The sequence below is a fragment of the Mesorhizobium jarvisii genome (assembly GCF_003601985.1).
In the GTDB taxonomy this organism is placed as follows: domain Bacteria; phylum Pseudomonadota; class Alphaproteobacteria; order Rhizobiales; family Rhizobiaceae; genus Mesorhizobium; species Mesorhizobium jarvisii.
In genome coordinates, this window is record NZ_QZXA01000009.1 from 55,869 (window position 1) to 163,396 (window position 107,528).

Consider the following 107,528-nt stretch of genomic DNA (forward strand, 5'->3'; position numbering starts at 1 on the left):
GTCCTGTTGCTCGACCTCACCGCCTCGGGCGCTGCCTCACGGCCGATGCTGGACAGCGGGCTTTTACCGGGGATCACCGACCTGCTCGCCTCGCAGGCGCAGTTCAGCGACGTGATCCATGCCGATCTCTATTCTGATTGCCACGTCATTCCCGTCGGCACCGCCGATCCGGTCCGCGCCATGCGCGCCGCCGACCGGCTGCCGATCATCATGCAGTCGTTGACCACCGCCTATGATCTGGTGGTGGTCGAATGCGGGCCGGCCGACGCGCAAGGCATCAGCCGTCTGGGAGCCGAAGCCACCGAGGTGTTCCTGTCCATGCTTGAACCGGATGACGAGGTCACCAAGGCCGCGGTTAAGCTGATCGAAAGCGGTTATCCCGACCTGACGCTGGTGACGCCGCTTGGCCACGAGCCGCCGGGCACTCCGGGACGGCGCTCCGCGGCCTGAAACCCGCGCGCTCGGCCTATCCCAGCTCCAGAGTCGTCACGCCGAACACCCTCTTGGCATCGAGCTTCGGCGGCGAGCCCTTGTACATGCGGGTGGTGCTGAAGGTCGGTGAGAAACCGGCCGCCTCGAGCGCCGCGATGAAATCCACCTGGGTAGTCGGCACGTCGATGTTCAATTCGCCACCCTCGCATGCGCCCGCCAGCTCCCCGAGCAATTCAAGCGCGGTCGGCACGTTGTCGGCGAAGAGTGGGCCGATCTTGAAGCCGCTGCGACAGGATCGCGCCACCGCGTAGCCGGCCGTTCCCCGCGAAGTGATCGCCGCCACGGCATGATGTGGCGGCAGCAGCCATCGCTGCATGAATGAGCGCCGGGGCGCAGGAAAACAAAGCGCATCGTAGGCGATGATGTCGGGCACCGGCTGCGCGGTCACGATACGAGGCCGCTCGGCGCCGGCGGGCAGGGAAGCAGGGCGTCCGCTGTAGCGGATGGTCTCGCAGACCGGCATGAACCCCTTGCTCCGGTAGTTGGCCTGCTGTTCCTGGACGCCATCGAGGCCGATGGTGCGCCCGGCCAGCCTGTCCATGCCCGCGGTCCACACCGCCTTGCCGTAGCCCTTGCCGCGCATGTCCGGGCGGCAGATGTAGAGGCCGATGAAACCGAAATCCTGCCCATAGGCTACCGCCGAGATCGCGGCGACCATGTCGTCCCCGACAAAGGCACCGATGAAGCCTTCCTGGTCCGCCGCCTGAAACATCGCAGCATCTTCAAGGCCGGGATTCCAGCCCTCCGCAGCCGCCCAGTCGATGAGGCCGGACAATTCCCCCAGCGACAGCGTGCGGATGGTTCGATTCATGGTGCTCACTCCGCGGCGACTGCTCCGGGCGAGAACGATTTCAGCATACCGCGATAGGGCTTGGCCAGCGGGCTGGCGTAGGCGCCGCGCTTCGATGTCGAAAGGCCGAGCGCGATGAGCGCTTCGGCCTGCTTGATCGCGGCGCCCACACCGTCGATGACAGGCAGTCCGAAATCCGCCTGCAACTGGTGCGCAAGGTCTGCCATGCCGGCGCAGCCAAGCACGATCGCCTCGGCACGATCCTCCTCCACGGCCCGGGCGATCTCGTCGCGCAGCTTGCCGATCGCGCCTGACGCCGGGTCCTCGAGCGCCAGCACCGGAATGTCGGCGGCCCGCACACGCGCCCGTCCAGTCATGCCGTAGCGCTGCACCAGCCCTTCCACCGGCACGCGCGAGCGTTCGGTGGTGGTGACGACGGTGAAGCGCTGGGCGATGAAGGAGGCCATGCTGAGTGCCGCCTCGCAGATGCCGATGACCGGAATGGCGGCCATGGCCCGCGCGGCGTCGAGCCCGGTGTCGTCGAAGCAGGCGATGACCGCCGCCTGCACGCCACGGCGTTCGCCGGCGGCGATCTCCATCAAAAGGCCGGGCACGGCCAGCGCCTCGTCATAATAGCCTTCGATCGAGGCCGGCCCCGTGGACGAGGTGACAGCGATGATTTCGGTCCAGGCGCCGGCGACGCCGCGTGCGGCCGCCGCGATCGTCTCGGTCATGCTCGCCGTCGTGTTGGGGTTCACCACCAGGATCTGCACGGTCATGCTCTCGCCCGGCGGCGGCCGACATAGAGGATGGCGCCCAGCGTCGCCAGGATCACCAGGAAGGAGAACACCGTGGTCACCGTGCCCAGCGCGTAGAGCACCGGCGTCGTGACATTGGTGGTCATGCCGTAGATCTCGAGCGGCAGCGTGTTGAAGGTTCCCGATGTCATCAACGTGCGGGCGAACTCGTCATAGGAGAGCGTGAAGCCGAACAGGCCGACGCCGATCAGGCTCGGCGCGATCATCGGCAGCACGACATGGACGAAGGTCTGCCAGGAGGTGGCGCCGAGATCGCGCGCGGCCTCCTCATAGGCCGGCGAGAAGCGGTTGAAGACGGCGAACATGATGAGCACGCCGAACGGCAAGGTCCAGGTCAGATGCGCGCCGAAGGCCGAGGTATACCAGGCGGGCCGCAAGCCGACTTGCTGGAAGACCACGCCGATGCCCAGCGAAATGATGATGGAGGGCACGACGAGACTGGCGACCGCCAGATAGAACAGGGCGGTGGCACCGCGAAACTTCCGGCGGAAGGCAAGGCCTGCCAGCAGCGACACGACGACGGTAACGATCATCACCATCAAGCCGAGCACCAGCGAGCGCTTGAAGCTGCCGCCGAAATCGCCGACCGACTGGCGCTCGAACAGATTGGCGAACCAGTGCAGCGACACACCGTTGAGCGGGAAGGTGAGGCCACCGGTCTCGCCCTGGAACGACAGGATCAGGATCGCCGACAGTGGACCGTAGAGGAACAGCACGAACAGCGCGAAGAAGGCCGCCAGCACGTAGAATTCGAGGGTGCGTTTTTCGTGGCTCACGTCAAAGCTCCCGGCGGATATCGACGATGCGCAGAATGCCGGCGACCATCAAGAGCACCAGCACCAAAAGCACCACGGCGTTGGCGGCGGCGGCCGGATATTGCAGCAGCGACATCTGGTTCTTCATCATCAGCGCCACGGAAGCGCTCTGGCCGCCCGACATCACTTGCACGGTGGAGAAATCCGCCATCACCAGCGTGACGACGAAGATGGTGCCGATCGCCATGCCGGGCTTGGCCAGTGGAATGATGACGTTCCAAAGCACCTGCCAGCCGGAGGCGCCGGCATCGCGCGCGGCCTCGACCAGCGAGCGGTCGATGCGCATCAGCGTGTTGAAGATCGGCGTCACCATGAACAGCGTGTAGAGATGCACCATGGCCAGCACGACCGCGAATTCGGAATAGAGCAGCCATTCGATGGGCTTTGGCACCAGACCCATATGCACCAGCGTCGAGTTGATCAGCCCGTTGCGGCCGAGCACCGGGATCCATGAGATCATGCGGATGATGTTGGAGGTCAGGAACGGCACGGTGCAGACCAGGAACAGCACCATCTGCATTGCCGTGGTGCGGATGTGGAAGGCGAGGAAATAGGCGACCCAGAAGCCGATGAACAAGGTCAGCGCCCAGACGATGGCCGCGAATTTGATGGTATTGAGATAGGTCTTCCAGGTGACCCAGGAGCCCAGCACGTCGGAATAGTTGGTTGTCAGGAAATCCGGATACATGGCTGCGAAGTCGTAATCCCAGAAGGACACGACGACGATCATGATGATGGGCAAAAGCAGGAACGCGCCGAGGATCAGCGCGAGCGGAGCCGACTGCAGATAGGGCGTGACGGCACCGAGCGAAAAGCGGCGGCGACGCCCGGTGGGACTGGCGGCTATGGTGGGGCGTTCGAGGGCGACTGTCATCTAGGCTCTCGGTGCGGGTTTGCTGTCCGGGCGGAGCTGCCTTCCCCTTCCCCAGGGGGAGAAGGGGAAGAGGAGAGGCGCTTGTTCCTTACGCCGCGATGAACTCGTTCCAGCGCTTCACCATGTAGCGGTCCTCGTCCATCACCGAGTTCCAGCAGGCGACCTTGCCCATGCGCTCCTCGAAAGAGCCGCCATCGCGAACGGCGCCGGCCTTCTCCATGACGGTGCCGTCCGGTGCCTTGATCTCGCCCTTGGCCGGCTTGCCCTCGATCCAGTAGCCCCACTCGTCCTCGGTCATGAACTTCTTGGCCGAGACCATGTTGGCCGAGTAGTAGCCCTGGCGGTTGAGGTAGCCGCCAACCCAGCCCGACGTGTACCAGTTGATGTATTCGTAGGCAGCATCGAGCTCCGCGCCCTTGAGGTGGGCGGCAAGGCCGAGACCGCCGCCCCATGAGCGGTAGCCTTCCTTGAGCGGCTGGAAGCGGCAAGGGATGCCCTTGGAGCGCACGGCGGCCACCGCCGGCGACCACATGGACTGGATGACCACTTCGCCCGATGCCATCAGATTCACGCTCTCGTCGAAGGACTTCCAGAAGGCGCGGAATTGGCCGCCTTGCTTGGCCTTGATCAGGAAGTCGATCGTCTTGTCGATCTCGTCCTTGGTCATGTTGCCCTTGTCGGCATATTTGATGTTACCCATGGCTTCCATGATCATGGCGGCGTCCATGATGCCGATGGACGGGATGTTGAGGATGGCGGTCTTGCCCTTGAAGGCCGGGTCCATGATGTCGGCCCAGGTTGTGATGTCGCGGCCGACGAGGTCGGGGCGGATGCCCAGCGTGTCGGCGTTGTAGATGGTGGGCACCATGGTGAACCAGTTGGTCGGCGCCTTGGCGAAGGTCTTGGAGTCCTGCGCCTCGACGTAGCCCACCGTGTGTGGCGCCGTGCCCTGGGCGATCACGCTGTCGGGAGTGAGTTTGCCGGTTTTGAACAGCGGCACCAGCTCGTCGTAATATTTCAGCTTGCTGACATCCATCGGCTGCAGCACGCCGGTGGGGAACACCTTCTTGCAGATCCAGTATTCGATATCGGCGATGTCGTAGCTGTCGGGCTGGGTCACAGCGCGCTGGGCGGCGGCGTCGGAATCGGTTGCCGTCATCTCCAGCGTGATGCCGAGGTCAGCCTTGCACTTGTCGGCAATGGCGTTGAGGTTCGACACGCCGGTGCCAAACTGGCGAAGCGTGATGTTGGACTGCGCCCAGATGGTCGGGAAGCCCGTGATGACGCCCGAGCCGGCGGCGAAGCCGACCGCGGCCGCACCCGTCTTGAGCAGCGAGCGGCGCGAGATGCCAGTCTTGTTTTGCTTGGGTTGCATTGTGTCTGTCATGTCTATTCCCCTGTCTTGTTTTGCTTGGTTGATCTCATGAATGAAGGTGGCCGAGGACGATCGCATCCTCGGCATCCCAGGCGAGCGGTACGGCATCGCCAATGGCGACGGGTTTGGCGAAGAAGTCGGAATCGTCGATGATGACGGTGAAGTCGTCGATGCCGGCGCCAGTGACGGAGAGCTTCACCGTGGCGCCGCGATATTCGATGTTGGCGACGATGCCGGTGAAGCCGAGCCCGGGCGCGGGTGCCTCGCCGATGCGCACATGGTCGGTACGGATGGCGATGTCGATCGGCGCGCCCACTTCCTGTGCTGCGCCGCTGGTGGCGAGCGAACCGCCGCCGTTGACGTCGAAGACGACCATGCCGTCTCGGCCGCCGGTGACCCGGCCGGAGATGACATTGTGGTCGCCCATGAAGCGTGCGACGAAGGCCGTGGCCGGCCGCTCGAACACGTCGCGAGGCGGCGCTGCCTGTTCGATGCGGCCGTCATTCATCACCACGATCAGGTCGGCAAGCGCCATCGCCTCCTCCTGGCTGTGGGTGACGTGGACGAAGGTGATACCGAGCGACGTCTGCAATTTCTTCAGCTCGGCCCGCATGCGGATCTTCAAGAACGGATCGAGCGCCGAAAGCGGCTCGTCGAGCAGCAGCGCTTCGGGATCGGTGATCAGGGCGCGGGCGAGCGCGACGCGCTGCTGCTGACCGCCGGAGAGCTGCGCCGGGCGGCGGGTCGCATAGGCCTCCATCTGCATCAGCTTCAGCATGTCGAGCGCCTTGGCGCGGCGCTTTTCCTTGTCGACGCCCTTCATCTTCAGGCTGAAGGCGACATTGTCGATGAGGTCGAGATGCGGGAACAGCGCATAGGATTGGAACATCATCGCCGTGCCGCGTTTGGCCGGCGGCAGGTCGGTGACGACGGTGTTGCCGAGCCGGACGTCACCCGACGAAATGCTTTCGTGGCCGGCGATCATGCGCAGCGTCGAGGTCTTGCCGCAGCCGGAGGGACCGAGCAGGCAGCAATAGGTGCCCGCCGGTATCTTCAGGCTGATATCCTCGACGGCGGTCGTCGTTCCATAGACTTTCGAAACGGACACGATGTCGATCTCGGCGGCTTTGGACATTCAGGCTTCCCCGTTTGGTCGCATTAACCAATGCATCATGCGTGCCAATATCGGGGTGACTGGCCAAACATTTGAATTGTCTAGAAAATCAGGCCTGTCGGCCGTTGCCTATCTGGCGGGCGGCTTTGTGCATTGCACAAATTATGGGCGATTGTGCGCGATATGCACAAAAATCGTATGCAATCTTTTTCGGCTTTGTGTTCACTTTGCCTCTCGTGCGCAGACGGCGAGTCGCGTTAGAAGGGTGCGGGAACATCATCGCCATGAATATTGCCGATCACATCTATTCCACCGATAGCGCCAACCAGGATCGCGCGCAGGCGATCCGCGACAATCTGCGCGACGCCATCGTCGACCGCCGGCTGGCGCCGGGCACCAAGCTGTCGGAGGGCGAGGTCGGCACGCTGTTCGATGTGTCGCGCACCGTGGCACGCGCGGCCCTGCAGATGTTGTCCTTCGAAGGCCTGGTGCGCACGGAGCGCAACCGCGGCGCGTTCGTCGCCAACCCCTCGCCCGAGGAGGCGCGCCAGGTGTTCGCCTCGCGCCGGCTGATCGAGCCCGGGATTGCTATTGCCGCCTGCGGGCGCGTCACATCGGCCGACATCGCCGCCTTCAGGGCTCAACTCGACGAGGAGGGCCGCTTCATCGCCGAACGCGGTCCGACCGCGCGGCGTTCCGAGATCAAGGCGTCCGGCGATTTCCATCTGCTGCTTGCTTCGGTCGCCGGCAACGCAATCCTGCAGCGCTTCATGGAGGAACTGGTCGCGCGCTCCTCGCTTGTCATCGCGCTTTATGGGCGGTCTGGCGTGTCAGCCTGCGGGCACAGCGAGCATACCGAAATTGTCGGCGCGCTGGAGAGCAGCGATTGCGAACGGGCCAGCCAGCTGATGCTGCACCACATCGACCATATCGAGGCCGATCTCGATCTGCGCGTCAGGGCGGGGCCGGCGCTTCGCGAGGCTCTCAATTTCTGACGGCTAGTTTTCGTCCGTGGCAGCGTGCGCTGCCTGTCCGGCTGCCTTGCGGCGCAGCACCTTGGTCAGGTTCCAGATTGTCGGGCTGTTCTTGACAAACGCCTTCAGCCGCGCGCCCTGGCGAAGCGTCTGCGCCAGGGCGCGGCCCTTCAGCGTCAGCGGGACCAGCACCTCGAAATGCCGGGTTTCGATATCGCACCACTGCCGCTTGTAGGGCTCGTCGCCGACCGAGAAATCGTAGACGGCAAAACCCGCCTCGCAGGCTTCCTGGATGTTGTCGAAGAACAGGAAATCGCCGGGACTGCTGGATGCGAGATCATCCTCGGCGATCGCTCCGAACTCGCAGATCAGGCGTTTCCCGGAGCGGCTCGACCCGGTGACGGCGCGTAGCTTGCCGGCGACTTCCAAGCCATGCAGCACGAAAGAGGGCGTGTCCTCGGCCAGGGCCTGCGTGAACAGCGCCCTGAAGAAGGCGCGTGTCTGGTCGCCGCCGAAGACATTGGCAATGCCCATCTTGCGAAAGCGGAGCTCCTTCATCTCGAAGAAGGCGTCGAGCAATCTCTCCACCTCGTCCGGGCTGCGCGCCTCGATGCGCCGATGGCTGCCGACGGCGTCGAATTTGCGCATCTGCGACCGATGTTTCTTGCGTTTGCGCTTGCCGCTGGCGCGCAGCAGCAGCGCATCGAAGCCCCCGCCAAGGTCGACGGCCAGCGAAAGATTGGGGCTGGAGAAATGATCGAGCGATGCGAGCGGATTGGCGATGCCGTCGAGATCGGGCAGCAATCGTTCCAGCGCGATGAGATCGATGTCGGGCCTAGCCTTGGCGATGGCCCCAAACACTGAGTCGACGGCCGCGCTCTCCGCCCTGGCCAGCCATTGCGGGTCAGCGGCCGCGAAATTGCCATTGGCATGGCGGCCGCCCATGAAACGGGCGACCCGGAACGGGCCCTGGCTGACAACCTCCAGCGCCAGTGCGATGACCGGCTTGCCTCCGAGAGTGAGCGTCGCCACCAACAGATCGGGCTCGAGCTGCGCGGCCCAGTTCAGGATCCATGTTGCGCCCTGGGCCGGCGCATAAAGCGCCGACCGGCAGAATTCCGCATAGGCCGCCAGCCCGTCCGCACCCACGACGGAGACCGATGGCCCGGCGGCATCCTTCGGCAGGGCGCGTGGCGAAGCCTCGATCGCCGCAAGCCGATTGCCGTCAAATGACGCCATTGCGTCAACCATACCTCAATCCTTAAGGCGTATTGATCCCGATTTGGGGGGCGCGCAGGCGTATTCCGTGCTTGGATCAGCCTAGGCGCAAAAGGTGAATGAATGATCGACGGTGGGGAGGCAATCCGGAAACTGGCGCTCAACGTCGCCCGCTATACCGGCCTCGCACCACTGGCCAGGCCATTTGTCGGCGGCATCGGAGCGATCCTGATGTTGCACCGCGTGACAGCGACACCGGAAAAGCCTGACAGCGTTAACCGGCACCTTAACATCGCCCCCAGTTTCCTTGACGCCGTGATCGCCGACATGAAAGCGGACGGCTATGTTTTCGTCTCGATGGACGAGGCCGTGCAGCGCATCAAGGCAGGCGGCAAGGGCGGCCGGTTCGCCACCATCACCGCAGACGATGCCTATCGTGACAACATGACCGAGGCCCTGCCGGTGCTGGAGAAGCACCGCGCGCCGATCACCATCTATGTGGCGCCGGGGCTGATCGACGGCACCGCCGATCTTTGGTGGGATGTGGCCGAGGATATCGTCAACGCGTCGGACCGCCTGACTCTGTCGACCTCGAATGGTCCGGCGGTGATCGATTGCGCGACCCCGGCCAGGAAAAGCCAGGCCATAACCCGGCTGCACGCCTACCTGGCCACCGAGGTTCGTGAGGAAGATCTGCGCACCGTGCTGCGCGATCTCGCCAGTTCAAACGGCGTCGACGCGGACGCCTCGCGCCTGCGGACGCTGATGAACTGGGATGAGATCCGCACCGTCGCCGCGCATCCCCTGGTTACGATCGGCGCCCATACGATCAACCACAGCAACCTGAAGCGGCTTTCCGAGGCCGATGCACGGCGCGAGATCGACGCCGTGAAGGGCATGTTGCGAGCAGAGCTTGGCAGCGAACCACTCCATTTCGCCTATCCCTATGGCTATGCAAGCGCCGTCGGCTGCCGCGAAGTCGGCTTTGCCCGCGACGCCGGCTATGTCTCCGCCGTGACGACCCGCCATGGCGTGCTGCGCGCCGGACATGCCGGCTTCCTGCATGCCTTGCCGCGCATTTCGATCAATGGCCGCTACCAGAACCTTGCCCATATCCGCACCATGCTGTCGGGCGTGACGACGCCGCTCGCCAATGCTGGCAAGATGGTCGTCACCATCTGACCGGGTTTGCCGTCAATCCGCCTTGCGCGCTGATCCAGCAGCGTATGAGCTGCGAGCCAAGGCAGCCCGTTTCAGCCTTTCGAGCGCGGCTCCAGCATCAGCCACTTGATGATGCCCATCGCCGGCAGCACCCAGAGCAGGCCGCTGAGCAGGAAGAACAGGAATTGCACCAACGCGCTGGACTCCGACAGCCGGGCGACGGCGAAGATCGATGCGACCAGCGCATAGATGATGACCAGTGCCACCAGCACGAACATTCCGATCAGCTTTTTCAGGCGAATGGGCATGGCTTGGCCTCGTTGATCGCTACCGCTTAGGCCGAACGCAGGACACGCGCAACCTGCGACATCGGGCGCGACGGCGTGCCGCGCTGCATGGTCTTGCCAGCACGGGTGCTATGGTTCACCAATCCGCGACATTCAACCGGACTGGACAGATCATGGCTGCCATATCAGCCGCCCACCCATACGTCGCCCGCGACCGCGACCTGCACAACCGCGCGCTTGTGCGCGGCTGGCTTTATGTCGTGCTTCTGGTGCTGTTTGCACTGGTGCTGGTCGGCGGCGCCACGCGGCTTACGGAGTCCGGCCTGTCGATCACCGAATGGCAGCCGATCCACGGCGTTATCCCGCCGCTCAACGAGGCCGAGTGGCAGGAGGAATTCCAGCGCTACCAGCAGATCCCGCAATACACCGAGCTCAACAAGGGCATGAGCATCGAGGCGTTCAAGTCGATCTTCTGGTGGGAGTGGGCGCACCGTCTGCTGGCGCGCAGCGTCGGCCTGGTCTTCGCCCTGCCGCTGCTGTTCTTCTGGGTGAGCCGCCGCATCGAGCGCGGCCTTGGGCCGAAACTCGTCGGTATTCTTCTCCTCGGCGGCCTGCAGGGCGCCATCGGCTGGTGGATGGTGGCCTCAGGCCTGGTCGACCGCGTATCTGTGAGCCAGTACCGGCTGGCGACGCATCTGACGCTGGCGGCGCTGATCTTCACCGCCACCATGGTCGTCGCGCGTGGGTTGGCGCCGCATTCGGAGCCCGCCGCCGATCGCTCGACGCAGCGCCTGGCCGGCTTCATCGTGTTCCTGGCGCTGATCCAGATCTATCTCGGCGGCCTGGTCGCCGGGCTCGACGCCGGCCTGAGCTACAACACCTGGCCGCTGATGGACGGCAAGATCATCCCCGGCGATCTGCTGATCCTCGAGCCGGTATGGCGCAACTTCTTCGAAAGTCCGAAGACGGTGCAGTTCATCCATCGGCTTGGCGCCTATACGGTCTTCGCCGTCGCGCTCTGGCACATGATCGCCACGCGTCGGCGGCTGCCCGGCTCGACCCATGCGCGCCGCGCGACACTGTTGTTTGTGCTGGTGCTGGTGCAGGCCTCGATCGGCATCGGCACACTGCTGATGCAGGTGCCGCTGCATATGGCGCTGACGCATCAAGGTTTCGCACTGATCGTGCTGGGTTTCGCTGCCGCGCACTGGCGCGGCACCAAGGGCGCCTATCCCTTGCCGCAGGAGATCGTGCTCAGGAGTTGATCCCGAGCCGCTTGGCCCGTCCCTCAGGTCAGAAATTCGCCCGCACCGCCCGGATCGCCTTGGCGATCGACAGTTCGCGGTTCTCATCGACCGCGTTGTCGTCCTCGTGGTGCCAGGCCGCGGACAGGCAGCCATAGGCGATGGCATGGTCCAGTATCGCCGGCGGCGACTGCCCCAGCGTCTTGGCAAAGACTTCGGCCATGTGTGCGATCCGCTGGGGATCGAGGCAAAGCGCGTCGCGGTCGAGCGGGTTGTAGAACATGTTGGCGGCGTCGAAGCCGGGATCGCCGAGCACGCCCTTCGGATCGATCACCAGCCAGCCGCGCGATCCCTGCAGGATGTTGTCGTGGTGCAGGTCGCCATGCAAGGGCCTGATATCGTGCGGATTATCCAGCAGCCGTCCGGCGATCGACGCTGCCTCGACATAGATGCTGGCATGACCCGCGTCTCGGTCGGTTGCGGCTTTCCTGAACAGGCTGGCGTACCGCTCCCTGAGCGGCTGCAGCTCGGGCGGAAAGGGGTGATGCGACGGCGAAAACAGTTTCGCCATCACCTCAGCCGCGATTGCGGTTGCGGCATGGTCGCCCTGTTCATCGAGAACCTGGGTAAGCAAGGTGTCGCCGCCATATTCCAGCAGCATGCTGTGGCCGTCGCGGCCAAGCAGGCGCACCGCGCCTTCACCGCGCCGCCAGGCGAGGAAATGCTCGCCGCGCAATTCGTCGGCGACATCGTCGAAAGGCTTGAGCGCCTTGACGACGGCCGGCGAGCCGTCGCCGCGAACAACCTTCCAGATGCGGCTCGAAAAGGTCTCGGCAATGAGTTCGGGCGCGCTGATTTTCCAGCGCGCCGGGAAAACTGGTGCGTCCATCAAAGCCCGAGCATCAGGTCCATGTTCTGGACGGCTGCGCCCGAGGCACCCTTGCCGAGATTGTCGTAGACCGCCAGCAGCAGCGCTTGCGCGCGTTTGTCGTTGGCGAAGACATAGACCTTCATGCGGTTGGTGCCGTTGTAGATCTCGGGATCGATCTCCGGCATGCGCTCCAGGTGCGCATAGGGCGCCACCTCGACCACGCCGCCCTTGATGGCGGCGAAATGGTCGGCAATGGCTGCATGAAGCTCCGCGCCTGTCGGCACATGCTCGAGGCCGCCGAGCTGCAGCGGCACCACTGTGATCATGCCTTGGGCGAAATTGCCGACCGCCGGCTGCATGATCGGGTCATGTGACAGTTTTGCATAGGCCCGCAGTTCCGGCACATGCTTGTGCTGCAGGGTGAGGCCATAGGGCAGGAACTCCGAGGCGTCCTCGCCCTTGGCGACGTAGTCCTCGATCATCGGGCGTCCGCCGCCCGAATAGCCCGAAATGCCGTTGACGGTGATGGGGAAATCCGCCGGCAACAGGCCTGTCGTGACCAGTGGCCTCAGCGTGGCGATCGGTCCCTGCGGCCAGCAGCCGGGATTGGCGACGCGCTTGGCCGTGGCGATCGTCTTGGCCTGGTCCTTGTCCATCTCGGCGAAGCCATAGGCCCAGCCTTCGGCGACGCGATGCGCGGTCGATGCATCGATGACCTTGGTGGTGTCGTTGGCGATCAGCGAGACGCTCTCCTTCGCCGCATCGTCCGGCAGGCACAGGATCGCGATATCGGCCGCATTGAGGAATTCGGCGCGCGCCGCCGTCTCCTTGCGGCGCTCGGTGGGGATGGAAATGATCTCCAGGTCGCCACGCTCGGCAAGCAGCGCCCGGATCTGCAGGCCGGTGGTGCCGTGCTCGCCGTCGATGAAGATTTTCGGTTTCATGACCTGATCAAATTCCCTGATATTCCGAGACTATATACCGTTGCCGTGATTCACCGCGGCACCGTTGTGATTGCCGTTGTTCATCTCTTCCTGCCGTGCCTTTCGTTCAGCCAGCAGGCCGAGATACTGCATGGCCACCATCGAGCCGGCGATCGCCGTTATATCGGCGTGATCATAGGCCGGCGCAACCTCCACGACATCGGCGCCGACAATATCGACCTGGTTGAGCTGGCGCAGCGTCGACAGGATCTTCGCCGAGGACGGGCCGCCGGCCACCGGCGTGCCGGTTCCGGGCGCATAGGCCGGGTCGAGGCAGTCGATGTCGAAGGTCAGGTAGGTCTTCTTGCCGCCGGTGCGGTCGACGATGGCGTAGGCGATGTCGGAGGCACGCATCTCCTCGATTTCGTGGCCGTAGAGGATCTTGATGCCGAACGTATCAGGGGCGTGGGTGCGGATGCCGATCTGGATCGAACGGTCCGGATCGATGATGCCTTCCTTGACCGCACGGCCGACAAAGGATCCGTGGTCGATGCGCTTGCCGTCATCCTCCCAGGTATCCTGATGCGCGTCGAACTGCACCAAAGCGAGCGGTCCGTGGATGGCGGCATGTGCCTTGAGCAGCGGCCATGTGACGAAATGGTCGCCGCCCAGCGTCAAAAGGAAGGCGCCTGATTTCAGGATCTTCGCCGCTTCGCGCTCGATCGTGCCGGGGGTTTTCTGGTGGTTGCCGGAGTCGAGCAGGCAGTCGCCATAGTCGACCACCGCGAGATGTTCGAACAGATCGCGCGAGAATGGATACTGAGGGTCATTGTCGAGGATCGCCGAGGCGCGGCGAATCGCCTGCGGCCCGAAACGGGCGCCGGGCCGGTTCGTGACGGCGGCGTCGAAGGGAATGCCCCACACCACCGCATCCGCGCCCTTCACGTCCTTGGTGTATTTGCGCCGCATGAACGACAGCGCGCCGGAATAGGTCGGCTCAAGGGCGCCGCCCGTTTTGGAGCGGGCGGTGAAGGCATGGTCGATGTTCTTGGTCGCCATTACTGGTCCTCGTTTTCATCGGGGTGCAACAACTACAGAACCGGCATGGAAGATGCCAGTCACAGCTTGGGGAGACGAAACGGCGCCGCCCGGGTGCCACGGCAAGACAGGATTTGTCCCATCATGACGCAGGCCGCGTTTCTTAATCCGTCCGATGGCGTGGTGTCGACCCATGCCGGCACGATAGCCGGCGAGCGCTTCCAGGTTCTCGATTCGTGGCGCGGCATCTGCGCGCTGCTTGTGGCGCTGTTTCATTTCCCGACCGCTTCCGCGATCTCGCAGAGCGCCTTCATCGGTTCGTCCTATCTTTTCGTCGATTTCTTCTTCGTCCTTTCCGGCTTCGTCATCGCCAGCAGCTATGCGGATCGGCTGAGTCAGCCGATAGAGGTCGCCCGCTTCGCGCTGGTGCGGTTCGGCCGCATCTATCCGCTGCATGTCATCATGCTCGCGGCCTTTGCGGGCTTCGAACTGCTGCGGCTGATGCTGCCGCAATTGCATGGCACCGGCGCTGCCCCCTTCACCGGCGGTTTCGATTTGAAGAGCCTGCTTGCCAATCTGCTCCTGCTGCAAGGGATGGGCTTCGAGGATCATCTGACCTGGAATGCGCCAAGCTGGAGCATTTCGGCGGAGTTCTTCGCCTATCTCCTGTTTGCCGGCGTGGTCTTCATCGCCGGCGCGCGTGCCTGGATATGGCTTTTCGCCGCCGCCGTCACCGCGCCGCTGTTCCTGTTTGGTTTCTCCACGCATCATACGGACGTATCCTACGATTTCGGCTTCATCCGCTGCCTCTACGGCTTCTCGCTCGGCGCCCTGCTGGCTTGGTTTCAGCATGATTCCATTGCAGGGGCACGACAGCTCCTCGCCAGAAGCGGCCCGCGGCTGAGCTGGACCCTTGCCGAAATCGTCATGGTGGCGGCCATCGTGTTTTTCGTGTCGCTGGCGGGCAGCAATGATTTCGGCATCGCGGCACCCCTGGTGTTCGCGCTGGCGCTGTTTCTCTTCGCCCATGAAGGCGGCTGGATTTCCGCCTTGCTACGGGCGCCGGTCATGCTGACGCTCGGCGCGCTGTCCTACTCGATTTACATGGTCCACATCTTCGTGCAGGCGCGCCTGATCAACGTTGCCGGGCTCGTCGAGCACAAGCTTGGCCTCGGCCTGGTCGGCGACATCGTGCTGCGCGGCTCGCCGGCGACGGGCTTCGGCACCGGCTGGGCCGGAACGGTTGCAATCGTCATCATGCTCGTCGCCACCATCGCCGCGTCGTGGATCACCTGGCGTTTCATTGAAATGCCGGCGATGGCCTGGTTCCGCCGGCTCTCGAAGCGCATTTGACGCCAGATATCGCGACCATCCGCTAGCCGGCTTCGTTCACCCAGATGTCACGGGCATCGCCTATCCCGGCTTCGATCCGGCAAGGAGCGATTCTCGAATGCGGACGATCTGGCTGAGCCTTCTGCTTTGCACGACCCTTGCGGCCGTCTCCGGTCAGGCCTTTGCGGACGAAAGCCGCGCCAGGCAGATCCTCGACCGTTTCGAGCATGCCAACCAGTGGCGCGACCATGTCATGGTGGCCGCCCATCGCGCAGGCAGTATGCAGGCCGGCAAGACGCTTTATGCGGAAAATTCGCTCGCCGCCGTCAAAGGCTCGATCGCCATGGGCGCCGAGATCGTCGAGGTCGACATCAGGCGCTCGAAGGACGGCGCGTTCGTCGTCATGCATGACAGCTGGCTCGACCGCACCACCACCTGCAACGGCGAGGTGGCAAAATACACGCTGGCCGAACTGAAGACCTGCCGCTTGGTGATCGAGGGCACCCGCGCCGTCACCGACGAGAGGGTTTCGACGCTGCGCGAGATGCTGCTGGCGACCAGGGACCGGATCCTGATCAATCTCGACAACAAGCTCGAAGTCGGCGACCTGCCGGGCATGATCGCGGTGGCGCGCGATCTCGGCATGGCCGACCAGGTCATCGTCAAGGAGAACCTCTGGAACCAGACCAGGATTGCCACGGTGAAGGCCGCCATGGCCGCGATCGGCGGCGGCGTCCAGTTCATGCCGATCATCGCCGATGACGCGGTGCATGATGCCGGTTTCGCCGAAACGGTCGACCACGCCTTCTCGCCGCGCGCGATCGAGCTGATCAACTGGCGGGCTGGCGCCGAGACGCTGACCGAAACCGGCGGACCGCTGTTCAGCACGCGCATGCGCGCGGCCGCGGTGCGGGGCAACTGGCACATCTGGGCCGACACTTATGCCATCGTCAACAAGCCCGGCGGGTTTCTCGCAGGCGGCCGTGGCGACGAATTGGCGGTCCAGGCCAGCCTGCCGCGCGAAGCCTGGGGTTTCTGGGCCGATCGCGGCGCCACCATCATCCAGACCGACGAACCGAAGGCGGCCATCGATTGGCTGGCGGCGAACGGTTACCGCGTGCCCTATGCCGGGACGGGCGAACGCATCGAACCCGCCGCGACCGCCAGCATCAATTGATTTGCCGGGATCGGCATCCCTGACTGGTTGTCGCAGGCTGGCCTCTCCTGACGGAACGGTGTCAGCGAGAAGCCGTTATGCCAAGGCATGACCGACACCATCGTTTCCAAGCCCCGCGCCACCTATGCCGCCACTGTCGCCGCGACCAGTCTCGGGTTCGTGGTGGTGCAGCTCGATGTCTCCATCGTCAATCTCGCCCTCAACAGGATCGGCGCTGCACTTTCGATGGGCATAGGCGGCCTGCAATGGGTGGTCGATGCCTACACGCTTGCCTTCGCCTCGTTGTTGCTAGCCGGCGGTGCGCTCGGCGACAGGATCGGCGCCCGCCGGGTGTTCGTCGGCGGCATGGCGCTGTTCAGCATCGCCTCGCTGGTCTGTGGCCTGGCAGGGAGCCCTTGGGTGCTGATCGCGGCGCGCGCCGTGCAAGGCGCGGGTGCGGCTTTGCTGATGCCGTGTTCGCTGGCGCTGCTCAACCGTGCCTACGCTTCGGACAAGGCGCGCCGCGCGCGGGCCGTCGGCCTGTGGACGGCGGCAGGCGGTGTTGCGCTTTCGGCCGGGCCGGTGCTCGGCGGCTTCATGGTCGGGTCGCTCGGCTGGGCAAGCATCTTCCTGGTCAACCTGCCCATCGGCGCGCTTGCCATCTGGATGGCCTACCAGTTTCTACGCGAAACGCCGCTGAAGGCTGAAAAGCCGCCGATCGACTGGGCCGGGCAGGGGCTTGTCGTGCTGACGCTGTTTTCGCTGACCGGCGCCTTCATCGAAACCGGCTCGTCCGGTTGGGCTTCATTGCCGGTTATCGGCGGACTGGCCGTGGCTGCAGTGGCCGGAAGCCTGTTCCTGCTGGTCGAGAGCCGGACCAAGGCGCCGATGTTTCCACTGAAGCTATTTGCCAGCCGCGTGCCGGCGGCGACCAGCCTCGTTGGACTGGCGGTCAATCTGACGCTCTACGGCACGATTTTCATGCTCAGCCTCTATTTCCAGCAGGAAAGGCATTTTTCGCCTGAAATGACCGGGCTCGCCTTCCTGCCGTTCATGGCGGCGGTCACCGTGTCGAACATTGCCGCCGGACGCATCGCCGCGACGTATGGCCCTCGGTTGCCGATGGCGATCGGCCTGCTTATCGGCGCGGCCGGTTTCGGCCTGATGGCGCTGATCCAGGCCGACACCTCTTATCTGTCGCTGCTGTGGCGGCTGCTGTTTCTGCCGGTCGGCATCGGTCTTGCGGTGCCCGCCATGACCACGGCGTTGCTGTCGTCCGTGCCGACGGCAATGTCGGGAACAGCCTCGGGCGTGCTCAACACGGTGCGCCAGTCGGGTGGGGCGATCGGCGTCGCGCTGTTCGGCTCCGCTTTGGCGCTGGGCACGATCCAGGGCATGCAGCTTGCTTTCCTCGCCTCCGCGCTCGCCGTGGCGTTCTCGGCGCTCTGCGCCTTCCTGTTCATCCGCGACGCGGATCATTCCGCAGGATAGGGATTCGCAATGCAAAAAGGCCGCCCGGAGGCGGCCTTTCGATTGCCCAAACTGCGGAGCGCTTAGCGCTTCGAGAACTGGAAGGAGCGGCGGGCCTTCGCCTTGCCGTACTTCTTGCGCTCGACGACGCGGCTGTCGCGGGTCAGGAAGCCGCCCTTCTTGAGCACGGCGCGCAGCGCCGGCTCGTAGTAGGTCAGCGCCTTGGAGATGCCGTGACGCACCGCGCCGGCCTGGCCGGAGAGGCCGCCGCCGACGACGGTGGCGACGATGTCATACTGGCCCGAACGGTTGGAGGCGATGATCGGCTGGTTGAGGATCATCTGCAGGACCGGACGCGCGAAATAGGTCGCGAATTCCTTGTCGTTGACGACGATCTTGCCGGAACCCGGCTTCACCCAGACGCGCGCAATGGCGTTCTTGCGCTTGCCGGTGGCATAGGCGCGGCCCGACTTGTCGAGCTTCTGGACGTGGACGGGTGCCGCGGCCTGCGTATTGGTGTTGCCGGTGGCGGCGCCCAGTTCTGCGAGCGAGGAAAGCTCAGCCATCTTATGCGACCTTCTTGTTCTTGGAATTCAGCTTGGCCACGTCGAGGACTTCTGGCTGCTGGGCGACATGCGGATGCTCGGCGCCTGCATAGACGCGCAGGTTCTTCATCTGGCGACGGCCGAGCGGACCACGCGGGACCATGCGCTCAACGGCCTTCTCGACGACGCGCTCGGGGAAGCGACCCTCGAGCAGCTGGCGCGCGGTGCGCTCCTTGATGCCGCCGGGGTGGCCGGTATGCCAGTAATAGACCTTGTCGGTGAACTTCTTGCCGGTGAACACCACCTTGTCGGCATTGATGACGATGACATTGTCGCCGTCGTCGACATGTGGGGTGAAGGTCGGCTTGTGCTTGCCGCGAAGATGATTGGCGATGACAGTGGCGAGACGGCCGACGACGAGACCCTCGGCGTCGATCAGGATCCACTTCTTCACCACATCCGCAGGCTTCTGCGAAAAGGTTGTCATGTTTTCTGCTCTCGGTTTTGACCTTCAAAGAGAAGGCGTTTCTTGTTGCTTGGATTGGCGAAGACGCTTGCCCGCCGCCAATAACAAAACGGCGGCCTTTGCGGGCCGCTGCTTCGTGAGGGCTTATAGGCGACGGGGAATTGCGCGTCAAGCCGATCAAAAAGCCATCCAGCGAAGAAACGGAAGTAAAAACAATAGCTTAGTAAAAAGGTATTATTTTACCACATCGCCGGTGCGCTTCGGTGGGATCGAATAGGTGCCGGTGGCGTGCGCGATCGTGTGTGCTTGCGGGCCGGCGACGATGTCGATGTCGAACACCATCAGGCTCTTTCCCAGCTTCAGGATGCGGCAATGGCCATCGATCGGCCCGGCCTCGGCCTTGCGCACGAAGTTGATGTCGAGGTTAACCGTCACGGACAGCGCATCCGGCCCGGCATGGGAAAGCACGCAGACATAGCCGCCAATGTCGGCCAGCGTGAACAGCGATGGACCGGACACCGTGCCGCCCGGACGCAAATGCCGCTCGCCGGCATTGAGCCGCACGGTGCAGCCGCCTGGGAAAACGTCGATGGCCTCATAATATTTGAACTGCTCGTTGAGCTGGGGATAGACGGTTTCCATCAGCACATTGACTTGTGCTGCCGTCAGCATCGGCTTGAGGTTGGTCTGGGCGGGCATGTCGGTCTCTCGCTTTTACGCCAAGCCTGTATGAACGCGGCAGGGCGTTGCTGGCAACATCTTCGGCCTTCTGGCGCAAGCGATGGGTGTTGGATGAAAGCCGATCCGATATTAGATAGTCCGTAAGCCCGACCGGAATCGCGGAGACCTTAGCCATGGCCGAAATACTTGCCATCAAGCCTGTTGCTGCCGAGGGGCCGGTCACGACCAGGCTGGACAAGGGCGTGCTGCGGCTCACCCTCGCCAATCCCCCGGCCAATGCTCTGTCGCTAGCGGTAATGGCGGCGCTGACGGCGGAGCTCGACCGCGCCAGGGCTGACAAGGCGGTTCGTGTCATCATCCTGTCGGCGGCCGGGAAAGTGTTCTGTGCCGGCCATGATCTCAAGGAAATGACCGCGCGCCGCGCCGACGCCGATCGCGGCAAGGCTTTCTTCGAAGAGACATTCGCCGCTTGCGCCCAGCTGATGCAGGCGATCGTGCGCCATCCCGTGCCGGTCATCGCAGAAGTCGACGGCCTGGCGACGGCCGCCGGCCTGCAGCTCGTCGCCAGCTGCGACCTGGCGATCGCCTCGCATGAGGCGACCTTCTGCACGCCGGGCGTCAATATCGGCCTGTTCTGCTCGACGCCGATGGTGGCGCTGTCGCGCAACGTCTCGCGCAAGCAGGCGATGGAGATGCTGCTGACCGGCGAGACGATCGACGCGGCAACCGCCAAGGAGTTCGGCCTGGTCAACCGCGTCGTGCCGCGCGAATACCTGAATCAGATCGTCACCAAATACGCGCAAACCATTGCTTCCAAATCATCTTTGGTGGTCAAGACCGGCAAGGAGGCCTTTTACGCGCAAGCCGAAATGGGCCTGGCGGACGCCTATGCCCATACCGGCCGCGTCATGGTGGAGAACATGTTGGCGCGGGACGCCGAGGAAGGCATCGGCGCCTTCATCGGCAAGCGCAAGCCGGAATGGGCGGACGAGTAGCCGTGGAGCCGCGCATCTCCATCGTCACCATCGCCACGGACGATCTCGATCGCGCCGTGCGCTTCTACGAAGCCATGGGTCTGCAACGGCATGCCGCGATCACCGACGGCGTCGCCTTCTTCCAGATGGGCGGGGTCATTCTCGGGCTGTTCCCGCGCGCCAGTGCCGAGGCGGATTCCGGCATTACATTCGCCGGAGCGCCGTCCGCCGTCTATCTCGCCTACAACACCCGCTCCGACGCCGAGGTCGACGAGGTGCTCGCCATGGCCGAGAAAGCCGGCGGCCGTATCGTCAAGCCGGCCGGCCGCGCCTTCTGGGGTGGCTGGTACGGCTATTTCGCCGATGCGGACGGGCACGTCTGGGAAGTGGCGCACAATCCGGCCTTTCCGATCGCGCAAGACGGCACGATTTCGTTGCCCGGGTGATGGCTTACCGCAAACAGCTGACGCGGCTCAAGGCACCATACCTCAAGCGCATCCTGCTTGAACCAGCGCGGGTCGCGGACTGGGAAAAATATCCCTGGAACCTGCCGCTGTTTCGCGGCCGTGACTTCGAACTTGAATTCACCACGCCGATCACCATCATCGTCGGTGAGAACGGGACCGGCAAATCGACGCTGCTGGAAGCGATTGGTGCTTTGGCCGGCTATGACGAGGCCGGCGGCGGCAAGGGTTACCGCCCTGTCGACCACTCTCGTGCCATCGACAAGAGCGGTGCCGAACTGGCCGACAATTTTCGTTGCCACTGGCTGCCGAAGGTTACCGCGGGTTGGTTCTTCCGCGCCGAATCCTTCTATTCCGTTGCCCGTTACCTCGACGAGGCAGCTAGGGAATCGGGCGGGACGCCGCCGGATTTCCTGTCCTGGTCGCATGGCGAGGGTTTCATCCGCTTCTTCGAGGAGCGCTGCCGCAGGCAAGGCATCTACATCCTCGACGAGCCCGAGAGCGCGCTTTCGCCGTCGCGCCAGATCGAGCTGCTGAAGATGCTGCGGCGCATGGACCAGTCCGGCACCGCGCAGGTGATCATGGCGACGCACTCGCCATTGTTGATGGCTTGTCCCGGCGCGCGGCTGTTCCGCATCAGCCGCTTCGGGCTCGAGCCCGCCGACTTTCGTGATACGGACCACTTCCGCATGTTGCGCGATTTCAGCAACGACCCGGATGGTTTTCTCGCCGAGGCGTTGTATGAGGACGAGGCATGAATCACGATAGCTACGACAACACCTACATCGCCGGCATCCTCAATTCGGTGAAGACCATCGCCATGGTCGGCGCGTCGGCCAATGACGTCAGGCCGAGCTATTTCGTGCTGAAATACCTGCTGGCCAAGGGCTTTTCGGTGTTTCCGGTCAATCCGGGCCAGGCCGGCAAGGAAATCCTCGGCCGGATGACCTATGCCAGTCTGGCCGATATTCCGGAGCCGATCGATATGGTCGACATCTTCCGCGCCGCGACCGCGGTGCCGGGCATCGTCGACGAGGTATTGCGGCTCGATCCCTTGCCGAAAGTCATCTGGATGCAGCTCGGTGTGCGCCATGACGAGGCCGCCGCTCGCGCCGAGGCCGCCGGCATCAAGGTGGTGATGAACCGCTGCCCCAAGATCGAATACGGCAAGCTCTCCGGCGAGATCGGCTGGACCGGTGTCAATTCCGGGGTGCTGTCGTCCAAGAAGCCGCTGATGCGCCAGGGCTTCCAGAGTTTCGGCGTGCGTCAGAAATAGGCCGCGAGCGAGAAGCGCAAAATTATTCCGGCTAGCGCCGTATTTTCCTGCAGCTTGGTCGAAGGTCCCACGCCGAAGGGTATTTTCTTCTTTGCATTCCATGCCCGGCTTCGCCAAGAATGCTCGGCGATTTTCAGAAGGTTCTCGAGGGAGGTTTTAAGTGACCCGTACGCCCGGTTTCAACACGCTCGCCGTCCATGCCGGCGCCAAGCCCGATCCGGCCACCGGCGCGCGCGCCACGCCGATCTACCAGACGACCTCCTTCGTCTTCGATGATGCCGACCACGCCGCGTCCCTGTTCGGCCTGAAGGCGTTTGGCAACATCTACACCCGTATCATGAACCCGACGCAGGCCGTGCTCGAGGAGCGCGTCGCCGCACTCGAAGGCGGCACGGCTGCCCTCGCGGTCGCATCCGGCCACGCCGCGCAGGTCATCGTCTTCCACAATCTGATGCAGCCGGGCGACAATTTCGTCGCCGCGACAAGGCTCTATGGCGGCTCGATCAACCAGTTCGGTCATGCCTTCAAGAATTATGGCTGGGAAGTGCGCTGGGCCGACACCAACGACATCTCGACCTTCGAGAGCCAGATCGACGACAGGACCAAGGCGATCTTCATCGAGAGCCTGGCCAATCCGGGCGGCACTTTCGTCGACATCGAGAAGATCGGCGACATCGCCCGCAAGCATGGCTTGCCGCTCATCGTCGACAACACGCTGGCCTCGCCCTATCTGATCCGTCCGATCGAGCACGGCGCCGATATCGTCGTGCATTCGCTGACCAAGTTCATCGGCGGCCATGGCAATTCGATCGGCGGCGTCATTGTCGATGGTGGCACCTTCGACTGGTCGAAGTCGGGCAAGTACCCGATGCTGTCGGAACCGCGCCCCGAATATGGCGGCCTCGTCCTGCACGAAACCTTCGGCAATTTCGCTTTCGCCATCGCTGCGCGCGTGCTTGGCCTGCGCGATCTCGGCCCGGCGATCTCGCCCTTCAACGCCTTCCTCATCCTGACTGGCCTGGAAACCTTGCCGCTGCGCATGCAGCGTCACTGCGACAACGCCGTCACGGTCGCCGGCTGGCTGTCCAACCACCCCAAGGTCGCCTGGGTGAACTACCCCGGCCTGCCCAGCGACAAGAACAACGCGCTGCAGAAGAAATACTCACCGCTGGGCGCCGGCGCCGTCTTCACCTTCGGCCTCAAGGGCGGCTACGAGGCCGGCGTCAAATTCGTCGAGGCGCTGGAACTGTTCTCGCATCTGGCCAATGTCGGCGACACCAAGTCGCTGGTCATCCATCCAGCGTCAACCACGCACCGCCAGCTCTCCGACGAGCAGAAGGTCAAGGCCGGCGCCGGCCCGGACACCGTGCGGCTTTCGATCGGCATCGAGGACGTCACCGATATTGTCGCCGACCTCGAACAGGCACTCGCCAAGGTCTGATTGCTGATGGCCGCTTTTCTTTCCGTCGACACCAAGAGCGTCGAACCCGAATCCGGCGCGCCCGCGCCGGATCGCCTGATCTCGGGCGATCCAAAATTCCGCACCTGGAACGTCGAGGAGCGGGACGGCGGCCTCTATGCCGGCATCTGGGAATCGACTCCCGGCAAATGGCGCATCGTTTATGACGAATGGGAATTCTGCCACATCCTGTCCGGCGTTTCGGTGATCGCGCAAGACGGTGGGCAAGCGCGCACGGTCAAGTCGGGTGACAGTTTCGTGCTGAGGCCGGGCTTCAAGGGCAGCTGGGAAGTGCTTGAAACCACCCGCAAGGAGTATGTGATCAAGCTGTGATCACTTCGCCGGAAACTGGCTTAGGCAGGCTTCCGACGCCTTGTCATGCGCGGTCAGCAGATCGGCGTCCTGGGCTTCGATATCGGCGTCCGTGATCTCGTCTCGATAATATTGCGCCAGAAGGTCGAGCCCCTGCTGGCTGACGCCATAGGTCGGGATTTCGCGGGCGACGCAGCCGCATAGTGCGAGCGCGCGATCGGGCGAGCCAATCTTGTGGTTGGTCATGATGAAATCCTGCGCCGGGCAGGCGTCGAGAAAGGCGCCGAAATTCAGCTTCTGCTGCGGCTGGTCGCCATGGTCGAAATAGGCCGGCGGCCATTGGCTTTTGCCGCTCGCGACCTCGCAGCCCGTGGCGACGTCCTGGGCGCTTTTCGATAGAGCGAGCCAGGCATCCTCCTTGTCGCCTATCGGATAGTCGAAATCTTCGCCCACGAGTGAGGCCGCATAGGCGTCAAGGTCGGCCTGCGTGAAGCCGACCTTCTGGAATCGGTTGAACTGGCATTGGCAAGCGGCGCTCACCTGCTCCGTTTCACCCTGCGACGGCTGTTCGCTCAACTTGTTTTTCTGGCAGGCCGCCACGAAAGCGGTGCCATCAAGCGTCGAAGCAGGAAGGGTGGAAGCGTCGACATAGCGCTTTCCGCCCCAGCCGATCGTCATCGTGTCGGATTGGATGTCGAAAAAGCCGTTCCGTTTGAAGGGGCTGAGCGCGATCTTGTCCTGCGGCACCAGCCGCGCGCCGGGAATGTCGCCGAGAACCTCCTGATAGCTGTCGCCTTCCAGGACGAACAGGAAGTTACCGCAATTGACGCCGTCGCAGCCCGGCGCATAGCGGTAGGCGAAGATCTCAGGCAAGCCGTCAAGATTGAGATCGACCTCGATGGCGAAGGATGCCAGCGGCAGGCCCTTCGATCCGGTCTGCCGCTCCAGGAGGCCTATCGCCATCTTCTGCGCGATGGCCATGCTGTTCTCCCACGGGATGTTCTCCGGCTGTTGCTGGGCACGCGCCGTGCCCAGGCAGGCGCATAGAAACGCCAATGCGAACGCCGTCGCCGGTCTCCAGAACAGTCTCATCGCGCAGCCCCAGGCCCGCGATCGTTCAGAAGCCGACGGCGAGCATTTCCAGCCCATGGAAGTGGTAAGTGTCGCGGAAGCGGGGCTGTTCGGCAAGATGCAGCCGCGGATGCCGCTCGAACAAAGTCTTCAGCGACACCTGCAATTCGAGCCGCGCCAGCGGCGCGCCGATGCAGAAATGGATGCCGGCGCCGAAGGACACGTTCTTCTGGTCGCTCCGGTCCGGCCGGAAGGCCTGCGGTTCGGCAAAGGCGCGCGGATCATGATTGGCCATGCCGAGCAAAAGCCCGATGGTCTGGCCCGGCTGCACGACGATGCCGGGCGCAATCTCGATTTCCTGGTAGGCGTAGCGCGTGAACATGTGCAGCGGGGCGTCGAAGCGCAGGCATTCCTCGACGGTTGCGGCTGTCGCTTCCGCCGAGGTGAAGAAGCGGCTGGGATCGCCGCCTTGCGCCAGGATCGAGCGCACCGCGTTGCCGGCCTGATGCACGGTCGCTTCATGGCCGGCATTGAGCAGCAGTATGGCCGAGGACACCATTTCGTCCTCCGACAGCCTCTGGCCGTCCTCCTGTGCCGAGATCAGCAGCGACAGCAGATCGTCGCCGGGGTTCTTGCGTCGCTCGATAATGTAGCCGCGCAGGAAATCGGTGAATTCGCCCGCGGCGCGATTGGCCGTCTCCTCGGTCTCGCGCGTGCGGCCATGAACGTACATGGCGACCATTTGATGCGACCAGTCGAGCAGTTGCGGCCCCATCTCGACCGGCATGCCGAGCATTTCGGCGATGATGGTGATCGGCAGGGGGGAGGCGAAGGCGGGAAGCAGGTCGACCGGCCCGGCCGGGTCAAAGCGGTCGATCAGCTCGTTGGCGAGCGCCTCGACACGCGGCCGCAGCCGCTCGACCTGGCGCGAGACGAAGGCCCGGTTGACCAGCGTTCTCAGCCGCGTGTGCACCGGCGGTTCCAATTCGAGCATGGAGTTGGCTTCAATGCCGTCGAACGCCTTGAGATGGCTGCGGTCCTGGCCAACACCACGGCTGTCGGGAATGCCGGCCGGGTTCTGGCGGCCGAAGCGGCGGTCGCGCAGCAGCCGGTTGACATCGTCGAAGCCGCCCAAGCACCAGAAGCCGAATTCCTCCCAGAAGAAGGCGTTCGAAACGCCGTGCAGGAAGGCGTAAGCCTCGTACGGGTTCAGGAAGAAAGCCGGCTCGTGCGGGTCGAGCCGCAACTGGCGAGTGGCTGGATCAAAGGCAAGATAGGGGAGCGTCGAATTGGTCATGCCAGACCCATAGCGCGGCTTGCCAGCCTCATTCCAGACCGTATGTTGGCGCCCGCACTCCAATGAATTGAGCCAGCCAATGCGGCTGCGGAAGGCGTGAACGATGAACGTGATCGTTGTCGGCGCGGGGATTGCCGGTCTTTCCACGGCGTGGTCGCTGGTCAAGGCCGGCCACAGCGTGTCGATCGTCGAGCAGGGGCCGATTCCCAATCCGCTGGCCGCGTCCGGCGATCATCACCGCATCATCCGCCGCGCCTACCGCGCCCGAAGCGGCTATGGCCGGCTGATCACCGAAGCCTACGAGGCCTGGGACGAGATGTGGGCCGATCTCGGCGAAAGCCACCTTGATGCGCGCGGATTCGTCTGCATTTCGCGCGAACCGGGCGACGAGGCCGAGGAATACCGCGAGGGCCTGGAAGAGGGGAATTTTCCCTTCGAACTGTTCGAACCAGACGCCGCCGTCAAACGCTGGCCTTTCCTCGAGCCGGGCACGTTCCGCTATGCCTATTATTCGCCGGAAGGCGGCGCGCTCCATTGCCGCAAGATCGCTTCCGGCCTTGCCGCCTGGCTGCGTACCAATGGCGCCAATGTCTACGAACACAGCAAGGTGACCGCGATAGACTCCGAAACTGGCCGCATCGTGCTCGAAAGCGGCGAAACCATGCAGGCCGACCGCATCGTCGTCGCTGCTGGCGCCTGGGTGCTGAAACTGTTTCCGGAACTGGACGGTGAACTGAAGACCTATCGGACAGCCCTTGCCTATGCCGAACCGCCGGCCGACCTGAAGGCGGCCTGGGAGGCGGCACCGGTCGTCCTCGACGTCGGCGGCGCGGTCGATGGCTACGTGATCCCGCCTTCCGGCGGCGCCGGCATGAAATTCGGCTCAGGTCTGCACAGGGTGCCGACCAGCGACGCCGACTGGAACCGTCAGCCTGTGCCGGGCGAGGGGGAGGCGATCCGCAACCTCTTTTCGCCACCGATCGCCCGCATCCAGGAGTATGAGGTGACCGAGGTGGTCACCTGCGCCTACACCTTCACCGCCGACGAAAAATTCATGGCGCATGCGAAAGGTAAGTGCCTTGTTGTCTCGGCCTGCTCAGGCCATGGCTACAAGTTCGGCGCGGCGGTCGGCAGGCGCGTTGCGGCGGCTGTCGGCGATGGCGATAACGACGGCCTGAAGGCGTGGCTGCGGGCGGAGGTGGCCTAGTCCTGGCAGTGCCTCGGAATATGCAGGCGCCGCCAGCCAGACGACCCTTCTCTGACCACCACGCGCCGCGCGACGGTCAGGTAGGAGGCGGGGACATCGATGATGCGCCTTCGCTCCGGCCGCACCAGCACTTCCTCGGCGATCTGGTCGTATTGCGCCGGAATGACGACGCGCCTTGTGCGCTCCGGCTGGATCACCACCGTCTCGGCGACGCGTTCGTAGCGCGCCTTGTGCCAGATCTTGCACAGAACCCTGCGACCATGGATGACGCGCCATTCCCAGGAATAGCCGGCGCCATCGACCCTCACCGTGTGGTAGACGGTGCGGGTAACGGCAGGCACGACCTCGTAGGTCACTTGTGCCGGAACCGTCATCACCACGCGTTCGCGTGTGCCGTAGATCGGCGGGGTGTAGTCGACCTGCTGGCCGGGCGGACTGACCATCACGTCTTCATAGACCGTGTCGTAGACGTCAGGCGTGTGGACCGGTTCGTAGCATTCCACGGCGCGGCCGCCGGCCGCCGTCTGCGAAGTCGTGCCAAGCATGGCCAGCCCGGCAATGGCGAAGGATGCGATTCTCCTGAACATGACACTCCCCCTGTTTGAACCGTAGGCACAAGTTCAACGTTGAATTGTAGGGGAAGACGCCGCTGAGAAAAGCGGTTTCGGCGCATTTCGTTAAGTGACGCGGTTAAGAAACTGCTACGTTGCGGCCCGGTACCGTCTGCTCCGGAACCGGTGCAGGCGTCAGCGATGCGAATCCTTGGCCGTAAAGCTTGATTCGACTTACCCAGATGGCTAGGACGGGTCGGCCTTGCACAAGGATGAGCCGGCATCCTATCTACGGAACAACGATCCAGAACCGATTCTGCCCGATCTGCCAGCATTCCCGGCGCCGGAATCCCACCGCGAGATAAGAGATAACCGATGAAAAACCCCGTCGAAACCTACATGAACCTCGTTCCGATGGTGGTCGAACAGACCAATCGCGGCGAGCGGGCCTACGACATCTTCTCGCGCCTCCTCAAGGAGCGCATCATTTTCATCACCGGTCCGGTCGAGGACGGCATGGCGACGCTGGTCTGCGCGCAGCTTCTTTTCCTGGAAGCCGAGAATCCGAAGAAGGAAATCAACCTCTACATCAATTCGCCGGGCGGCGTGGTCACTTCGGGCATGGCGATCTACGACACCATGCAGTTCATCAAGCCGGCTGTATCGACGCTCTGCATCGGCCAGGCGGCCTCGATGGGCTCGCTGCTTCTGACCGCCGGCCACAAGGACATGCGTTTCGCCACGCCGAACGCCCGCATCATGGTTCACCAGCCGTCCGGCGGCTTCCAGGGCCAGGCCTCCGACATCGAGCGCCACGCCATGGATATCGTCAAGCTGAAGCGCCGTCTCAACGAGGTCTATGTCAAGCACACCGGCAAGAGCTACGAGGAGATCGAACGCACGCTCGACCGCGACCATTTCATGACCGCCGACGAAGCCAAGGATTTCGGCCTCATCGACAAGGTCATTTCGTCGCGCGAGCCGGCTGAGAGCGCCGTGGCATAAGGGCTTGGTGGCAGTTGGATGACACCATCACGCGCTTTTGGCGCGTCTTGCGGCATTTCGGCCACAATTGGCTGTTCCCTCGACGGTCGGGATTGCCTACGTTAAGGCTATGTTGATTTTCGACGGCTTAGCTTTGTGTGGGGTTGCTGCGAATCATTGCCACGTTTTCTGATTTGTGTTTCGTACGGAATACGTTGCGGGAGCCGGGACACTGGCGGCGGCGGATTCCCGCGATAAATAGAGTATGCGCCCTTTCAGCCAGACCATCGGCGGGCGGCGATGAAAGGACAGGGAAATGAGCAAGGTCGGCAACAACAGCGGTGACTCGAAGAACACGCTTTATTGCTCGTTTTGCGGCAAAAGCCAGCATGAGGTGCGCAAGCTGATCGCCGGTCCGACGGTCTTCATCTGCGACGAATGCGTCGAACTCTGCATGGATATCATCCGCGAGGAGAACAAGACCTCGATGGTGAAGTCGCGCGAGGGCGTGCCGACACCGCAGGAGATCCTCAAGGTTCTCGACGACTATGTCATCGGCCAGCCCTACGCCAAGCGCGTGCTGTCGGTGGCCGTCCACAACCACTACAAGCGTCTCGCGCATGCCGGCAAGAACAACGATGTCGAGTTGGCCAAGTCCAACATCTTGCTGATCGGCCCGACCGGTTGCGGCAAGACGCTGCTCGCGCAGACGCTGGCCCGCATCATCGACGTGCCCTTCACCATGGCCGACGCCACGACGCTGACCGAAGCCGGTTATGTCGGCGAGGACGTCGAGAACATCATCCTGAAGCTCCTGCAGTCGGCCGACTACAATGTCGAGCGCGCCCAGCGCGGCATCGTCTACATCGACGAGATCGACAAGATTTCGCGCAAGTCCGACAATCCCTCGATCACCCGCGACGTGTCCGGCGAGGGCGTGCAGCAGGCGCTGCTGAAGATCATGGAAGGCACTGTCGCTTCCGTGCCGCCGCAGGGCGGCAGGAAGCATCCGCAGCAGGAATTCCTGCAGGTCGACACCGCCAACATCCTGTTCATCTGCGGCGGCGCCTTTGCCGGCCTGGACAAGATCATCTCGGATCGCGGCCGCAAGACCTCGATCGGTTTCGGCGCCACGGTCGCCTCGCCGGAGGACCGCCGCACCGGTGACATCTTCCGCCAGGTCGAGCCCGAGGACCTCCTGAAGTTCGGCCTCATTCCGGAGTTCGTCGGCCGTCTGCCTGTCCTGGCGACGCTGGAGGACCTCGACGAACCGGCGCTGATCCAGATCCTGACCGAGCCGAAGAACGCGCTGGTCAAGCAGTACCAGCGGCTGTTCGAGATGGAAAATGTCGACCTGACCTTCCACGAGAACGCCCTGTCGGCTATCGCCAAGCGCGCCATCGAGCGCAAGACCGGCGCGCGCGGCCTGCGCTCGATCATGGAAGCGATCCTGCTCGACACCATGTTCGAACTGCCGGCGCTCGAAGGCGTGCGCGAAGTGGTGATTTCGGAAGAAGTGGTGACCGGCAGCGCCCGGCCGCTCTACATCTATTCCGAACAGAAGGAAAAGAAGGGCAACGTCAGTGCCTGAAATGGCACTTCACCGCATATTTTTGTGGAACGGCGCCGTCGCGGCGCCGTTTTGCTGTGTAGAGCACGCGACCTCGGCGATGGAGTGGATTGCAGGCGATGTTAACTCTTGATCTTTGCCCTGCTTGCATCCACCTAACACGAGAAGGCCGAGGTGCCCGATTTCTGTGCTGTAAAACTCCCGTCACAAACGGTGGTAGGCGGAACGATCCCCGGTCGTTAATATAAGATTCGCGGTTGGCCTGATGGCGACCGCGACATGAAAGGTTGGACAATGGCCAAAATATCCAAGGCTCCCAGCGACGGCGTCTTCGCAGTTCTCCCACTGCGCGACATCGTGGTGTTCCCGCACATGATCGTTCCGCTCTTTGTCGGGCGCGAAAAGTCGATCAAGGCGCTGGAAGAGGTGATGGGTCAGGAGAAGCAGATCCTGCTTGCCACCCAGATGAATGCTGCCGATGACGATCCCGAGCCCGATGCCATCTTCGACATCGGCACGCTCGCCAATGTGCTGCAATTGCTGAAGCTGCCCGACGGCACCGTCAAGGTCCTGGTCGAGGGCGCTTCGCGTGCCAAGATCGTTTCGTTCACCGACCGTCCCGATTTCCACGAGGCCCGCGCCACCGCGTTGGTCGAGCCGGAAGAGGAGGAGGTCGAGGTTGAGGCGCTGGCCCGCTCGGTCGTCACCGACTTCGAGAACTACGTCAAGCTGAACAAGAAGATCTCGCCTGAAGTGGTGGGTGCCGCCAGCCAGATCGACGACTATTCCAAGCTCGCCGATACGGTTGCCTCGCATCTCGCCATCAAGATCCCTGAAAAGCAGGAAATGCTGGCCACGCTCTCGGTCAAGGAGCGGCTGGAAAAGGCGATGGGCTTCATGGAAGCCGAAATCTCCGTCCTGCAGGTGGAGAAGCGCATCCGCTCGCGCGTCAAGCGCCAGATGGAGAAGACGCAGCGCGAGTACTACCTCAACGAGCAGATGAAGGCGATCCAGAAGGAGCTCGGCGAGGGCGAGGACGGCCGCGATGAGGCCGCCGAGATCGAGGCGCGCATCAAGAAGACCAAGCTCTCCAAGGAAGCCCGCGAAAAGGCGGAAGCCGAGTTGAAGAAGCTGAGGACGATGTCGCCGATGTCGGCGGAATCGACCGTCGTGCGCAACTACCTCGATTGGCTGCTGTCGATCCCGTGGGGCAAGAACTCCAAGGTCAAGCAGGACCTGGCCTACGCCCAGAACGTGCTCGACACCGATCACTTCGGCCTCGACAAGGTCAAGGACCGCATCGTCGAGTATCTGGCCGTCCAGAGCCGCCAGAAGAAGCTGAAGGGGCCGATCCTGTGCCTTGTCGGCCCTCCCGGCGTCGGCAAGACTTCGCTTGGCAAGTCGATCGCCAAGGCGACCGGCCGCGAATTCATCCGCATGGCGCTCGGCGGCGTGCGTGACGAAGCCGAAATCCGTGGCCATCGGCGCACCTATATCGGTTCGATGCCCGGCAAGGTCATCCAGTCGATGAAGAAGGCGAAGAAGTCCAACCCGCTCTTCCTGCTCGACGAGATCGACAAGATGGGCCAGGACTTCCGTGGCGATCCGTCGTCGGCGCTGCTCGAGGTGCTCGATCCCGAGCAGAACTCGACGTTCATGGACCATTACCTCGAGGTCGAATACGACCTGTCGAGCGTGATGTTCGTGACGACGGCCAATACGCTGAACATCCCTGCGCCCTTGATGGACCGCATGGAGATCATCCGTATCGCCGGCTACACCGAGGACGAGAAGATCGAAATCGCCAAGCGGCACCTGATGCCGAAGGTGATCCGCGATCACGCGCTGCAGCCGAAGGAATTCTCCGTCGGCGAGGATGCGATCCGTGCCATCATCCAGACCTACACCCGTGAAGCGGGTGTCAGAAGCCTGGAGCGCGAGCTGATGAAGCTCGGGCGCAAGGCCGTGACCGAGATCCTGAAGACGAAGAAGAAGACGGTGAGCATCACGGCGGCGAACCTCGCCGATTACCTTGGTGTCCAGCGCTATCGTTTCGGTCAGGTCGAGGCTGACGATCAGGTCGGTGTCGTCACCGGTCTTGCCTGGACGGAAGTCGGCGGTGAACTGCTGACGGTCGAAGGCGTCATGATGCCCGGCAAGGGCCGCATGACGGTGACCGGCAATCTGCGCGATGTGATGAAGGAATCGATCTCGGCGGCGGCCTCCTATGTCCGCTCAAGAGCCCTCGATTTCGGCATCGAGCCTCCGCTGTTCGACAAGCGCGACATCCACGTGCACTTGCCGGAAGGCGCCACGCCGAAGGATGGTCCGTCCGCTGGTGCTGCCATGGCGACAGCCATTGTGTCGGTGCTGACGGGCATTCCGGTCCGGGCCGATGTGGCGATGACTGGCGAGATAACGCTTCGCGGCCGCATCTTGCCGATCGGCGGCCTCAAGGAGAAACTGCTCGCCGCGCTGCGCGGCGGCATCAAGAAGGTGCTGATCCCGGAAGACAACGCCAAGGATCTGGCGGAGATTCCGGACAATGTGAAGAACGGCATGGAGATCATTCCGGTCTCGCGCGTCGGTGAGGTGTTGCGCCATGCGCTGGTGCGTATGCCGGAGCCGATCGAATGGGTCGAACCGGTCAATCCGCCGGCCACGACCGACAGTGCCGATGACGCTGGAAAGTCGCTTGCACATTAGATTCTTTCTAAGGTTGCAGTGCACAAACGGAAAGCCGGGCCTCGCGCCCGGCTTTTTCATGTGAAAAACCCCGGATTTCCGGGCTTTTTTCCACTTTTTCCGGGCTTTTCGACTTGGTTGCGGCAGCGCTTCTTTCTAAAGTCCGTTTCCTGCCGGATGAGTCGTTAGTTCCGGTGTTCTCATGGAAGGGAATTTTTATGAACAAGAACGAACTGGTGTCCGCTGTCGCCGACGCCGCGAGCATTTCGAAGGGTGACGCGCAGTCGGCGGTCGATGCGGTGTTTTCCGTCATCACCGGCGAACTGAAGAAGGGCGGCGATGTCCGGCTTGTCGGCTTTGGCAATTTCACCGTGTCAAAGCGTGCGGCCTCGACCGGCCGCAACCCGCAGACCGGCGCCGAAGTGAAGATCCCGGCACGCACCGTGCCGAAGTTCTCGGCCGGCAAAGGCCTGAAGGACGCAGTCAACTAAGCGTTTTTTCTTTTCAGAGACAGAAAAGCCGGGCTTGCCCGGCTTTTCATTTTTTGTGCCCGACGCCGGTACCCGGCTTTTCATTTTTTGGCCCGAATTGGGGGCGGCAACGCTCCTATGCGGTCGGCGCGTCGTCGCGCATCAAGCCCTCCTTCTTGAGGTCGGCCCACAGCGCAGCCGGCAGTTTCGCGTCGAGCAGTGCCCGGTTGCCTTCCACTTCGCTCGGCCGCTGGCCGCCTGGGATCACCGAGACGACAGAGGGATGCAGCAGCGGAAACTGCAGCGCCGCCTCGATCAGCCTGACGCCATGGCGTTTGCAGACAGCCTCGATGCCGGCGACCCGCCCGAGAATGTCCTTCGGCGCCTCGGAATAGTTGTAATAGGCGCCGGGCTTGGGTCCTGTCGCCAGGATGCCGGAATTGTAGGGGCCGCCAAGGACGATACCGATGCCGCGCTTCTGGCAGAGCGGCAGGAAGGACGTCAGCGCCTCCTGTTCCAGCAGCGTGTAGCGCCCGGCAAGCAGGAACAGGTCGAAATCGCCGCGCTCGGCCAATGTCTGGGCAACCTGCCATTCGTTGATGCCGCCGCCGAACGCCTTGATCGCGCCCTGGTCGCGCAGCGACAGCAGTCCATAGTAGCCCGAGCGCATGAATTCTTCGATGCGCCGGTCGGACGCCTCCTTGCTGCCATGGGTGAAGATGTCGACATCGTGCACGAACAGTATGTCGATCCTGTCGACGCCAAGCCGCTCGAGCGAGGCCTCGAACGAACGCATGACGCCGTCATAGCTGTAGTCGTAGACCTCCTGGCGTGATGGCGTGTCGAAGAACTTGCCGATGCCGGTGCGCTGCTCCGGCGGGCAGGCGCGCATGAGGCGGCCGACCTTGCTCGACAGCACATAGTCGTCGCGCTTCTTGCCGCGCAGGAAGGGGTTGAGGCGTGTTTCAGACAGGCCAAGCCCGTAGAGCGGCGCGGTGTCGTAGTAGCGGCAGCCGGTCTCCCAGGCGGCGTCGAGCGTGGCCTTGGCATCCTCGTCCGAAACGGCGCGGTAGAGATTGCCGAGCGGTGCCGTGCCGAAGCCGAGCTCCGTAAAGGTGAGGCCGCCATTGCCGATGCGGTCGAAATGCCGTGTCTTCATGTCTTGCAATTTTCCCGGGGTTGATTTGTCTGACATGACACTATCACGCCTGTGATCAGGCAAAAGCGCTGCGCGGCGTTGGACACGCATTTTCGCGGTTGCTAGCATGAATGAAATCAAGCTGTTCGTAAAAAATCCGAGGAGGATTTCGAGGGTGGGTTTGTCGTGAGCGACCAGGACGAAAATCTGTTCAAGACCGCGCTCGACGAACTCGGCTGCGTGCTGGCGCGCGTGGATGACAGCCAGATCGACGTCGCCTGCAAGCTTCTGGCCGAAGCGAGGCAGATCGTCGTCTATGGCTGCGGCCGCGAGGCCTTGCAGGTCAAGGGTTTCGCCATGCGGCTCTACCATCTCGGTCTGCCGGTCGCGGTGGTTGGCGACATGACCACGCCGCCACTGGGGCCTGGCGACGTCTTCCTGGCCAGTTCCGGGCCGGGAGAAACCTCGACGGTGCTGACCTTGATGCGTGTCGCGCGCGATGCCGGCGCGACCAATCTGCTGCTCACCGCCCAGTCCGGCGGCAGCGCGGCGGGGTTGGCCGATGCCACGCTGCTCATTCCGGCCCAGACCATGGCCAATGATCAGGGGCCGCAAAAGACTTCGGTCCTGCCGATGGGCTCGCTGTTCGAAGGGGCGCTGTTCCTGCTGTTCGAGGTGATGGTGCTGAAGCTCAAATCCCTGATTGGTGCTTCGCCCGAAGCCATGCGCGCACGCCACACCAATATGGAATAGATCATGCGCTATGAACTGATGCTGCCGCACCAGATCCGCCAAGCGATCGCCGAGAATTGGCCGGTCGCCCTGCCGCTCGGCGTGCTCGAATACCATGGCGAGCATATGGCTGTCGGCATGGACACGCTGGCCGTCATCAAGACGCTGGAGCTGTTCGAGAAGGAGAGGGATGTCGTCATCCTGCCGCCCTTCTACTACGGTGCTGCGAGCTACGCAGTGGCGCCGCCGGAAGGCACTGGCTCGGTGCAGGTCGGCGGCAACCAGCTGGCGCCGTTCGGCGAGGAACTGTTCTACAGCCTGCTGCGCGTCGGTTTCCGCAACATCCACGCCATCATCCACCACCAGACCGAGAATTTCGCCGCCGGCATGCCGACCGATCTCGCCTTCAAGACCGCCGGCCGCCAGGCGATCTTCCGTTTCCTTGAGAAACAGCGCGGCGAGGGGTGGTGGGGTTCCGAGACGATGGCCGACTATTATGCCGGACACGCCGCCGGTGAAAATTTCTTCAACTGGGTGCAGGTGCATCCGCTGATGCCGGCCGCCATGAACGGCAAGTACCCGTTCGACCATGCCGGCATCGGCGAGACATCACTGATGCTGGCGCTGTGTCCGGAGGCGGTCGATGCCGCCCGCTTCGCCGACAATACCAGCTGGTATACGGCGAGCGCCAAGGATGCGTCGGCTGAGCTTGGGGACAAGGGCGTCGCCATGATCATGGATCACCTGCGCGCTATCCTGAAGGCCTAAAGGTTTTTTCAGCCGCTCCGCCCGGTAATCGGCAATCGACCTGTCCCCGGATCGCTCTTGGTGGCAACGGCCCAGATGAACGTCCCGGCGCCGGCTATCGCCAGGCCGACATAGAGGGCTATGCCAAGCCCGAGGTGGTTGGCGTAGAATCCCTCCAGGGCCATGACCAGGCCGCCGCACAGCATGGCCAGCACGAAGCCGGCGATGACGGCTCGACCTTGCCAGGCGATCGGCATGACGCCCTTGCCGTAGCGGTCGTAGCCCTTGTAGCCGGCGCGGATGTTGCGTGCGAACCAGTATTGGTTCGTCACTTCACAGCTCCCGCCGTCATGCCCATGATGAGATAGCGTTCCAGCGCGATGCCGATGACCGCCAGCGGCGCGATCGCGGCGGTGGCAAGGGCTGCCATCGACCACCAGTTGATGCCTTGCGAGCCGGTCTGGCTCGCCACCATGACCGGGATGGTCTTGGCATCGGTCGAGGTCAGAAGGGCAGCGAAGAAATATTCGTTCCAGCACAGCACCATTGCCAGGATGAAGGCGGCGACCATGCCCGGCAGCGCGATCGGCATGACGATGCGGAAGAACGCCCCCCAGATCGACAGGCCGTCGACGAGCGCTGCTTCTTCCAGCTCGACCGGGATGGAGTTGAACTGGTCGCGCATGATCCAGATGACGATCGGCAGCACCATCAGCGTGTAGAGCAGGATCAGCCCGATGCGCGTGTCGAGCAGGCCGACTTCGCGGTAGAGCACCAGGAAGGGCAGAGCGAGCACCACGGGCGGCAGGATCAGCTGCGACAGGAAGAAGAAGGAGATGTCCTCGTTCTTGAACCAGGCGAACTTGTAGCGGTAGCGCGTGAGGCCGTAGGCGGCGAGGCTGCCGATGACGATGGCGAGGCTCGACGCGCCGACCGAGGTGATGACCGAGTTCATGAAGCGCTTGAAGAACTCATCGCGCACCGTGGAGGTCTGGAAGATCGAATCCGGCGACAGGCCGAGCGAGCGCCAGCCTTTCCAGTCCGGCTGGAAGTCGACGAAGGGGATCAGATGGCCTTGGGTGACGTCGACCGCCGATTTGAACGAGGTCGTTATCGTCCAGTAGATCGGGAACAGGCAGATCAAGGCCCAGAACACCAGCGCGCCATAGATGAAGACGCGGCTGGTGATGAAGCTCGCCGGAGAGCGGATTTCGGAGACGGTGTATTCGGTGGTCTGAACGCTCATGATCCGGCCACTCAATTGACGTTGCGCACGAAGCGGTTGGCAAGCTTCAACAGCCAGGTCACGAACACGACGATGATGACCAGATAGGCCATCGCTAGCATGGTGCCGTAGCCGACATTGGAGCGGTCGCGGTATTCGCGGTAGATGAAGCTGGAGACGGAATCGGTGGCGCCGCCGGGGCCGCCCGAGGTCACCGTGATGATGATGTCGGCCAGCTTCAGCTTGAAGATGATGCGCAGGATCACCGCCGTCACCGAAACCGGCAACATCAGCGGGAAAGTGACCTGCCAGAAGGTCTGCCAGGTGGTCGCGCCGTCGACGCGCGCGGCCTCCAGCACCTCGCGCGACATCGCCTGCAGGCCGGCGAGCAGCATGATCATCATGAACGGGATGAAGGTCCAGGCATCTAGTATCATGATCGATATGCGGGCGATGATGGGATCGGAAAAGAAGGCGGGATTGTCCCAGCCGAGATGGCGCGCCAGTGTTGCCGCCGGTCCGAACCGGTACTCCATCAGCGATTTGCCGATCATCCATGACACCGCGACCGGGGACAGCATCAGCGGCATCAGGAAGACGACGCGGAAGAATTTGCGCGCCCGGATCTGCGCGTTGAGCAGCAGCGCCAGCCCGAAGGCGATGACATATTCGACCAGCACGGCGAGCACGTAGAGCACCATGTTGAACAGCGCGTTGCGATAGTAGGGATCGCCCAGCATCTGCCAGAAATTGTCGAGCCCGTTGAACCTGCGGCCGCTGAAGGAGGAGAGGTTCCAGTCGGTGAGTGCGATGTAGAAGCCGAACAGCGTCGGGAAGATCACCATGGCGATGGTGAACAGCAGCGCCGGCAGCAGGAACAGCGCGCGCTGGCCGTCCTCGCCGCGCGTCAGCACCTGGCCGATGCCGAGTGCCACGCCCCACAGCACATAGGCATAGACCACCGGACGCCATGTCTCGAAGCCGATCGTGTCGACTTCGCTCTTGTAGAGGATCTGGACGAGGATCGTTGCCAGCAGGCCGAGCGTTGCGGCGGCCATCACCGCCCAGCCCAAGCGTTTGCGGCCTGGCGGTATCAGGTCGGATGGGACGGCGTTTGCCGGCCAATCATTGGTGGGCAAAATCTGGTCAGCCACGCGTCTCATCCAGTTGCAGAAGGCACTTCGCGACCGGCGATGCCGGTCAAGACAGGGTCCGGCGGCTTTCGTCGCCGGACCCTGGTTCACGCTACGATCAGGCCAGGCCGAGCGAGGCCTTGTAGAGCTTGATCTGCTTTTCGCGGCCGATCTGGTCGGTGAGCTTTTCCCAGGCGGCGGCGATGGCATCGGCGCCTTCCTGTGCCTTCATCTTGCCGGCGAAGGTGTTGGCCAGAATGTCCTCGGCGGCGGAATAATACTGGAAGATGCCGGGGATGCGTGGCTCGATCGCCGCGTTCGGATGGTTGTAGCTGTCGCCTTCCGACTTCAGATACGAGGTGATGAAGGCCTCGTCGTAGCCGGCCGCCACCCATTCCGGAATGTCGAAATGCGAATTGCGGTAGGGCTGGAAGCCGGACGGATACATCGCCGTCCAGATCGACAGGTCCTTGCCGCCGAGATGAGCGGCGGCGGACCATGCCGCCTTTTTCTTCTTCTCGTCCTTGTCGACGCGAGCCATGACATAGACGCCCCAGCCGAGATAGGCGCAGTTCGGCGAATAGTTCGGCCCGCTGGCGAGCTTCTCCCATTTGCCGGTCTTGGAATTGTAGACATCGTCCGAACCCGGCAGGATCGAGAAGCCGGTGACATCGCCGATGACCGAGGAATCGTTGGTCTTGACGTTGGAGCCGATGTCGCCCCACCAGGGGATCATCGAACCGGTGCCGGCCAGGAACTGCTGGAACCCGGTGGTGTTCGGGTCGGCGTTGATCTGGTCCGCCGGTTCCGACGGTAGCGCGTCGATCACGTCCTGGATGGCGCGCACCCAGGCCGGATTGTTGATGCGCGGCTTCATCGTGTCGGCGTCGAACAGCCAGGCCTTGTCGTCGGGATGCTTGGCGTAGGCGGTGGCGCGGCTGCCCAGGAAGTAGAAGCCGAAACCGCCCCATGGCTTGGGCGCGTCGAGATAGCCGTAAACGTCCTGGCCCTTGAATTTCTTGCCCTTGAGGAACTTGGTGACGGCCTGCACCTGCTGCCAGGTCTTCGGCACGCCCCATTCGCCTTCACCGCCGCCATCCTTCCACTGCTTGGCGAGGTCGGCATCGGCGAACACGTCGGTGCGGTAGTTGAAATTGTGCGTGTCGCCGTCGATGGTGACGCGATACTGCTTGCCGTCCCAGGTGCCGACCGGCGGCTTCAGGTAGTTGACCAGGTCGTCGAAATCGATCTGCTTCTTGACCCAGTCGGGCATCTCCGAGGTCAGGCCCTTGCCGCAGACATCGCCTTCGAAGGGCGCGCCCATCTCGATGATGTCGAAGTCGACGGTGCCGGTGGCGATCGATTGCTGAAGGCGGGCATTGTAGTCGGCCTGCGCCAGGTCGATCCAGCTGATCTTGGCGCCGGTATAGGCCTCCCACGGCTTCAGGAAGCCGCGGAACAGCACATTGTGCAGGTTCTGGTTGTTGAGGCCCATGAAGGTCAGCTCGACGCCGGCGAATTCGCCTTCCTTGACATTGGCCTTGGTGGCCTCGAGGCAGAGTTCGCCGACCTTCTGGAAATCGGCATCGGTCGGCTGACCTTTACCAACGCCGGGAATCTGCAGGATCTTCGAGCGCAGTTCGCTTGCGGCGGCAGCGGGGCGCGTCAAGGCGCCAAGCCCGGCGCCGGATGCCGCCGCGATCGCGGCCATGCTGGCCGCACCCTTCAAGACGTCGCGCCGCGTGGCGCCGGCCCGGACCAGCCTATCGTAAAGACCTGTTCTCATCGACTATTCCTCCCAGAATCAGTGTGAATGGATGTGGCCACCTGTCGGACGCTGAAGCACAACTGTGCTACCGGCTCGGATACGAATTAGGCAGGACCCCACCCTGCGTCGATTGAAATTCCCTGCGGATCGGTGCCGACATTTGGACCAGCACCCGCCACTATTCTCGCAACCAAACGCCGTGTCAACGAGAACGGTTTTTATCTATAAGAGACCGACTTGCCCTGACAGGGCGCGTTGGTTAGCTTCTGCGCCTACGGCCAGTTGGAGCCGATGGGGGAGAGATGGCTCAAGTCGCAATCAGCAAGGTGGCCAAGGCGTTTGGAACCGTCAAGGTTCTGCACGAAGTCAGCGTCGACATCGCTGACGGACAGTTCGTGGTGCTGGTCGGCCCCTCGGGTTGCGGCAAGTCCACGCTGCTCAGGATGGTGGCCGGGCTGGAGACCGTTTCCGGCGGCACGATCGCCATCGGCGACCGCGTCGTCAACCATTTGCCGCCGGCAAAACGCGACATTGCCATGGTGTTCCAGAACTACGCGCTCTACCCGCACAAGACGGTCGAGCAGAACATGGCCTTTGCCCTCAAATTGCGGAAAACCGATCCGGCCGTGGTCGCCGAGCGGGTCAAGCGCGCCGCCGATATCCTCGACCTCAACCCCTATCTGAAGCGCTATCCCCGGCAGCTCTCCGGCGGCCAGCGCCAGCGCGTCGCGATGGGCCGCGCCATCGTGCGCAATCCACAGGTGTTCCTGTTCGACGAGCCGCTGTCCAACCTCGACGCTAAGCTGCGCGTGCAGATGCGCACCGAGATCAAGGAACTGCACCAGCGACTGAAGACCACCACGATCTACGTCACCCACGACCAGATCGAGGCCATGACAATGGCCGACAAGATCGTCGTCATGCGCGATGGCCGCATCGAGCAGGTCGGTGCGCCGCTGGAGCTGTTCGACCGGCCGGCCAATCTCTTCGTCGCCGGCTTCATCGGCTCGCCGTCGATGAACCTGCTCAAGGGCGTTGTGCGAAAGGGCGACAAGCCCGGCGTCGAAATATCAGGCACATTGTTCCCGATTGCCGACAATGCCGCGCAGGACGGGCAGGCCGTCGTCTATGGCGTGCGCCCGGAGCATCTGGAAATCCATCCCGATGGCGTACCGGCGAAGATTTCGGTGGTCGAACCGACCGGCTCGGAAACGCTTGTGTTCCTGCGCTTTGGCGACCGCGAGATGGTGGCGCTGTTTCGCGAGCGCCACGACTTCAAGCCCGGCGACACGCTGACCCTGAAGCCCAGGCTCGACCACATTCATCTTTTCGATGCCGAGACCGGCAAGCGTCTCTGATTTCAACGGACATCACGAGGACTATCATGCTCAAAGGCATCAATCCGCTGCTCAATGCCGACGTGCTCCAGGCATTGCGGGCGATGGGCCATGGCGATGACCTGATCATCGCCGACACCAACTTCCCCTCCGATTCGGTGGCGCGTCAGACGGCGCTCGGCCGGCTGCTGCGCATCGATGCGCCGGCCGCCGAGGTGGTCAAGGCAGTGCTGTCGCTTTATCCGCTGGATACGTTCGTCGACGACGCGGCCGCGCGTATGGAAATCGTCAGCAAGCCGGACGAGATCCCGCCGGTCCAGAAGGAAGTGCAAAAGGAAATCGACGCGGCTGAAGGCAAGTCCTGGCCGATGCTGCCGGTCGAGCGCTACGCCTTCTACGAGCGCGCCAAGCAGGCCTATTGCGTCATCCAGACCGGCGAACGCCGTTTTTACGGCTGCTTTGCCTTCCGCAAGGGCGTCGTACCGCCGGATGCGGAGTAGGGATATGGCAGCCGGAAAGCCTGTCGTCATATTGGGCGTCTTCGTCGCCGATACCGCCTATCGCGCCGATCGCCAGCCGCGAATGGGCGAGACGATCCTCGGCAATTCGTTCAAGCTGGGCCCGGGTGGCAAGGGGTCGAACCAGGCGGTGGCCGCCGGCAAGCTCGGCGCCGACACCACCTTCCTGACCCGCCTTGGCGTCGACGCCTTCGCCGACATGGCCAAGCGGACCTGGCAGGATGCGGGCGTGAGAAGCGCCGTCATCGACACGCCGGACAGCTATACGGGCGCCGCCTACATCTTCGTCGAGGAGGGCAGCGGCAACAACGCCATCATCGTCAGTCCGGGGGCGGCCATGCTGATCTCGCCGGCCGATATCGAGGCCAATGCCGCCCTGATTCGTGGCGCCGGCGTCTTCGTTACCCAGCTCGAACAGCCGATCGATGCCGCGATGCGGGCGCTGGAGATCGCGCGCGGGGCAGGGGTGACAACCATCCTCAACCCTGCCCCCGCGGCAAAGCTTCCCGACCGTATCTACACGCTCTGCGACTATCTGACGCCAAACGAGACCGAGACGGAGGAATTGACCGGACTGAAGGTCTCGTCGGTCGATGAGGCGCGGGTCGCCGCCGGCAAGCTGCTCGAAAAGGGCGTCGGGACCGTCATCGTCACACTCGGCGACAAGGGCGCGCTCCTGCACTCGAAGGGACGCTCCGAGCATGTCGCAGCCATCAGCGCCGGGCCGGTTGTCGAAACCACCGGCGCGGGCGACGCCTTCAACGGCGGCTTCGCGGCGGCGCTGTCGCGAGGCGTGGAGCCGCTGCAGGCGGTGCGCTTCGCCTGCGCCGTCGCCGGCATCTCGGTGACGCGACCCGGCACCGCGCCGTCGATGCCGACGCTGCAAGAGGTCGAGGCGCTGCTGGCGAAGGGTTGAGGCATGCGGGGCAGCCGGGCCATCAGGCTGTTCCAGTCCCAGCGCAAACCCATGAAAAGTGCGTAGCGCTTTCCCCTTGAAATTGCGCCAATGGAATTGCGCCAAAACAAAGTGTTAGGGCAGTTCGCTGTTTCCATGAAACGGCAAACTGCCCTGGATGTCCATCCAGTGATAGCCCGATCAGCTATTGCCTGACGTAGCAGCGCTTTTCACGACCGGGAGCGGGATCGCCGAACGTATCATTGTCGCATTGGACGCCGTTGCGGAACACGTCCTGCGTGAATTGGCCGCGTGCCCCGTACCTGACCACCTTGCGGCCATAGAAATCGCAGTAGTCGCCTTCATCGGCACAGGCTGCCCATCTCTCGCGGCGGGGTTCGTCGTAATTGTCATCCGACTGGTCCCGGCCGCGCATGACGATGAAACACGACTTTGGGATGCCCGGCGCCGGATCGCCAAAAACGCGATTTGAACACGGCACCGCGTCTCGGTCGAAATAGCGCGAGGTCGTGCGGCCCCGGGCGCCGTAGACCACTTCGGCGGGATACGGCAGACGGCAGAGCCCGCCCTCGCGCGCGCATGGCTGCAATCGGTCGGCCGACGCGGTCGCCGGGAAAAGGGCGGTGGCGACCGTCGTCGCGCCGCCCAGGTACATGAGCGTGAATAATGTGCGCATAGAAATGTTTGGTGCGTTTGACACGATAAGTCCTCCATGCCGTTCAGGCAGCCTACGAATGCAACTCCGCTACCTGCGAAATGAATCCAGCGCTTTGTGGGCAAATCCGCAAGTGGGATTCGCAAGGTCAAACGCGGCTCAAGCCCGAGTCGTTCCAGGAGCTGCTTTTCAGCCTATTGGAGTGGCCTCGCGTTTGCCAGATTGCCGCGCGGGCGTGGCTGAATTTTTAAAGCCGGCGGCGAAACAGTCGGCCGCGCACGATTCGCGCGGCCGCGGCGAATGATCATCGACCGCAAGGCTACAAAGCCGGCGATAGAGCGCAAAAGCCCGCGCCTTGGCCCTTCATTTCTGACAGTGGATTCTGACAATTCATGTCGGCATTTCCCTGTGCCAAGGATTGCGATCCTTGAGGGAAATGGCGCGAGTGACGGGGCTCGAACCCGCGACCTCCGGCGTGACAGGCCGGCACTCTAACCAACTGAGCTACACCCGCGCATTGACGAGCACGTGTCAGCCGTGTTCGTCGTTGGGGCGCTGGATAAGGGGTTCGCCACCGGGTGTCAAGCGCACCAAACCATCATAACAACAAACTGGAGAAGGTTTTTTGACAGCCGGCGTTTTGTTCGCAAATCGGGCCTGCGGACAGGGCGTCACCTGTTCATTTGGCCTTGCGAAGCCGGTCCCGACCGCTTAAAGGTCCGCGCCGGAGCGGGCGATTAGCTCAGTTGGTAGAGCGCTTCGTTTACACCGAAGATGTCGGCGGTTCGAGCCCGTCATCGCCCACCACTTTTTACCAATGAATTCAATGGCGTCTGCCGGCCCGCTGAGGCCGGCTTTGCGCGTTGCGCCCAGCTATGCGCCCAGAAACGACGATTTGTGGGCGCTCAATAGGCATCTGCGGCGGACTGCTGGAAGTCGGGATGATGGTGACCGTAGGTCGATTCCATCTGTTTTACCGTCATGCCGAGCGAGCCGGCGGCGTCCCAGATCGGCACGCGGCGCTGCATCAACCAGGTGGCGCGGGTGTGGCGCAGGATGTGCGGCGTCACCTCCTCGCCGAGCTTGGCCTTGACGCGCGCGGCGTCGAAGGATTTGCGCATCAGGCCGATCGGCTCGCCGCCCTTGGCATGGATCACCGGACCCTTGCCGCCGTCCTTCTGCTTCCACCGCTTCAGATGCGCGATCGCGCGCCGCGGCAGGCGCATCGGCGGCCGGCGCTTCGTCGTCTCGCGCACGCGTTCGCCGCGACGGTAGAGCACGCCGGCGTCGAGGTCGGGCCATCCGCCGGCCGGGCCACGGTTCCAGTTGAGCTTGAGGATCGCGGCATGGCGCGTGCCAGTGTAGAGGCCGATGATGATGAAGCGCGGCAGGCATTCGTAAGTCTTCGGCCTAGCCCGCCGCAACCGCAAGGCGGCGCGCAGCAGCGCGGCGGCTTCCTGGCGCGTCAACCAGCGCTCGCGCGCAACCGGCTTGGCCGGCAGATCGAAGTAAGGGCGGAAGTTCAGCCGTTTCTCCTTGCAGAAAAGATAGACAGCCGCACGCATGTCCTCGAGCTCGCGCCGTGCCGCCGCCGGGCGCTTGCGGCTGGCAGCATATTCACGGCAGGTCTCGCCGTCGATAGAGGATAGTGGCTTGTCGCCCCAGAAGGCGGTCAGGAAGGCGATGCGCCCTTCCAGAGGCTCGGTGTCCGCTTCATCGTCACCATTTTCGGCAGCGGCCTGCTTGGCTGCGAGGTAGTAGTCTAGCGCGGTTGCGCACGAGATGTGATCGGGACCACGTTCGACGGCGACGGGCTTTTGCTTTTTTTGCCCGATGTATTGCGCGAGCTTTTCCGCCGCGATTTCAGTTTCGCCAACAAGGCATCCCGTTCGCTTGTAAACGGCCCCGTCCCGGATGACGAGCCGCTGGACGCCGTCCCGGTCGAGCCGGGGGACGAGGCGGGGAGGACTTTTCCGACGCGGCATTTTAGGCGCATTTCCCTGATGGCAGACGGCGTGACGAAATCCTTGTTGGCAATCTGCTCGATTGTCAAATTGCCCTTGCGCGCCTCGGCCCGCAGCGCCTTCGGCGTCAGCCGGCCGCCGAAGAAGCGGTCGCAGGCCTCCTGGAGACGAATCGGCGTGTCGTCTTCGCTCACGGCTTGGCCCCGCGATTGGCGAGTTTGAGCAAGACGTCGGCATGGCAGGGTGCCCCCGGCTTGCACCAGCAGGCGAGGTTCTTGCCAGTCAATTCTCCGGCGTTCTCGGCGACGAACTGGCGGGTGCGCTCCAGCGCCTGGACGTCGGGATCGCGCCCGACACGCATCAGGCCCGCTAGCAGCGCCTTGTAGAGGTCGACGCAATAGGCAGCGTCGCCGTGCTTGCCGACCACGAAAGGATTGCCCCATGGGCCAGGGCGCGCCACGGTCACGGTGTTTTCTGGCATGCGCCAACCCTTGCGGCGCGACAGCTGGATCCGTTTGGGCAGGTCGCTCATTTCCTGCGCTCCGGAAAGCTGTGCATCGCACGGTCATAGCTGGCCTTCAGATGTTGGAGCATTTGCCGGCGAACCTCCGGGCCCATCTGGAAGGCTTGTACATTGATCGTAGCGAGTGCCGTTCCTATCGCACTCCAGAGTTCAACGACCATCTCATGGGGCGGCATCTCGAACCGGTCTTCTCCCGCATTCAAGGCCTCGATCATGCCGACCGATACGCGCTCCATACAAAACGCCCAAGCCTTCTGTTCCTTCGTCAGTGAGGACTGATCCTGGCTCCAGTCAACAAGCTCTCGGAACTCGTCATAGCCCTTGGCAAATCCCGGTTCGAGAACATCGGCCAACGTGCGCCGCTTCGGCATCTTGGGCATCAGAGAAGGCTCCGTTGCTTCGGATCGGCTGGTGCGCCGGCGCCGAAGCCTTTGGCGCGCAGCTGGGCGATCTGGTCGAGTTTCGCCTGATCGCCCTTAAGTCGGGCCGTGAATTCCGCAGGCCCGTACTTGTCGGTTTCGATCGCGCCGGCGGCGACGGCTAGCGCGCGCTTAGACTGCGCAATGTCGAAATGCTCCCATGTTGCGTCCATACCGGCGACGCCAAGACCGGGCGGACGCTGAAACCATTTGCGCTGGACACCGATGCGGTCGGCCATGGCGAACAGTTCGGCGCGCGTGTTGGCCCACATATGGCACATGAGAAGCCGGCCGAAGGGATGCTTGGCGTTGTCGACGTAGACGGCCATCGCTAGGCGCTCCCGCCCATGGTTTGTGGGCGCGTCACGACGACTTCGAAATCATCCTCGTCCGAAGTGGTAGCCCATTGGACGCGCCGCAAAACGGTTGCGAGGATGTCCTCGCCTTGGTCAACGGTAAAGCCTCGCGCGAAGTTCTCGACCATGCCGCCAATGACGCGAGAACCGGCCTCGAGCAGGACACCGGCGCTCGTTCCGGCGTTGAGTTCATCGGCGATAAACAAAGCGAACTGTACCGACGCCTCGACGGCGCGTGCCTGGCAGGCCAAGACAGGATTACCCTTGGTGACCTCTTCAGGGATGTTGGAAAAGGTTTCGCGAAGCACCTTTTCGAAGGCGTCGCGGTTGATGTGTCCGTGGAAGTGATCGCTCATCAGCGCAACCCCACATAAAAACACCCGGCGGCAATCAGCGCTGTGGCGAGGAGAAGGCCGCGCGCCAGCCAGTCGGCGCGCGGGTTCGACGTTGGATGATTGCAATCGTCGCCGCAGCGGCATTGCGGGAAATTGGGGCAGCGAACCGGGGCTTTGATCATGACGGCAGCACCCAGCCGAGCAGGGCGAACGGCAGCGCGAACATCAACACGCAAGCGAAGGTGAGCCCGGCCGGTCCGTCACCGCCGATTGCGGCGATGACGCGGGAAGGATCGGCCGCGCGGCGAAGGTCGGCCAGGATCTCGGACGGCTTGCGGCCGGCGAGGAGCTGGCGCGTAACCCATGCCTCGGCCTCGCGCGACTTGGCGGCCTCGGCGATCAGGCTTTCGGCGACGGTCTTCATGGCAGTCAGCCCTGATGATGTACGGCGCGAGCCTTGGCAAGGTCGGCGGCTTCGGGGCCGTGCTCCTCGATCTGCGCGCGGGTGAAGTTCGAATGCTCGGCCAGGCTGTCGGCGGTAACCGCCGTGCCGTTCATGCCCATTTCCAGCATCGTGTCGGCCATGCGCTCGACGATGCTAGTGATGACGGCGGTGGGAATGGTCGGCGCCGGGCGCTGCTGTGTGGTGATCATGGATCTTGCCTCCATCGCGGGATTGCGATTGGAGGCGGACGCTACCGCGATAAAAATACCGCGTCAAGAGTGATGCGGTATAAATATCTTAGCCGTCGCCGTGCAGGAACGAATCAAATCGTTCTTGATACGTTCTCGTAAGTGAGTCAGACTGTCGCGTATAACAAGAGCACCAGGGAGCTTGGAATGAGCGCGTTTTTTGTAGTTCAGAGTTTCACGCGAGGCGACAGGGGCGGGCTTCGCCCCGACATTCCTGTCCAAGCCCAGAATACAAGTCACGCAAGGCGAATGGCGGAGAGGCTTGCGGCATCAAAGGCGCTCGTTGTCGCCTTTAAGCGTGAAGGCGATGCCAATACCGGAGAGTTCGGCGAGGCGATGCTGATTGCCGCTCTTGGCGACGTTCCGGATGAAGTCCGGGAGATGCCGCTAGCCAGCTAGCGGGCTTCGTACTTGCCTACAATCCGGTGACAGACGGTCCAGTCGGCGCGGGATACGGTGAAATCCCGTTCCTCGCCCTCAGGAGGATTGTACTGGCGAAGGTGCCAGTCACGATCGTCGAACCGCACCAGGCGCTTGATCATTGCCTCTGCTTCTGCGACGGGCGGAACGTGGTAAAGAACCACGTTTCTGTCCCTTGCGGGAGGCAAATGCGGGTGCACTAGTGCCATATCGCCGGGCTCGAATGCTGGAAGCATGGATTCCCCGACGACATACACGCCATAGGCCGCTTTCACATTTTCGAGGAAGGCCGGCCGTTTCACATACTCAATGGCTTCGAACGTGATGATCTGGTGACCTTCGTTCCCGCCTCTTGCTGCTGCATAGACTGGAAAGTTTCGGTCACCAACGAGTTCCTTGCCGGGAATTATCAGTGGCTGGAAGCCCTGTGCTCGGCTGTCCTCGCCGACTGATTCCGGTCCCTCGCCAGTCAACAACCAGATTGCCGTGGTGCCCAACGCCTTGGCGATGCCTTCGAGGTTTTCTGCGCGCGGAGATTTCGACTTCCCTGTCATGATATTCCGGATCAGGGCGTCGCTGCCAACCTCAAGCGATGCCGAACGCATTGATTTTCCTGTCGCTTCCAAGCGTCTGAGAATTCGCTCTGCGAGCGGAGATGTCGTGTCCGTGCTCATGCGGTAATCTAACCGCGAGATATTGGAGGCCGTTAGCGGTAAGTTTATCGTTGACAATGCGGTAAACATATCTCATTCCTATGCGCCATGACGCTCAAGGACCATCTCGTAAAAGTCGCAACGACCTACGCCGCGGAGAAAGGCTTAAGCCTCTCTCGCGTGTCGACCATCGTCTTTGGAGATGGAAAGGTTCTCGACAGACTGCAGGGCACCGCTGATTTGACCACAAGTCGGTTCGAAGCGGCGATGCTCTGGTTCTCAAACAACTGGCCCGCTGATTTGGCCTGGCCGGATGGCGTCACGCGACCGATTTCGGAGGCCGCATGATCAAGACGCGCCTCGCTTGCCCGCATCTCGCCGATCGTGGCGCCCGCCTTGCCGGCGTCGGCTTCACCGACCGCCTTGTGCCGCGCCAGGTCGGCGCCGCTGATTATGAATTCCCCGCTGCGCCGGTTCCCCAAGAGCCTGACCGCGCAGTTGCTGCCGCCGAGGCTTCGCACCTCAAGGCCTCGGCGGCTTTTTCTTGCTTCACCGAATCCTGCCCGGTTGCCCATCCCTCCGGTCAGGACAGCGCGCCGGCAGTTGCTGCCTCTTCGGCCGGCGCGCTTTCCCACACAAGCAACGCGGTCCTGCTGCGCGACCATGTGATGGTGCTGGTTCGTGCGATCGCGGCCTATGAGCGCTGCACCAATGAACGCGCCGTCGCGCTGGCGCTGACCGAATACGCCACGGCGATCGGGGCGGGTGTGTTGGCTCGCGCCGTCGCCGATCTTGGCGACGAACTGGCCGACGTACCCGCGCATGCGCGCCTGGCGGCAAACCGATTCCGGAGCGGCGGACCATGAGTGCATCTGCTTGCGGGCCTCCATGAAGTGACGCCCGCACACTGAATCCAAAACCCCTTTCCCGCCACGGGAAACGACGCCGGGATTTCCCGGCGCGGGAAACCTTTTGCGTCTGAGGAGGCCAACGATGGTTCCGAATGCCAATGCCCGCCACTTCCTGATCAAGGCCAAGCAGCGCGACCTGATCGCCGCCGCCGGCGGGATCGAGCGCGCCGCCGCCGTCTGCTCCTACTCCAAGAGCGTGGTCGGCCGCTGGTACAATCCGGACAGTCCCGAACTCATGGAACTGCCGGCGATCTTCGCGCTGGAGGAAGAGACGGGGCGCTTCGACCTCAGCGAGGCTATCGCTTCGGCGCGCGGACGCCGCTTCGCCGAAGATGAGGCGACGCCCGTCAACGGCAACGTGATGTCGGCCCATGCCGAGACAGTCGTGCGCATGGGCGAGCTGATGTCGGAAGGCGCGCTTGCCTTCGCCGACGGCCTGCTGACACCAGCCGAAAGCCAGCGGATAGACCGCGCCCTGTCCAAGGTCGAGGCCGGCACTGCCGAATACCGCAAGATCCTCGCGGGTGCGCGCGCCAGCGGCGGGCTGAAGGTGGTGGGAGGCGAGTAATGGCCAGTCTGGCTCTTCGCGATCCTGAAGAACGCGCCGACAGTTTCTACCGGTTCTCGGTCAAGTGCGATCGGCTGACGAACCTCAAGATAGCGTCCGCCGCGCGCAAGGCCGGCATGAGCGTCAACAGCTTCGTGCAGCGGCATTTCGAGACCATCCTCGATGTCGCTCCCGCCAGCCTCGCGGCGCAACCCACACGGTTCGATGCGCCGAGCTTCGCCAGGCGCCACAACGTGACGATCCAGGCCGCGAATCTGTGGCTCTCGCTGTCGACGCACGCCCGCAACGGCCTTGTGCAACGCTCGCTGAAGGATCTCGCCGCCGACGTCGGCGTGCCCCGCGTGGAACTCCTGATCGAACGTCTCGTCGCCGCCGGCACGATTGAAATCGTCGCTCCGTCGTCAGGCCTTCGCCCCGCCATCTACCGCGTCCCCGGCGAGGGTGAAGCCTCGCCACAACCCTCTGGAGAAAGCCCATGAGCCGCGTGCTCCGCACCTTCCGTGAAATGCTTGGCCTGCTGTCGCGTGGCGATTTCTCGCGCCACTGCGACAAGCTCCTGGACGAAGCGATCCTAGCGGTCGAGCAGTGCCCGGCCGACAAGTGCAAGGCCGAGATTATCGTCAAGATCACGCTCGACTACGAACTTGGCCGTATCGACATCAAGGCCGACGCCAAGTCGAAGCTGCCCGACACCGTCAAGTTCATGAAGACGCCTTTCTGGGCTGTCGACGGCCAGCTTTCGGTCGAGCACCCCAACCAGATCGACATGTTCCGCGCGCCGCGCGCGGCCGCCTCGCGCGACAGCGAGGATGAAGACGATGACGAGGAAGCCGCGGCGTCCTGACCAACTCCCTCAATCCTTGAAAGGAAAACCCCATGCCCGATAAAGACACGTCGCTCGATGCGCACGGCATCGATCTGATCAAGACACTGGCCACCGAAGCGGTTGATCCGTTCCTGCTTCTGATCGAAACCACCGGGCTTTCGGCTGGGCTGCCAACCAATCTGCCCGTTGCCTTCGACCGCAAGTCTCAGTCCTTCAAGTCCGTCAAACCTCTGATCGAAGAATTTCGCCAGGCGCCTGACCGGCGCAAGGGCACCGCCACGGTCGAGACGCTGGCGAGTTTCATTGCGCTTGTCGACAGGCATAAGGATGAGGACTCCGTCCTCTTCGGCAAGACCGTCTGGCCGGACCCGAAGCTGACCGCCGTGCTCGATTATGACAGGGAAGGCGTGCCAGCGCGCAATCGCTCGCATCGCGTCGTCTATGCCTTTCCGCTGACCGAGGAATTCAAGGCCTGGGTCAACGGCAACGCCAAGCCGATGGAACAGGATCTCTTTGCCGCCTTTCTCGAAGAGCACGCGGCGGAACTGGCGGCACCTTCCGATGGAGAGCGCTCGACCTATGAGCCTCTGTTCAAGGAAAAGTTCGCGACGCCGTCCGAACTGATCGCGTTGTCGCGGCACCTCGAAGTGTTTGTCTCTGCCCGCGTCAAACAGGGCATCCGCCTGCAGACCGGAGAGCGGACGATCGAGTTTTCGGAGGAGCACAAGGACTCCAAGGGCGAGGTCGTGACCATTCCCGGCATCTTCATGGTGGCATTGCCTGCCTTCGTTGACGGCGATGCCGTGCGCATCCCTGTCCGCCTGCGTTATCGTATCGTGTCGGGCGACGTGAAGTGGTTCTATCAGCTCTACCGCTGGGAATTCTTCCTGCGCGAACAGGTCGGCTACGATCTGAAGGAAGCCGCCGACAAAACCGGCCTGCCGGCCTTCGAAGGCGCGCCGGAGGCCTGATGCCAAAGGCTGTCGCCATAGCCGCAGCCAAGCCGCTGCCGTCTCTCGTCAAGGAGGCGGCGGCGGCGCTTTCGCGCGCGACGACGGCGGCGGAAGTGCTCGACGCCCATGACAAGGCCGGCGTCGTTTATGACTTGGCCAAACGTGCGGCGCGGCTGCACAAGGCCAAGGCCGCACATGATGAACTGGTCGCCGCCACCTATCGCGTGCAGGCCGACGCGCTGGAAATCGAAAGCCAGGCCAAGCGCCGGCTCGCCGACGAATACGATGCCGCGCAGGAACGCGGCGAGGTCGCCAAGCGCGGCAAGCCGGTAAATGTTCCGGAGCGGAACAATAAGGTGACTTCAGCCGAACTCGGCATCCGTCGCAAGGACATCCACGAAGCCCGCCAGGTGCGCGCGGCGATTGCCCGGGATCCGGCGATCGTGCGCGAGGCCCTGGACGATATTCTGGCCAGCGGCGACGAGCCGACGCGCACCGCGCTGAAGCGGGCGATAGCGCCGGCCGTCAAGACACTGCGTGGCGAAGAGCAGGCCGCGAAAAAGGAACGCCGCGCGCTGCGCGAAGTCGTTCTCGCCGCCGGCTACAAGGAACTGCCCGCCAAGAAATACGGCGTCATCTATGCCGACCCGGAATGGAAGTTCGATCCCTATTCGCTGGAAACCGGCATGGACCGGGCGGCGTACAACCACTATCCGACCAGCGATCTCCTGACGCTGATGCGCCGCGACGTCGGCGCCATCGCCGCCAAGGATTGCGTGCTGTTCATGTGGGCAACAGTGCCCATGCTGGTCGAGGCGATCTGCGTGCTCGACGCGTGGGGCTTCGCGTGGATCGAGCGCGACGCGAACACCGGCTTCCTCGCGCCAAACAAGGCGCATGCGCGCTACGTGTCACACTGGGCCTGGCTGAAGAACAAGATCTCCACCGGCTACTGGAACCGCGGCAAGCATGAACTGCTGCTGATCGCCACGCGCGGCAAGCCTGTCGCACCGGCCATGGGCGAGCAGCTCGAAAGCTGGTTTGAGGACATGGCCGTCATGGCCGATGTCGGCCGTCACTCGGCCAAGCCGGCGGTCTTCGCCGAGTGGATCGAAAAGCACTGGCCGAACACGGCGAAGATCGAGTTGAACGCGCGCGAGCCGCGGCCTGGCTGGGACGTGTGGGGCTATGAGGCCGAGCCGAAGACGGTGCCGGCATGAACGCGCCCCTTGTCCATCCGGTCGACGTCGATCTCTATCTCGACTTCCTGCGCTGCAAGATGCAGCTGGCGAAAGCCGACGGCTTCGATGTTGCGCCGGAGGACATCAACCCGGCCGGGGCGCCGCATTGCCAGGCGATCGTGCGTTGGGCGCTGAAGGGCGGCAGTCGCGCCATCTTCGCGTCGTTCGGCCTGCACAAGACCTTCATGCAGATCGAACTGATGCGCCTGGTCGGGAGATTCGCACCGGGCTTGCGGCTGATCGTCATTCCGCTCGGCGTGAGGCACGAATTCTTCGCCGAGGCGGAAGAGCGTTTTGCCGGCGACTGCGCGGTGAAGCTGAAATTTATCCGCAGCGATGCCGAGATACCCTCAACGGAAGATGGGGGCGACGACACGATCTACCTGACCAATTACGAGAGCGTGCTCGCCGGCAAGATCGACGTCGCCCGCTTCGTTGCCGCCAGCCTGGACGAGGCGGCGGTGCTGCGCGGATACGGCACGAAAACCTTCCAGACGTTCCTGCCGCTTTTCGCTGCGGTGCGCTTCAAATTCGTCGCCACCGCCACACCGTCGCCGAACCGCACCAAGGAACTGATCCACTATGCCGGCTTCCTCGGCATCATGGACACCGGCCAGGCGCTGACGCGCTTCTTCCAGCGCAATTCGGAATCGGCGGGCGACCTGACGCTGTTCCCGCACAAGGAAGATGAGTTCTGGCTGTGGGTGCACAGCTGGGCGGTGTTCCTGCAATCGCCGGCCGATCTCGGCTTTTCCGACGAAGGCTATGTGCTGCCGGCGGTGAGCGTGAACTGGCACGAGGTGCCGATCGACCATTCGACGGCGGGCTATGATCGCGACGGGCAGGGCCTGCTGATCCGCAACACGGCGCTTGGCGTGACGCAGGCAAGCGCCGCCAAGCGCGACAGCCTGGCCGCACGAATCGACAGGATGAGCGCGCTTCTCGCCGAGGATCCTGCGTCGCATGCGTTGCTGTGGCACGACCTTGAGGATGAGCGCCGCGCGATCGAAGCGGCGGTGCCTGGCGTCCGCTCGATCTATGGCACCCAGGGGCTGGAAGCGAACGAAAAGAACGCCATCGGCTTCAAGGATGGCAAGTTCAAATATCTCGCCACCAAGCCGGAAATGTCGGGCGCCGGCAATAATTTCCAGAAGCATTGCCACTGGGCAATCTTCGTCGGTGTCGGCTTCAAGTTCCATGACTTCATCCAGGCGGTGCACCGCATCGTGCGGTTCGGCCAGGCTGAGGAATGCCGGATCGACATCATCTATTCCGAGGCCGAGCGCGAAGTGCGCCGCAACCTCGAAGGCAAGTGGGCCGAGCATGAGCGGCTGATGGCGCGCATGGCGGAGATCATCCGCCGCTATGGGCTGGATGGCCTGCCGCTCGACGACGTTCTGTCGCGCTCTATCGGCGTGCGCCGGCACGAGGAGCGCGGCGAAGGTTTCGTCATCGCCCACAATGATGCGGTGCTGGAAGCGCGGCGGACGGAAAGCGCCAGCGTTGGCGAGATCGTCACCTCGATCCCGTTCGCCAACCACTACGAGTATACGGCAAGCTACAACGATTTCGGTCACACCGACGACAACGCCCATTTCTGGGCGCAGATGGATTTCCTGACGCCGGAGCTGCTGAGGATACTGAAGCCAGGCCGGCTAGCTTGCATCCATGTGAAAGACAGGGTGCTGTTCGGTTCGGTGACCGGAGAGGGTGTGCCGACCGTTTCGCCGTTCCATGCCGAGGCGATCTTCCACTACCTCAAGCACGGCTTTCAGTACATGGGCATGATCACCATCGCCACCGACGTGGTGAAGGAGAACAACCAGACCTATCGGCTGACCTATTCCGAGATGATGAAGGACGCCACCAAGATGGGCGTCGGCTGTCCGGAATATGTGCTGCTGTTCCGCCGGCCGCAGAGCGACCTTTCGCGCGGCTATGCAGACGAACCGGTGACGCATGCCAAGCCGCTGGTGATCGCCGGCGACGGCACGGAACGGTGGAGCGACGGCGACCGGCGTCCGCAGGTGCCCGACAGCGGCTATACGCTGGCGCGCTGGCAGCTCGACGCTCACGCCTTCTGGCCGTCGTCTGGCGAGCGACTGCTGACCACGGATGAGCTGGTGCGGCTCGGGCCGAAGCCGCTGCGCGCGCTGTTCCAGAAGGTCAGCGAGGAAGCGATCTACGACTTCGAAAAGCATGTGCAGCTGGGCGAGGAACTGGCGGCACGCGACAGCCTGTCGAAAACCTACATGACGCTCGACCCGCCATCGAAGCATCCGGCGATCTGGACCGATGTGGTGCGCATGCTGACGCTGAACGGTCAGCAGGCGTTCCGCAATCTGGAAAAGCACGTCTGCCCGCTGCAGTTCGACATCGTCGACCGGCTGATCGACCGCTACTCCAACCCCGGCGACATCGTCTATGACCCGTTCGGCGGGCTGATGACGGTGCCCTATCGCGCCATCCTGAAAGGCCGCAAGGGGCAGGCTTCCGAACTGTCGGCCACCTATTTCCGTGACGGTGAGCGCTACTGCCGCGAGGCGGAAGCCAAGCGCGCCATCCCGACCATGTTCGACATGCTGGGCATTGCGGATGCCGGGACGGCGGAGGCGGCGGAATGAGCGCCGACACCTCCATCCTTCGCGCCATGGCGCGCCTGCGCAGGGCACTGGAAAAGCGCATGGGCCTGGACGATCGCGCCGATGAGCTCGCCGCACGCGAGGGCGGTCGGCCGATCCGCTCTGGCACGCTAGCCGCCTATGACACGGCTGCGCTCGGCCGGAGGTTGCGGCCGATGCTGGAATATGACGGGCGCGGCTGGCGGGCACTGGCCGAAGAGATCGGCGTGACCTCGCCGGACCTGTCGCGGGTCATGGCCGGGCAGGACATCGCCACTGGCAAGGTGTTCGCCATCTGCGACTGGGCCGGGCTCGATGCCCGCGCCTTCTACCGCCCGCCGCTCGGCGCGCCGAAGCCGCGCAAGCGCGCAAGGCCTTCGGGGCGCGCGGTGTTTCACGGGAAAAGCACTGAAACAGGAGTTCGCACATGAGCGAGGCTTCTTGGAAATCCGAGCAAGATCGGCGCCGCATCCGCAGGGAACTTCGCCGGGTCATGGAACGGGGCCTGCCACAAGCGATCGCCGCTAATGAAGGCATGAATGGCTCGGTCCAAATCGTTTTCACCGGCCGGAGGGCGGAGGCATGAGCGGGAACACACTCGATCCGTTCATTGCGCTCATACGCAATGCCGAAGGCGACAACGAGCGCGCCACGGTTTTGCTCGAAGCGCCGGTGCTGACGCTGCTGCGCTGGCGCTCGACCTTCGCCGACTATTGCCGCCGCGCCGCCTTCCATGAAGGCATCGTCTATCTCGATTTGCTGGCCGACACGATGGGCAAGCCTCGCCATCGCGGCAACCTCGCCGGCACGATGCCGATGTCCGGCATCACCGCCACGCTGCTCAACATCGCCGATGGCGGTGCCGCATGACCGCGCCGCTGAGACGCCATGCCGATCCCCTGGCCCGCAAGCTGGTGCCTGTGGTTCGCGAGATGCTGCTTGCGGAAGTCGAGCGCGTGGCGGTTTCGCTCGCGCGGCCGAAATCCAGCAAAGCCGACGAAGACATCATGGAGGCGTGCCGGCAGGTGGCCAGTGCCGCCGACAGGCTGGCGCAGGCGAAATATGGCGTCGGCGAGATCACGGCGCGCAAGTCGCTGGAGCGGGCGGCGACGGCGCTTGGCCGCGCCATGCGCAAACACGGGCGCATGCCATGAACGCCGCTGCCCGGTCCACCGATGCCGCCAGGCTGCGTGCAATAAAGGCCTCGCTCGACGCGATCGCGCCGGCAGACTGGACGCGCGCGCATGACGAGCATGGCGGCCTGATCGAGGCGCGCGACGACATGGCGGCCGGCGGGCGCTGCGTGCTGGCGCGCTTCGACGATGCCACGGTCGAGGAAATCGAATTCGCCTGCAATGCGCCCGAAGCGGTGCGTTTCCTGATCGATCTCCTGCGCCGGGCCTTCGACGAGATCCGGCTCCTGCGCGGCGATCCGCCGGTTTCCAACGCCAAGGCTGAACCGCCGGCGGCGAGCGATCCGAAGAACTATGCCGCCGAGTGCGCCATGAAGTGCCAGGAGCCGGCCTTCAAGGTGTTTCTGGAAGAGCGACACGGGCTTGAACGCCCGCTGACCAATGAGCGCGCCGCGCAAAAGGTGCGCTCGCTGCTCGGCATCACCTCACGGAAAGAACTCAACGAAGGCGGGCGAGCCGGCGACGCATGGAAAGACCTGCGCGCCAGTTTCGCCGCATGGCTGAAGGCGCAGAGATGAATCTTCAACCATTCCTCATAGGCGAAGGCTGGGTTGAGGTGCTGGATGGCAACCCCACGGCCCGCGATCTATTCAAGCGCCACTACAGCTACCGGCCGCGCCGTGGCGGGCGCCAAAACGAACTGATCATCGGCCCAGGCTACAAACTGCTGCTGCTCACTGCAGATGCGCGTTCGCTATGCGCGTGGCGCAAGGAACAGCATCGCGCCGACGGGCAAACGGGCGTCGAGTGCGCGATCTTTCGGCGCGAGGGTGGCGACCTAGCGAGCGACTTGCTCAAGACCGCCATGGAGCATGCTTGGCTGCGCTGGCCGTCGTCGCGGCTGTTCACCTTCGTCAATCCGAAGGCCGTCGCCCCGACGATGGTGCGCCGCCATCCGGTGTGGGGTTTCTGCTTCTACAAGGCTGGCTGGAGTTTCGCCGGGCTGACTCAAAAGGGTTACCACATTCTCGAAAAGGTACCCGCATGACCGGTCCTCGTCTTTCCATCATCCCCGCGCGTGCCGCCACCGACAGGTCGCTCAAGCCGCGCGATCTGCAGGTGCTTTGCGTGCTCGGGCGTCATACCGACGATCTCGGCTGGTGCCGGCGCAGCCAGGTCAAAATGTCGGAAGAGATGGGCTGTGCGCGCTCGACGGTGTTCGAGGCGGTCGAGCGGCTGGTGAAGGCCGGCTACCTCGAAAAGCACGAGCAGGAAGAGATCTCCGGCCGCGACAGCGCGCACTGGTATCGCGTCATCCTCGATCCGGTGCACCCCAATCTTGCGCTGGTGAAAGAGGCCGACGAACCGGCTGATTCCTTGGCGGAAATACCCTGCCGGCCAGTCGGCACCCCTGCCGGTATATCGGCACCCCCTGCCGGTCCAGAACCGGCACCCCCTGCCGGTCCAGGACCGGCACCTATTAACGACACTTCTCTAACGACCCCTGTTAACGTCGAGAGAGAGCGTGCGCGGGAAATTGAAAAACAGCTTGAGCGCTGGCTGAAGAAAACGCATCCGGCCTGGCCGAGCTACATCAGCGACAGCGGCCCGAAAGCGCTGGCTGAGGCGCGCAAGCTGACCGACGAGGAACGCGACGCCGCCGCCGATCGCATGGCTGACTACGTGGCCAGCGCCAAGGTGGGCGGGCGCACGGTGATCTGCACCTTCGCGGTCTATCTGTCGGAAAAGCGCTGGGAGAAGCTTCCGGCCAAGGCGAAGGCGCCAGCCGTTGCCGACGACTATGCGCCGCCTTTCGGGCCGGTCTGGATGGCTTGGGTTGTCGGGCACATGCTGGGCGGTCCAGCAAATCCGGACGCCACGGCGTTCCAGCAGCGCTGGCCAGACCTGTTCCATTTGTTCGAGCGGGCAAGGCGCGGCCAGGGTCATCGCTTCGGCGAGCGCTGGCACGCGCTCAAAGGCCAGATGATCGCGGTCCCCGTCGACACCTCGCAATGGAACGACTGGCGCGCCTGCTTCCAGCAGCGTGGCTGGCCATGGCTGCCGGATCCGGGACGCGTCGCCTACTTCCCGGCAGGCGGGCCGGATGGATTGGCGGAATTCGAACAGGCGATGCGAGGACAACATGATGCGGGCGGACGTGAAGCGGCTGAGTGAGCGTGAACACGTCTGGGTGGATCGCTCGACGGGCGAGGTCATCAACGTCGACCGCGCCTGGCAGAAGAGCGACAAGCGAATCGCACTGTCGCGCCGTGAGCAGGCAATGCTCGCCGCGGCTGGTCAGGACGGTCCGGAGGCGCGCTGGTACGTGCTGCGGGTCGAGGATCGCGCCGACATTGCTGTGGATAAGTTGCTGGATGAGGCGAATGTCGAGCGCGTCATGCTGGCGACCGAAGCCGAACCGAAGCGCCGCGGTGGGCGCAAGCATCAGTCTCTGGAGCCGGTTCGCATGCCGTCTTTCCCCGGCTACATCTTCGTCAAAGTGGTGTCCTGCCCCGTCGCATGGGCCGGTCTGCGCACCATCAAAGGCGTGCTTGGTCCAATCGGTGGATGCGACAATCCAAGCCCGGTCGGCGAGCAGGAAATCGTGAAGTTTCAAGCACGTATTGAGAATGACCCTGATGCCATCGCAGTGCTTACCAATGCGCTGAAGAAGGGCGATAGGGTCGAGATCGATAGCGGCCCGTTCGCAGGCTTCGAGACTGTGGTGCTGATGCTGAGGGACCGGCATCGCGTGCAGGTAGAGGCCAATGTATTCGGTCGGCCTGTGCCTCTCGACGTCCATCTTGCCAACGTCACGAAACTGGATTAGCGAATCCCACGCAGGACGAGCTGAAAGAGTCGCACGCCGAACAGGTGGACCGCGCCATCAGCCCCAGGGGAAGCAACCAGCTTACCCGCAATGGATAAGATTCCATACATCATGGCCAACAAGCCGAGGACCTTTCGGCCCTCGCATCTTCCATCGCGTGAGGATGCGGCACGGCTCTACGATCATGACCGTGATCAGCAGCCATGGCGTCGATGGTACAAGACCGCACGGTGGCAGAGGCTTCGTGCTCATCAGCTGGCCGAAGAGCCGCTCTGCCGAAACTGCAAGAAGCACGGTCGCATCACCGCAGCGACCGTCTGTGACCATATCGAACGACATGGCGGCGACCCCGACCGCTTCTGGAACGGACCGTTCCAATCCCTCTGCGACCAGGCGCCGTGGCGCTGCCATTCCAGCGAGAAGCAGCGGCAGGAGCGGCAGGACGGGGGGCGGGTCAAAAGTCTGGACCCCTGAGGGCCTAGACCGGTGGGTGTGCAAGCGTGCATCGCCGCAAAATTCGCTGAAAGTTTTTTTCCGGGCTGGGTTGGAGGCCCCCAGTCTGGCCGGAGGGTCGATCATGGCGCGCGGCAGAAAGCCGGAGACGGCTGAACAGCAGGCGCTGAAAGGCGCACCGGGCAAGCGCATGTCGCAGAAGGCGGCGCAGGCGATCCGTACGGAAACCAAGACGGCAGCGCCGTCGCCGATCGTGATCGGCAATGTCCGTCCGCCGAAGTGGTTGAAGCGCAGCCGCAAGGCGACCGAGATCTGGAACGATCTCGCGCCGCGGCTGGCAAAGCTGAACCTGGTCAGCGAACTCGATGCGGTGCCGCTCGGTCGTTACTGCCGTTACATCGTCGAATGGATTGCCGCCGATCTCGCCGTCCAGAAGGAAGGCACCTGGTTTGACACCGTTGGCACGAACGGCGAGCCGACCAAGAAGCGCCATCCGGCGTGGCAGGCCTGCCAGGACCTGGAGAAGATGCTGCGCGAGACCGAAGCCGCCTTCGGCATGCGGCCGGACACGCGCTACAAGATCATGCGCGATCAGGCGCTGTCGCATGGCGTCCTGCCGTTGTTCGAGCGCAACAGCCAGAGCGAGCAGCCGCAGCCGGCCGCGACGCCAACCGCTACCCCATCGCCGGAAGATGATCCGATCGGGTTTCTCGCCGGCTTCGATTCCGCGCCTCCCGGCCGTGCGAACTGAACATGCCGATTGCCGAGACGTCGGCTGCAGCGATCGCCGCCTCTGCCGGTCACCTTTTGTGGCCGGAACCGCAATGGGTGCTCGACGCCGTGGCGCGCGGTTGGGAATGGGCGAGGGTCCAGTGGCGCCGGGCGGCATCGCAGGCCGGCGCCTGGTTTGACGAACGCAAGGCCGACGCCGCAGTTGCGCTGTTCCCGCGCATCTTCCGGCTGACGCTCGACCGTTTCGCCGGAAAGCCATTCCGGCTGACGCTCTGGCAGGAAGTCATTGTCCGGCTGCTGGTCGGCTGGAAGATACCAGTCGAGATCGTCGACGACGAACAGTCGGCACCGCACACCGAGCAGGTTCGTTTGTTCCGCCGGCTCCTGCTCTGGGTGCCGCGCAAGAACGGCAAATCGGAATTCCTGGCGGCGCTTGCGTTGCTGTTCTTCATTCTCGACGGCGTCGTGGGCGGCGAGGGTTACGCCTTCGCCCGCGACGAAAAGCAGGGCAAGATCGTCTTCGACAAGATGAAGGCGATGCTGGCCATGTCGCCGGCGCTGGCGGACAAGGGGCAGGCGTTCAAGAAATCGATATGGATCCCGAAAATCCGGGCCATGTTCGAATTGCTGTCGGGAAAGCCGGAAGGCAAGCACGGCCGCTCGCCGACGGTCATCGTCGGCGACGAAATGCACGAATGGCACACCGCCGAACTTGCCAACACACTGCGCCAGGGCACTGGCGCCCGCCTCGAGCCGATCGAACTCTACGCGTCGACATCCGGCCTCAAGACAAATCAGACAGGCTGGGCGCTGTGGGAGGAATCGAACGCCATCCTCGACGGGCGTATCGACGATCCGACCTCGCTGGTTGTCATCTTCGCCGTTGACCAGGAGGCGGACTGGCGTGACGAGAGCATTTGGTCGCTGGCCAATCCTTCGCTCGGCATCTCGCCGACAATGCAATTCCTCCGGCGCGAAGCCGCGCTTGCCGCCGACAACCCGCGCGCGGAAGCGCATTTCCGCTGTTATCACCTCAACCAGTGGATCGACGCGGTCACCCGCTGGCTGAACCTGAAGAAATGGGACGCCTGCACAGCCGACAAGACCGGATGGCAGGCGTATGCCGTCAAGGAAGGCGAAGACTTCGGCGAGAAGATGCGCGCCGCCGGCCTTGCCGGGCGCCGCTGCTATGGAGCGTTCGACATCTCGTCGACCGACGACATCACCGCGCTTGTCTGGGCGTTCCCGCCCGACAGCGATAACCCGAAATGGAAACTCGTCTGTCGCTTCTGGGTGCCGGAAGAAAGCATCAAGCGGCGCGTCAAGAACGATCGTGTTTCCTATGATCGCTGGCAAAAGCTCTGCGCCATCACGCCGACGCCTGGCGACTATGTCGACCAGGACTATGTGAAGCGCGCTGTTCTGGAAGGACTGGAAGCGTTCGACGTGGCCGCCATCGGTTACGACAGCTGGAACGCCACCAAACTCTACACGGACCTGGTGAAGGACGGCGCGCCGGAGGACCTGTTCCTCAAGATGCGTCAGGGACACCAGACGCTCGGCGAGCCGACCAAGTTCTTCGAAAGCCTCGTTTCCTTCGGGAAACTGGACCATGGAGGAAACCCCGTCATGCGCTGGATGGCCGGCAACACTGCTGTGCGCTTCGACGAAAATCTGAATTTCGTCCCGACGAAGAAGCGCAGCGCCGAAAAGATCGACGGCATCGTTGCAGCGATCATGGCTTGCGGCCTCGCCATCTCGGCGGAAGAGCCGGTCGACCTCGATGAATATCTGCGCGGTGGAGTGATGGCAGCATGAGCTGGCTTTCCATGTGGTGGTCAAAGCCGGCACTGAAGGTGCAGGATCCCGAGAACTCACGTCGCGGTTCACACGACAGCTGGGCCGGCAAAGCGACGACGCCGGATGCGGTGCTCCAGTTGGCAACAGCATGGGCCTGCATTCGGCTTAAGAGCCGTGTTGGCGGCTCTCTGCCTCTAAAAGTGCATACCAGAGGTTCGGGATTGGTGATCGACGATCACCCGCTCTACTCGCTCCTTCATGACAGCCCCAACGCCAACCAGACGGCGATGGAGTTCTGGGAAGGTCAGTTCGCGTGCATGGACCTGCGCGGCAATGCCTATGCCGAGAAGGTATACATAGGGCAGCGTCTGGTTGCCCTGGTCCCGATGCACCCGGACAACACGCATCCATATCGCGCCGCCGACGGATCACGACGTTACAGGTACTATGATCCGGTCACTGGATTTCATGATTGGGGCGAAGACAAGGTTTTCCATCTTCGCAGTTTCGGGACCGGTGGCCTGGTTGGTTTGTCGCCGATCTCGTACGGAAGGCAGACCTTGGGAACAGCCCTTGCCGCGGACGAAGTCGCGGGGCGTACGTTCGCAAACGGTTTGCAGGTCTCCGGCTTTGCGGAAGATCAGCCGAACGCCAAGACCAACCAGAAGCAGCGCGAAGAGCTGGTCGAACTGTTTGATAAATTCTCCGGGTCTGAGCGCGCCGGCAAGGTCATGCCGTTGCCGCCGGGTTTCAGCTTCAAAGAGCTGAGCATGAAGCCGGAGGATGCGCAGCTCCTGGAGACGCGTGGCTTCCATGTCGAGGAAATATGCCGATGGTTTGGCGTGTTTCCGATCCTAATTGGCCATGCTGCCCAAGGCCAGACGATGTGGGGAACCGGCGTCGAATCGATCAATCTTGCTTGGTTGACGCTCTACCTCGGACCGGAACTTCAGCGCGTCGAGCAGGCGATTGAAAAGCAGCTTATGACGGCCGTCGACCGGTCGAAGTTCTACGTCGAGCACAACGTGGACGCTTTGTTGCGTGCCGACAGCCAGGGCCGCGCAGCGCTCTATTCCGTGCAGGCTCAGAACGGTCTGAAAACCCGCAACGAGATGCGACGTCGGGAAAACGATCCGCCGCTTCCCGGCGGCGACGTTCTCACCGTCCAGTCAAACCTCCTGCCTCTCAACATGCTTGGCAAAACCCCGCCGCGCGCCGTTCAGCCCGCGCCTGGCGAACCGATCTAGGAGACGGCCATGAAAACCAAGGATTTCCCGCTACAGGTCAAGGATGTGTCGGATGACGGCACGTTCGAAGGGTATGGGTCCGTCTTCGGGGTTCGCGACAGCTACAACGAGAGCGTCGAGCCCGGTGCCTTCGTCGAGAGCCTTGTGCGCCACAAGCGCGAGGGCAGCTCGCCGCTCATGCTCTGGCAGCACGACCCTTGGACGCCGATCGGCGTTTGGGAAGACATGGCCGAAGACAAGAAAGGCCTGTGGGGCAAGGGTCGCCTGCTCGGCGGTGTCCAGAAGGCCGACGAAGCCAAGATTCTGTTGAAGGCCGGCGCCATACAGGGTCTTTCGATCGGGTACCGCGAGGTCGATACGACGCCGTCCGAGAATGGCGGACCACGCAAGTTGGTGAAGCTCGACCTCCTCGAGGTGTCGATCGTGTCGTTTCCGGCCAATCGCCGGGCACGCGTCGAATCCGTGAAATCGGAAGTCATGGAAGAATTCGCTCGCCGCCTCCGCGATGGCGACCCCATGCCCGTGAAAGAATTCGAGGACATCTTGCGCGAAGCAGGGGTCCCGAAAGCCATGGCCGTACAGATCGCCTCTGTCGGCTATGCGAAAGCCATTCGGAGTGAGTCCGAGGGCGAGGCGAACAGCAAAGCCACCGCTGCGCTTAAGGCGCTGCGGGCAGCTACCGACCAGTTCAAAACCCTCTAGAACAGGACAATCTCCATGAATAATCACCTCCGCGTCGCGGCGGGTGGCATTGCGCTGCTCGCTTGCTCCATGCTTGGCCCTCGCATTTGCTTTGCTCCTCCGAGCGAAGGCGGCGATGCCGATCTCGCTGCGCTCGCCGTCGACCTGAAGAAGGCGGCGGATGACGTCAAGAAACAGGCCGAGACGACATCGACCGAGATAAAGAACCTCGGCAAGGTCACCGAAGAGACCAAGAAGGCTGCTGATGAAGCCTTGATCAAGCACAATGAGATTTCGGCTCGCCTGACCGAGATCGAACAGAAGATGGCGCGCACGCCGGGCACTCCGGAGCGCCGCAAGTCTCTCGGCCAGCAGTTCACCGAGAATGACGAGGTCAAGGCATTCCTCGCCGCCAAGAAGTCCAAGGGCAGCGTCAGCTTTTCGACCAAGGCGATCATCTCCGCTTTGACCACGGATGCCGACGGTTCCGCCGGCGATCTCATCGTTCCGCAGCGCGTCGCCGGCATCATCGCCCCGCCGCAGCGTCGCATGACGATTCGTGATCTGCTCACGCCCGGCAACACCGACAAGAACGCCATTCAGTACGTGAAGGAAACCGGCTTCACCAACGCGGCGGCGACCGTTTCCGAAACGGCGGGCGGTGCCAAGCCGCAGTCCGACATCAAGTTCGACATCATGACGACTTCGGTCACCACGATCGCGCACTGGGTGTTGGCCACCAAGCAGATCCTCGACGACGTGCCGCAGCTCCAGTCCTATATCGACGGACGCCTGCGTTATGGCCTGATGTATGTCGAGGAAAACCAGCTCCTCAATGGGGGCGGTACCGGCACCGATCTGAACGGCATCTATACCCAAGCCACCAACTATGCCGCGCCGATCAATCCGACTGCCGCCGGCAACCTGACCAAGATCGATGTCATCCGCCTGGCAATCCTGCAGGCGTTCTTGGCCGAGTATCCCGCCAACGGCATCGTTCTGCATCCGTCCGACTGGGCGGACATCGAGCTGACCAAGACCGACGTTGGCGACTATCTCTTCGCCAACCCGCAGAACGGCACCGAGCCGCGTCTGTGGCGCCTGCCTGTCGTGGAAACCCAGGCGATGACGGTCGACCGATTCCTGACTGGGGCGTTCCAGCTCGGCGCCCAGATCTTCGATCGCGAGGATGCGAACGTCGAGTTGAGCACCGAAGACAGCGACAACTTCCGCAAGAACCTCGTCACCATCCGTGCCGAGGAGCGCCTTGCTCTCGCGGTCTACCGCCCCGAGAGCTTCATCAAGGGTGCCTTCGCCACCGCGCTCGCTGCCTGATCGTTCGGCTGATCAAGGCGGGCGGCTCCGGCCGCCCGCTCTATGAGCCGAAGGAGACAAGCGATGAAACTCAAGTCAATCGACCAGATCAGCATAAGCGCGGTGAAGGCCGACAGCCTTCGCCCCGGCGAGGAATTTGAGGTCGGCGATGCCTATGGGGCGGAGCTGATCAAGCAGCATCCCGACAAATTCGAGGTTTTGGAGGCGGCTGAAGAGAAGTCGGAAGCCGCCCCCGAAAACAAGGCCGAAGGCGCCGCTCCGGCGAACAAGGTCATCACCGGTCGCAAGACCAAAGCAAAGGCCAAGTAGGCAGTCATCTGGCGCTGCGGCGTCGATCTGAGGAGAAGACCATGCGTCGTTACAAGCTTTCCATCACCACGGATGCCGGAGGTGCCGCGACGGCCTACAGCCCGCGTATCGCCGGCAAGATCCACAGCATCCAGTACGTGAAAACCGACTTTGCGAACGGTGTCGGCTTCACCGTGACCGCCGAAGCAACCGGTGAGAGCATCTGGTCCGAAGCCGCCGTAAATGCCTCCGCCGTCCGCTATCCTCGCGCGCCGACGCATACCCAGGCGGGCGCCGCCGCGCTTTATGCGGCCGGTGGCGTGGCTGTGCAGGACAAAATCGGTCTCGCCAGCGACCGCGTGAAGGTGGTCATTGCTTCGGGCGGTGCGACCAAGACCGGCACCATTCATATCCTGGTCGACTGATCCATGGCCCTCCGCGTCATCACCCCGCCATCGCCCATCGTCACGCCGGCGGATATCGCCGGCGATCACGCTGCCGACGATGCGGCAGTGGCGGCGATGATCGCGGCTGTCACCGAAGAGATCGATGGTCCGACAGGCTGGCTTGGCCGGGCCATCGGCCCGCAGACGCTTGAACTGACGTTGCCGGCGTTCTGCCATCGCAACGTCCGACTGCCGTGCCCGCCGATCATCGGCAACATCTCGCTGAAGTATCTCGACAGCGCAGAAGTCGTGCAGACAGTCGAATCCGCCGACTATCGGCTGTTCGACGATCAGCTTTGGCTGGCGCGCGGCTTTTCGTTTCCCCCGGTCGCCAGCGAGCCTGATGCGATCAGGATCCGCTATGACGCCGGCTACAACGGCACCGGTGACGGCAAGACCGGCGCCATTCCCGAACGCGCGCGCCAGGCGATCATCCTGTCAGTGCAGCATATGGCTTCGCTCGATGTCGAAAGCCTCTATCTGCGCGTCGACGAGGTCGACGGCGTCGGCCGTCGCGAATTCACGCTGTCCGACCAGGCGAGCAGCATCATCGAGCGCACCTGCGATCGGCTGCTCGACGGCTTACGGGTTTTCATATGACGCCTGCCGAGGCCATTGCGTCGCTCGACGGTCAGCTTGCCGCCCATGGCGAGGACTGCACCTTGCGCCGCAAGGAAGGCTCGCCCGTCGTCGACAAGGATGTCGCGGTGCGGGCATCGGTGCGTGGCCTTCGCGCCGCCGAGATCGTCGGCACGGCGACGCAAGCCTATTCCATGGCGGTGATATCGCTGACCCAGATCCTGGCCGCAGGCTGGCCGACCGGTCACACCGTCACGCCTGGTGCCGTCGATCCGCGCATTCCACGCGAAAACGACTTCCTAGTCGTCAAGGGCAAGGTCCGACAGATCAAGTTCGCCGACCCGATCGCCGTCAATGGCGTCGTGGTGCGCGTCAATCTGACGGTGGCCGGCTGATGGCGACCGGCTTCGAATTCTTCGAACGCGATCTGCGTGTCGCCACGGCGGGCCTCGAACCGGATGAGATAAACCACCAGGTTGCGGCGTTCGCCAAGGCAGAGCTCGCCCGCGTCATCGCCGAAGGCCTAGCCACGCCGAATTACACGCGCATCGTCAACGGCGTCGCCGATGCCGCCGAGGAAAGCTACCGGGCGCCGGGCGCGATCGTCTACGAATTCACCAACTGGGACCTCGTGATCAAGGCGGCTTTGGAAGAGCTGCAGAAGCGCTCGCCGCGCAAGTCCGGCCGGTTCGCCTCGTCGTTCATCGTCATTGTGAGCGGGCGCACCGTCGTCACCGATTTCACCAGGATCCGGCCTGATGCCGAGATCATCATCACCAATTTCCAGCCCTATGTCCGCAAGGCTGAAGTCGGCATGCTGGGCGTGGCGGAACGCGTCCTGTTCGCCGGCACTGCGCGGGCAATGGCCAATCGCTTTCGCGGCGCCTTCACCTTCACGTCGAAGTTTCTCGACGTGCCGGCCGGCATCCATTCCGGAATGCCATACCGGCTGAAGGGGCGCGGCAGCCATGACCGCATTAGCCGCAAATCGGGCGTGTTGAGCTATCCCTCCATCATCATCAACCCGGTGAACTGATGTCCAGCCCCGAAGCCTTCGACGCGTTCAAGGGTGTGCTCGACGACTACGCCGCCGGCGATGGCGCCTTGCCGGTCCGCTATGAAAATGAATTCGTGCAGGACCTGCTCGACGCCAATACGCCGGCATGGCTCTACGTCGAGGTCTACGGCGATACCTATAATCAGGACACGATGGGCGCGCCTGGCGCCAATGCGTGGGAAGAGCGCGGCGTCACCTATCTGCATGTCATGACGCCGAGCGGCAGCGGAAGCAGGGCAGGGCGCGTCCATGCCAACCGGTTGCTCTACCTCTTCCGCGAAAAGCCGATCGGCAACCTGTTCATGCCGGAAATGTCGATCGGCGAAGGCTCTCCCGGCCAGGACTTCCCGAACTACTATTCCACCGCGGGAACCATCTTCTGGACCCGTCGTGACATCACGTCGACCCCGACGACCTAACCCCGGCATCGACCGGTCTTTCTGAAAACCAAAGGAGAAGCACCATGTCGTTCGCTGACGGCAGTCAAGTCCGTTTGGCCGACGTGTCGGAAGCGACGCCCGGCACCATTCCGGCCACCCCGGCATTTCAGGTAACGCGCTACCGCACGGCCAGCGTGCGCATCAACAAGCAGACCGACATTTCCGACGAGGTCCGCTCCGATCGCAACGTGCCCGGCATCACCGATGTCGGCCGTGCGGTCACCGGCACGATCGAAACCAGGTTTTCCTACAATACCTACAACACCTGGCTGGAGCGTCTGCTCTGCTCGACCTTCGTGACAGGCGTGCTGAAGAACGGCATCACCCACAAGACCGGCGCGCTGGAATTCACCTATGAGCAGGGCACGACCGACAGCTATATCAGGTACACCGGCTGCCGCTGGAACACGCTCGACCTCAACATGCGCTCCCGCGCCCCGGTGCAGGCGTCATGGGGCATCATGGGCATCGACAGCCCGACCCCGACCACCGCCATCATCGCCGGCGCCACCTATGCCGCCCCGACCACGACGGAAGACTTCAACGCCGGTCTCAATGTCGCGGCCCTGTCGATCACCTCTGCGGCCCTGGTGTCGTCGCCCAAGGTGCAGGCGATGAGCCTGCGCATCACCAACAACATCTACCAGGTCGACGTCGTCGGCTCCTACGCGCCGTATGGCCACGGCCTTGGCCGGTTTGAAGTCAGCGGCACCATGACTGTGCTGTTCGAGAGCCTGGCCGCCTACACCGCCATCCTCAATCATGAGGACGTGACGATCGGCTTCACCTTGCAGGACAAAGCGGGCAACTCGCTGCAGTTCGCCCTGCCGAAGGTGAAGTTCCTCGACGGCGGCCCCGCCGCTCCCGGCAACGGCCAGCCTGTCGTCATCGAAGTTCCTTTCCAGGGCTTCTATGACTCGAGCTCGGCCGCGACCATCACCATCACCAAGACGGATGCACCATGATGCGCAAGCCAAATAAAGCCGTCCAGCCGACCGGCGCTGGACCTGTAGCCATCCTCCCGCTCACTGACTTCCGTGCCGATCCATGGGGCACAGGGAACGAAAAAGCCGTTGCGTTCCGCGCCGGTATCCTGTCCTCGCCGGTGCCGGCCGAATTCGCACAAAAGGCGCGCGATGACGGCAGGGCCGCTCCGGCCTCCGAACCTGCCCCCGAAAAGCAGGATTGATCAGTCCTCAAGACTGGTTTCTGCGCAGAACGGCCGGAGCGTTCGGGCGCTCCGGCCACAATCCTCCCGAAAGGATAGATCAATGACCAACCAGACCGATGGGCAAAAGCCCAGAGACCTTGTGAAGCTTTCATCGGTGAAAGCCGATCTCGAACGCGAGGAAAAAGGCGACTGGATACCTTCACCGGATTTCCCCGGCGTCGAGTTCAACGTGTCATCGCTGCACCTTCCCGCCTACCAGACCGCGCTTGCGCTCATGGAGCAGCGGCTTGCCCGCGCCTACAAAGGTAGTCCGGTGCCGCCGCACATCCGCACCGTCGAGGTCGGCAAGCTGCTTCACAAGCATATCCTGCATGACTGGCGCGGTTTCGATGAGCCGTACAGCAAGGATGTCGCCCGCGGGATGATGTGCGAGCCGGAAGGCCGCAACTTCATCGCCGGCGTCCAGAACTGCGCCGCCATGGTTTCGCTCACCGACGTCGAGTTCGTCGAGGAAGCGGGAAAAAACTCCTCGAGGCCTTCCGCGACAGGATCTGGCGAGAAGGCCTAGACCCCGAACGGCAGGACTGGCTTGAAGAGCTGGCGGCCGAAGAAGACGCCGAAGACTGGGTCATCAAGGCAGCGTTTCCCGCCGGGCGCATAGAGTTCGAGCCGGAGCCTTGGCATCGTCTTTATTGGCAGGCGTGGGAAGCGATCCGGTTTGACCGCTTCTATGGCGCCATGGGTGGCGAGGGTCCGATCCCCTACATGGTGATCAGAACCTATGCCGACGATCATGGCATATCGGGCGACGACTTCAAGCTGTTCCGGGCCTTTCTCAAGATCCTCGACGACGCCTGGCTGTTGCATGTCGCAAAGCGCGACAGGCCTCCGCCAGAAAGCGTTCCTCCATCCTCATAGGTTTGCGGGAATCTCATGGTCCAGCAATTGTCATCCCTGCGGGTCGCGCCCGAGCTTGACGCCACCAAATACACGGCTGGTGCCCAGCAGAAGGTCGCGGCCGACAAGGCCATGGCGGCGTCCAACCGCGAGGTTGCCGCCACCGCTGCGCAGACGGATGCCAAGATCGTGCAATCCGGCGACGTGCTTGCCCGCCTGTCGCGGCAGTTCGTCGACGGCTATGCCTCGGCGCAGCGCATGAATTCGGCGCTGAACTCGCTGTCGCGCGGGATCGACAGCGGCAAGATCAAGATGGAGCAGGCGGGGCCGATTCTCGACGGCATCTATCGGAAATTCCAGCTTGCCGGCGACGCGTCGCTGTTCATGGCGCGTGGCCAGACCGAACTTGCCGCCGCGGTCTCTGCCGCCAATGCCAAACTCGCCGCGCAAAAACAGATCGCGCCGGCCAACAGCAATGGCGGCAGCGATACCTTCCGCCGCACCAATCTCGGCTACCAGGCTTTCGACATCGGCCAAGGCCTCGCCGCCGGCACGCCGCTGGCGATCATCGCGGCGCAGCAAGGGCCGCAGATTGCTCAGATGTATGCCGCACAAGGCGGGCTCAACGCGCTGCTGAAGGATAGCGCCGGCATCCTTGGCGGCGTAGCGCGCGCCGCCGGGCCGTGGATAGCTGCTCTCGCCGCCATATACGGGGCCTACAGGCTCATCGCCTCCTTTTCCGCCGAGGCGTCGCTTGGCGTGGACAGTGCGACCCGTGCACTTGCCGCACAGGCTTCTTCGGTCGAGTCCATCGACGGCAAGATCAAGGATCTGGTTTCGATCCAGAGCGAGTACCAGAAGGCGATCACCACGACTGCCGACGCGCAGTCGGCCGCGTCGGCGTCGATCGTCGCCAGCACACAGCGGGAATTCGACGCCAAGAAACAGTTGCTGGAACTGGAGCTAAAGCGGCAGGAAGCGTCGATCAAGCTGCAGGAATCGGAGCTGGCGATTGCCGGCCTTCAACTGCGCAAGAGCGTCAACCAGCAGGTGTTCACGCGCAGCGACCTCGAGCGGCAGGGCTATGCCGATCCTCGCATCAATGGCGGTATCCCCTTCGTGCGTCTGCCGGACGATGTCACCGGCCTGCAGAAGACGCAGGACGTACTCGAAAACAATCCGCTGTTCGACAAAATCAAGGAATTGCAGGCAAACCTGCAACTGACCGAGCTGGGCGCCGAGCGGCTGCGCGAAGCGGTCAAGAAGGTGTTCACCGATGCCGGCGGCGTCGGCGGCCCGACCTTCGCCGGCGGCAACATCCCCATCCCGCATTTTCGTGGGGTCGACGACAATCCGGCCGATCAGGATTTCATGAATGATTTCGGCAAGTCGTCGTCGCGCCAGATATCAGACCTGCAGAACCAGGCGACGGCGCTCGGCCTGACGGGTGCGGCGCTGGAGGCCTTCACGTTCAAGCAGCAGGCGCTGAATGCCGCGCTTGCGCAGAATATCGAACTCGGCCCCGACCAGGTCGCCATCATCGACAAGCAGGCCAAGGCCTATGGCGCGGTCGCCGAGGCCCTGGCACGCGCGCGCCTTGACAAGGACCTTGCCTTTGAGCGCGACCAGATGTTCCGTTCGGCGCAGGATCAGCAGATCGCATCGCGCCAGCAGGGTGCCGGTCTCGCCGTCGACCTCAATTCGCCGGCGGCGCAGCAGATGCGCGATATCGCCAAATTCAGCGATGCCAAGGAATTGGCAACCGGCTTCCTGACCGATTTCAAATCTGAGCTGCTGCGCAATGGCGGCGATGTCGGCAAGGCGCTCGGCACGTCGATCCTCAACGCGCTGACCAAGTCGATGGACGATCAGCTGGGCAAGATCTTCGACACCATCGCGTCCTGGCTTGCATCGGCGATCACCGGACAGCGGCCGGGTGCGGGCGGCGCGGCCTTCGGGACCGCCGGCGGCTTCGCCGACATGATCTTCGGTTCGGCCGCCAACGACAACTATGCGGCCGGCGCGGTCACGCGTGCGCCTCTTTCCGCCGTCGGCAACATGGCATCCTATGCCGCGGCGATCCGCTCGATCGAGAGCGCAGGCAGCGGCGGCTATTCGGCGCTCGGTCCTGTGCTGAAAAATGGCAACCAGGCGCTCGGCGCCTACCAGGTCATGAAGAGCAACCTGCCGTCATGGTCGAAAGAGACCTTCGGCGAGGTGATGTCGCCAAAAGACTTCCTGTCCAATCCAGGCGCACAGGACGCGATCTTCGAAAAGCAGTTCGGCAAATACCTGTCCAAGTATGGCAATCCGCAGGACGCCGCGTCGGCATGGTTCACTGGCGGACCCCTTTCCACCGGCGCCAATTCCAAGGATGTCTTGGGCACGTCGGGATCGGTCTATGTCGACAAATTCAACGCCGCCGTCGCCAAGGCGTCCGACAGTCTCGGCGGTCTCGACAGTACCGTCACTAACACGGTCAAGAGCCTTGCCAGCGGCATTGACGGCAAGGGCGGTCTTGCCTCCATCCTGGATGGGCTCAAGCCGCAGAATTTCCAGGCCAACACCACGCTGTCCGACATTCTCGGCTATACCGGCGGGGGCACGGCATCAGGATCTTCCGGCGGCGGTTTTCTCGGCTCGCTGCTCGGCTTCATCCCGAAACTGTTCGGTTTCGCCGGCGGCACGGATTTCGCGCCTGGCGGCCTGGCCCGGATCAACGAGCAGGGCGGCGAGATCGTCGACCTGCCGCGCGGCTCGCGTGTCATCCCGCATGATGTTTCGATGCGCATGGCGGCCAATGCCAACCGGCCGGCACCTGCCCAACCGACAAAGATCGAACTCCATACGCACATCTATGGCGCCAGTGGCGATGACCATATCCGCACGCTGTCCAGGCAGGGTGCGCAAGAGGCGATCAGCGAGTATCACCAGGGCCAGATCAGCGGCGGCTTTGGCGAGACGCAGCGGCGCTACACGTCGCAGAAGGGTTGAGCGATGGGGCGCTATACAGATCTCCCCACACTCGACATCGACTTCCTGAAACCGGCCCGTCTGTCCTTCGACACCAAGGGCGGCGGACTTGAGGGCGGACGCAACGGCCTCGGGGAATCAGTCACCATCGAAACCAGCGGCGGCGGCGTGCTTGTCGGCTCCTATGAAAGCTGCTTCATCCAGGCGCGTGAAGAGCACGAATATATCAACTGGGTTGCTGCCTGGATGAACAGCGGTGTGCGGTTCATGAATGTGCCGATCAAGTCGGACTGGATGGGGCCGTTTCCAGTCGATTCCCGCAACATCCCGCGTCCCATCATCGGCGGCATTCCGCATTCCGATGGCGCCCTGTTTGCCGATGGCGCCGGCTACAGCCAGACGACAGTGATTGCCAATATGGATGCCGCCGCGCTCAATGCCGGAAAGATCACGCTTCGAATCTATGGCGCCGCCCGCAATCTGCGCTGGTCCGACTGGTTCTCGATCTACCATCCAAACAAGGGTTGGCGCGCCTATCGAAATTGGGATCACACTGACCCCGTTCCGGCCTTTGAGACCATCGACGGCGTGGCGCGTGCCGGCCAGCGCTACACGCTGTCGCTCGATCGTCCGCTGCGCGAGGCGGTGACCCAGGGAACCCGTGTCGAATTCGCGCGGCCACGCTGCGTCATGAAGTTTCCGCCCGGCTTCACGCTGCCCTGGGAGGTCCAGGGGTTCTGGCGGGCGTCGCCGACACTGCAATTCGTCGAGGGCTTCTGAACCATGGCCTGGCAGGACCTTGTCGGCTCCTACAGCCTGCAATATGTGCCGCAATCCGTTCTCGACCGTATGGCGTCGAGCCATATGCTAGGCATCTTCTTTCGACTCGATACGGACCCCGGCCTGCACATATGGGCCGGTGTCAACGACATCCCGGCCGGCTTCGACAGCCTCGACGAGAACGGCACGGTCTATCTCGGCGGCGGCCGGCTGCTCAACGTTCCGACGCTCGAGGTGCTGGTCAACGGGCAGAGTTCGAGCGTCGAATTCGGCATCTCCGGCATCGATCCCGATACCGCGGCCAAAGTCCTCGACACCATGCCGGATGTGCGCGGCAAGGATCTTAAGATCGGCATCACCACGCTCGACGATTATTACCAGCCGACGAGCCCGATCATTGCGCTGTGGACGGGAACGGCATCACATCCGACGGAATCGAGCCTGGCAGTGTCCGGCTCTGAAAACCCGACGACGACGATCACGCTGGCCACGGTATCTGGAAACAACACCAGGTCGCGGGCGTCGCTGGTGCTGTGGTCGGGGCCACACCAGAAGGCGATGTATCCGACCGACAAATTCTGCGACGGCACGGCGCGCCTGGCGCGCGGCGTCGCGCCGGCTTGGCCGAATTACTGAGGCATCCATGACGCTGCAAGAATATATCCGGCTGCCGCATCGGTGGCAGTGGGGGTACACCGACTGCACGCTGTTCGCGGCCGACTGGGTTGTCGCCGCGACGGGCAAGGATCCCGGTGCCGAATTGCGCGGCACCTATTTCGACGCTGATGCCGCTGCCGCCATCCTGCGCGCCTCTGGCGGCGCCGAACGGCTGGTCGGTGCGAAACTCTCCGCTCTGGGCTTCCATCGCGTCCAGACAGCGCGTGACGGCGATATCGGCATGGTCCTGGCTATGACCGGCTTCGACGCTGCCGGCGCCAGGGTGAAGGAAATCCCGGCCATCCGCTTCGGCCCGCTCTGGGCCGTCATGTCGGCGCGCGGCGTCATGGTCAAGCATCTCCATTGGACCGGCGTAGCATGGCGCATAGCGTGAACCCGTTCGACGATGCGCTGCGCAAGGCGCTGACGACAGCGTCGCGCAAGGGCACATACAATCCCGGCATCGGCGCCTTCGAGACGGCGACGACGCAGGAGATCGTCGCGCAGGGCTGGAGCGGCGAATATCGCTGGCCCGTTCATCGTGACCCGATCTTCACGCCGATCTTCACCGCCATTCTGGGCAGCGGCGGTTTCTCGCTCTTCGGCGCAACTATTTCCTACGCGGCGATCGCCTCGGCGATCGTCACCACGGCGATCGTCGCCGGCGTGCAATATCTCCTCACGCCGAAGCCGCCGAAACCGGAGGATGGCCGTGCGCCGCTGACGCAACCGATCCCCTATCGCTTCTGGGGTGTTGGCGAGGCCAGGCTGGCCGGCGCGATGATGCTGTGGGAAGCGCTCGACAACCGGATGTTTTCGGTGCAGGCCATCGTCGGACATCGCATCAATGCCTACACCGGCTTCTATCTGAACGATGACAAGGTTGAAGTCATCGGCGGTCACGTTCAATCCCCCGGCGGCGGTCGCTACGTCGACGACGACAGGGATCTTGTCTTTGTCTACCCCGTCCTTGGCCTAGTGCCAGAGACGCCGATCGCCGATTTCGTTACCATCTTAAGCGGCCAAGGCATCTGGACGAACAATCATCGTGGCGACGGACAGGCCTCCATCGGCATGCTCTGCGTCGGCCCCGGGGCTGATAATTTCCTGAAGTCCTTCCCCTATGGCAAGCCGGCACTGTCCGTCGTTGCCGAGATGGCCCTGGTCTGGGATTTCCGCAACCCGTCGCAAAGTCCGGAAGACCCATCAACCTGGGCGTTCTCCCGCAATCCGATCCTTCACCTCGCCTGGCACGAATGCTTCAATCCGTTCGGCACCAAGCGCGACTTTCGCAAGGCGCTGCTGCCTGTTCTCGACATGTGGCAGGAGGAAGCCGATGTCTGCGACGAGGACGTGCCAAGGGCTTCCGGCGGCACGGAAAAGCGCTACGAGTGCGGCGGTTTCGACACAACCGAACACGATCCGAAAAGCGGCACCAATGCCATCCTGGCGACCTGCGACGGCTGGATGTGCGAACGCGGCGATGGCGCCTTGCTTGTCGTCGCCGGCAAGTTCCGCGAAAAATATGTCGCCACGCTGACCGATGCCGACATCGTCGGCCACACCGTGCAGCATGACGTGTTGCCGGAGGAAGAGGTCAATCAGTTCATCCCGAAATTCACCTATCCGGCGACCGATTACACGACGACGGATACCGACTATTTCGAGGATACCGCAGCACAGATCGCGGCTGGTCGCGTGCTGCCGCAGGATGGCAATTACATCTGGTGCCAGCAATGGCGCCAGGCGCGCCGGCTGGGCAAGCGCGAATTTGCCCGTGCGCGGGCCAAGAAGCGCGGCACGCTTGACGTCAGGTTCACTGGCATCAATGCCATCTACGCGCCATGGGTTCGGCTGAACACGCCGCGTCGGTTGCCGTCGCTCACCGGCAAGCTGGTCAACAACCGGCGGTCTGTCCTGTCGGTGTCGCGCGGTGGCTTCCAGATGACCTTTGTGATGATGCCCGACGATATCGACGCCTGGGACCCGGCCGTCGACGAGGGATCGGCGCCGCCTGTGCCGCCCAAGCCGGTATCGGATGGCATTCCGATCCCGATCATCGACACAGCGGTTGCAGTCTCCGGGGGCGGCAGCGTGTACATCCGCGTCGCGCTGATCGATCCGAACCGGATCGATCTCACGCCGGTTGTCCACTACAGGATATCGGATGTCGGCGGTGGCGTTCCCGGCGCCTGGGTCGAACAGAAGTTCCCTGGCGCGACGCCGTCGGCCGGCCTGCTCGTCCTCAACACCAATCCCGTGCCTGCCAACAACTCGATCGACGTCCAGGCCGCCTATATTGGTGCCGACAATAGCTACGGCACCTGGACTAGCACCGTGACGCTGGTCTCGACGGTCGATACGACGCCGCCCGGGGCGGTCACCAGCGTTGTCGCCACGGGCGGCGTCGGCCAGGTCGCGCTGACCTGGAACACGCCGAATTCCGGCAACTATGTCGCGACCAACATCAGGCGCAACACCGTCAACAATGAGGGCACCGCTACCCTCGTTCGCACCGAATACGGCGCGCCGTCATCGGCCGACGCCTGGACGGACACCGGGCGCGCGGCAGGCACCTATTACTATTGGCTGCGCTCGGCGAACGGATCCGGTGTGGAGAGCACCACAAGCGTCGCCACCGGGCCGAAGGTCGTCACCTAAAGCCCCTCGATCATTCTCATTCGCCGTTCTTCGCGAAAAGGAAAACCATCCATGGCAGTCGTACCCTTCAACACGCTTTTCGCTGACGGCCCTGCCGGCAACCCGTATCAGCCGCCGAAGCAAGACCTTCGCGACACCTTCAATGATCTGAATGGGCGGATCAGCACCGTCAGTGACTCGGTCCACTACTCGACCGAATTCGGATTTGTTGATGACGGCGTGGCCGGCGTTAATACTGGCACCAACAATGACGCCGCTTGGGCTGCGGCAAAGGCAGCGCTCACGAATGGCGAAACCCTTGTCATGGTCCGGCAGAACACCGGCGTGTTCTACTTCGCGACGACGAGCGATTTTACCGGCATCCCTATCGATGCCACGAGCAATCCGACCTTCAACGGACCGAACGTCTACAACGACAGGACGTCAGCGGAAGTCGCTGCCGGCGGACCCCCCATTACGATCGTAGGGGCGGGTAGGCTTACTTCGATCAGCACATCGCTGAACGTCACATACCGTCGCCATGCGGAGCCAGTGGCAAAGGTGGATTTCCTCACCGATGGCGATGTTGCTTACGACGAGCCGACTGTGGTGGACATGTCGGCGGCGGCGGTCACTATGCTGAAATACGCATGGCCGAACGGCAACACTACTTCTGCGACGTCAACTGGCATCACCAAGACGACAAACGACATTCAGATCAACAGGGCTACGGCTGACAATTCCGTTCTTATGTTCGCTGGCGTAGTGCCTGAAGCCGCATGTCAATACTCGTGGGTGGTTGGTCCAAACGTCAATGACGTTCCCTTTGCGGTGCTCGCCTTTGATGGCGGCTACCATGCTGTCTATGCGGCCCTCAACTCGCGTGCCATCCACAAGAAGCTGACGGCAGCCAGCACGTTCACAGAGGTCAATGTTCCAGATTTCGGCGCGAATATTACGCCAGAGACGTCGTACACGTTCGCTCAAGGATCGATCACGGTAGACCTTATCACCCCCACGAAATACCAGGTTGGCCTAAACGGCGTGGTGTTCGCGGAGGGGGACCTCCCTTCGCCTGCATTGTATGTCGGGCCTGGCCTGTTTTTTGGGCCAAGTCAGACGGGCACGTCTCATTTCTTCAATATGGTGAAGGTGAAGAACCCTAGCCGCCTAGCGCCTCGCCCAATCCGCGCGTTGTTCGTCGGCGACAGCAAAATGGACCCGGTTTTCCAAGGGTGGCCAGACGATATTGCGCGAATCATGCAAGGTTCGATGGGGGTGCAGTGGGAATATACAAAAAACATCGCTGTAGCGGGCGAGACCTTGGCTCAGCAGCTTACTCGCATCCTTGCTCTAGACATGACGGGTTATACCGATGTGTTCATTGGCCTTGGCACCAACGATGCCCAAGGTATCACCTCGCAAACCACATTCGATACCAATTTGGGTGCTATGTTTGACCAAGCCCGCAGTTTAGGCGCGCGAGTTACAGTCTTGCTTACGCCCGCATTCTACAGTCGCGCCGACGCATACGGGGTGACGGGCTTCGTCAATCAGGGTCAGGCCTCGGTCAATGGCGCAGCTGTCCCCGCGTATCGAGAGATCATCAGACGCAAAGTTGCTTCTTATCGAGATTTAGGCTTCAAATTTGCCCTCGTGGATGCCGGGAAGATATGCGGTCCTACTCTTGCGCAGTATCTGACTTGGGCTTCCACGTGGAGTGGGAGTCGTGTCGACACCAACGTCTTTGACAATATCCACGAGGGGCGCACCGCTCGCACCAAGATAGCCCAGGCGTGCGCAAGAGCTGCCTTTGGGCTGGCGACGCCGGCAAGGACGAAGAAATATCCTAGTCTTTTAACGTCGGCCGTCCCGGCTTCCTGGTTCGCAAACAGTTGGACGGCTTCGTCTCCTGCAGCGGTCTTTTGGATTGATGAGCGCGGCTATAAACACCTTGACGGAGTGATCCAGGCGAATGCTGGCCCTCTCGCAGACGCTACGGTGGTTATGACCCTGCCGACCTACATGAAGCCGGTGCGGAACATTCAGCTTTCTGCCGTTGGTTCCAAGGTGGCGACGGCAGGGCAGGCAAATCAGACTTGGGTTGAAATCCTGGCAACCGGCGATGTCCGCGTCTACGGCGTTGATCCCACGAACAAGTTCGTCCGCCTGTCAGACGCTCATTGGGAGTGAAAGTTGCCGCCTCGGCTCTGTGCTGCTATGCCACCTGCCGTCAGAAATAGTCAGGTGGCATGTTTTACAAGAATGTCCAGGGACTCCGCGCCATCGCGGCGTTGATGGTGGTGTTCACCCACTCTTTCTACCCGCTCGTCCCTATGCGGAATCATTGGTCGCAGTACGTCGGGGCCATCGGCCCCTCCGGCGTCGACCTCTTCTTCGTGATTTCCGGCTTCGTGGTTTTCCTGTCCGCTGACAGGCTGGGGAGGAAAGCCAACGTCACCGGAAGGTGGCGGGCCTTGCGAGAATTTGTGGTGAGGCGGGTTTTCCGAATTTACCCCGTGTATCTGACAGCGTTCCTCATCGCATCGCTGGTGCTAGTTCTGATGCCTGCTGCTGAGTTATCCCCGGCGGGCATGAAGCAGCAACCATGGTGGAAGCTGGCGCTGCTCATTGCCCAGCCGAACAATCGCATTCTGGCTGCTTGGACATTACAGTACGAGATGACGTTCTATGCGGTGTGCGCTCTGGGTATTTTGCTATTCCCGCGCCGCATCGTGGCCATCATCGCTCTTTGGATGGCAACTGTTCTCTACATCTGGAGCGCCGGCATCTACGTGAATTCGGTGTTTACCGCGCCTATCGTGCTCGAGTTCGCGTTCGGAATTATCGTCGCGTTGCTGGTCGAGAGGAAATTCTCGGAGTACGCCTTGTCGTCCTTGGTCTTAGGGTTTGGCGGGCTGATCATCGGCGCGATCTGTTATCGTTTCCACGATCCGAAGGGCGCGTGGGCTTTGCCTGTGATGTGGCGGACTGTGTGCTTCGGCTTACCGAGTGGTTTCATCGTCTATGGCTTGGTCGCTGTCGAGATGAGGCGGATATGGACGTTCTCAAAAGCTTGGACAGACCTCGGCAACGCTTCCTATTCGCTCTACCTGTGGCATCAACTGCTATTCGCGGTGATGGCGGCCAGCTATGTGCAACTGGGCCTTGTTGGGAAGGTTAGCGAATGGGTTTTGTGGCTGTCCCTGTTCGCGGCGATCTTCCCGGTTAGCTTCATCAGCTATCAATGGGTCGAGCGATGGTTCAACGAAGCTGAATGGGTGGCTCGGTTGGCCGGCGCCACGCGAAAGAAGCCTGCCGCAACGGTAACTGATCTCAAGGCCGAGACGGTGTAGGCATCGGCGGCCCGCCGATCAAATCGTTGAAGGCGATTTCCTCATCCTGGGTCATATGCCGGTATTCCCATGCGCTGCCATTCCATCGGCTCATGATGGGACTTCCAGCGACCTCAGTGCCGTCGCTGACAACGACGGGATCAGATGGCGCGTAGAAATGCCATTCGCCGTCCTTGATCTGGCTCTCGCCTCGGCTGATCCACGCAAAAAAGACCAAGACCGCCAACACGCCGGCAATACGCGCTGCAACCAGTTCGGCCCTGTTCTTAACCATAGGTCTGATATAGCCACTTTGACGTTGCCTAGTCCACCTTCCGCAGCGCTTCGCGCACTACGTCGGCATCGTTGCTCTCGCCGCTCTTCAGCACGACCCAGACACCATCAACAAGCACCAGCCGGCCGCCGTCATAGGTGTTGATCTCTGATGTCCGTAAGGCCCTCGCCAGAATGCTGGCGCTGGCTTTTGCCCAAGGCATGCTGAGATAGGTTGAGTTCCCCGTTGGCCCATCATTGTCGGCGGCAGGCGCCCTGAGATCCAACGGGATTTCATCCGGCAGTTCATCATCGTCCGGCTTCCTCGCCATCGCATCGGCCTCCTCTGCGGCCGGCAACCATAGCCAAAATCCGAAACCAAACAACCTGCCCGATTAGGGCGGAAAGGACCTGTCATGGACCGCAACTTCGCGCGGGCGCTTGCTCTCGTTTTGAAATCCGAAGGTGGCTGGAGCGACAACCCGAAGGATCCCGGCGGACCGACTATGACGGGCGTGACGTTGGCCAATTTCCGCCGCTATGTGAAGGCCGACGCCACCAAGGCCGACCTGAAGAAGATCACCGATGCGCAGATCGCCACGGTCTACCGACGCTTCTATTGGGATGCGGTGGCCGGCGCCGAGTTGCCGGATGGCGTCGACTATGCCGTGTTCGACTTCGCTGTGAACAGCGGGCCGGGCAGGGCGGCGAAATACCTGCAGGCGGTTGCCGGCGTCGCGCAGGATGGCCGCATTGGTCCTGCGACACTTGCCGCGGTCGAGGCCAAGCCGGCTGGTGTTATTATCGACGGCGTCTGCGACGATCGCCTGGCGTTCCTGAAGAAGCTGCCGACCTGGGGAGAGTTCGGCAAGGGCTGGTCCGATCGCGTCAAGTCGGTGCGCGCCAATGCGCTCAAGATGACGGCACAGTCAGCCGGGGCTTCGCCAGTGACGCCAACCGCTCCGGATCCTGCCCCGGTCGACCTGGCTGCCGCTGTGCCGGCCGTCGCCAAGGATACGATCGCGCGCGTGCAGCAGCAGCTCAAGGATCTCGGTTATACCGAAGTCGGCGGCGTCGACGGCAAGACCGGCACAATGACAGCGACCGCCATCCGGGCTTTCCGCGCCGAGAATGGCCTACCGCCTGGCGACGGCATCGACGACGATCTGCTGCTCGCCTTGCAGAAGGCCAAGCCGCGCGTGCTGGCGCCGGCGCGCACCGACGCCACGCCCGAGGTCGTGCGCGACAAGGTGCCGGAGGTGCGCACCAACTGGCTGACCAAGGTCGGCGCTTTCTTCACCGGCCTCGTGGCGCTCGTCGGGAGCTTCTTTGACGGCATCCTCGGCAACCTCGGCGCGGCAAGCGGCTACATCCAGCCGGTTAAGGACGCCGCCGGCGATTTGCCCGGCTGGGTCTGGATGTTGGCGATCGCGGTGGTCGCCGGCGGGCTCTACCTAGTCGCGCGCCATGGCGAGGCCAAGGGCGTCGAGGCGTTCCAGACCGGGGCGCGCCGCTGATGGGCGCCCTGGTTGCGGCGGGCGAGGTTCTGTCGCTCACCCTCAAGTACTGGAAGCTCGTAGCGCTCGCAGCGCTCATCGCCGCCGTGCCGATCGCCTACCTGGTCGGACACGGCCGGGGTGACAGCTCCGGATATTCCCGCCGCGTTGCCGAAGTCGCGGCAGCCGATCTCAAAGCCGAACTGGAAAGGAAGGGCGACAATGCGAAGCTCGCTGGTATGTCTGACTATGATCTTTGTGTTTCTGGCCTGCGCGGGAGTGGCATGCCAGTCGACGCCTGCGAGCAGCTGCGCGGGCTTCCTGAAAGCAAGCCTTAGCCCGGCCGGCACGGTGGCGCTGATCGACGCCGACCGGCCCGGCTATGAACGCGTGCTGGGCAACGACCGCAACGGCCAGCGCCGCGGCTGCTGGCGCTAGCATTGAGGGGCGGGGCTGATGCCGACATCGGGAACGAAAAGCTTGGAAATGATGATCGGCGGCCTGCTGCAAGCCACGCAGGATATGCAGCGGGACATCACCGAGATCCGCCGTGACATCAAGGACAGCGATGCGCGAGCCGCGCTGAGCTACGAACAATCGGAACAACGTGCCGCAGCCAGCCGCGCGAAAATGTACCAAAAGACCGATGAGCTGGTTGAACGCGTGACCGCCACCGAAAGCGCGGTCAGCAAGCTCAACGCCGACATGACCAGCGTCAAGGAAGTGACTGCCGAGGTGACACGCTGGAAGCTGATGGGGCTTGGCGCTCTTGGTGTTACCGGGATGGCAGCGGCGGCGCTGGCTTCGCTGGTCACCGCCTACTGGGGCGATATCTGGCGCGTGCTGCGCGGCGGTTAGCCTACTCGCACCCGACCCCATCATGGTCGCGGTCCAGTTTGTTTGTATCGGGTCCGATGATCCTTACGGGGCCGACAACAACCGGATTGTTTCCCTTGCCGCCAGCGCAGTCCAGGTCGCCTCCACTGCGAGAGGTCAAGCGCCGGTAGTTGTTGACAACGGCGACAGCGCGGGCGCCATCGCCTTCGATGTGAGTGTTCTGGCTATTGGGATTGAACGGATCGACCGTCTGCATAATCGCGTTGGCGTGGTTGGCGTCTCCAGATGCCAGTGTCACGCTATCGTAATGGTTTAAGTAATCGGCTGAGCAGCCGGATACGAATAGGGCAGCAGAAATTGCTGCTACGAAATAAAAGCGCATGAAAATTCCCCCATCACTTGGGGATACTATGCGCCTAGTGCGATTTTGTCGAATCGCGTGCTTGCCCGCTCCGGTTCGCCGGGGCGGGCTTTTGCGTTTCATTTGTGCGCGATGTTCGGCGCTGGCGGCTTCGTGGCCGCGCGAAGCTGCAATCGCTCGACCGTAGCGACAATCGCCGCGGCGATGGCTTCCGCCTCATCAATCAAGCCAGGGCCATAAATGCCGTTCACGGCTTCCTCGCTTGGCAGCACGCCGGGCGGGCAATGCTCTTCCACCGTCTCCCTGATCAGCCGCAAGGCGGCACGTCCTTCGGGATCGTTCTTCATGCTCGACCGAACACGCTGGCGCGTTGAAAGTTCCGGAACTATTTTAGCTCAATCTTATTTAATGGCGGTCTGTCAGAGTTCCGTGCATGCGTTTGAAGTTCGTCGCGCCCTTGATGCCGACCTTGGTCAACCAGCCGCCGGAAGGCGACGGCTGGATTCACGAAGTCAAGTTCGATGGCTACCGCTCGCAACTGATCATCGACGAAGTCGGCACCAGGATCTACACCCGCAACGGCCATGACTGGACCGCGAAATATCGCGACCTGGTGCAGGAGGCGAGGGGCCTCGGGGCGGAAAGCGCCATTGTCGACGGCGAGATCATCGTGCTCAACGAAGCCGGGCTTTCCGACTTCGGCGAGTTGCGCAAGGCGATCACCCGCCGGCAACATGACCTCTATTTCGTCGCCTTCGATCTGCTGCACCTCAATGGCCACGATTTGCGCGACATGGCGCTCGAGGAACGGCGCGAGATCCTGGCCAGCATGATCGAGCCTGGCGGCCGGATCCAGTTCAGCGAGCCGCTGCCGGGCGAAGCCAAGGCGATCTTCCACCTGGTCGACCAGGCCGGCCTTGAAGGAATGGTCTCGAAGCGGCGCGAGAGCAGATACCGCAGCGGCCCGTCAACGAACTGGCTGAAGGCGAAATGCTATACGGTCGAGGAATACGAGCTGCTAGGCGTCGAGCGTGAGGCCGGCAAGCCGGCCTTTGCCCTGATGGCGGATCGGGCGACAGGCCGCTATGTCGGGTCGGCCTTCATCAACTCCAGCCGGGCCATCCGCGAGCGGCTATGGAAGCGCGTCCAGGAGCACGCCGCGCCGGCGCCGAAGGGCATGAAGCGGCCGGCGACGCAATGGGTAAAGCCTGGCATCATCGGCCGCGTGAAACACTTGCGCGGCGAGGAGGATTTGCGGCATGCTTCCCTCCAGGACTTTCGGGAGGAAGATGGTGCCAATCCGACGAGTGGCGAGTGACGCCGGTATATTCGACGAAACCGAATTAGCACTCCTCGGCAGGGTTTTCGACAAGCTGAAACTTGAGCAACGGTTACCGGACACCCTCGATGCGATCGCATCGCGGGTCATCGCAAACTATATGGCCGGCATCAAAGACGAGGCTGAACTCCTCTCGCTTTCGCGATGGCCGCTCCGTCGCTAGGATTGTCAAGGCGGCCCGGCCAGCCTTCAGGTTGACACAGGGCGACTAGCCGGGCCAAGCCGGCCATTTGAGGAAGCCGGGCGAACAGCAATCCTACTCTCCCGTCGTCTTCTTTCAATTGAAAATGAATGTACGATTTTTACGGAGTCGTGATTCGCTAGAACGGCTTGCCCGCACGCATCATCGCCCGAGCAATGGCAAGCTCAGCTTCCGTCCTAGCGTTCTCTTTCTGGGTCATGTTGTCGGCCGCGATCAGCCGCTTCAATGACCGCAGCGTTTCGCCGCGCGACCATCCGGCCTCCAGCATGCAATCGACGATGGCTTGGAAGCCGGGCTCCATCGCCTCCTGGCAGTCGATGGAGCGGTCTGGATACTCGCTAGCTTCTCTTGGTCGACCAATCATCTCGCCCCCGCCAAATAGCTGTCGCCGCGTTCGCGATGCTCGAAGCAAAACCAGTGCGATGCCTGCCTCGGCTTCGCGTATCCGAACGGCGCGCGTTTTCGCACTCGTCAAACTCGCAGACGTGATTTTCGATCCGCTCATGCGCGAACCGCAGTGCGGGTAAGCCGTCAGTTTGGCGGGCGGGTTCATCACTCATGGCTAAAAGATTCCATAAGCCGTCTTGACGTTCAAGGAAAATGTTCCTTTTCTGTTCTCATGGCGCACGACCCGATCGACACGCTGGGCAAGGCCACCCGGCACAATATGCTCGTCAAGGCGGAATGCAGCTGTGGCAACGTCCGCTACTGCCGTTCCGCCGATCTGATGATGGTCTATGGCGGCGGCGTTGATCCGCTGAAGCTCAAGTTCGACTGCAACCGATGCAAGCCCGACATAAAGATCACGCTGCTCGAGGTGCATCCCGAGCACCTTCCCAAGAAGCTGATGATCCACAAGCCGATGAAGGTCGACGGCAAGATCACCTGGTACACGGAACGGTTCCGTGGCTAGCGACCGTCTCCTAGTCCGATCCGCCTATCAACGCGGCTGGCAGATAGTCGATGGCAGCGCGATCGTGGAAACGTTCGAGACGAAGGAAGACGCCTTCCAATGCCTTGTCGATCGCGGCGCGCGAGTTCACCTCTCTTGGAAACGGACCGTCATCGCCGGGGCCGAGGTGCCATATGACTTCTGTGCCGAGTTTCAGAGCAAGTATGCAGGCCGCATCAGGAAAGAGCTGCATGGCCCTGGCGTTGGCAAGTGGTTCTGGTTCAGCGGCTCGTCCAGCGGCAGCGTGGACACGAAAGATGAAGCCGTGTTCGGCGTTGAACGCGCATACACCCGCAAGATCGCCGGCGCGGACTTGCCTCGATAGCCGTCCGACGGTTTTGCATTTCGGACCTAACTTATTGAAATCAACGAGCAGGTTTTCATCGATTTTACAGCAAAATCCTTGGATTACTGTCAAAGGGCTAGCTTCCCAAGCTGACAGCATAGACCCTGCTATTGCTTTGAAAACAGCATTCTGCAAAGTGTTGCTGGGGATAAAGGGGGGGAGCGATGGAAATTGGCACTTACAGGATAGTTCGGTCCGTTCTTCGAGATCGCGAGTATGCGCCAGGCGGCCCGAACGCCAGAGAGGCCATCTCCCTATACTCTAGTCGTCAGCTCAATGTTTATCAGGCCATTATCAATGCATTCTACCAGAAATCGGAAGACAAGAATTCAGATGATAGCAATCACATAATTAAGAGGGTAATAGAGGGAATCGTCCAAAACGCGACAGCTAATGCCCCTGCCCAAATACTGGAAGAGCAGTCCACGCTTGCGCTGAAATCAACTATCCCTGTTGTCACGAATGCAAACGTTGACGTCGTCAGCGCCCTGAAATTATCTGATTTTGGGGAGGACAACCCACTAGTTGCATTTGCAGGTGGCTTAGTTTTTGAAATTAGAAACTCTTATAGTCCACAACCTACCAACACGCCCATTGCAATCGTTCGCGAAATGGCGAGTTATGCGGCATGGCGCGCTATTGACGAAGGATCCAGAGATCAAACTGGTGCTATATTTGACCGACTAAATCAAATAAGTTCTGAGGCTGATCAGGCGGTTCAAAAAGCCAACAAAGACATGGGAGTGGCCGCCAATAATTTTGCGGTCTTAACTGAGCAGCTTCGAACACGCTCAACGACGGCCATTGAGGCTGCGGAGCGGGCCGCGGAACAGGTAGCAGCCTTCCAGCTGCATGCGAAAGACCTACAAGCTCGGTTGGATGGGTTCGAGGCTGATATCCAAGCTAAAAGCCTGGATGCTGAAGAGAAGCTTTCGAGCTTCTTGAATGCAGCGCAAGCTCGCACGGCTTACCGACAGGTTGTCAGTTATTGGTCTGATCGGGCGACAGATTCTTGGCGTGCGTTAGTAATATCTAGCCTAGCATTAGCAGTATTCTTGATTGGTCTTCCGATATTGGCTGTTCTTGAGAATGATACTGTAATTAACTTTCTAAAACATTTGACCGACGCCACCAACGTTCCGCTAGGCTCTGAACCAAACGCAGTCGTGCTGACCGTTGCAACAGTGAGCCGGCTAGTGGTGATCACGATTCCGTTAGCGCTTTACTTTTGGCTGATCAAACTTCTTGTGCGCTTCAACATACGATCGATGCTGCTCATGGATGACGCTCGTCAGCGAGAAACGATCATCGAAACTTACTATAAGATGATCGAGCAGGAAGCGGCAACGAAGGAAGATCGATCGATGATCTTACAGGCTCTTTGTCGCCCGCCTCCCGGCCACGGAGGCGACAATGTCGAGCCTCCTAGCGTGACAGACATAATTGAAAGGGCGGTCGGCAAATCCGTCTCTTAATGTTCTGGCTGCTAAGTGTGCTCTATGTGGAACAACCCATGGATACGAAACGGCCTCCCGCTACCATCGCTCCAGATGGCGGTAAGAGACTCAAACTGCGCCCAGAAAGCGCTCAGATAATCCACCCAAGTGCTCGGTTTCGACGGTAATGTTCGGGCATAAACGGCGTAAAAAAGCCCGGAAATGCGCCGTTCCTGCGGTTTGAACGCTCGTTTACACCGAAGATGTCGGCGGTTCGAGCCCGTCATCGCCCACCATTCCACGTCGTCTTGAAGATGCGATTTGGCCCTTCCTGGAGGCAGGACGATGGGAGCCTGATGCTTCCGAGGATTGAACCTAGATCCGTTTGAAGTCGGTAAGCCCCGCACGTATCCTCTGGCCCTCTGCGAAGGCGAGGGCGAAAGACTCCAGACAGAATGATCGGGTTGGTTCCTCGTCACCGTCGATCATGCGGACGGACCATTCTCCGCAGGCTTTTCGCAGGTTGCGATTTCGCCGATGGGAACGTTAGCAGGGCTTCGAAGTTTCTTGACCGCTAAGGCGACCTTGCGCGGAGGTGGCGGATGAAGACGACAGTTGGACCGGATACCGTCGACGTGGCCAAGGCGGTCGAAACGATGCTCACGGAGCATGACGGCCCTGCCTTTCTATCGATGGCCGAATTCATCGAAGTGCTTCGTCAAAGGACGGGAACGGACCGTTCTGACGCGGATCTGAAAGCCCTCGTCACAAAGAAGGCGGCTGTGCTTGGTATCGTTATGGAGTGAGGGAGGCCAAGCTCGGCTACGCAGCTTGTGCCCGGATGCTGTTTGCGTATCGGCGCGCCTGCATGAGCCATTTCAGTGCTCTTGTTTGCGCGGCGTACAACCCACAGTCAACGCTGCGCGCAAGATCGATTGAACAAGGCCGGCGCGTTACAGCTTGTTCTGCCGCTTTTCGATAGCATAGGATGTCCAGCGGCAGCACATGCCCGCAATCGATGTGGTGGCGCCACCGAACAGGCATGCGGCAAGCACCGGGTCTTGCGAGGCATTTTTCCAGCTGACCACCGCCAGCAATATGACGCTTACCGTCGAGACCACATAGCCGATACCCTTGAGCGCATGCGGCGAAACCTTGACCATTCACACTCTCCCTTCGCTCCAACGTTGAACATTTGTATCGGCACCGGGTTCCGTTCGTTGGTTGCCACGCGGGAACCTTTTGCCTGTTCGCGCGTGCTACTGCGATCTGGGCGCTGGATGGACGAGCCATGACAAACTTTCTGAAACTCCCGGCGAAGTCGCGGAACCTGTTTCGCGTTGTCGTCGAAACGCCGCGCGGAGCAGCCGCCAAGCTCGCCTACGACCCCAAGACGGGCGTCTTTCAATATTCAAGGCCGCTGCCGGTCGGCAACACATACCCTTATGATTGGGGGTTCGTACCTTCCACCGTCGGGGAAGATGGTGATCCGCTCGACGGGATGGTGATCCACCAGGCCGCTACAGCACCTGGCGTGGTCATCAAATTCGATCTGCTCGGCGCATTGCGGGTGAAGCAGAAGGAGCCTGATGGGGCGGTCATCCGCAACGATCGTTATATTTTCTGCCCGCGCAAGGAGGATGCGCCGGACAAGCCCGTGACTGCCGACCATTTGTCGCAGGATTTGCGCCAGGAGATCGAGCAGTTCTTTTTGTCCTCCGTGCTGGGCACGGGCAAGACGATCAAGCTGAAAGGCTGACAGGACGCCAAGGAGGCTGCCAGGTCTCTCGGCAAGGGCGCGAGGGCTTTTCGGCGCAATCGCAAGTGATGGCCTTGTCTTCCGCGATCACACCATAGGCTAACACGGTGACGCGGTTCACAATACAATTGCAAGCGGTCGATTCCTCCGGGATGTAGCCACTCCAAAAGCCCGCCGCGGGTCGCTCCCGTGGCGGGTTTTTCATCATCAGGGGTTGCAGGCCATAGGGGGTGCGAGCTTCCTGACGCCTCTACCCGGCGGATCGCTCCTGCGCCGTCCGAAAGACATGGGCGATCAAGGCGGCACCATCCGGAAATCCTTGCCCTCGGGCAGCAATTGCCCACCATCGACGACAATGGTCGTGCCGGTGATGTAGCTTGCGTCGTCCGAGGCAAGGAACAGGAAGGCATTGGCGACATCGCGCGGACTGCCGAGCCGGCCGAGCGGGATCGAATCCTCCATGTTCTTGATATAAGCGGCGCCGCGATGCTCCTGGATGGCTTCGGTCAGGATGTTGCCGGGCTCGACGCCGTTGACGGTAATGCCGTAGCCGGAGAACTCCAGGGCTGCTGCCCGGATGAAGCCGTTGATGCCTGCCTTTGTCGCCGAATAATGGCCGTGGCCGGGGCTTGTGACATGCGGTCCGGTGATGGAGGAGGTGTAGAGCATTCGTCCGGAGCGCTGCGCCTTCATCGGCACCAGGGCTGCGCGAGTGGCATTGAAGGTGCCGCGCAGATTGACGGCCATGACGCGATCCCAGTCGTCGGTGCTGGTGTTCTCGATCAATTGCCAGGGATAGATCCCGGCATTCTGCACGATGATGTCGAGGTGGCCGTAATGGTTCAGCGCCAGTGTCACCGCGGCCTCGGCGTCGCGCATTTGCGAAATGTCGGTGCCGATGAAGGGGACACCGAGCTCGCTGGCGGTCGCTTGCCCGGCCTCGGCCTCGCTGTCGGCCAGCACGAGTCGTGCGCCTTCTTCGGCAAAGCGCAGTGCGGTGCCCTTGCCGATGCCGCGCGCGCTGCCGATGATCAGCGCCACCTTGTCTTTCAATCGTCCAGCCATGCGAGCCGTCCTGTCATGCCAGTCTTTGGCGAATGGTTTGCTTGAATGCGTCGAGCAGCACGGCCGCAAGTACCAGCAGGCCGTGGATGACCTGGGTGAAATTGGCCGGCAGCCCCATCAGATTGATCGCCGTGTTGATGGCCGAGAGCAGCAGCACGCCGGCGTAGACGCCGGGCAGGGTGCCGACGCCGCCCTTCAGGCTGACGCCGCCGATGACGACCGCGGCAAAGGCGTTGAACAACAGGCCAACGCCGAGATTTGCGGTGGCGCCCGAGGTACGGATCGCCAGCAGCCAGCCGGCAAGGCCGGCGATAGCGCCGGCAAGCACGAAGGCGATGATGAGGTTGCGGTTCACCCGGATGCCGGCGCGGAAGGTCGCCGTCTCGTTACCGCCGATCATCACCAGGTGCCTGCCAAACGGTGTCTTGGCCATGATCAGTGAGAAGACGACGAAACAGGCAATGGCGATCCAGGCGGTGAGCGGCAGGCCGATCAGCCGCTGGATGCCGAACCAGCGGATCGCCGGTGCAAGATCCTGCGCCGAGCGGCCGCCCGAAATCACCAGCACCAGGCCGCGCACCCAGATGTAGGAGGCCAGCGTGATGATGAACGCGCTCATCTTCACCTTGACGACCAGAAACCCGTTGAAGGCTCCGATCAGGCCGCCCACGGCCAGCGCCAGCAGCAGCGACACCGGAACCATCAGCCATTCCGGATGCAGTTGGACGCCAAGCCCGATTCCGGATGAGCAGAACAGGATGCCGACCGCCATGGCGCTGAGTGCGGCGACGGATTCGACCGACAAATCCATGTGGCCGGCGATGATGACCAGCGCCAGGCCGATCGACATGACGCCGAGCACGCTCGAAGCCTCGATGATGTTGGCGAAGATTCCGAGCTGGAAATAGTTCGGGATGAAGATGGAAAAGACCACCAGCACGAAGACCAGCATGAACCAGACGAGGTTGTCGAGGATGAGCTCCAGGGCATGGCGGGTGCGGGGGTTCATGGGGCTGATCCGACTGGTGCATGGCCCGAAAGAATCAATTCGATCTTCCGAATGGCGCGATTTGCGAAGGATTGGCTCCAGGCCGCGATGGCCCGGAGCGCTCCGTACGACAGGACTACTCGACGGGTTTAATGGCGTCCGTCGGCGGCTTCTGGTTGCCCCAGAAAGCCGGGTTGTCGACATTTTCCTTGGTGATGGCGGCGCCGGGGATCTTGATGTTCGGTCCCCAGGCTTCCTTGGTCACGGTCGATTTCAGGCCGATCACGTCATATTCGCCGGGCTTGATCTCTTGCTTCTTGACCACCTTGTCCATGAACATGGCGACGGCGGCGGCCTGCGCGTAGAGCGGCTGCTCGACTTCGACGTTGAGCCAGCCCTTGCGGATCAGGTCGAGGCCGACCGGCGCGCCGTTCGAGCTCATCAGCATGACGTCGCCCGGCTTCTTGCCGGCGGCCTCGAGCGAGGCGACGGCGGCCACCGAGAGGTGCGCGGCATGGCTGAAGATCAGGTCGATGTCGGGGTTGGCCAGCATCTGGTCGGCGACGATGGTGCCGGCGTTGCTGGCTTCCCACTGCATGGCCGGAAGCGAGATGATCTTGACGTCCGGAAACGCCTTCATCTTCTCTTCGAAGCCTTTCTGGATGTCGAGCGTGTAGGGATCGCCTGGATCGCCGAGCACCTGCAGCACCTTGCCCTTCACCGAGCCGTTTTTGGCCTTCAACAGTTTTTCGGCCTGGTCGGCGGCGACATGGCCGATTTCGACCGTTCCGGCGACTGACGTGAAGTCGGATGGTGTCGAAGTGATCTGGCGGTCGAACTCGACCACCGGGATACCGGCGGCACGGGCGGCCTCGATGGACGGTTTCAGCGCGTTGAAGTCGACAGCCGCGAGGATAATGGCCGCCGGCTTTAGTGCGATGACGTCGTTCATCTGCGATTGCTGGGCATCGGTCTTGTTGTCGGCGTTCAGTGACTTGAACTCATAACCGGCCTGCTTGAGGAACAGCTCCAGCGCGGTCACCGAGCCGGTCTGGAATTCATCGAGTAGTGTCGGCACAAGATAGTAGACGACACCCTTGGACTGGGCGAATGCCGGCGTGAGCGTGGCAAAGGCCAGTGCCAGGATGCCGAAGACAGCAAGAAGTATTCGCTTCATGTCGTTGGCTCCCTGTTAAGCCGGACCCCTCTTTTGTCCCTCAGCCCGCCGGTCCGGCACCGGCAAGCGTCTCCCCGGTGATCATGTTGATCACCGCATCGGGACTTGTTTTGTTGCGCGCCACATCGCCGGCCACGACGCCTTGCCGGATCACCACGATCCGGTCGGCGACCTGAAAGGCCTGCTGCATGATGTGGGTGATGATGACGACGCCGATGCCCTGGCTCGCCACCTGGCGGATCATGTCGAGACCGCGCCGCGTCTGCTCGACGCCCAGCGCCGCGAACGGCTCGTCGAGCAGCACCAGCTTGCCGCCCCAGTGCACGAAGCGGTTGAGCTCGATGGCTTGCCGCTGGCCGCCCGAGAGATGCTCGACATTGGTGCGCAGCGACGGAATGCGGGTACCGGCGCTGGCCAGCGCCTTGGAGACGACGGCTTCCATGGCGCGCTCGTCGAGCACGGGAATGCCGAGCACCTTCCTGGTGATCTCACGGCCCATGAAGAAATTCGCCACCACGTCGACATTGGTGCAGAGCGACAGGTCCTGGTAGACGGTTTCGATGCCCGCCGCCTTGGCCTCGGCCGGCGACCTCGCGAGAAACTCCTTGCCTTCGAAGAGCATGCGGCCCGAGGTCGGCTCCAGTCCGCCTGATATGATCTTGACCAGCGTGGATTTGCCGGCACCGTTGTCGCCCAGCAACGCCACGACCTCGCCCTTGCCGATGGAAAAGCTGATCCCCTTCAGCGCTTCGATCGCGCCATAGTTCTTGGTGACGTTGTCGAGCACCAGCAGCGGTTCGCTCATGCCGCAACCTCCTTGGCTGTCAGAAGATCGCGGCCGCGTTCGCGCTCGGCGGCGAACATCTGGCCGAAGCGCGGCGACAGGACCCCGGAAACCGCGAGGGCAGCGGCGCCGCGCAGCACCGAATGTTGCCCGCCGCGCGCGACCATCAGCCGGGGCGCGATGCGGTCCTTGCGCGCCGAGACGGAGTTGTGCAGGCCTCCGGTCGAACCGGCCAGCCGTTCCAGCAGGTCGGTGGACGCCAGCCCGCCGAGGATGACCGTTTCGGGGTCGAACAGGTTCTCGATGACGGCGACGGCATTGTGAAAGATCGGCGCGACTTCCGCGATCCAGTCGGGCTCTGTGCCGTTCCAGCGCCGAAGCGCCTCGAGAGAGAGGTATCTTTCGAGGCAACCCCGGTTCCCGCAGGGACAGGCCTCGCCGGCAGGAACGACAGGGATGTGTCCGACCTCGCCGGCATTCCCCCAGGCGCCGCGCTGCACGATGCCGTCATGAACCATGACGCCGCCAAGGCCGACGCCGAAATAGAGGTAGTAATAGTCGGAGAATTGGGCGCCGAGGCCGTAGAGCCGCTCGCCCATGGCGGCGGCCGCCATGTCGGTTTCGAAGAAGGCAGGCAGTCCGGTCGAGGCCGCCAGTCGCTCGCGCAGCGCCACATCCTGCCAGCCAGTCATGGTGGTCGGGCCGACGAAACTCATGGATTCGACGCCGAACGGTCCGGGCAGGGCCAGGCCGACCCCAAGCACCCGACCGCCGGCCCGCAATCCGGTCAATTCAATCACCATCGCACCGATCAGCTCGAAGGCATGGTCGGGCGTCGCGTTCGGGGCCTCGCGGTAGGTGCTCTCGATCACGTCGCCGCTCAGATTGATCAGGGCGGCATCGATGCCGAACGGGGTGATGTGAATACCGACGGCATAGCCTCCCTCGGGATTGATGCGCAGCGTCGCCGGCGGCAGGCCGCGCCCCTTGGGCTCCACGCGCAGTGAGAGGATGTAGCCCTGTTCTTCCAGTTCGCGAACGATGGTCGATACGGTCTGGACGGTAAGCCCGACACGGCTGGCGATCTCGCCGCGGGCGATCGGCCCATGCAGGCGGATAGACTCAAGCACGATGCGCCGGTTGTACGGCCGCCCGAACTCCTGATTGGTCCCCCGCAATGCCATGCCTTGCGTCCTCGACTGACGTAAGGTTCGCACCAAAGATTTATTCAGTCAAATGGAATTCAAAAATAAACGAGAGCAACATTCCGCCCAAGAGAGCCGCAAGCCGCACCGGCTTAGGACCTGTTCACCTGCCGCCCTTGGCCGATTGCCGCCATAGCGAAACCGCCTCAATGGTGGCGAGGTTCGCAACCGTCGAAAAATGCATGGAGCAAAAATGATTGAACTGCCGTTTGCCCGCGACGAGTACCAGCAGCGGCTTCGCAAGATCCGCGCCGAGATGGCGAAGCGCGGTCTCGAACTCCTTGTCCTCAACGACGTTGCCAACCAGCACTACATCACCGGCTATGATGGCTGGTCATTCTACACGCCGCAGGTGGTGCTGGTTCCGTTGGAGGAGGTCGAGCCGGTCTGGATCGGCCGCGCCATGGATGCGGCCGGCGGGCTGCTCACGGCTTGGATGAAGCCCGAGAATGTCGTTGGCTTCCCGGAGGATCACGTTCAACGCGCCGATCGCCACCCCATGGACTGGATCGCGAGCTGGATCGTCGCCAAGGGATGGGGAAACAGGCATGTCGGCATCGAGCTGGAAGCCTATTATTTCTCGCCGAAAGGCCATGCCCGGCTCGTCGCCGGACTCCCCAATGCGAAATGGCATGACGCCGATCTGCTGGTGAACTGGATCCGCGCGGTCAAATCGGCGCCCGAAATCGCCTATCTGCGCAAGGCGTCGACCCTGGCCGAAGCGGCCGTCGTGCGGGCCTTCGAGGTGATCGCGCCAGGCGTGCGCGAATGCGACGCCATTGGCTCCATTCAGGCGGCGCAGATCGCCGGCAGCCCGGACTTTGCCGGCGATATCACCGCCCTTCCGCCGACCATCCTCGGCGGCGAGAACGCTTCTGCCCCGCATATAATGTGGAGTGACCGGCGGTTTGGCGACAACGAGACGATTGCACTGGAGCTCGCCGGTGTCTGCCGCCGCTATGCCGCCGGGCTTGCAAGAACGATGCAGCTCGGCAAGACGCCGACCCGGGTTGCGGACACGGCAAAGGCGGTGATCGAAGGCATGGACGCGGTGCTCGATGCGGTGAGGCCGGGAACGACTGCCGAGGCGGTCGAGGCTGCATGGCGCAAGGTCATCCAGCGTTACGGGCTGAAGAAGGAATCGCGCATCGGCTATTCCATAGGAGTCGCCTATCCGCCGGATTGGGGCGAACACACGATCAGCCTGAGACCCGGCGACAAGACGGTGCTTCAACCCGGCAATGTCGTCCACTCCATCCTCGGCATGTGGATGGACGGTTGGGGCATCGAGGTCAGCGAGACCATTTTGGTGACGGAAACCGGCCAAGAAACGCTGACGAAGTTCCCGCGAGAGATCCATGTCAAATCCTGAGGGCGTCGTCGTGGCAGCCAGTGCTGAAAGTTCCGGCACGGTCGCTATCGATGCCGGAATTCTCGACCAGATGATTGAGATCCGCCGGCATCTGCACCGCAATCCGGAACTGTCGAACCACGAAGCCAACACGCAGCGTTATCTCAGGCAGATGCTGGCCGGCGAGGGGATATCAGACATTCGCGATGTCGCGGGCTTTGGCCTCGCGGTCGACATAGTCGGCACCGGCAAGCCGTCGAACCGGAAGATTGCCATTCGCGCCGACATCGATGCCTTGCCGATCGAAGAAGAGTCCGGCGTCGACTATGCGTCGGCCAATCCCGGTGTGATGCATGCCTGCGGCCACGACGCCCACGCATCGATGGGCTTCGCAGTTGCCGCGCATCTGCATAGATCAAGAGCCGATTTTGGTGGCACCGTGCGCCTGATCTTCCAGCCGGCAGAAGAGGATTCGCCCTCGGGCGGCAAACGCGTGGTGGAGGAGGGGCTGCTCGACGATGTTGACGCCGCGATCTGCCTTCACGTCGATCCGTATACGCCATCCGGCAAGATCGCGGTCCGTTCGGGTCCCTACACGCTGGCATGCGATACGTTCGACGCCGTCGTAATCGGCGAGGCGGCACATGCGGCAAAGCCCTATGAGGGTATCGATGCTATCGCCGTGGCCTGTTCCATGGTCGGCGAATTGCAGAAGATCGTCTCGCGCGAGATCGACCCTTACGATCCGCTGGTCATTTCCGTCACCGGCATCAATGGCGGCAGCGCCTACAATGTCGTCGCCGGCAAGGTCGCCTTGAAGGGCACCATCCGCAGCGGCAGCGACGCCACCCGCGAGCGGGCCTGGCGGCGCGTTGGCGAAATCCTGGAGGGCATGGCGGCGAGCCACGGGGCCGATGTGGAGCTCACCATCCACAAGGGCGAGCCGGGTGTGGTCAATGACGGCGAGATGGCCGAGCTGATTGCCGCCAGCGGCAAGGCCTGCATCGGCGCCGACAATGTTCTCGATACGCCCGGATGGACCATTGCCGACGATTTTGGCTATTACAGCGAGAGGCGTCCTTCGGTCTATTTCCGGCTCGGCATCCGCAACGAGGCGGTCGGATCGGTCTTTCCGCTTCACCATCCCAAATTTCGCGTCGACGAAGCCGCCTTGAAGGTTGGCGCGGCCACCCTGGTTGCGGCGGCGACCGGATTTCTGTCGGCGCAGCCGGAAAATACCGACTGATCAAAGCGGTCCAAAGTCGGCTCGTGCAAGCCTGCACGAACCGGTTAGATGCCTGCTCAGTATTTGATGACCCGGCGTTCGACCAGCACCACGGCACAGAACAGCACGATCGACAGGCAAGATGACAGCACGATCGCCGCGTAAAGTCGGTCCGACTGGTAATTGAAGCTCGCCTGGATAATCAGCGCGCCTAGGCCCTTGTCCGAGCCGATCCATTCGCCGACGATGGCCCCGATCACCGCCGTCGCGGAGGCGATCCTGAGCGAGGAGAACAGCATCGGCAGTGCGCGGGGCAGGCGCAGGCTCCAGAAAATCTCCGAACGTGTCGCCGACAGCACCCGGAACAGTTCGTGCTCATTGTCGCTGGCCGAATCCAGGCCGCGGATCATGTTCACCAGCGTCGGGAAGAAGCAGATCACCGCGGCGATAACGATCTTCGGCGTCATGCCGAGCCCGAAGATCAGGATGATGATCGGCGACAGTGCCAGGATCGGAATGGTGTTGAAAAACAGCACGATCGGAAAATAGGTGGCCTGCAGGATGCGGTTGTGCACGAACAAGACCGCCAGCAGCACGGCGGCCAGATTGCCGATGACAAAGCCGGCCAGCGCCTCGATCAGCGTCGGCCTCAAATTGTCCATGAGCAGCGCGAAATTTTTCTGGAAGACGCCTGATATGGCTGTCGGCGTCGGCACGATATAGGCCGGGACGCCGAGAAGCGGCAGCAGATACTCCCAGGCGAGCAGCAGCGACGCAGCGCCAAGAACGGGCAGGGCTATCGCCAATTGCGGCGACAGCGGCGCCGGCCTCATGATGCCTGCTCCAGCGCGGCCCGCAGCTCCGCCATGGCGGCGACGATTGCCGGGTCTTCGCGCTTACAACGGTTGCCGTCCTGCTTGAGCGGCCGCATGTCCAGATCCTTGACCAGCCGCCCCGGATTGGCGGCGAGGACAATGACACGCTCGCCGAGATAGGCGGCTTCGGCGATCGAATGGGTGACGAACAGGATCGTCGTTCCCGTGCGCCGCCACAGGTTGAGAAGCTCGTCGTTGAGCCGGTCGCGGGTGATTTCGTCCAGCGCCCCGAACGGTTCGTCCATGAGCAGCAGCTTCGGCTGGCCAAGCAGCGCCCTGGCGATCGCCACACGCTGGCGCTGGCCGCCGGACAGCTGGTGCGGCAGGCGTTCGCCAAAGCCGGCAAGCCCCATCAGCTCTAACAATTCTTCGCTGCGATCATCGATCTTGCGCGTCAGGCTGCCTTGCCCGACGCCAAGCGGCAGGCGCACATTGTCGCGCACCGTGCGCCAGGGCAGCAGCGTCGAGTCCTGGAAGACAAAGCCGACATCGCGGCGCGAGCGCACCGCATGCGGCGTGTCGCCGAGCACGCTGATCGTGCCGCCGAGCGGGCCGAGCAGGTCGGCGACCACTCTGAGCAAGGTCGACTTGCCGCAGCCGGACGGTCCGAGGATCGACAGGAAGGAGCCGGCCTCGACGCTGAGGTCGAGGCCGGAGAGCACCTTGACGGCCGTCTGGCGGCCGCCATAGCCGACGTCCAGCCGGCTGGCTTCGATCGCGTTCGCCATCAGGCGGCGGGCGCGTCGAGCTTCGGCCGGTCGGCAGCCGAAAGTTCGAGGATCTTGGTGGTGTAGACGTCGGCGGCCTTGGGGCGCCCGTTCGGGTACTGGCCGACCTTGTCGAGCAGCGCCAGCTGCTCTTCGATGGAGGCGGGGTCGAACGTGCCCCAGCCGTCCTTTGCCGTCGCGGCGTCGAACGAGAGCCTAAGCACGAGGTTAACTGTCTTCTCTTCCCAGCCGAGGTCCATTTCGGGATAGGCGGCGACCATCTTCTTCACCGCCTCCTGCGGGTTGGCGTGCACCCAGCCCCAGCCCTTGGCGACCGCGCCGATGAACTTGGCCAGCGTGTCCGGATCCTTTTCGATCGCCGCGTCTGTGGCGAAATAGACATCGGCATAGGAATTCAAGCCGAGATCGCGCACCAGAAGATCGATGCGGTCGTCGCCGACGACGCTGAGCGCCTGCGTGTTGGTGATCCAGCCGCCAATGGCGTCGACATCGCCGCGCACCAGCGGTCCCTTGTCGAAGCCGACATTGATGACGGTGAGGTCGGATGCGCTCATGCCGTTCTTGGCGAGGATCTCGTCCAAGACGAAACGCGCCGTCGGCTGGATGCCGATCTTCTTGCCCTTGAGGTCGGCCACGCCCTTGATCGGATTCGAGGCCTTTGAGGTGAGCGCGTAGGGGCCGGTGCGGAATCCGCAAGCGATGATCTTCACCGGCACGCCGCTGGCACGCGCCGCAAACAGTTGGGGCGTTTCGGAGAATTGGCCAAGCTGTGCCGCGCCCGATATCACCGGCGGCACGGTCGAGGCGTTCGGGCCGCCCGGGCTGAATTCCACGTCGAGCCCGGCATCCTTGAAGTAGCCATTGGCGACGGCGACGATGTCGCCGATCTGTCCGTTGGACATCAGCCAGTCATACTGGATGACGACCTTGCCGGCGGCCTTCGCGCCCGGAGTCAGCACCAGCTGCATGCCGCCCGATGCCATGGCAACGGCCGCCAGGCCGGATTTCATGAAGCCGCGGCGGTTCATGTCGTGATTCCCATTCATTTTTCGCTCCTGTTGCAAGACTGTCTCGTCTCTTCATTGCGCGCCGTTCCCTTGGCGCGGGTGGTCTACGGCTGGTCGTCGTGGTAGTCGCCGGGGCCGCCGTCGAGCCAGGCGTAGAGTTCCCAAAGCGTGTCGTCCGGGTCGGTGAAGTAGGCGCAGCGCGCGTTCCAGACATAGTTTTCGGGCGGGCCATAAAACGGCACGCCCTTTGCCGTCAGCTCGGCATGCAGTCGGTCGATCTCGTCGGGCGCGCCGAGTTGGACGGCGACGCAGACCTTGTGCGCATGGCGCGGCGACCGCAGTTTGGAGACGCCGGCATGCTGGCTGATGTGGTCGATTTCCCAGGCGGCCAGCGTCACGCCTTCGCCATGGAAGTCGGCGAAACCTTCGGCGCGGCGGCGCAAGCGAAAGCCGAGCTTGTCGACATAGAACGCCACCGTCCGCTCGATATCCTCGACGAGAAGGCAGACGTCGGAAATGCGGGTAATGCTTGCGACAGCCATGCTCATTTCCCTCCGCCGGTGCGTTCGCCGCGGGCAGAAGGCAGCTTGACGCCGACACGGTTGGCAGCGCCGATAATATGCGCGCGCATCGCGGCTTCGGCTGCTGCCGGATCGCCGGCAACCAACGCCTCGTAGATGCGCACATGCTCGCCGACATTGACCTCCACCAGATCGTGCAAGGGATTGGTCTGCCGCGCGTAATAGATCGAGCGGCGGATTTGTTCGCAGACGAAGGAAATGAAGGTGTGGATGTAGCTGTTGCCGGTCGCGCGGGCGATTTCGCGATGAAACAGCAGATCGGCGTCGATGCTGCCGTCTTCCCAGCGCTCCTCGCCGCTCATCCGGTCGAGCGCGCCCTTGATCGCGTCGAGATGCTCCTGCTCGCGCCGTTCGGCCGCAAGTGCCGCCGATTCCGCCTCGAGGATGCAGCGTAGCTCGAACAGCCGCTCCATGTTCTGCCCCTCCTTCAGCGTCTCGCGGTCGATGCGGATTGCTGCGCGCTGCTCCGGCGCCAGGACGAAGGAGCCGATGCCTTGTCGCGCCTCGACCATGCCGTCGGCGCGCAACTGCGCGATCGCCTCGCGCACGACGTTGCGGCTGACGCCGAATTTCTCCGAAAGTTGCTGCTCCGTCGGCAGCAGGCTGCCCGGATTGAGATCGCCGGACTCGATCTCGCGGCTGAGGAACGCCGCGACCCGGTGCGGCAGCGCCTCGACAGTGCCGATGGCGGCCAGTCTTTGTTTCATGAAGAAGTCTCCGTCGCGGGAAAGAGGCAGCCGGGGTTCATCAGCCCGCCCGGATCGAGCGCATCTTTGAGTGTGCTGACGAGCCGACGCTGGACTGCTGACATTCCCGCCCAATAGACACGCTGGCGGGTGCGTCCGATGCCATGCTCGGCGCTGATCGAGCCGCCGAGGGCGTTGACGATGTCGTATAGGCCAGTGGTGATGGTGGCGCCCGTGGCGCGGGCGGCGGGCTCGGCAAGGTCGAGCGGCGGCAGGACGTTGAAATGGATGTTGCCGTCGCCCGCGTGGCCGTAGGCCTGGGAAATCCAGCCCGGATGCTGCAGTTCGATAAACTGGCGGGCCTGGGCGATGAGCGTGGGGATGTCGGAGATGCGCACCGAGAGGTCGGTGCGCACATGGTAGCCGCGCTTGGCTTGGCCCTCGACCAACCCCTCGCGAATGGCCCAGAATGCTCTGGCCTGCGCGCCGCTCTCGGCCAGGACGGCGTCGGTGACGAGGTCTTCTGCCATCGTGCCGGCAAGGAAATCCACCAGCAGGGCGCGCAAATCGATCGCGGCACTCGACGACAATTCGATCAGCACATGGACCGGCGTGGTGACCGGTGCCACGATGTTCGGGTCGGCGAGGCGCGCAAGCTCCATGCATTCCGCGCCGATGATCTCGAAGGCGGATATCAGGTCGCAGCATTGGCGTCGGGCGCGCCTGAACAGCGATATCGCCGCTTCGAATGAGGGGAGCCCCAGATAGGCGGTCTCGACGCGGCCGGGTTTTGGAAAGAGCTTCATCTCGACACCGGTGATGATGCCCAGCGTGCCCTCGGCGCCGATGAAGAGCTGCTTCAGGTCATAGCCGCGATTGTCCTTGCGCAGGCCGGAAAAGCCGTTCCACAACGCGCCGTCCGGCAGCACCGCTTCCAGGCCGACGATGAGGTCGCGGGCCATGCCGTAGCGCAAGACGTTGACGCCGCCAGCATTGCTGGCGGCGTTGCCGCCGATCTGGCAGCTGCCTTGTGCGCCGAGCGCCAGCGGAAACAGGCAGTCCTGCTCGTCGGCGGCGTCCTTGATGTGCTGCAGGATGCAGCCGGCATCGGCCTGTAGGATGAAATTGTCGGCATCGACAAGGCGGATCCTGTTCAGCCGCTCCAGGCTGATCACCACCGCGCCTCGGGCTGTGCCGATGTCGATCGCACCTGCTACAAGTCCGGTGTTCCCGCCTTGCGGGATCATCGCCAGCCCCAGCGTGCCGCACAGCCGGACCGCGGCTTGAACCTCGGCGACCGACGCGGGCTTCAGCACGGCAAGCGCGCCGCCATGATGATCGCCAGACCAGTCCACGAGGTATTTCGCCATGTCGGCCGCATCGGCAGCCACGCCGCTCTGCCCCAGCACATGCTCCAGGGCGGTGAGAACGTCAGGCGAGATGCCGTGGATGGTCATTGTTGGGTCGGCGTTGATGTTGTGGTATATGGTTATACATATCATCCTACAACCTGAATTGTGTCAACACCGACAGGGCCGAAGGCCGTGCACTAGTCGCCTTGCCGGCGCGTGGGGATGATACGTCTGCTGGGAGGCAAAAGAGGCGAAACAGGCGGCCGAAAGCCGCACGGATGGCGATCACTCACCTCGAAATCGAAGCGGGAAGGTCTATTCGAGAGGTATTGAGTGCCAATCAGGTCAGGACTGGCGCCTCAGAGATACTGGGCGACCTTCCTGCCGACGGTGAGGAAGCGCAAGGGATCGATCGCTTCGCCATTGTGGCGCACCTCATAGTGCAGATGCGGGCCGGTCGAGCGGCCGCTGCTACCGGTCTTGCCGATGATGGCGCCGGCGTCCAGCTTCTCGCCCACGGTCACGTCGATTTCGCTGAGATGCCCGTAGCGGGTCGCAAAGCCGTTGCCGTGGTCGACCTCCACCATGCGGCCATAGCCACCGTTCCAGCCGGCCTTGGTAACGATGCCGGGCGCCGTGACCTTGGCCGCCATGCCGATGGGCGCCCTGAAATCCATGCCCGAATGCAGTGCCGCGGTGCCGAGGATGGGATCGGTGCGCACTCCGAACGGGCTGGTGACGGAGTGGCCGGGGGCGGGGTTGGCAAGCGGCAGCTGGCGCGCTTCCTTCTTCAGCTGGTCGAGCGTGTCCAGGGCTTCGTCCAGTTCCTTGACCTTGCTGTCGAAGATCATCGAACTGTCGAGCGGGATCAGCGGACCGCCGACATCGCTTTCGTTCTTGCCGAAATCGCTGTCGACCGGCAGTCCGGCCGCCTGCAGCGCCTGCTGGATGGCATCGGCGCTCTTGTAGGCATTGTCCGCGAGTGTGCTGATGCGGGTGAGCTGTTCGTTCTCGATGGATTTCAGCGACTGGTTGATCGAGACGAACAGCTTGTCGGCACGATCAGCGGCTGTATCGCTGGGCAGCGGATCGGTGCGGGTCGACCACAAGGAGAACGGCCTGGTATCGGCAGCACCCAGGTCGGCACCCAGGCTCGCGACCGCATAATTCCGCGCGGGCTGGCTGATGCTGCCGGTCACCTCGGCGTGCTTGTCCGGTTTGGCGGCCGCGGCCGGATCCTCGGCGGGCGCTGCTCCCACCTCGTTCTCGGCGCGCTCGAGCAATGGTCCAAGACGGCCGTGGCGCTGGCTGAGCTGCGTCTGGCGTTCAATCAGTTCGCTGACCTTGTTTTCCATCAATTGCTGGTCGAGCAACTGGCGGCTGGTGATGCGGTCGACCTGGGCGCGAAGCGCCGAGATGCGGTCTTCGTAGGCCTGCTGCATGCGCGCCTGGCGCGCGGTGGTGGCGCCGATCAGGTCGTCGCGCAGCACGAGATAGGAGGTGGCCAGGAGGTAGCCGATGGCAATGGCGGCGAGTGCCGAGCCGATGAATGCCGCGAGCCAGGGCCGGATCGTGAAATGCCTGATCTCGTTGCCGCGGGCTATGATGACCGTGTGGGGTTCCTTGCGCCTGCCGAAGACTGCGGACTGACCGGTTGCGTTCACGGGACCAAGCTTTCGTTTACGACACCACGACAGCTTGATTACACATTATTAGGGTTAACAAAGGCTTGCCTGATCGATCGCCTGGCGCCGAATGCATGCGGCGCGCGCAGAGGGTTGTATGAAAATGGCCAAAGAAGCGTGCCTAATGCCGCGAAATCATTGGCGATGAGCGCCAATCGGCTGCCAGCAGAGCGGCCTGTCGGTCGCGATCAAGGTCTAGGTTTCCTTAACTGTCTTCGATCGCTTTTAATTGACGGTTTTCGATTAGAAGCGGTACCGGGGTTTGGGATTCACTATGGCGGCAGGAATGCTGGGCGATCTGGTTGGCAAGATCCTCGACAAGATCTCGGGCACCAGTTTGCTGGCGACCGGGCTTCTGCTGTTGACTGCTTTTGTCAGCGCGCTCGTCGCCTATTGGCGCACGGTCGAGGAGAAGAGCTGGAAGGAGTTCTTCGAGTTCGTCATCCCGCACGAGGTCATCACCCATCCCTCGGCGAGGGCCGACCTGCTTTTCTGGGTCACGAAAAAAGCCCTGATGCCCTTCCTGATGCTGCCCGCCGGAATAGTCTTCGTCTCGGCGGTGGGCTACGCAACCAACTGGCTGTTTTCGACACTCTTCCAGTTCCAGCCGCCGCTGGTCCAGGGACCGGCAGGCCCGGTGACGGTGCTGATCTTCACCATCACCATGCTGCTCGCCTACGATATTTCCTATTATCTCTATCACGTCGCCCAGCACCGCTATCCGGTGCTCTGGGAATTGCACAAGGTGCATCACTCGGCCGAGGTGATGGTCGGGATCACCAAGGACCGGGTCCACCCGCTCGACGAACTGATGAATCGCGCCTGGGATGGCCTCATCGTCGGCGTCTGCTTCGGCATCTGGTCGCTGATTTCACTGAACCTTGTCGAACTGACCGTCTTTGGCGTCAACGTCTATGTCATGCGCAACATCCTGATGATGGATTTCGTCAGGCACACCCATTTCAAGATTTCGTTCGGCCCGCTCAACAATGTGATCCTGTGTCCGCATTGGCACCAGCTGCATCACAGCACCGATCCGCGCCACTATGACAAGAATTTCGGCCTGCTCTTCTCCTTCTGGGACCGGCTCTTCGGAACATTGTGCGTGCCGAAACCTGACGAGGACTTCAAGTTCGGACTGGTCGACCGCAATGTGCGCGACTACCAGTCCCTCGCGGGCCTTTATGTGATGCCGCTGAAGCGGATGTGGGGGCATATTGCCAGGCGCATCCGGCCTGCAAAACCACGGACCGTACAGTCATCGGAAGAGGGGACGCGGCCATGAACGCTCCCTTCGTGCTCGCGATCCCGCGGACACGCACCTTCGAAGTCGTGACATCAGCGGCGCGCCTGGCCGAGATCGCACCGGCCTGGGCCGCGCTCTGGCAACGCGCCGGCGGGCTTGTCTTCCAGCACCCGGACTGGATCGCGGCCTGGTGGCGCACCACTCCGCATCAGCAGCGGCGCACGCTCAGGATCGGGCTTGCCTGGAATGGCGATCGGCTCGACGGCGTGATCGCGCTCGCTACCTTCAAGCGCTCCGGCATCCGCATGCTCGAATGGGCAGCGAAAGATCACAGCGACTATGGTGACGCGCTGGTTGCGCCCGACAGCGATCCGCATGTGATCTCCCGCCTCTGGCAGCATGTTTTTGATCAGGGCGGCTTCGACCTCGTCTATCTCAACCGGCTGCTGCCGGATGCCGGTGTCCGAGGCCTGCTGGATCCG

General features: G+C 62.7%; 126 protein-coding genes and 2 tRNA genes (2 of these 128 cut by a window edge). 76 read left to right on the forward strand and 52 right to left on the reverse strand.

Annotation, left to right across the window (positions count from 1 at the left end; all coding sequences use genetic code 11):
• Positions 1-450 carry the 3' portion of a GumC family protein gene (locus D3242_RS22440; protein WP_064982558.1) on the forward strand. Its footprint begins 1,833 nt before the window's first position, so 450 of the gene's 2,283 nt are visible here — the last part of the coding sequence; its start codon lies off the left edge, out of view; the stop codon is at positions 448-450.
• A 16-nt stretch (positions 451-466) separates the two neighbouring features.
• On the opposite strand, the gene D3242_RS22445 is transcribed toward D3242_RS22440, so the two are convergent.
• From D3242_RS22445 to D3242_RS22470, 6 genes are all read right to left on the reverse strand, one after another.
• The gene (locus D3242_RS22445; protein WP_064983510.1) at positions 467-1,303 is read right to left on the reverse strand and encodes a GNAT family N-acetyltransferase; all 837 of its coding nucleotides are present in this window, start codon (positions 1,301-1,303) and stop codon (positions 467-469) included.
• A gap of 5 nt (positions 1,304-1,308) precedes the next feature.
• Positions 1,309-2,061, reverse strand: coding sequence for an aspartate/glutamate racemase family protein (locus D3242_RS22450; protein ID WP_019857643.1), 753 nt, complete (start codon positions 2,059-2,061; stop codon positions 1,309-1,311).
• Entirely contained in the window at positions 2,058-2,876 is an 819-nt protein-coding gene (locus tag D3242_RS22455; protein WP_038646306.1) for an ABC transporter permease, read from the reverse strand. The genes D3242_RS22450 and D3242_RS22455 overlap by 4 nt, the downstream gene beginning before the upstream one ends.
• Position 2,877: 1 nt before the next feature.
• A complete protein-coding gene (locus D3242_RS22460; protein ID WP_064982560.1) occupies positions 2,878-3,789 on the reverse strand; it encodes an ABC transporter permease in 912 nt (303 codons plus the stop codon).
• 88 nt (positions 3,790-3,877) lie between these two features.
• Entirely contained in the window at positions 3,878-5,176 is a 1,299-nt protein-coding gene (locus D3242_RS22465) for an ABC transporter substrate-binding protein (protein ID WP_038646310.1), read from the reverse strand.
• 34 nt (positions 5,177-5,210) lie between these two features.
• Positions 5,211-6,299, reverse strand: coding sequence for an ABC transporter ATP-binding protein (locus tag D3242_RS22470; RefSeq protein ID WP_064982562.1), 1,089 nt, complete (start codon positions 6,297-6,299; stop codon positions 5,211-5,213).
• A 263-nt stretch (positions 6,300-6,562) separates the two neighbouring features.
• Here D3242_RS22470 and D3242_RS22475 point away from each other — a divergent pair, with 263 nt between their 5' ends.
• On the forward strand, positions 6,563-7,273 hold the full coding sequence (locus tag D3242_RS22475) for a GntR family transcriptional regulator (RefSeq protein ID WP_064982564.1): 711 nt from the start codon (positions 6,563-6,565) through the stop codon (positions 7,271-7,273).
• Positions 7,274-7,276: 3 nt separating this feature from the next.
• On the opposite strand, the gene D3242_RS22480 is transcribed toward D3242_RS22475, so the two are convergent.
• Entirely contained in the window at positions 7,277-8,503 is a 1,227-nt protein-coding gene (locus D3242_RS22480; RefSeq protein WP_064982566.1) for a GNAT family N-acetyltransferase, read from the reverse strand.
• Between the two features lie 90 nt (positions 8,504-8,593).
• Between D3242_RS22480 and D3242_RS22485 the strand changes: the two genes are divergently transcribed.
• The gene (locus D3242_RS22485; protein WP_064982568.1) at positions 8,594-9,652 is read left to right on the forward strand and encodes a polysaccharide deacetylase family protein; all 1,059 of its coding nucleotides are present in this window, start codon (positions 8,594-8,596) and stop codon (positions 9,650-9,652) included.
• A gap of 71 nt (positions 9,653-9,723) precedes the next feature.
• Here D3242_RS22485 and D3242_RS22490 read toward each other — a convergent pair whose 3' ends face one another.
• Positions 9,724-9,939 (reverse strand): DUF2842 domain-containing protein, encoded by a 216-nt coding sequence (locus D3242_RS22490; protein WP_064982570.1) that lies wholly within the window; start codon positions 9,937-9,939, stop codon positions 9,724-9,726.
• A 152-nt stretch (positions 9,940-10,091) separates the two neighbouring features.
• Here D3242_RS22490 and D3242_RS22495 point away from each other — a divergent pair, with 152 nt between their 5' ends.
• Positions 10,092-11,183, forward strand: coding sequence for a COX15/CtaA family protein (locus tag D3242_RS22495; protein ID WP_081295994.1), 1,092 nt, complete (start codon positions 10,092-10,094; stop codon positions 11,181-11,183).
• Positions 11,184-11,211: 28 nt separating this feature from the next.
• Here the strand turns inward: D3242_RS22495 and D3242_RS22500 are convergent, their stop codons facing one another.
• From D3242_RS22500 to speB, 3 genes are read right to left on the reverse strand one after another with little or no spacing between them, the layout of a single operon-like run.
• Positions 11,212-12,051: an aminoglycoside phosphotransferase family protein gene (locus D3242_RS22500; RefSeq protein WP_064982589.1), complete on the reverse strand. Its 840-nt coding sequence runs from the start codon at positions 12,049-12,051 to the stop codon at positions 11,212-11,214.
• Positions 12,051-12,977 (reverse strand): N-acetyl-gamma-glutamyl-phosphate reductase, encoded by a 927-nt coding sequence (gene argC / locus D3242_RS22505; RefSeq protein ID WP_038646321.1) that lies wholly within the window; start codon positions 12,975-12,977, stop codon positions 12,051-12,053. The genes D3242_RS22500 and argC overlap by 1 nt, the downstream gene beginning before the upstream one ends.
• A gap of 30 nt (positions 12,978-13,007) precedes the next feature.
• Positions 13,008-14,015 (reverse strand): agmatinase, encoded by a 1,008-nt coding sequence (gene speB / locus D3242_RS22510; RefSeq protein ID WP_010915634.1) that lies wholly within the window; start codon positions 14,013-14,015, stop codon positions 13,008-13,010.
• 123 nt (positions 14,016-14,138) lie between these two features.
• On the opposite strand from speB, the gene D3242_RS22515 reads away from it, so the two are divergent.
• The 3 genes from D3242_RS22515 to D3242_RS22525 all read left to right on the forward strand — a co-directional run bounded on the left by D3242_RS22515 (position 14,139) and on the right by D3242_RS22525 (position 17,973).
• On the forward strand, positions 14,139-15,347 hold the full coding sequence (locus tag D3242_RS22515; protein WP_064982590.1) for an acyltransferase family protein: 1,209 nt from the start codon (positions 14,139-14,141) through the stop codon (positions 15,345-15,347).
• Between the two features lie 97 nt (positions 15,348-15,444).
• On the forward strand, positions 15,445-16,503 hold the full coding sequence (locus D3242_RS22520; protein WP_064982592.1) for a glycerophosphodiester phosphodiesterase family protein: 1,059 nt from the start codon (positions 15,445-15,447) through the stop codon (positions 16,501-16,503).
• 87 nt (positions 16,504-16,590) lie between these two features.
• The gene (locus D3242_RS22525; RefSeq protein ID WP_064982594.1) at positions 16,591-17,973 is read left to right on the forward strand and encodes an MFS transporter; all 1,383 of its coding nucleotides are present in this window, start codon (positions 16,591-16,593) and stop codon (positions 17,971-17,973) included.
• Between the two features lie 62 nt (positions 17,974-18,035).
• On the opposite strand, the gene rpsI is transcribed toward D3242_RS22525, so the two are convergent.
• The 3 genes from rpsI to D3242_RS22540 all read right to left on the reverse strand — a co-directional run bounded on the left by rpsI (position 18,036) and on the right by D3242_RS22540 (position 19,662).
• Positions 18,036-18,518 carry a 30S ribosomal protein S9 gene (gene rpsI / locus D3242_RS22530; RefSeq protein ID WP_010915637.1) on the reverse strand — a complete coding sequence of 161 codons (483 nt, stop codon included), beginning with the start codon at positions 18,516-18,518 and terminating at the stop codon, positions 18,036-18,038.
• A gap of 1 nt (position 18,519) precedes the next feature.
• Positions 18,520-18,984, reverse strand: coding sequence for a 50S ribosomal protein L13 (gene rplM / locus D3242_RS22535; RefSeq protein WP_010915638.1), 465 nt, complete (start codon positions 18,982-18,984; stop codon positions 18,520-18,522).
• 213 nt (positions 18,985-19,197) lie between these two features.
• Positions 19,198-19,662 carry a PaaI family thioesterase gene (locus D3242_RS22540; protein ID WP_064982595.1) on the reverse strand — a complete coding sequence of 155 codons (465 nt, stop codon included), beginning with the start codon at positions 19,660-19,662 and terminating at the stop codon, positions 19,198-19,200.
• A gap of 155 nt (positions 19,663-19,817) precedes the next feature.
• Here D3242_RS22540 and D3242_RS22545 point away from each other — a divergent pair, with 155 nt between their 5' ends.
• The 6 genes from D3242_RS22545 (at position 19,818) to D3242_RS22570 (ending at position 24,150) form a co-directional block, all read left to right on the forward strand.
• Complete coding sequence (locus tag D3242_RS22545) at positions 19,818-20,639, forward strand: enoyl-CoA hydratase (RefSeq protein WP_064982597.1); 822 nt, start codon at positions 19,818-19,820, stop codon at positions 20,637-20,639.
• 2 nt (positions 20,640-20,641) lie between these two features.
• On the forward strand, positions 20,642-21,064 hold the full coding sequence (locus D3242_RS22550; protein WP_027046749.1) for a VOC family protein: 423 nt from the start codon (positions 20,642-20,644) through the stop codon (positions 21,062-21,064).
• Entirely contained in the window at positions 21,064-21,840 is a 777-nt protein-coding gene (locus D3242_RS22555; protein WP_064982599.1) for an AAA family ATPase, read from the forward strand. The genes D3242_RS22550 and D3242_RS22555 overlap by 1 nt, the downstream gene beginning before the upstream one ends.
• Positions 21,837-22,358, forward strand: coding sequence for a CoA-binding protein (locus D3242_RS22560; protein WP_032929940.1), 522 nt, complete (start codon positions 21,837-21,839; stop codon positions 22,356-22,358). Before D3242_RS22555 ends, D3242_RS22560 begins: the two co-directional genes overlap by 4 nt.
• A 160-nt stretch (positions 22,359-22,518) precedes the next feature.
• Positions 22,519-23,799: an O-acetylhomoserine aminocarboxypropyltransferase gene (locus tag D3242_RS22565; RefSeq protein WP_019857664.1), complete on the forward strand. Its 1,281-nt coding sequence runs from the start codon at positions 22,519-22,521 to the stop codon at positions 23,797-23,799.
• 6 nt (positions 23,800-23,805) lie between these two features.
• On the forward strand, positions 23,806-24,150 hold the full coding sequence (locus D3242_RS22570) for a cupin domain-containing protein (protein ID WP_027046750.1): 345 nt from the start codon (positions 23,806-23,808) through the stop codon (positions 24,148-24,150).
• Here D3242_RS22570 and D3242_RS22575 read toward each other — a convergent pair whose 3' ends face one another.
• Positions 24,151-25,110, reverse strand: a complete 960-nt coding sequence (locus tag D3242_RS22575) for a hypothetical protein (protein WP_081295995.1) — start codon at positions 25,108-25,110, stop codon at positions 24,151-24,153.
• Between the two features lie 136 nt (positions 25,111-25,246).
• Positions 25,247-26,497, reverse strand: a complete 1,251-nt coding sequence (locus D3242_RS22580) for a cytochrome P450 (protein WP_064982603.1) — start codon at positions 26,495-26,497, stop codon at positions 25,247-25,249.
• Positions 26,498-26,600: 103 nt separating this feature from the next.
• Between D3242_RS22580 and D3242_RS22585 the strand changes: the two genes are divergently transcribed.
• Positions 26,601-27,704: an NAD(P)/FAD-dependent oxidoreductase gene (locus tag D3242_RS22585; RefSeq protein ID WP_064982604.1), complete on the forward strand. Its 1,104-nt coding sequence runs from the start codon at positions 26,601-26,603 to the stop codon at positions 27,702-27,704.
• Here the strand turns inward: D3242_RS22585 and D3242_RS22590 are convergent.
• Complete coding sequence (locus tag D3242_RS22590; RefSeq protein ID WP_064982606.1) at positions 27,701-28,291, reverse strand: hypothetical protein; 591 nt, start codon at positions 28,289-28,291, stop codon at positions 27,701-27,703. The genes D3242_RS22585 and D3242_RS22590 overlap by 4 nt on opposite strands.
• Before the next feature lie 339 nt (positions 28,292-28,630).
• On the opposite strand from D3242_RS22590, the gene clpP reads away from it, so the two are divergent.
• The 4 genes from clpP to D3242_RS22610 all read left to right on the forward strand — a co-directional run bounded on the left by clpP (position 28,631) and on the right by D3242_RS22610 (position 33,985).
• On the forward strand, positions 28,631-29,260 hold the full coding sequence (gene clpP / locus D3242_RS22595) for an ATP-dependent Clp endopeptidase proteolytic subunit ClpP (RefSeq protein WP_010915650.1): 630 nt from the start codon (positions 28,631-28,633) through the stop codon (positions 29,258-29,260).
• A 295-nt stretch (positions 29,261-29,555) separates the two neighbouring features.
• Positions 29,556-30,830, forward strand: a complete 1,275-nt coding sequence (gene clpX, locus D3242_RS22600) for an ATP-dependent Clp protease ATP-binding subunit ClpX (protein WP_010915651.1) — start codon at positions 29,556-29,558, stop codon at positions 30,828-30,830.
• A 273-nt stretch (positions 30,831-31,103) separates the two neighbouring features.
• Positions 31,104-33,515, forward strand: a complete 2,412-nt coding sequence (gene lon / locus D3242_RS22605; protein WP_027046751.1) for an endopeptidase La — start codon at positions 31,104-31,106, stop codon at positions 33,513-33,515.
• A 197-nt stretch (positions 33,516-33,712) separates the two neighbouring features.
• On the forward strand, positions 33,713-33,985 hold the full coding sequence (locus D3242_RS22610; RefSeq protein WP_006201846.1) for an HU family DNA-binding protein: 273 nt from the start codon (positions 33,713-33,715) through the stop codon (positions 33,983-33,985).
• Between the two features lie 115 nt (positions 33,986-34,100).
• On the opposite strand, the gene D3242_RS22615 is transcribed toward D3242_RS22610, so the two are convergent.
• Positions 34,101-35,123, reverse strand: coding sequence for an aldo/keto reductase (locus tag D3242_RS22615; protein WP_019857671.1), 1,023 nt, complete (start codon positions 35,121-35,123; stop codon positions 34,101-34,103).
• Positions 35,124-35,288: 165 nt separating this feature from the next.
• Between D3242_RS22615 and D3242_RS22620 the strand changes: the two genes are divergently transcribed.
• Positions 35,289-35,855 (forward strand): SIS domain-containing protein, encoded by a 567-nt coding sequence (locus D3242_RS22620; protein ID WP_019857672.1) that lies wholly within the window; start codon positions 35,289-35,291, stop codon positions 35,853-35,855.
• A gap of 3 nt (positions 35,856-35,858) precedes the next feature.
• Positions 35,859-36,602, forward strand: coding sequence for a creatininase family protein (locus tag D3242_RS22625; protein WP_019857673.1), 744 nt, complete (start codon positions 35,859-35,861; stop codon positions 36,600-36,602).
• 8 nt (positions 36,603-36,610) lie between these two features.
• Here D3242_RS22625 and D3242_RS22630 read toward each other — a convergent pair whose 3' ends face one another.
• The 4 genes from D3242_RS22630 to D3242_RS22645 form a co-directional block, all read right to left on the reverse strand.
• Entirely contained in the window at positions 36,611-36,913 is a 303-nt protein-coding gene (locus D3242_RS22630; protein WP_019857674.1) for a hypothetical protein, read from the reverse strand.
• Complete coding sequence (locus tag D3242_RS22635; RefSeq protein WP_019857675.1) at positions 36,910-37,827, reverse strand: carbohydrate ABC transporter permease; 918 nt, start codon at positions 37,825-37,827, stop codon at positions 36,910-36,912. The genes D3242_RS22630 and D3242_RS22635 overlap by 4 nt, the downstream gene beginning before the upstream one ends.
• Before the next feature lie 11 nt (positions 37,828-37,838).
• The gene (locus tag D3242_RS22640; RefSeq protein WP_019857676.1) at positions 37,839-38,969 is read right to left on the reverse strand and encodes a carbohydrate ABC transporter permease; all 1,131 of its coding nucleotides are present in this window, start codon (positions 38,967-38,969) and stop codon (positions 37,839-37,841) included.
• Between the two features lie 88 nt (positions 38,970-39,057).
• Positions 39,058-40,725 (reverse strand): ABC transporter substrate-binding protein, encoded by a 1,668-nt coding sequence (locus tag D3242_RS22645; protein ID WP_064982608.1) that lies wholly within the window; start codon positions 40,723-40,725, stop codon positions 39,058-39,060.
• Positions 40,726-41,009: 284 nt separating this feature from the next.
• Here D3242_RS22645 and D3242_RS22650 point away from each other — a divergent pair, with 284 nt between their 5' ends.
• The 3 genes from D3242_RS22650 to rbsK are packed head-to-tail and all read left to right on the forward strand — an operon-like array spanning position 41,010 to position 43,478.
• Positions 41,010-42,065, forward strand: a complete 1,056-nt coding sequence (locus D3242_RS22650; protein WP_064982611.1) for an ABC transporter ATP-binding protein — start codon at positions 41,010-41,012, stop codon at positions 42,063-42,065.
• Between the two features lie 26 nt (positions 42,066-42,091).
• Entirely contained in the window at positions 42,092-42,544 is a 453-nt protein-coding gene (locus D3242_RS22655) for an RbsD/FucU family protein (protein WP_064982612.1), read from the forward strand.
• A 4-nt stretch (positions 42,545-42,548) separates the two neighbouring features.
• Positions 42,549-43,478 carry a ribokinase gene (gene rbsK, locus D3242_RS22660; protein WP_064982613.1) on the forward strand — a complete coding sequence of 310 codons (930 nt, stop codon included), beginning with the start codon at positions 42,549-42,551 and terminating at the stop codon, positions 43,476-43,478.
• 184 nt (positions 43,479-43,662) lie between these two features.
• Here rbsK and D3242_RS22665 read toward each other — a convergent pair whose 3' ends face one another.
• Together D3242_RS22665 and D3242_RS22670 are read right to left on the reverse strand one after the other, a co-directional pair.
• Positions 43,663-44,178, reverse strand: a complete 516-nt coding sequence (locus D3242_RS22665) for a hypothetical protein (RefSeq protein WP_027046753.1) — start codon at positions 44,176-44,178, stop codon at positions 43,663-43,665.
• 392 nt (positions 44,179-44,570) lie between these two features.
• Positions 44,571-44,647: transfer RNA gene (locus tag D3242_RS22670), tRNA-Asp, on the reverse strand.
• A gap of 217 nt (positions 44,648-44,864) precedes the next feature.
• Here D3242_RS22670 and D3242_RS22675 point away from each other — a divergent pair.
• Positions 44,865-44,940: transfer RNA gene (locus D3242_RS22675), tRNA-Val, on the forward strand.
• A gap of 98 nt (positions 44,941-45,038) precedes the next feature.
• Here D3242_RS22675 and D3242_RS22680 read toward each other — a convergent pair.
• The 8 genes from D3242_RS22680 to D3242_RS22715 all read right to left on the reverse strand — a co-directional run bounded on the left by D3242_RS22680 (position 45,039) and on the right by D3242_RS22715 (position 48,384).
• Positions 45,039-45,698 (reverse strand): site-specific integrase, encoded by a 660-nt coding sequence (locus tag D3242_RS22680; RefSeq protein WP_081295996.1) that lies wholly within the window; start codon positions 45,696-45,698, stop codon positions 45,039-45,041.
• A 197-nt stretch (positions 45,699-45,895) separates the two neighbouring features.
• A complete protein-coding gene (locus D3242_RS22685) occupies positions 45,896-46,291 on the reverse strand; it encodes a hypothetical protein (RefSeq protein ID WP_081295997.1) in 396 nt (131 codons plus the stop codon).
• Positions 46,288-46,629 carry a DUF4326 domain-containing protein gene (locus D3242_RS22690; RefSeq protein WP_064982616.1) on the reverse strand — a complete coding sequence of 114 codons (342 nt, stop codon included), beginning with the start codon at positions 46,627-46,629 and terminating at the stop codon, positions 46,288-46,290. The genes D3242_RS22685 and D3242_RS22690 overlap by 4 nt, the downstream gene beginning before the upstream one ends.
• Positions 46,626-47,000 carry a hypothetical protein gene (locus D3242_RS22695; protein WP_064982617.1) on the reverse strand — a complete coding sequence of 125 codons (375 nt, stop codon included), beginning with the start codon at positions 46,998-47,000 and terminating at the stop codon, positions 46,626-46,628. Before D3242_RS22695 ends, D3242_RS22690 begins: the two co-directional genes overlap by 4 nt.
• Positions 47,000-47,368, reverse strand: coding sequence for a DUF4031 domain-containing protein (locus tag D3242_RS22700; RefSeq protein ID WP_064982619.1), 369 nt, complete (start codon positions 47,366-47,368; stop codon positions 47,000-47,002). The genes D3242_RS22695 and D3242_RS22700 overlap by 1 nt, the downstream gene beginning before the upstream one ends.
• A 2-nt stretch (positions 47,369-47,370) precedes the next feature.
• A complete protein-coding gene (locus D3242_RS22705) occupies positions 47,371-47,751 on the reverse strand; it encodes a hypothetical protein (protein WP_064982621.1) in 381 nt (126 codons plus the stop codon).
• Positions 47,752-47,908: 157 nt separating this feature from the next.
• Positions 47,909-48,154, reverse strand: a complete 246-nt coding sequence (locus D3242_RS22710; RefSeq protein ID WP_064982623.1) for a hypothetical protein — start codon at positions 48,152-48,154, stop codon at positions 47,909-47,911.
• A gap of 5 nt (positions 48,155-48,159) precedes the next feature.
• Positions 48,160-48,384 (reverse strand): hypothetical protein, encoded by a 225-nt coding sequence (locus tag D3242_RS22715; protein ID WP_064982625.1) that lies wholly within the window; start codon positions 48,382-48,384, stop codon positions 48,160-48,162.
• 186 nt (positions 48,385-48,570) lie between these two features.
• Between D3242_RS22715 and D3242_RS22720 the strand changes: the two genes are divergently transcribed.
• A complete protein-coding gene (locus D3242_RS22720) occupies positions 48,571-48,822 on the forward strand; it encodes a hypothetical protein (RefSeq protein WP_064983512.1) in 252 nt (83 codons plus the stop codon).
• Here D3242_RS22720 and D3242_RS22725 read toward each other — a convergent pair.
• Positions 48,819-49,448 carry a S24 family peptidase gene (locus tag D3242_RS22725; protein ID WP_064982627.1) on the reverse strand — a complete coding sequence of 210 codons (630 nt, stop codon included), beginning with the start codon at positions 49,446-49,448 and terminating at the stop codon, positions 48,819-48,821. The two genes, D3242_RS22720 and D3242_RS22725, sit on opposite strands and share 4 nt — an antisense overlap.
• Positions 49,449-49,604: 156 nt before the next feature.
• Here D3242_RS22725 and D3242_RS22730 point away from each other — a divergent pair, with 156 nt between their 5' ends.
• From D3242_RS22730 to D3242_RS22915, 39 genes are all read left to right on the forward strand, one after another.
• On the forward strand, positions 49,605-49,844 hold the full coding sequence (locus tag D3242_RS22730) for a hypothetical protein (protein ID WP_064982629.1): 240 nt from the start codon (positions 49,605-49,607) through the stop codon (positions 49,842-49,844).
• Complete coding sequence (locus tag D3242_RS22735) at positions 49,841-50,362, forward strand: hypothetical protein (protein ID WP_064982631.1); 522 nt, start codon at positions 49,841-49,843, stop codon at positions 50,360-50,362. The genes D3242_RS22730 and D3242_RS22735 overlap by 4 nt, the downstream gene beginning before the upstream one ends.
• Before the next feature lie 127 nt (positions 50,363-50,489).
• A complete protein-coding gene (locus D3242_RS22740) occupies positions 50,490-50,975 on the forward strand; it encodes a hypothetical protein (RefSeq protein ID WP_044550287.1) in 486 nt (161 codons plus the stop codon).
• Positions 50,975-51,454, forward strand: a complete 480-nt coding sequence (locus D3242_RS22745; RefSeq protein WP_064982633.1) for a hypothetical protein — start codon at positions 50,975-50,977, stop codon at positions 51,452-51,454. The genes D3242_RS22740 and D3242_RS22745 overlap by 1 nt, the downstream gene beginning before the upstream one ends.
• Positions 51,451-51,819 carry a hypothetical protein gene (locus tag D3242_RS22750; RefSeq protein WP_120145524.1) on the forward strand — a complete coding sequence of 123 codons (369 nt, stop codon included), beginning with the start codon at positions 51,451-51,453 and terminating at the stop codon, positions 51,817-51,819. Before D3242_RS22745 ends, D3242_RS22750 begins: the two co-directional genes overlap by 4 nt.
• Positions 51,820-51,851: 32 nt before the next feature.
• Positions 51,852-52,772: a DUF2303 family protein gene (locus tag D3242_RS22755; RefSeq protein WP_064982636.1), complete on the forward strand. Its 921-nt coding sequence runs from the start codon at positions 51,852-51,854 to the stop codon at positions 52,770-52,772.
• Positions 52,772-53,974, forward strand: a complete 1,203-nt coding sequence (locus tag D3242_RS22760) for an MT-A70 family methyltransferase (RefSeq protein ID WP_064982638.1) — start codon at positions 52,772-52,774, stop codon at positions 53,972-53,974. The genes D3242_RS22755 and D3242_RS22760 overlap by 1 nt, the downstream gene beginning before the upstream one ends.
• On the forward strand, positions 53,971-56,619 hold the full coding sequence (locus tag D3242_RS22765) for a DNA methyltransferase (protein ID WP_064982640.1): 2,649 nt from the start codon (positions 53,971-53,973) through the stop codon (positions 56,617-56,619). Before D3242_RS22760 ends, D3242_RS22765 begins: the two co-directional genes overlap by 4 nt.
• Positions 56,616-57,047 carry a hypothetical protein gene (locus tag D3242_RS22770; RefSeq protein ID WP_064982642.1) on the forward strand — a complete coding sequence of 144 codons (432 nt, stop codon included), beginning with the start codon at positions 56,616-56,618 and terminating at the stop codon, positions 57,045-57,047. Before D3242_RS22765 ends, D3242_RS22770 begins: the two co-directional genes overlap by 4 nt.
• On the forward strand, positions 57,044-57,202 hold the full coding sequence (locus D3242_RS33615) for a hypothetical protein (protein ID WP_167470450.1): 159 nt from the start codon (positions 57,044-57,046) through the stop codon (positions 57,200-57,202). Before D3242_RS22770 ends, D3242_RS33615 begins: the two co-directional genes overlap by 4 nt.
• Entirely contained in the window at positions 57,199-57,486 is a 288-nt protein-coding gene (locus tag D3242_RS22775) for a hypothetical protein (RefSeq protein ID WP_064982644.1), read from the forward strand. The genes D3242_RS33615 and D3242_RS22775 overlap by 4 nt, the downstream gene beginning before the upstream one ends.
• On the forward strand, positions 57,483-57,770 hold the full coding sequence (locus tag D3242_RS22780) for a hypothetical protein (protein ID WP_064982646.1): 288 nt from the start codon (positions 57,483-57,485) through the stop codon (positions 57,768-57,770). Before D3242_RS22775 ends, D3242_RS22780 begins: the two co-directional genes overlap by 4 nt.
• Positions 57,767-58,327 carry a hypothetical protein gene (locus D3242_RS22785; protein ID WP_064982647.1) on the forward strand — a complete coding sequence of 187 codons (561 nt, stop codon included), beginning with the start codon at positions 57,767-57,769 and terminating at the stop codon, positions 58,325-58,327. Before D3242_RS22780 ends, D3242_RS22785 begins: the two co-directional genes overlap by 4 nt.
• Positions 58,324-58,797 (forward strand): hypothetical protein, encoded by a 474-nt coding sequence (locus D3242_RS22790; protein ID WP_064982650.1) that lies wholly within the window; start codon positions 58,324-58,326, stop codon positions 58,795-58,797. Before D3242_RS22785 ends, D3242_RS22790 begins: the two co-directional genes overlap by 4 nt.
• Positions 58,794-59,924: a helix-turn-helix domain-containing protein gene (locus D3242_RS22795; protein WP_064982652.1), complete on the forward strand. Its 1,131-nt coding sequence runs from the start codon at positions 58,794-58,796 to the stop codon at positions 59,922-59,924. The genes D3242_RS22790 and D3242_RS22795 overlap by 4 nt, the downstream gene beginning before the upstream one ends.
• Positions 59,893-60,579 carry a transcription termination/antitermination protein NusG gene (gene nusG, locus D3242_RS22800; RefSeq protein WP_223217743.1) on the forward strand — a complete coding sequence of 229 codons (687 nt, stop codon included), beginning with the start codon at positions 59,893-59,895 and terminating at the stop codon, positions 60,577-60,579. Before D3242_RS22795 ends, nusG begins: the two co-directional genes overlap by 32 nt.
• 111 nt (positions 60,580-60,690) lie before the next feature.
• Positions 60,691-61,053 carry a hypothetical protein gene (locus D3242_RS22805; RefSeq protein WP_064983516.1) on the forward strand — a complete coding sequence of 121 codons (363 nt, stop codon included), beginning with the start codon at positions 60,691-60,693 and terminating at the stop codon, positions 61,051-61,053.
• A 103-nt stretch (positions 61,054-61,156) separates the two neighbouring features.
• A complete protein-coding gene (locus tag D3242_RS22810; RefSeq protein WP_064982654.1) occupies positions 61,157-61,783 on the forward strand; it encodes a phage terminase small subunit P27 family in 627 nt (208 codons plus the stop codon).
• Positions 61,784-61,785: 2 nt separating this feature from the next.
• Entirely contained in the window at positions 61,786-63,582 is a 1,797-nt protein-coding gene (locus D3242_RS22815) for a terminase large subunit (protein ID WP_081295999.1), read from the forward strand.
• Positions 63,579-64,811 carry a phage portal protein gene (locus D3242_RS22820; protein WP_081296000.1) on the forward strand — a complete coding sequence of 411 codons (1,233 nt, stop codon included), beginning with the start codon at positions 63,579-63,581 and terminating at the stop codon, positions 64,809-64,811. The genes D3242_RS22815 and D3242_RS22820 overlap by 4 nt, the downstream gene beginning before the upstream one ends.
• Before the next feature lie 9 nt (positions 64,812-64,820).
• Positions 64,821-65,513 (forward strand): HK97 family phage prohead protease, encoded by a 693-nt coding sequence (locus D3242_RS22825; RefSeq protein WP_064982658.1) that lies wholly within the window; start codon positions 64,821-64,823, stop codon positions 65,511-65,513.
• A gap of 15 nt (positions 65,514-65,528) precedes the next feature.
• The gene (locus tag D3242_RS22830; protein WP_081296001.1) at positions 65,529-66,827 is read left to right on the forward strand and encodes a phage major capsid protein; all 1,299 of its coding nucleotides are present in this window, start codon (positions 65,529-65,531) and stop codon (positions 66,825-66,827) included.
• A gap of 63 nt (positions 66,828-66,890) precedes the next feature.
• Positions 66,891-67,136 carry a hypothetical protein gene (locus tag D3242_RS22835; protein ID WP_064982659.1) on the forward strand — a complete coding sequence of 82 codons (246 nt, stop codon included), beginning with the start codon at positions 66,891-66,893 and terminating at the stop codon, positions 67,134-67,136.
• A 41-nt stretch (positions 67,137-67,177) separates the two neighbouring features.
• Entirely contained in the window at positions 67,178-67,540 is a 363-nt protein-coding gene (locus D3242_RS22840) for a hypothetical protein (RefSeq protein WP_064982661.1), read from the forward strand.
• A gap of 3 nt (positions 67,541-67,543) precedes the next feature.
• Positions 67,544-68,161, forward strand: coding sequence for a hypothetical protein (locus D3242_RS22845; protein WP_064982663.1), 618 nt, complete (start codon positions 67,544-67,546; stop codon positions 68,159-68,161).
• Entirely contained in the window at positions 68,158-68,535 is a 378-nt protein-coding gene (locus tag D3242_RS22850) for a hypothetical protein (RefSeq protein WP_064982665.1), read from the forward strand. Before D3242_RS22845 ends, D3242_RS22850 begins: the two co-directional genes overlap by 4 nt.
• Positions 68,535-69,176, forward strand: coding sequence for a hypothetical protein (locus D3242_RS22855; protein ID WP_064982666.1), 642 nt, complete (start codon positions 68,535-68,537; stop codon positions 69,174-69,176). The genes D3242_RS22850 and D3242_RS22855 overlap by 1 nt, the downstream gene beginning before the upstream one ends.
• Positions 69,176-69,616 carry a hypothetical protein gene (locus D3242_RS22860; RefSeq protein ID WP_010915693.1) on the forward strand — a complete coding sequence of 147 codons (441 nt, stop codon included), beginning with the start codon at positions 69,176-69,178 and terminating at the stop codon, positions 69,614-69,616. Before D3242_RS22855 ends, D3242_RS22860 begins: the two co-directional genes overlap by 1 nt.
• A 44-nt stretch (positions 69,617-69,660) precedes the next feature.
• Entirely contained in the window at positions 69,661-70,602 is a 942-nt protein-coding gene (locus D3242_RS22865) for a phage tail tube protein (RefSeq protein ID WP_064982668.1), read from the forward strand.
• A complete protein-coding gene (locus D3242_RS22870; protein WP_064982670.1) occupies positions 70,599-70,826 on the forward strand; it encodes a hypothetical protein in 228 nt (75 codons plus the stop codon). Before D3242_RS22865 ends, D3242_RS22870 begins: the two co-directional genes overlap by 4 nt.
• 82 nt (positions 70,827-70,908) lie before the next feature.
• Positions 70,909-71,376, forward strand: a complete 468-nt coding sequence (locus D3242_RS22875; RefSeq protein WP_064982673.1) for a hypothetical protein — start codon at positions 70,909-70,911, stop codon at positions 71,374-71,376.
• 143 nt (positions 71,377-71,519) lie between these two features.
• Complete coding sequence (locus D3242_RS34490) at positions 71,520-71,726, forward strand: hypothetical protein (RefSeq protein WP_425374464.1); 207 nt, start codon at positions 71,520-71,522, stop codon at positions 71,724-71,726.
• A 15-nt stretch (positions 71,727-71,741) separates the two neighbouring features.
• Positions 71,742-74,699, forward strand: a complete 2,958-nt coding sequence (locus D3242_RS22885; protein WP_064982677.1) for a hypothetical protein — start codon at positions 71,742-71,744, stop codon at positions 74,697-74,699.
• A 3-nt stretch (positions 74,700-74,702) separates the two neighbouring features.
• Positions 74,703-75,458 (forward strand): hypothetical protein, encoded by a 756-nt coding sequence (locus tag D3242_RS22890; RefSeq protein WP_064982681.1) that lies wholly within the window; start codon positions 74,703-74,705, stop codon positions 75,456-75,458.
• 3 nt (positions 75,459-75,461) lie between these two features.
• Positions 75,462-76,094, forward strand: a complete 633-nt coding sequence (locus D3242_RS22895; protein WP_064982683.1) for a hypothetical protein — start codon at positions 75,462-75,464, stop codon at positions 76,092-76,094.
• 7 nt (positions 76,095-76,101) lie between these two features.
• On the forward strand, positions 76,102-76,509 hold the full coding sequence (locus D3242_RS22900; RefSeq protein ID WP_064982685.1) for a DUF6950 family protein: 408 nt from the start codon (positions 76,102-76,104) through the stop codon (positions 76,507-76,509).
• A complete protein-coding gene (locus tag D3242_RS22905; RefSeq protein WP_064982687.1) occupies positions 76,494-78,776 on the forward strand; it encodes a phage tail protein in 2,283 nt (760 codons plus the stop codon). Before D3242_RS22900 ends, D3242_RS22905 begins: the two co-directional genes overlap by 16 nt.
• 51 nt (positions 78,777-78,827) lie before the next feature.
• Positions 78,828-80,948: an SGNH/GDSL hydrolase family protein gene (locus D3242_RS22910; protein ID WP_064982689.1), complete on the forward strand. Its 2,121-nt coding sequence runs from the start codon at positions 78,828-78,830 to the stop codon at positions 80,946-80,948.
• Between the two features lie 59 nt (positions 80,949-81,007).
• Positions 81,008-82,111, forward strand: a complete 1,104-nt coding sequence (locus D3242_RS22915) for an acyltransferase family protein (RefSeq protein WP_064982691.1) — start codon at positions 81,008-81,010, stop codon at positions 82,109-82,111.
• On the opposite strand, the gene D3242_RS22920 is transcribed toward D3242_RS22915, so the two are convergent.
• Positions 82,092-82,385 carry a hypothetical protein gene (locus D3242_RS22920; RefSeq protein WP_064982693.1) on the reverse strand — a complete coding sequence of 98 codons (294 nt, stop codon included), beginning with the start codon at positions 82,383-82,385 and terminating at the stop codon, positions 82,092-82,094. The two genes, D3242_RS22915 and D3242_RS22920, sit on opposite strands and share 20 nt — an antisense overlap.
• A gap of 28 nt (positions 82,386-82,413) precedes the next feature.
• The gene (locus D3242_RS22925; RefSeq protein ID WP_147377475.1) at positions 82,414-82,695 is read right to left on the reverse strand and encodes a hypothetical protein; all 282 of its coding nucleotides are present in this window, start codon (positions 82,693-82,695) and stop codon (positions 82,414-82,416) included.
• 84 nt (positions 82,696-82,779) lie between these two features.
• Here D3242_RS22925 and D3242_RS34380 point away from each other — a divergent pair, with 84 nt between their 5' ends.
• From D3242_RS34380 to D3242_RS22940, 3 genes are all read left to right on the forward strand, one after another.
• Positions 82,780-83,880, forward strand: a complete 1,101-nt coding sequence (locus D3242_RS34380) for a glycosyl hydrolase 108 family protein (protein ID WP_167470451.1) — start codon at positions 82,780-82,782, stop codon at positions 83,878-83,880.
• Complete coding sequence (locus D3242_RS22935) at positions 83,880-84,197, forward strand: hypothetical protein (RefSeq protein WP_064982697.1); 318 nt, start codon at positions 83,880-83,882, stop codon at positions 84,195-84,197. The genes D3242_RS34380 and D3242_RS22935 overlap by 1 nt, the downstream gene beginning before the upstream one ends.
• 148 nt (positions 84,198-84,345) lie before the next feature.
• Positions 84,346-84,717 (forward strand): DUF1515 family protein, encoded by a 372-nt coding sequence (locus tag D3242_RS22940; RefSeq protein ID WP_223217939.1) that lies wholly within the window; start codon positions 84,346-84,348, stop codon positions 84,715-84,717.
• A 1-nt stretch (position 84,718) separates the two neighbouring features.
• On the opposite strand, the gene D3242_RS22945 is transcribed toward D3242_RS22940, so the two are convergent.
• Positions 84,719-85,078 carry an excalibur calcium-binding domain-containing protein gene (locus D3242_RS22945; protein ID WP_064982701.1) on the reverse strand — a complete coding sequence of 120 codons (360 nt, stop codon included), beginning with the start codon at positions 85,076-85,078 and terminating at the stop codon, positions 84,719-84,721.
• A gap of 98 nt (positions 85,079-85,176) precedes the next feature.
• Positions 85,177-85,404 (reverse strand): hypothetical protein, encoded by a 228-nt coding sequence (locus tag D3242_RS22950; RefSeq protein WP_064982703.1) that lies wholly within the window; start codon positions 85,402-85,404, stop codon positions 85,177-85,179.
• Between the two features lie 86 nt (positions 85,405-85,490).
• On the opposite strand from D3242_RS22950, the gene D3242_RS22955 reads away from it, so the two are divergent.
• Positions 85,491-86,375: an ATP-dependent DNA ligase gene (locus D3242_RS22955; RefSeq protein WP_064982704.1), complete on the forward strand. Its 885-nt coding sequence runs from the start codon at positions 85,491-85,493 to the stop codon at positions 86,373-86,375.
• Positions 86,376-86,716: 341 nt separating this feature from the next.
• Here D3242_RS22955 and D3242_RS34385 read toward each other — a convergent pair whose 3' ends face one another.
• Positions 86,717-86,962, reverse strand: a complete 246-nt coding sequence (locus D3242_RS34385; protein ID WP_064982706.1) for a hypothetical protein — start codon at positions 86,960-86,962, stop codon at positions 86,717-86,719.
• A gap of 255 nt (positions 86,963-87,217) precedes the next feature.
• Here D3242_RS34385 and D3242_RS22970 point away from each other — a divergent pair, with 255 nt between their 5' ends.
• The gene (locus D3242_RS22970; protein ID WP_064982709.1) at positions 87,218-87,511 is read left to right on the forward strand and encodes a response regulator transcription factor; all 294 of its coding nucleotides are present in this window, start codon (positions 87,218-87,220) and stop codon (positions 87,509-87,511) included.
• Between the two features lie 10 nt (positions 87,512-87,521).
• On the opposite strand, the gene D3242_RS33625 is transcribed toward D3242_RS22970, so the two are convergent.
• Positions 87,522-87,968: a hypothetical protein gene (locus D3242_RS33625; protein WP_155772692.1), complete on the reverse strand. Its 447-nt coding sequence runs from the start codon at positions 87,966-87,968 to the stop codon at positions 87,522-87,524.
• A 92-nt stretch (positions 87,969-88,060) separates the two neighbouring features.
• Here D3242_RS33625 and D3242_RS22980 point away from each other — a divergent pair, with 92 nt between their 5' ends.
• Positions 88,061-89,371: a DUF6161 domain-containing protein gene (locus D3242_RS22980; RefSeq protein ID WP_064982713.1), complete on the forward strand. Its 1,311-nt coding sequence runs from the start codon at positions 88,061-88,063 to the stop codon at positions 89,369-89,371.
• Between the two features lie 563 nt (positions 89,372-89,934).
• On the forward strand, positions 89,935-90,138 hold the full coding sequence (locus D3242_RS22985; protein ID WP_064982716.1) for a hypothetical protein: 204 nt from the start codon (positions 89,935-89,937) through the stop codon (positions 90,136-90,138).
• Between the two features lie 147 nt (positions 90,139-90,285).
• Here D3242_RS22985 and D3242_RS22990 read toward each other — a convergent pair whose 3' ends face one another.
• Complete coding sequence (locus D3242_RS22990; RefSeq protein WP_019857723.1) at positions 90,286-90,495, reverse strand: hypothetical protein; 210 nt, start codon at positions 90,493-90,495, stop codon at positions 90,286-90,288.
• Positions 90,496-90,527: 32 nt separating this feature from the next.
• Here D3242_RS22990 and D3242_RS22995 point away from each other — a divergent pair, with 32 nt between their 5' ends.
• Positions 90,528-91,091, forward strand: a complete 564-nt coding sequence (locus D3242_RS22995) for an inorganic diphosphatase (RefSeq protein ID WP_223217741.1) — start codon at positions 90,528-90,530, stop codon at positions 91,089-91,091.
• 294 nt (positions 91,092-91,385) lie between these two features.
• On the opposite strand, the gene D3242_RS23000 is transcribed toward D3242_RS22995, so the two are convergent.
• The 5 genes from D3242_RS23000 to D3242_RS23020 form a co-directional block, all read right to left on the reverse strand.
• Positions 91,386-92,156, reverse strand: a complete 771-nt coding sequence (locus tag D3242_RS23000; RefSeq protein WP_038646358.1) for an SDR family NAD(P)-dependent oxidoreductase — start codon at positions 92,154-92,156, stop codon at positions 91,386-91,388.
• Positions 92,157-92,169: 13 nt separating this feature from the next.
• Positions 92,170-93,165, reverse strand: a complete 996-nt coding sequence (locus D3242_RS23005; RefSeq protein WP_019857727.1) for an ABC transporter permease — start codon at positions 93,163-93,165, stop codon at positions 92,170-92,172.
• A gap of 115 nt (positions 93,166-93,280) precedes the next feature.
• Complete coding sequence (locus tag D3242_RS23010) at positions 93,281-94,321, reverse strand: sugar ABC transporter substrate-binding protein (RefSeq protein WP_019857728.1); 1,041 nt, start codon at positions 94,319-94,321, stop codon at positions 93,281-93,283.
• Between the two features lie 40 nt (positions 94,322-94,361).
• On the reverse strand, positions 94,362-95,126 hold the full coding sequence (locus tag D3242_RS23015) for an ATP-binding cassette domain-containing protein (protein WP_019857729.1): 765 nt from the start codon (positions 95,124-95,126) through the stop codon (positions 94,362-94,364).
• Positions 95,123-96,289, reverse strand: coding sequence for an ROK family transcriptional regulator (locus D3242_RS23020; RefSeq protein ID WP_064982717.1), 1,167 nt, complete (start codon positions 96,287-96,289; stop codon positions 95,123-95,125). Before D3242_RS23020 ends, D3242_RS23015 begins: the two co-directional genes overlap by 4 nt.
• Before the next feature lie 214 nt (positions 96,290-96,503).
• Here D3242_RS23020 and D3242_RS23025 point away from each other — a divergent pair, with 214 nt between their 5' ends.
• Together D3242_RS23025 and D3242_RS23030 are read left to right on the forward strand one after the other, a co-directional pair.
• Positions 96,504-97,682: a M24 family metallopeptidase gene (locus D3242_RS23025; protein WP_064982720.1), complete on the forward strand. Its 1,179-nt coding sequence runs from the start codon at positions 96,504-96,506 to the stop codon at positions 97,680-97,682.
• Positions 97,669-98,907, forward strand: coding sequence for a M20 metallopeptidase family protein (locus D3242_RS23030; RefSeq protein WP_019857732.1), 1,239 nt, complete (start codon positions 97,669-97,671; stop codon positions 98,905-98,907). Before D3242_RS23025 ends, D3242_RS23030 begins: the two co-directional genes overlap by 14 nt.
• A 56-nt stretch (positions 98,908-98,963) precedes the next feature.
• Here the strand turns inward: D3242_RS23030 and D3242_RS23035 are convergent, their stop codons facing one another.
• From D3242_RS23035 to D3242_RS23065, 7 genes are all read right to left on the reverse strand, one after another.
• On the reverse strand, positions 98,964-99,719 hold the full coding sequence (locus D3242_RS23035; RefSeq protein ID WP_019857733.1) for an ABC transporter permease: 756 nt from the start codon (positions 99,717-99,719) through the stop codon (positions 98,964-98,966).
• On the reverse strand, positions 99,716-100,489 hold the full coding sequence (locus D3242_RS23040) for an ABC transporter ATP-binding protein (RefSeq protein ID WP_064982722.1): 774 nt from the start codon (positions 100,487-100,489) through the stop codon (positions 99,716-99,718). Before D3242_RS23040 ends, D3242_RS23035 begins: the two co-directional genes overlap by 4 nt.
• Positions 100,489-101,517 (reverse strand): ABC transporter substrate-binding protein, encoded by a 1,029-nt coding sequence (locus D3242_RS23045; protein ID WP_019857736.1) that lies wholly within the window; start codon positions 101,515-101,517, stop codon positions 100,489-100,491. The genes D3242_RS23040 and D3242_RS23045 overlap by 1 nt, the downstream gene beginning before the upstream one ends.
• 83 nt (positions 101,518-101,600) lie before the next feature.
• Complete coding sequence (locus D3242_RS23050) at positions 101,601-102,044, reverse strand: VOC family protein (protein ID WP_064982724.1); 444 nt, start codon at positions 102,042-102,044, stop codon at positions 101,601-101,603.
• Positions 102,041-102,784 carry a FadR/GntR family transcriptional regulator gene (locus tag D3242_RS23055; protein WP_038646368.1) on the reverse strand — a complete coding sequence of 248 codons (744 nt, stop codon included), beginning with the start codon at positions 102,782-102,784 and terminating at the stop codon, positions 102,041-102,043. The genes D3242_RS23050 and D3242_RS23055 overlap by 4 nt, the downstream gene beginning before the upstream one ends.
• Positions 102,781-104,220 carry an FAD-binding oxidoreductase gene (locus tag D3242_RS23060; protein ID WP_064982727.1) on the reverse strand — a complete coding sequence of 480 codons (1,440 nt, stop codon included), beginning with the start codon at positions 104,218-104,220 and terminating at the stop codon, positions 102,781-102,783. The genes D3242_RS23055 and D3242_RS23060 overlap by 4 nt, the downstream gene beginning before the upstream one ends.
• A gap of 254 nt (positions 104,221-104,474) precedes the next feature.
• Positions 104,475-105,779 (reverse strand): M23 family metallopeptidase, encoded by a 1,305-nt coding sequence (locus D3242_RS23065; protein WP_019857741.1) that lies wholly within the window; start codon positions 105,777-105,779, stop codon positions 104,475-104,477.
• 307 nt (positions 105,780-106,086) lie between these two features.
• Here D3242_RS23065 and D3242_RS23070 point away from each other — a divergent pair, with 307 nt between their 5' ends.
• Positions 106,087-107,085 carry a sterol desaturase family protein gene (locus tag D3242_RS23070; protein ID WP_019857742.1) on the forward strand — a complete coding sequence of 333 codons (999 nt, stop codon included), beginning with the start codon at positions 106,087-106,089 and terminating at the stop codon, positions 107,083-107,085.
• Positions 107,082-107,528: the 5' end (the start) of a GNAT family N-acetyltransferase gene (locus D3242_RS23075; protein WP_064982729.1), read on the forward strand. It continues 684 nt past the right edge of the window; 447 of the gene's 1,131 nt are visible here — the first part of the coding sequence; it begins with the start codon at positions 107,082-107,084; its stop codon lies off the right edge, out of view. Before D3242_RS23070 ends, D3242_RS23075 begins: the two co-directional genes overlap by 4 nt.

What these genes read in the sequence shown, in the direction of transcription:
- D3242_RS22525 (WP_064982594.1), top strand. Translation starts at nt 16,591, where the DNA reads ATGACCGACACCATCGTTTCCAAGCCCCGCGCCACCTATGCCGCCACT.
- D3242_RS22940 (WP_223217939.1), top strand. Translation starts at nt 84,346, where the DNA reads ATGATGATCGGCGGCCTGCTGCAAGCCACGCAGGATATGCAGCGGGAC.
- rplM (WP_010915638.1), bottom strand. Translation starts at nt 18,984, where the DNA reads ATGACAACCTTTTCGCAGAAGCCTGCGGATGTGGTGAAGAAGTGGATC.
- D3242_RS22855 (WP_064982666.1), top strand. Translation starts at nt 68,535, where the DNA reads ATGGCGACCGGCTTCGAATTCTTCGAACGCGATCTGCGTGTCGCCACG.
- clpP (WP_010915650.1), top strand. Translation starts at nt 28,631, where the DNA reads ATGAAAAACCCCGTCGAAACCTACATGAACCTCGTTCCGATGGTGGTC.
- D3242_RS22865 (WP_064982668.1), top strand. Translation starts at nt 69,661, where the DNA reads ATGTCGTTCGCTGACGGCAGTCAAGTCCGTTTGGCCGACGTGTCGGAA.
- lon (WP_027046751.1), top strand. Translation starts at nt 31,104, where the DNA reads ATGGCCAAAATATCCAAGGCTCCCAGCGACGGCGTCTTCGCAGTTCTC.
- D3242_RS22765 (WP_064982640.1), top strand. Translation starts at nt 53,971, where the DNA reads ATGAACGCGCCCCTTGTCCATCCGGTCGACGTCGATCTCTATCTCGAC.
- D3242_RS22700 (WP_064982619.1), bottom strand. Translation starts at nt 47,368, where the DNA reads ATGGCCGTCTACGTCGACAACGCCAAGCATCCCTTCGGCCGGCTTCTC.
- D3242_RS23020 (WP_064982717.1), bottom strand. Translation starts at nt 96,289, where the DNA reads ATGGCATTGCGGGGGACCAATCAGGAGTTCGGGCGGCCGTACAACCGG.
- D3242_RS22925 (WP_147377475.1), bottom strand. Translation starts at nt 82,695, where the DNA reads ATGGCGAGGAAGCCGGACGATGATGAACTGCCGGATGAAATCCCGTTG.
- D3242_RS22555 (WP_064982599.1), top strand. Translation starts at nt 21,064, where the DNA reads ATGGCTTACCGCAAACAGCTGACGCGGCTCAAGGCACCATACCTCAAG.
- D3242_RS22805 (WP_064983516.1), top strand. Translation starts at nt 60,691, where the DNA reads ATGGCCAACAAGCCGAGGACCTTTCGGCCCTCGCATCTTCCATCGCGT.
- D3242_RS22775 (WP_064982644.1), top strand. Translation starts at nt 57,199, where the DNA reads ATGAGCGGGAACACACTCGATCCGTTCATTGCGCTCATACGCAATGCC.
- D3242_RS22590 (WP_064982606.1), bottom strand. Translation starts at nt 28,291, where the DNA reads ATGTTCAGGAGAATCGCATCCTTCGCCATTGCCGGGCTGGCCATGCTT.
- D3242_RS22540 (WP_064982595.1), bottom strand. Translation starts at nt 19,662, where the DNA reads ATGCCCGCCCAGACCAACCTCAAGCCGATGCTGACGGCAGCACAAGTC.
- D3242_RS22500 (WP_064982589.1), bottom strand. Translation starts at nt 12,051, where the DNA reads ATGGACGCACCAGTTTTCCCGGCGCGCTGGAAAATCAGCGCGCCCGAA.
- D3242_RS23070 (WP_019857742.1), top strand. Translation starts at nt 106,087, where the DNA reads ATGCTGGGCGATCTGGTTGGCAAGATCCTCGACAAGATCTCGGGCACC.
- D3242_RS22830 (WP_081296001.1), top strand. Translation starts at nt 65,529, where the DNA reads ATGAATAATCACCTCCGCGTCGCGGCGGGTGGCATTGCGCTGCTCGCT.
- D3242_RS23030 (WP_019857732.1), top strand. Translation starts at nt 97,669, where the DNA reads ATGTCAAATCCTGAGGGCGTCGTCGTGGCAGCCAGTGCTGAAAGTTCC.
- D3242_RS22795 (WP_064982652.1), top strand. Translation starts at nt 58,794, where the DNA reads ATGACCGGTCCTCGTCTTTCCATCATCCCCGCGCGTGCCGCCACCGAC.
- D3242_RS22955 (WP_064982704.1), top strand. Translation starts at nt 85,491, where the DNA reads ATGCGTTTGAAGTTCGTCGCGCCCTTGATGCCGACCTTGGTCAACCAG.
- clpX (WP_010915651.1), top strand. Translation starts at nt 29,556, where the DNA reads ATGAGCAAGGTCGGCAACAACAGCGGTGACTCGAAGAACACGCTTTAT.
- D3242_RS22920 (WP_064982693.1), bottom strand. Translation starts at nt 82,385, where the DNA reads ATGGTTAAGAACAGGGCCGAACTGGTTGCAGCGCGTATTGCCGGCGTG.
- D3242_RS22870 (WP_064982670.1), top strand. Translation starts at nt 70,599, where the DNA reads ATGATGCGCAAGCCAAATAAAGCCGTCCAGCCGACCGGCGCTGGACCT.
- D3242_RS22485 (WP_064982568.1), top strand. Translation starts at nt 8,594, where the DNA reads ATGATCGACGGTGGGGAGGCAATCCGGAAACTGGCGCTCAACGTCGCC.
- D3242_RS22725 (WP_064982627.1), bottom strand. Translation starts at nt 49,448, where the DNA reads ATGCGTTCGGCATCGCTTGAGGTTGGCAGCGACGCCCTGATCCGGAAT.
- D3242_RS22740 (WP_044550287.1), top strand. Translation starts at nt 50,490, where the DNA reads ATGGTTCCGAATGCCAATGCCCGCCACTTCCTGATCAAGGCCAAGCAG.
- D3242_RS22585 (WP_064982604.1), top strand. Translation starts at nt 26,601, where the DNA reads ATGAACGTGATCGTTGTCGGCGCGGGGATTGCCGGTCTTTCCACGGCG.
- speB (WP_010915634.1), bottom strand. Translation starts at nt 14,015, where the DNA reads ATGGCGACCAAGAACATCGACCATGCCTTCACCGCCCGCTCCAAAACG.
- D3242_RS22760 (WP_064982638.1), top strand. Translation starts at nt 52,772, where the DNA reads ATGCCAAAGGCTGTCGCCATAGCCGCAGCCAAGCCGCTGCCGTCTCTC.
- D3242_RS22715 (WP_064982625.1), bottom strand. Translation starts at nt 48,384, where the DNA reads ATGATCACCACACAGCAGCGCCCGGCGCCGACCATTCCCACCGCCGTC.
- D3242_RS22980 (WP_064982713.1), top strand. Translation starts at nt 88,061, where the DNA reads ATGGAAATTGGCACTTACAGGATAGTTCGGTCCGTTCTTCGAGATCGC.
- D3242_RS22635 (WP_019857675.1), bottom strand. Translation starts at nt 37,827, where the DNA reads ATGAGCGTTCAGACCACCGAATACACCGTCTCCGAAATCCGCTCTCCG.
- D3242_RS22645 (WP_064982608.1), bottom strand. Translation starts at nt 40,725, where the DNA reads ATGAGAACAGGTCTTTACGATAGGCTGGTCCGGGCCGGCGCCACGCGG.
- D3242_RS22490 (WP_064982570.1), bottom strand. Translation starts at nt 9,939, where the DNA reads ATGCCCATTCGCCTGAAAAAGCTGATCGGAATGTTCGTGCTGGTGGCA.
- D3242_RS23000 (WP_038646358.1), bottom strand. Translation starts at nt 92,156, where the DNA reads ATGGCTGGACGATTGAAAGACAAGGTGGCGCTGATCATCGGCAGCGCG.
- D3242_RS22705 (WP_064982621.1), bottom strand. Translation starts at nt 47,751, where the DNA reads ATGAGCGATCACTTCCACGGACACATCAACCGCGACGCCTTCGAAAAG.
- D3242_RS34385 (WP_064982706.1), bottom strand. Translation starts at nt 86,962, where the DNA reads ATGATTGGTCGACCAAGAGAAGCTAGCGAGTATCCAGACCGCTCCATC.
- D3242_RS23025 (WP_064982720.1), top strand. Translation starts at nt 96,504, where the DNA reads ATGATTGAACTGCCGTTTGCCCGCGACGAGTACCAGCAGCGGCTTCGC.
- D3242_RS33615 (WP_167470450.1), top strand. Translation starts at nt 57,044, where the DNA reads ATGAGCGAGGCTTCTTGGAAATCCGAGCAAGATCGGCGCCGCATCCGC.
- D3242_RS22560 (WP_032929940.1), top strand. Translation starts at nt 21,837, where the DNA reads ATGAATCACGATAGCTACGACAACACCTACATCGCCGGCATCCTCAAT.
- argC (WP_038646321.1), bottom strand. Translation starts at nt 12,977, where the DNA reads ATGAAACCGAAAATCTTCATCGACGGCGAGCACGGCACCACCGGCCTG.
- D3242_RS22790 (WP_064982650.1), top strand. Translation starts at nt 58,324, where the DNA reads ATGAATCTTCAACCATTCCTCATAGGCGAAGGCTGGGTTGAGGTGCTG.
- D3242_RS23015 (WP_019857729.1), bottom strand. Translation starts at nt 95,126, where the DNA reads ATGAGCGAACCGCTGCTGGTGCTCGACAACGTCACCAAGAACTATGGC.
- D3242_RS22835 (WP_064982659.1), top strand. Translation starts at nt 66,891, where the DNA reads ATGAAACTCAAGTCAATCGACCAGATCAGCATAAGCGCGGTGAAGGCC.
- D3242_RS22570 (WP_027046750.1), top strand. Translation starts at nt 23,806, where the DNA reads ATGGCCGCTTTTCTTTCCGTCGACACCAAGAGCGTCGAACCCGAATCC.
- D3242_RS22970 (WP_064982709.1), top strand. Translation starts at nt 87,218, where the DNA reads ATGGCGCACGACCCGATCGACACGCTGGGCAAGGCCACCCGGCACAAT.
- D3242_RS23040 (WP_064982722.1), bottom strand. Translation starts at nt 100,489, where the DNA reads ATGGCGAACGCGATCGAAGCCAGCCGGCTGGACGTCGGCTATGGCGGC.
- D3242_RS22515 (WP_064982590.1), top strand. Translation starts at nt 14,139, where the DNA reads ATGACGCAGGCCGCGTTTCTTAATCCGTCCGATGGCGTGGTGTCGACC.
- D3242_RS23050 (WP_064982724.1), bottom strand. Translation starts at nt 102,044, where the DNA reads ATGAGCATGGCTGTCGCAAGCATTACCCGCATTTCCGACGTCTGCCTT.
- D3242_RS22710 (WP_064982623.1), bottom strand. Translation starts at nt 48,154, where the DNA reads ATGAAGACCGTCGCCGAAAGCCTGATCGCCGAGGCCGCCAAGTCGCGC.
- D3242_RS23060 (WP_064982727.1), bottom strand. Translation starts at nt 104,220, where the DNA reads ATGACCATCCACGGCATCTCGCCTGACGTTCTCACCGCCCTGGAGCAT.
- D3242_RS22945 (WP_064982701.1), bottom strand. Translation starts at nt 85,078, where the DNA reads ATGCGCTTTTATTTCGTAGCAGCAATTTCTGCTGCCCTATTCGTATCC.
- D3242_RS22545 (WP_064982597.1), top strand. Translation starts at nt 19,818, where the DNA reads ATGGCCGAAATACTTGCCATCAAGCCTGTTGCTGCCGAGGGGCCGGTC.
- D3242_RS22680 (WP_081295996.1), bottom strand. Translation starts at nt 45,698, where the DNA reads ATGCGTGCGGCTGTCTATCTTTTCTGCAAGGAGAAACGGCTGAACTTC.
- D3242_RS22985 (WP_064982716.1), top strand. Translation starts at nt 89,935, where the DNA reads ATGAAGACGACAGTTGGACCGGATACCGTCGACGTGGCCAAGGCGGTC.
- D3242_RS22900 (WP_064982685.1), top strand. Translation starts at nt 76,102, where the DNA reads ATGACGCTGCAAGAATATATCCGGCTGCCGCATCGGTGGCAGTGGGGG.
- D3242_RS22915 (WP_064982691.1), top strand. Translation starts at nt 81,008, where the DNA reads ATGTTTTACAAGAATGTCCAGGGACTCCGCGCCATCGCGGCGTTGATG.
- D3242_RS22720 (WP_064983512.1), top strand. Translation starts at nt 48,571, where the DNA reads ATGAGCGCGTTTTTTGTAGTTCAGAGTTTCACGCGAGGCGACAGGGGC.
- D3242_RS23055 (WP_038646368.1), bottom strand. Translation starts at nt 102,784, where the DNA reads ATGAAACAAAGACTGGCCGCCATCGGCACTGTCGAGGCGCTGCCGCAC.
- D3242_RS22860 (WP_010915693.1), top strand. Translation starts at nt 69,176, where the DNA reads ATGTCCAGCCCCGAAGCCTTCGACGCGTTCAAGGGTGTGCTCGACGAC.
- D3242_RS23010 (WP_019857728.1), bottom strand. Translation starts at nt 94,321, where the DNA reads ATGAAGCGAATACTTCTTGCTGTCTTCGGCATCCTGGCACTGGCCTTT.
- D3242_RS22445 (WP_064983510.1), bottom strand. Translation starts at nt 1,303, where the DNA reads ATGAATCGAACCATCCGCACGCTGTCGCTGGGGGAATTGTCCGGCCTC.
- D3242_RS22580 (WP_064982603.1), bottom strand. Translation starts at nt 26,497, where the DNA reads ATGACCAATTCGACGCTCCCCTATCTTGCCTTTGATCCAGCCACTCGC.
- D3242_RS22875 (WP_064982673.1), top strand. Translation starts at nt 70,909, where the DNA reads ATGACCAACCAGACCGATGGGCAAAAGCCCAGAGACCTTGTGAAGCTT.
- D3242_RS22475 (WP_064982564.1), top strand. Translation starts at nt 6,563, where the DNA reads ATGAATATTGCCGATCACATCTATTCCACCGATAGCGCCAACCAGGAT.
- D3242_RS22745 (WP_064982633.1), top strand. Translation starts at nt 50,975, where the DNA reads ATGGCCAGTCTGGCTCTTCGCGATCCTGAAGAACGCGCCGACAGTTTC.
- D3242_RS22495 (WP_081295994.1), top strand. Translation starts at nt 10,092, where the DNA reads ATGGCTGCCATATCAGCCGCCCACCCATACGTCGCCCGCGACCGCGAC.
- D3242_RS22520 (WP_064982592.1), top strand. Translation starts at nt 15,445, where the DNA reads ATGCGGACGATCTGGCTGAGCCTTCTGCTTTGCACGACCCTTGCGGCC.
- D3242_RS22655 (WP_064982612.1), top strand. Translation starts at nt 42,092, where the DNA reads ATGCTCAAAGGCATCAATCCGCTGCTCAATGCCGACGTGCTCCAGGCA.
- D3242_RS22785 (WP_064982647.1), top strand. Translation starts at nt 57,767, where the DNA reads ATGAACGCCGCTGCCCGGTCCACCGATGCCGCCAGGCTGCGTGCAATA.
- D3242_RS22470 (WP_064982562.1), bottom strand. Translation starts at nt 6,299, where the DNA reads ATGTCCAAAGCCGCCGAGATCGACATCGTGTCCGTTTCGAAAGTCTAT.
- rpsI (WP_010915637.1), bottom strand. Translation starts at nt 18,518, where the DNA reads ATGGCTGAGCTTTCCTCGCTCGCAGAACTGGGCGCCGCCACCGGCAAC.
- D3242_RS22845 (WP_064982663.1), top strand. Translation starts at nt 67,544, where the DNA reads ATGGCCCTCCGCGTCATCACCCCGCCATCGCCCATCGTCACGCCGGCG.
- D3242_RS22990 (WP_019857723.1), bottom strand. Translation starts at nt 90,495, where the DNA reads ATGGTCAAGGTTTCGCCGCATGCGCTCAAGGGTATCGGCTATGTGGTC.
- D3242_RS22735 (WP_064982631.1), top strand. Translation starts at nt 49,841, where the DNA reads ATGATCAAGACGCGCCTCGCTTGCCCGCATCTCGCCGATCGTGGCGCC.
- D3242_RS22640 (WP_019857676.1), bottom strand. Translation starts at nt 38,969, where the DNA reads ATGAGACGCGTGGCTGACCAGATTTTGCCCACCAATGATTGGCCGGCA.
- D3242_RS34380 (WP_167470451.1), top strand. Translation starts at nt 82,780, where the DNA reads ATGGACCGCAACTTCGCGCGGGCGCTTGCTCTCGTTTTGAAATCCGAA.
- D3242_RS22460 (WP_064982560.1), bottom strand. Translation starts at nt 3,789, where the DNA reads ATGACAGTCGCCCTCGAACGCCCCACCATAGCCGCCAGTCCCACCGGG.
- D3242_RS22935 (WP_064982697.1), top strand. Translation starts at nt 83,880, where the DNA reads ATGGGCGCCCTGGTTGCGGCGGGCGAGGTTCTGTCGCTCACCCTCAAG.
- D3242_RS22730 (WP_064982629.1), top strand. Translation starts at nt 49,605, where the DNA reads ATGACGCTCAAGGACCATCTCGTAAAAGTCGCAACGACCTACGCCGCG.
- D3242_RS22690 (WP_064982616.1), bottom strand. Translation starts at nt 46,629, where the DNA reads ATGAGCGACCTGCCCAAACGGATCCAGCTGTCGCGCCGCAAGGGTTGG.
- D3242_RS22815 (WP_081295999.1), top strand. Translation starts at nt 61,786, where the DNA reads ATGCCGATTGCCGAGACGTCGGCTGCAGCGATCGCCGCCTCTGCCGGT.
- D3242_RS22825 (WP_064982658.1), top strand. Translation starts at nt 64,821, where the DNA reads ATGAAAACCAAGGATTTCCCGCTACAGGTCAAGGATGTGTCGGATGAC.
- D3242_RS22950 (WP_064982703.1), bottom strand. Translation starts at nt 85,404, where the DNA reads ATGAAGAACGATCCCGAAGGACGTGCCGCCTTGCGGCTGATCAGGGAG.
- D3242_RS22750 (WP_120145524.1), top strand. Translation starts at nt 51,451, where the DNA reads ATGAGCCGCGTGCTCCGCACCTTCCGTGAAATGCTTGGCCTGCTGTCG.
- D3242_RS22450 (WP_019857643.1), bottom strand. Translation starts at nt 2,061, where the DNA reads ATGACCGTGCAGATCCTGGTGGTGAACCCCAACACGACGGCGAGCATG.
- D3242_RS22755 (WP_064982636.1), top strand. Translation starts at nt 51,852, where the DNA reads ATGCCCGATAAAGACACGTCGCTCGATGCGCACGGCATCGATCTGATC.
- D3242_RS23045 (WP_019857736.1), bottom strand. Translation starts at nt 101,517, where the DNA reads ATGAACCGCCGCGGCTTCATGAAATCCGGCCTGGCGGCCGTTGCCATG.
- D3242_RS22625 (WP_019857673.1), top strand. Translation starts at nt 35,859, where the DNA reads ATGCGCTATGAACTGATGCTGCCGCACCAGATCCGCCAAGCGATCGCC.
- D3242_RS22610 (WP_006201846.1), top strand. Translation starts at nt 33,713, where the DNA reads ATGAACAAGAACGAACTGGTGTCCGCTGTCGCCGACGCCGCGAGCATT.
- nusG (WP_223217743.1), top strand. Translation starts at nt 59,893, where the DNA reads ATGATGCGGGCGGACGTGAAGCGGCTGAGTGAGCGTGAACACGTCTGG.
- D3242_RS22910 (WP_064982689.1), top strand. Translation starts at nt 78,828, where the DNA reads ATGGCAGTCGTACCCTTCAACACGCTTTTCGCTGACGGCCCTGCCGGC.
- D3242_RS22885 (WP_064982677.1), top strand. Translation starts at nt 71,742, where the DNA reads ATGGTCCAGCAATTGTCATCCCTGCGGGTCGCGCCCGAGCTTGACGCC.
- D3242_RS22615 (WP_019857671.1), bottom strand. Translation starts at nt 35,123, where the DNA reads ATGAAGACACGGCATTTCGACCGCATCGGCAATGGCGGCCTCACCTTT.
- D3242_RS22840 (WP_064982661.1), top strand. Translation starts at nt 67,178, where the DNA reads ATGCGTCGTTACAAGCTTTCCATCACCACGGATGCCGGAGGTGCCGCG.
- D3242_RS22850 (WP_064982665.1), top strand. Translation starts at nt 68,158, where the DNA reads ATGACGCCTGCCGAGGCCATTGCGTCGCTCGACGGTCAGCTTGCCGCC.
- D3242_RS22770 (WP_064982642.1), top strand. Translation starts at nt 56,616, where the DNA reads ATGAGCGCCGACACCTCCATCCTTCGCGCCATGGCGCGCCTGCGCAGG.
- D3242_RS23005 (WP_019857727.1), bottom strand. Translation starts at nt 93,165, where the DNA reads ATGAACCCCCGCACCCGCCATGCCCTGGAGCTCATCCTCGACAACCTC.
- D3242_RS22895 (WP_064982683.1), top strand. Translation starts at nt 75,462, where the DNA reads ATGGCCTGGCAGGACCTTGTCGGCTCCTACAGCCTGCAATATGTGCCG.
- rbsK (WP_064982613.1), top strand. Translation starts at nt 42,549, where the DNA reads ATGGCAGCCGGAAAGCCTGTCGTCATATTGGGCGTCTTCGTCGCCGAT.
- D3242_RS22890 (WP_064982681.1), top strand. Translation starts at nt 74,703, where the DNA reads ATGGGGCGCTATACAGATCTCCCCACACTCGACATCGACTTCCTGAAA.
- D3242_RS22480 (WP_064982566.1), bottom strand. Translation starts at nt 8,503, where the DNA reads ATGGTTGACGCAATGGCGTCATTTGACGGCAATCGGCTTGCGGCGATC.
- D3242_RS22650 (WP_064982611.1), top strand. Translation starts at nt 41,010, where the DNA reads ATGGCTCAAGTCGCAATCAGCAAGGTGGCCAAGGCGTTTGGAACCGTC.
- D3242_RS22810 (WP_064982654.1), top strand. Translation starts at nt 61,157, where the DNA reads ATGGCGCGCGGCAGAAAGCCGGAGACGGCTGAACAGCAGGCGCTGAAA.
- D3242_RS22780 (WP_064982646.1), top strand. Translation starts at nt 57,483, where the DNA reads ATGACCGCGCCGCTGAGACGCCATGCCGATCCCCTGGCCCGCAAGCTG.
- D3242_RS23035 (WP_019857733.1), bottom strand. Translation starts at nt 99,719, where the DNA reads ATGAGGCCGGCGCCGCTGTCGCCGCAATTGGCGATAGCCCTGCCCGTT.
- D3242_RS22695 (WP_064982617.1), bottom strand. Translation starts at nt 47,000, where the DNA reads ATGCCCAAGATGCCGAAGCGGCGCACGTTGGCCGATGTTCTCGAACCG.
- D3242_RS22575 (WP_081295995.1), bottom strand. Translation starts at nt 25,110, where the DNA reads ATGGCCATCGCGCAGAAGATGGCGATAGGCCTCCTGGAGCGGCAGACC.
- D3242_RS22465 (WP_038646310.1), bottom strand. Translation starts at nt 5,176, where the DNA reads ATGACAGACACAATGCAACCCAAGCAAAACAAGACTGGCATCTCGCGC.
- D3242_RS22820 (WP_081296000.1), top strand. Translation starts at nt 63,579, where the DNA reads ATGAGCTGGCTTTCCATGTGGTGGTCAAAGCCGGCACTGAAGGTGCAG.
- D3242_RS22905 (WP_064982687.1), top strand. Translation starts at nt 76,494, where the DNA reads ATGGCGCATAGCGTGAACCCGTTCGACGATGCGCTGCGCAAGGCGCTG.